At 67.4% G+C, this 111,652-nt stretch carries 109 protein-coding genes and 2 tRNA genes (2 of these 111 only partly in view); 69 read left to right on the top strand and 42 right to left on the bottom strand.

Translation table 11 applies throughout. The annotated features are described in order from the left end of the window. Positions 1-115, top strand: partial view of a YihY/virulence factor BrkB family protein gene (locus ACH0BU_RS05820; protein WP_500263857.1) — the 3' portion only. 1,193 nt of this gene lie to the left of the window's left edge; the window shows 115 of its 1,308 coding nt (coding positions 1,194-1,308); the start codon falls outside the window, past its left edge; its stop codon occupies positions 113-115. Between the two features lie 38 nt (positions 116-153). Here ACH0BU_RS05820 and ACH0BU_RS05815 read toward each other — a convergent pair whose 3' ends face one another. Beyond that, entirely contained in the window at positions 154-366 is a 213-nt protein-coding gene (locus ACH0BU_RS05815) for a hypervirulence associated TUDOR domain-containing protein (RefSeq protein WP_046411946.1), read from the bottom strand. A gap of 172 nt (positions 367-538) precedes the next feature. Here ACH0BU_RS05815 and ACH0BU_RS05810 point away from each other — a divergent pair, with 172 nt between their 5' ends. From ACH0BU_RS05810 to ACH0BU_RS05800, 3 genes are read left to right on the top strand one after another with little or no spacing between them, the layout of a single operon-like run. After that, entirely contained in the window at positions 539-1,072 is a 534-nt protein-coding gene (locus tag ACH0BU_RS05810; RefSeq protein WP_296220716.1) for a (2Fe-2S)-binding protein, read from the top strand. Next, positions 1,069-2,085: an FAD binding domain-containing protein gene (locus ACH0BU_RS05805; protein ID WP_136451403.1), complete on the top strand. Its 1,017-nt coding sequence runs from the start codon at positions 1,069-1,071 to the stop codon at positions 2,083-2,085. Before ACH0BU_RS05810 ends, ACH0BU_RS05805 begins: the two co-directional genes overlap by 4 nt. Positions 2,086-2,097: 12 nt before the next feature. Beyond that, positions 2,098-4,377, top strand: a complete 2,280-nt coding sequence (locus ACH0BU_RS05800; RefSeq protein ID WP_296220712.1) for a xanthine dehydrogenase family protein molybdopterin-binding subunit — start codon at positions 2,098-2,100, stop codon at positions 4,375-4,377. A gap of 1,590 nt (positions 4,378-5,967) precedes the next feature. Here the strand turns inward: ACH0BU_RS05800 and ACH0BU_RS05795 are convergent. Beyond that, the gene (locus ACH0BU_RS05795) at positions 5,968-6,219 is read right to left on the bottom strand and encodes a DUF2171 domain-containing protein (protein WP_046411353.1); all 252 of its coding nucleotides are present in this window, start codon (positions 6,217-6,219) and stop codon (positions 5,968-5,970) included. A gap of 50 nt (positions 6,220-6,269) precedes the next feature. Between ACH0BU_RS05795 and ACH0BU_RS05790 the strand changes: the two genes are divergently transcribed. From ACH0BU_RS05790 to phhA, 4 genes are all read left to right on the top strand, one after another. Beyond that, positions 6,270-6,587, top strand: coding sequence for a hypothetical protein (locus tag ACH0BU_RS05790; protein WP_241212518.1), 318 nt, complete (start codon positions 6,270-6,272; stop codon positions 6,585-6,587). Next, positions 6,584-6,784 carry a hypothetical protein gene (locus ACH0BU_RS05785; RefSeq protein ID WP_046411355.1) on the top strand — a complete coding sequence of 67 codons (201 nt, stop codon included), beginning with the start codon at positions 6,584-6,586 and terminating at the stop codon, positions 6,782-6,784. The genes ACH0BU_RS05790 and ACH0BU_RS05785 overlap by 4 nt, the downstream gene beginning before the upstream one ends. A gap of 65 nt (positions 6,785-6,849) precedes the next feature. Beyond that, positions 6,850-7,905 (top strand): ribonucleotide-diphosphate reductase subunit beta, encoded by a 1,056-nt coding sequence (locus tag ACH0BU_RS05780; protein ID WP_046411357.1) that lies wholly within the window; start codon positions 6,850-6,852, stop codon positions 7,903-7,905. 132 nt (positions 7,906-8,037) lie between these two features. Then, positions 8,038-8,910 (top strand): phenylalanine 4-monooxygenase, encoded by an 873-nt coding sequence (gene phhA / locus ACH0BU_RS05775; RefSeq protein WP_046411358.1) that lies wholly within the window; start codon positions 8,038-8,040, stop codon positions 8,908-8,910. On the opposite strand, the gene ACH0BU_RS05770 is transcribed toward phhA, so the two are convergent. Then, on the bottom strand, positions 8,880-9,743 hold the full coding sequence (locus ACH0BU_RS05770; RefSeq protein ID WP_296220708.1) for a LysR family transcriptional regulator: 864 nt from the start codon (positions 9,741-9,743) through the stop codon (positions 8,880-8,882). The genes phhA and ACH0BU_RS05770 overlap by 31 nt on opposite strands. 121 nt (positions 9,744-9,864) lie before the next feature. Between ACH0BU_RS05770 and scpC the strand changes: the two genes are divergently transcribed. Next, a complete protein-coding gene (gene scpC / locus ACH0BU_RS05765) occupies positions 9,865-11,379 on the top strand; it encodes a succinyl-CoA:acetate CoA-transferase ScpC (protein ID WP_314470496.1) in 1,515 nt (504 codons plus the stop codon). Between the two features lie 33 nt (positions 11,380-11,412). Here scpC and ACH0BU_RS05760 read toward each other — a convergent pair whose 3' ends face one another. From ACH0BU_RS05760 to ACH0BU_RS05745, 4 genes are all read right to left on the bottom strand, one after another. Then, entirely contained in the window at positions 11,413-12,357 is a 945-nt protein-coding gene (locus ACH0BU_RS05760) for a 50S ribosomal protein L11 methyltransferase (RefSeq protein ID WP_136451407.1), read from the bottom strand. 16 nt (positions 12,358-12,373) lie between these two features. Continuing rightward, a complete protein-coding gene (locus tag ACH0BU_RS05755) occupies positions 12,374-13,075 on the bottom strand; it encodes an SDR family NAD(P)-dependent oxidoreductase (protein WP_296218802.1) in 702 nt (233 codons plus the stop codon). Between the two features lie 66 nt (positions 13,076-13,141). After that, the gene (locus tag ACH0BU_RS05750) at positions 13,142-14,488 is read right to left on the bottom strand and encodes a methyl-accepting chemotaxis protein (protein WP_136451409.1); all 1,347 of its coding nucleotides are present in this window, start codon (positions 14,486-14,488) and stop codon (positions 13,142-13,144) included. A 71-nt stretch (positions 14,489-14,559) separates the two neighbouring features. Continuing rightward, positions 14,560-15,951 carry a methyl-accepting chemotaxis protein gene (locus ACH0BU_RS05745; protein ID WP_350026109.1) on the bottom strand — a complete coding sequence of 464 codons (1,392 nt, stop codon included), beginning with the start codon at positions 15,949-15,951 and terminating at the stop codon, positions 14,560-14,562. Positions 15,952-16,097: 146 nt separating this feature from the next. Between ACH0BU_RS05745 and sdhC the strand changes: the two genes are divergently transcribed. The 24 genes from sdhC to ACH0BU_RS05625 all read left to right on the top strand — a co-directional run bounded on the left by sdhC (position 16,098) and on the right by ACH0BU_RS05625 (position 41,720). Beyond that, positions 16,098-16,523, top strand: a complete 426-nt coding sequence (gene sdhC / locus ACH0BU_RS05740) for a succinate dehydrogenase, cytochrome b556 subunit (protein WP_046411365.1) — start codon at positions 16,098-16,100, stop codon at positions 16,521-16,523. After that, positions 16,523-16,903, top strand: a complete 381-nt coding sequence (gene sdhD / locus ACH0BU_RS05735) for a succinate dehydrogenase, hydrophobic membrane anchor protein (RefSeq protein ID WP_296218804.1) — start codon at positions 16,523-16,525, stop codon at positions 16,901-16,903. Before sdhC ends, sdhD begins: the two co-directional genes overlap by 1 nt. Next, positions 16,903-18,705, top strand: a complete 1,803-nt coding sequence (sdhA, locus tag ACH0BU_RS05730; RefSeq protein ID WP_296218805.1) for a succinate dehydrogenase flavoprotein subunit — start codon at positions 16,903-16,905, stop codon at positions 18,703-18,705. The genes sdhD and sdhA overlap by 1 nt, the downstream gene beginning before the upstream one ends. Positions 18,706-18,865: 160 nt before the next feature. Next, positions 18,866-19,840, top strand: coding sequence for a C13 family peptidase (locus tag ACH0BU_RS05725; RefSeq protein ID WP_046411370.1), 975 nt, complete (start codon positions 18,866-18,868; stop codon positions 19,838-19,840). Positions 19,841-19,929: 89 nt separating this feature from the next. Continuing rightward, a complete protein-coding gene (locus ACH0BU_RS05720; RefSeq protein ID WP_296218806.1) occupies positions 19,930-20,502 on the top strand; it encodes a ClpP family protease in 573 nt (190 codons plus the stop codon). A 97-nt stretch (positions 20,503-20,599) separates the two neighbouring features. Further along, positions 20,600-21,979, top strand: coding sequence for a cell envelope integrity protein CreD (gene creD, locus ACH0BU_RS05715; RefSeq protein ID WP_046411373.1), 1,380 nt, complete (start codon positions 20,600-20,602; stop codon positions 21,977-21,979). Between the two features lie 14 nt (positions 21,980-21,993). Further along, positions 21,994-22,776, top strand: coding sequence for a succinate dehydrogenase iron-sulfur subunit (locus ACH0BU_RS05710; protein ID WP_046411375.1), 783 nt, complete (start codon positions 21,994-21,996; stop codon positions 22,774-22,776). 141 nt (positions 22,777-22,917) lie between these two features. Further along, positions 22,918-23,367, top strand: a complete 450-nt coding sequence (locus ACH0BU_RS05705) for a PaaI family thioesterase (RefSeq protein WP_296218807.1) — start codon at positions 22,918-22,920, stop codon at positions 23,365-23,367. A gap of 163 nt (positions 23,368-23,530) precedes the next feature. Then, positions 23,531-24,625 carry a cell division protein ZapE gene (gene zapE / locus ACH0BU_RS05700; RefSeq protein ID WP_046411378.1) on the top strand — a complete coding sequence of 365 codons (1,095 nt, stop codon included), beginning with the start codon at positions 23,531-23,533 and terminating at the stop codon, positions 24,623-24,625. A 129-nt stretch (positions 24,626-24,754) separates the two neighbouring features. Continuing rightward, positions 24,755-25,717 (top strand): malate dehydrogenase, encoded by a 963-nt coding sequence (mdh, locus tag ACH0BU_RS05695; RefSeq protein WP_046411380.1) that lies wholly within the window; start codon positions 24,755-24,757, stop codon positions 25,715-25,717. Positions 25,718-25,786: 69 nt separating this feature from the next. Next, the gene (gene sucD, locus ACH0BU_RS05690) at positions 25,787-26,671 is read left to right on the top strand and encodes a succinate--CoA ligase subunit alpha (RefSeq protein ID WP_046411381.1); all 885 of its coding nucleotides are present in this window, start codon (positions 25,787-25,789) and stop codon (positions 26,669-26,671) included. A 198-nt stretch (positions 26,672-26,869) separates the two neighbouring features. Next, a complete protein-coding gene (locus ACH0BU_RS05685) occupies positions 26,870-29,848 on the top strand; it encodes a 2-oxoglutarate dehydrogenase E1 component (protein ID WP_082103183.1) in 2,979 nt (992 codons plus the stop codon). Between the two features lie 116 nt (positions 29,849-29,964). Beyond that, on the top strand, positions 29,965-31,215 hold the full coding sequence (gene odhB, locus ACH0BU_RS05680; RefSeq protein WP_046411382.1) for a 2-oxoglutarate dehydrogenase complex dihydrolipoyllysine-residue succinyltransferase: 1,251 nt from the start codon (positions 29,965-29,967) through the stop codon (positions 31,213-31,215). A gap of 58 nt (positions 31,216-31,273) precedes the next feature. Further along, entirely contained in the window at positions 31,274-32,236 is a 963-nt protein-coding gene (locus ACH0BU_RS05675; protein WP_241212521.1) for a L,D-transpeptidase, read from the top strand. Between the two features lie 57 nt (positions 32,237-32,293). Continuing rightward, on the top strand, positions 32,294-33,226 hold the full coding sequence (locus ACH0BU_RS05670) for an ABC transporter ATP-binding protein (RefSeq protein ID WP_046411384.1): 933 nt from the start codon (positions 32,294-32,296) through the stop codon (positions 33,224-33,226). Further along, positions 33,223-33,999, top strand: coding sequence for an ABC transporter permease (locus ACH0BU_RS05665; RefSeq protein ID WP_296218809.1), 777 nt, complete (start codon positions 33,223-33,225; stop codon positions 33,997-33,999). Before ACH0BU_RS05670 ends, ACH0BU_RS05665 begins: the two co-directional genes overlap by 4 nt. Before the next feature lie 63 nt (positions 34,000-34,062). Beyond that, positions 34,063-35,880 (top strand): DUF885 domain-containing protein, encoded by a 1,818-nt coding sequence (locus ACH0BU_RS05660; RefSeq protein ID WP_197075586.1) that lies wholly within the window; start codon positions 34,063-34,065, stop codon positions 35,878-35,880. 171 nt (positions 35,881-36,051) lie between these two features. After that, entirely contained in the window at positions 36,052-38,154 is a 2,103-nt protein-coding gene (locus tag ACH0BU_RS05655; protein ID WP_296218810.1) for a M13 family metallopeptidase, read from the top strand. 228 nt (positions 38,155-38,382) lie between these two features. Next, the gene (locus tag ACH0BU_RS05650) at positions 38,383-38,703 is read left to right on the top strand and encodes a DMT family transporter (protein WP_125944749.1); all 321 of its coding nucleotides are present in this window, start codon (positions 38,383-38,385) and stop codon (positions 38,701-38,703) included. Positions 38,704-38,738: 35 nt separating this feature from the next. Then, entirely contained in the window at positions 38,739-39,260 is a 522-nt protein-coding gene (locus ACH0BU_RS05645) for a phosphoribosyltransferase (protein ID WP_296218811.1), read from the top strand. A gap of 98 nt (positions 39,261-39,358) precedes the next feature. Next, positions 39,359-39,775 carry a cupin domain-containing protein gene (locus tag ACH0BU_RS05640; RefSeq protein ID WP_046411395.1) on the top strand — a complete coding sequence of 139 codons (417 nt, stop codon included), beginning with the start codon at positions 39,359-39,361 and terminating at the stop codon, positions 39,773-39,775. A 265-nt stretch (positions 39,776-40,040) separates the two neighbouring features. Then, positions 40,041-40,114: transfer RNA gene (locus tag ACH0BU_RS05635), tRNA-Gly, on the top strand. Between the two features lie 168 nt (positions 40,115-40,282). Next, positions 40,283-41,104, top strand: coding sequence for a S1/P1 nuclease (locus tag ACH0BU_RS05630; protein ID WP_500263856.1), 822 nt, complete (start codon positions 40,283-40,285; stop codon positions 41,102-41,104). A 106-nt stretch (positions 41,105-41,210) separates the two neighbouring features. Then, complete coding sequence (locus ACH0BU_RS05625; protein WP_500263855.1) at positions 41,211-41,720, top strand: CinA family protein; 510 nt, start codon at positions 41,211-41,213, stop codon at positions 41,718-41,720. Between the two features lie 26 nt (positions 41,721-41,746). Here the strand turns inward: ACH0BU_RS05625 and ACH0BU_RS05620 are convergent, their stop codons facing one another. Further along, positions 41,747-42,406 (bottom strand): uracil-DNA glycosylase, encoded by a 660-nt coding sequence (locus ACH0BU_RS05620; protein ID WP_296220304.1) that lies wholly within the window; start codon positions 42,404-42,406, stop codon positions 41,747-41,749. Positions 42,407-42,429: 23 nt separating this feature from the next. On the opposite strand from ACH0BU_RS05620, the gene folK reads away from it, so the two are divergent. Then, positions 42,430-42,936: a 2-amino-4-hydroxy-6-hydroxymethyldihydropteridine diphosphokinase gene (folK, locus tag ACH0BU_RS05615; RefSeq protein ID WP_296220302.1), complete on the top strand. Its 507-nt coding sequence runs from the start codon at positions 42,430-42,432 to the stop codon at positions 42,934-42,936. Beyond that, positions 42,927-43,002, top strand: a tRNA-Lys gene (locus tag ACH0BU_RS05610). The genes folK and ACH0BU_RS05610 overlap by 10 nt, the downstream gene beginning before the upstream one ends. 123 nt (positions 43,003-43,125) lie before the next feature. Here the strand turns inward: ACH0BU_RS05610 and ACH0BU_RS05605 are convergent. The 6 genes from ACH0BU_RS05605 to ACH0BU_RS05580 are packed head-to-tail and all read right to left on the bottom strand — an operon-like array spanning position 43,126 to position 48,228. After that, positions 43,126-44,313, bottom strand: a complete 1,188-nt coding sequence (locus tag ACH0BU_RS05605) for a ThiF family adenylyltransferase (RefSeq protein ID WP_125944756.1) — start codon at positions 44,311-44,313, stop codon at positions 43,126-43,128. Continuing rightward, positions 44,288-44,959, bottom strand: a complete 672-nt coding sequence (locus tag ACH0BU_RS05600) for a multiubiquitin domain-containing protein (protein WP_125944757.1) — start codon at positions 44,957-44,959, stop codon at positions 44,288-44,290. Before ACH0BU_RS05600 ends, ACH0BU_RS05605 begins: the two co-directional genes overlap by 26 nt. Positions 44,960-44,979: 20 nt before the next feature. Further along, positions 44,980-45,870 (bottom strand): P-loop NTPase family protein, encoded by an 891-nt coding sequence (locus ACH0BU_RS05595; RefSeq protein ID WP_125944758.1) that lies wholly within the window; start codon positions 45,868-45,870, stop codon positions 44,980-44,982. Then, positions 45,867-46,559 (bottom strand): hypothetical protein, encoded by a 693-nt coding sequence (locus ACH0BU_RS05590; protein ID WP_125944759.1) that lies wholly within the window; start codon positions 46,557-46,559, stop codon positions 45,867-45,869. The genes ACH0BU_RS05595 and ACH0BU_RS05590 overlap by 4 nt, the downstream gene beginning before the upstream one ends. Continuing rightward, entirely contained in the window at positions 46,556-47,437 is an 882-nt protein-coding gene (locus ACH0BU_RS05585; RefSeq protein ID WP_125944760.1) for a 3'-5' exonuclease, read from the bottom strand. The genes ACH0BU_RS05590 and ACH0BU_RS05585 overlap by 4 nt, the downstream gene beginning before the upstream one ends. 53 nt (positions 47,438-47,490) lie before the next feature. Beyond that, positions 47,491-48,228, bottom strand: coding sequence for a hypothetical protein (locus ACH0BU_RS05580; RefSeq protein ID WP_296220296.1), 738 nt, complete (start codon positions 48,226-48,228; stop codon positions 47,491-47,493). Positions 48,229-48,462: 234 nt separating this feature from the next. Here ACH0BU_RS05580 and ACH0BU_RS05575 point away from each other — a divergent pair, with 234 nt between their 5' ends. Further along, complete coding sequence (locus ACH0BU_RS05575) at positions 48,463-48,810, top strand: ArsR/SmtB family transcription factor (protein ID WP_241212523.1); 348 nt, start codon at positions 48,463-48,465, stop codon at positions 48,808-48,810. Positions 48,811-48,870: 60 nt separating this feature from the next. Here ACH0BU_RS05575 and ACH0BU_RS05570 read toward each other — a convergent pair whose 3' ends face one another. The 3 genes from ACH0BU_RS05570 to ACH0BU_RS05560 form a co-directional block, all read right to left on the bottom strand. Beyond that, a complete protein-coding gene (locus tag ACH0BU_RS05570) occupies positions 48,871-49,386 on the bottom strand; it encodes a type II CBASS E2 protein (RefSeq protein ID WP_296220293.1) in 516 nt (171 codons plus the stop codon). A 104-nt stretch (positions 49,387-49,490) separates the two neighbouring features. Beyond that, positions 49,491-50,642 (bottom strand): nucleotidyltransferase domain-containing protein, encoded by a 1,152-nt coding sequence (locus ACH0BU_RS05565; protein WP_296220291.1) that lies wholly within the window; start codon positions 50,640-50,642, stop codon positions 49,491-49,493. Position 50,643: 1 nt separating this feature from the next. Continuing rightward, positions 50,644-51,678 (bottom strand): CBASS cGAMP-activated phospholipase, encoded by a 1,035-nt coding sequence (locus tag ACH0BU_RS05560; protein ID WP_296220289.1) that lies wholly within the window; start codon positions 51,676-51,678, stop codon positions 50,644-50,646. 108 nt (positions 51,679-51,786) lie between these two features. Between ACH0BU_RS05560 and ACH0BU_RS05555 the strand changes: the two genes are divergently transcribed. The 8 genes from ACH0BU_RS05555 (at position 51,787) to ACH0BU_RS05520 (ending at position 58,139) form a co-directional block, all read left to right on the top strand. Next, positions 51,787-52,107 (top strand): helix-turn-helix domain-containing protein, encoded by a 321-nt coding sequence (locus ACH0BU_RS05555; RefSeq protein ID WP_296220287.1) that lies wholly within the window; start codon positions 51,787-51,789, stop codon positions 52,105-52,107. Continuing rightward, the gene (locus ACH0BU_RS05550) at positions 52,107-52,958 is read left to right on the top strand and encodes an ImmA/IrrE family metallo-endopeptidase (protein WP_296220286.1); all 852 of its coding nucleotides are present in this window, start codon (positions 52,107-52,109) and stop codon (positions 52,956-52,958) included. Before ACH0BU_RS05555 ends, ACH0BU_RS05550 begins: the two co-directional genes overlap by 1 nt. Before the next feature lie 105 nt (positions 52,959-53,063). After that, positions 53,064-53,393, top strand: coding sequence for an ArsR/SmtB family transcription factor (locus tag ACH0BU_RS05545; RefSeq protein WP_125944767.1), 330 nt, complete (start codon positions 53,064-53,066; stop codon positions 53,391-53,393). 13 nt (positions 53,394-53,406) lie between these two features. Then, positions 53,407-53,835: an arsenate reductase (glutaredoxin) gene (arsC, locus tag ACH0BU_RS05540; protein WP_296220280.1), complete on the top strand. Its 429-nt coding sequence runs from the start codon at positions 53,407-53,409 to the stop codon at positions 53,833-53,835. Next, entirely contained in the window at positions 53,835-54,863 is a 1,029-nt protein-coding gene (arsB, locus tag ACH0BU_RS05535; RefSeq protein WP_125944769.1) for an ACR3 family arsenite efflux transporter, read from the top strand. Before arsC ends, arsB begins: the two co-directional genes overlap by 1 nt. Further along, positions 54,860-55,300 carry an arsenic resistance N-acetyltransferase ArsN2 gene (gene arsN2, locus ACH0BU_RS05530; RefSeq protein WP_241212524.1) on the top strand — a complete coding sequence of 147 codons (441 nt, stop codon included), beginning with the start codon at positions 54,860-54,862 and terminating at the stop codon, positions 55,298-55,300. Before arsB ends, arsN2 begins: the two co-directional genes overlap by 4 nt. Beyond that, positions 55,297-56,043 (top strand): arsenical resistance protein ArsH, encoded by a 747-nt coding sequence (arsH, locus tag ACH0BU_RS05525; protein ID WP_125944770.1) that lies wholly within the window; start codon positions 55,297-55,299, stop codon positions 56,041-56,043. The genes arsN2 and arsH overlap by 4 nt, the downstream gene beginning before the upstream one ends. A 122-nt stretch (positions 56,044-56,165) precedes the next feature. Then, on the top strand, positions 56,166-58,139 hold the full coding sequence (locus ACH0BU_RS05520) for a cytochrome c/FTR1 family iron permease (protein WP_125944771.1): 1,974 nt from the start codon (positions 56,166-56,168) through the stop codon (positions 58,137-58,139). Here the strand turns inward: ACH0BU_RS05520 and ACH0BU_RS05515 are convergent. The 4 genes from ACH0BU_RS05515 to ACH0BU_RS05500 form a co-directional block, all read right to left on the bottom strand. Further along, positions 58,125-58,667, bottom strand: a complete 543-nt coding sequence (locus ACH0BU_RS05515) for an MAPEG family protein (RefSeq protein WP_069318732.1) — start codon at positions 58,665-58,667, stop codon at positions 58,125-58,127. The genes ACH0BU_RS05520 and ACH0BU_RS05515 overlap by 15 nt on opposite strands. A 16-nt stretch (positions 58,668-58,683) precedes the next feature. Further along, on the bottom strand, positions 58,684-59,325 hold the full coding sequence (locus tag ACH0BU_RS05510) for a class I SAM-dependent methyltransferase (protein ID WP_069318664.1): 642 nt from the start codon (positions 59,323-59,325) through the stop codon (positions 58,684-58,686). Further along, a complete protein-coding gene (locus tag ACH0BU_RS05505) occupies positions 59,322-59,957 on the bottom strand; it encodes a cation diffusion facilitator family transporter (RefSeq protein ID WP_069318665.1) in 636 nt (211 codons plus the stop codon). Before ACH0BU_RS05505 ends, ACH0BU_RS05510 begins: the two co-directional genes overlap by 4 nt. Positions 59,958-60,025: 68 nt before the next feature. Continuing rightward, positions 60,026-60,415, bottom strand: coding sequence for a MerR family DNA-binding protein (locus tag ACH0BU_RS05500; RefSeq protein WP_314470418.1), 390 nt, complete (start codon positions 60,413-60,415; stop codon positions 60,026-60,028). A gap of 34 nt (positions 60,416-60,449) precedes the next feature. Here ACH0BU_RS05500 and ACH0BU_RS05495 point away from each other — a divergent pair, with 34 nt between their 5' ends. The 6 genes from ACH0BU_RS05495 to ACH0BU_RS05470 all read left to right on the top strand — a co-directional run bounded on the left by ACH0BU_RS05495 (position 60,450) and on the right by ACH0BU_RS05470 (position 67,888). Then, a complete protein-coding gene (locus ACH0BU_RS05495) occupies positions 60,450-60,908 on the top strand; it encodes a DUF3703 domain-containing protein (RefSeq protein WP_500263854.1) in 459 nt (152 codons plus the stop codon). Positions 60,909-60,982: 74 nt separating this feature from the next. Further along, positions 60,983-61,285, top strand: coding sequence for a hypothetical protein (locus tag ACH0BU_RS05490; RefSeq protein ID WP_164518864.1), 303 nt, complete (start codon positions 60,983-60,985; stop codon positions 61,283-61,285). A gap of 48 nt (positions 61,286-61,333) precedes the next feature. Continuing rightward, positions 61,334-62,599, top strand: a complete 1,266-nt coding sequence (locus ACH0BU_RS05485) for a TolC family protein (RefSeq protein ID WP_314470413.1) — start codon at positions 61,334-61,336, stop codon at positions 62,597-62,599. Then, the gene (locus tag ACH0BU_RS05480) at positions 62,596-63,747 is read left to right on the top strand and encodes an efflux RND transporter periplasmic adaptor subunit (protein WP_294015452.1); all 1,152 of its coding nucleotides are present in this window, start codon (positions 62,596-62,598) and stop codon (positions 63,745-63,747) included. Before ACH0BU_RS05485 ends, ACH0BU_RS05480 begins: the two co-directional genes overlap by 4 nt. Before the next feature lie 3 nt (positions 63,748-63,750). Further along, the gene (locus ACH0BU_RS05475) at positions 63,751-66,981 is read left to right on the top strand and encodes a CusA/CzcA family heavy metal efflux RND transporter (RefSeq protein ID WP_314470409.1); all 3,231 of its coding nucleotides are present in this window, start codon (positions 63,751-63,753) and stop codon (positions 66,979-66,981) included. Further along, a complete protein-coding gene (locus tag ACH0BU_RS05470; RefSeq protein ID WP_314470407.1) occupies positions 66,971-67,888 on the top strand; it encodes a cation diffusion facilitator family transporter in 918 nt (305 codons plus the stop codon). The genes ACH0BU_RS05475 and ACH0BU_RS05470 overlap by 11 nt, the downstream gene beginning before the upstream one ends. Before the next feature lie 218 nt (positions 67,889-68,106). Here the strand turns inward: ACH0BU_RS05470 and ACH0BU_RS05465 are convergent, their stop codons facing one another. Continuing rightward, positions 68,107-68,499: a MerR family transcriptional regulator gene (locus tag ACH0BU_RS05465; RefSeq protein ID WP_079246837.1), complete on the bottom strand. Its 393-nt coding sequence runs from the start codon at positions 68,497-68,499 to the stop codon at positions 68,107-68,109. A gap of 109 nt (positions 68,500-68,608) precedes the next feature. On the opposite strand from ACH0BU_RS05465, the gene ACH0BU_RS05460 reads away from it, so the two are divergent. Beyond that, entirely contained in the window at positions 68,609-69,325 is a 717-nt protein-coding gene (locus tag ACH0BU_RS05460) for a MauE/DoxX family redox-associated membrane protein (protein ID WP_125944875.1), read from the top strand. 37 nt (positions 69,326-69,362) lie between these two features. Here ACH0BU_RS05460 and copD read toward each other — a convergent pair whose 3' ends face one another. Then, on the bottom strand, positions 69,363-70,289 hold the full coding sequence (copD, locus tag ACH0BU_RS05455) for a copper homeostasis membrane protein CopD (RefSeq protein WP_296222626.1): 927 nt from the start codon (positions 70,287-70,289) through the stop codon (positions 69,363-69,365). A gap of 2 nt (positions 70,290-70,291) precedes the next feature. Beyond that, positions 70,292-70,666 (bottom strand): copper homeostasis periplasmic binding protein CopC, encoded by a 375-nt coding sequence (copC, locus tag ACH0BU_RS05450; protein WP_125944778.1) that lies wholly within the window; start codon positions 70,664-70,666, stop codon positions 70,292-70,294. A 145-nt stretch (positions 70,667-70,811) separates the two neighbouring features. Here copC and ACH0BU_RS05445 point away from each other — a divergent pair, with 145 nt between their 5' ends. The 5 genes from ACH0BU_RS05445 (at position 70,812) to ACH0BU_RS05425 (ending at position 74,026) form a co-directional block, all read left to right on the top strand. Continuing rightward, positions 70,812-71,087, top strand: a complete 276-nt coding sequence (locus tag ACH0BU_RS05445; RefSeq protein ID WP_069318675.1) for a hypothetical protein — start codon at positions 70,812-70,814, stop codon at positions 71,085-71,087. After that, a complete protein-coding gene (locus ACH0BU_RS05440; protein ID WP_066686836.1) occupies positions 71,084-71,524 on the top strand; it encodes a periplasmic heavy metal sensor in 441 nt (146 codons plus the stop codon). Before ACH0BU_RS05445 ends, ACH0BU_RS05440 begins: the two co-directional genes overlap by 4 nt. Then, complete coding sequence (locus ACH0BU_RS05435) at positions 71,521-72,090, top strand: RNA polymerase sigma factor (protein ID WP_069318677.1); 570 nt, start codon at positions 71,521-71,523, stop codon at positions 72,088-72,090. The genes ACH0BU_RS05440 and ACH0BU_RS05435 overlap by 4 nt, the downstream gene beginning before the upstream one ends. Before the next feature lie 79 nt (positions 72,091-72,169). Beyond that, positions 72,170-73,351, top strand: coding sequence for an acyltransferase family protein (locus ACH0BU_RS05430; protein ID WP_500263853.1), 1,182 nt, complete (start codon positions 72,170-72,172; stop codon positions 73,349-73,351). Between the two features lie 459 nt (positions 73,352-73,810). Next, positions 73,811-74,026, top strand: a complete 216-nt coding sequence (locus tag ACH0BU_RS05425) for a hypothetical protein (RefSeq protein WP_125944782.1) — start codon at positions 73,811-73,813, stop codon at positions 74,024-74,026. Between the two features lie 33 nt (positions 74,027-74,059). Here the strand turns inward: ACH0BU_RS05425 and dmeF are convergent, their stop codons facing one another. From dmeF to ACH0BU_RS05395, 6 genes are all read right to left on the bottom strand, one after another. After that, positions 74,060-75,031 carry a CDF family Co(II)/Ni(II) efflux transporter DmeF gene (gene dmeF / locus ACH0BU_RS05420; RefSeq protein ID WP_296222529.1) on the bottom strand — a complete coding sequence of 324 codons (972 nt, stop codon included), beginning with the start codon at positions 75,029-75,031 and terminating at the stop codon, positions 74,060-74,062. Positions 75,032-75,152: 121 nt separating this feature from the next. After that, positions 75,153-75,575 carry a DUF305 domain-containing protein gene (locus tag ACH0BU_RS05415; RefSeq protein WP_241212526.1) on the bottom strand — a complete coding sequence of 141 codons (423 nt, stop codon included), beginning with the start codon at positions 75,573-75,575 and terminating at the stop codon, positions 75,153-75,155. 3 nt (positions 75,576-75,578) lie between these two features. Beyond that, positions 75,579-76,280 carry a PepSY domain-containing protein gene (locus tag ACH0BU_RS05410; RefSeq protein ID WP_125944785.1) on the bottom strand — a complete coding sequence of 234 codons (702 nt, stop codon included), beginning with the start codon at positions 76,278-76,280 and terminating at the stop codon, positions 75,579-75,581. A gap of 41 nt (positions 76,281-76,321) precedes the next feature. Continuing rightward, positions 76,322-76,765: a DUF305 domain-containing protein gene (locus ACH0BU_RS05405; RefSeq protein ID WP_296222523.1), complete on the bottom strand. Its 444-nt coding sequence runs from the start codon at positions 76,763-76,765 to the stop codon at positions 76,322-76,324. Positions 76,766-76,802: 37 nt separating this feature from the next. Continuing rightward, entirely contained in the window at positions 76,803-78,035 is a 1,233-nt protein-coding gene (locus ACH0BU_RS05400) for a copper resistance protein B (protein ID WP_296222521.1), read from the bottom strand. Next, entirely contained in the window at positions 78,032-79,897 is a 1,866-nt protein-coding gene (locus ACH0BU_RS05395; protein WP_125944788.1) for a copper resistance system multicopper oxidase, read from the bottom strand. The genes ACH0BU_RS05400 and ACH0BU_RS05395 overlap by 4 nt, the downstream gene beginning before the upstream one ends. A gap of 318 nt (positions 79,898-80,215) precedes the next feature. Between ACH0BU_RS05395 and ACH0BU_RS05390 the strand changes: the two genes are divergently transcribed. After that, positions 80,216-81,160: a hypothetical protein gene (locus ACH0BU_RS05390; RefSeq protein WP_500263852.1), complete on the top strand. Its 945-nt coding sequence runs from the start codon at positions 80,216-80,218 to the stop codon at positions 81,158-81,160. Here the strand turns inward: ACH0BU_RS05390 and ACH0BU_RS05385 are convergent. Next, entirely contained in the window at positions 81,157-82,254 is a 1,098-nt protein-coding gene (locus tag ACH0BU_RS05385) for a hypothetical protein (RefSeq protein ID WP_125944790.1), read from the bottom strand. The genes ACH0BU_RS05390 and ACH0BU_RS05385 overlap by 4 nt on opposite strands. Before the next feature lie 169 nt (positions 82,255-82,423). Between ACH0BU_RS05385 and ACH0BU_RS05380 the strand changes: the two genes are divergently transcribed. From ACH0BU_RS05380 to ACH0BU_RS05365, 4 genes are read left to right on the top strand one after another with little or no spacing between them, the layout of a single operon-like run. Further along, the gene (locus tag ACH0BU_RS05380) at positions 82,424-83,398 is read left to right on the top strand and encodes a hypothetical protein (protein ID WP_500263851.1); all 975 of its coding nucleotides are present in this window, start codon (positions 82,424-82,426) and stop codon (positions 83,396-83,398) included. Further along, a complete protein-coding gene (locus tag ACH0BU_RS05375) occupies positions 83,398-85,626 on the top strand; it encodes a hypothetical protein (protein ID WP_125944792.1) in 2,229 nt (742 codons plus the stop codon). The genes ACH0BU_RS05380 and ACH0BU_RS05375 overlap by 1 nt, the downstream gene beginning before the upstream one ends. After that, complete coding sequence (locus ACH0BU_RS05370) at positions 85,623-86,624, top strand: TniB family NTP-binding protein (RefSeq protein WP_296219340.1); 1,002 nt, start codon at positions 85,623-85,625, stop codon at positions 86,622-86,624. The genes ACH0BU_RS05375 and ACH0BU_RS05370 overlap by 4 nt, the downstream gene beginning before the upstream one ends. After that, entirely contained in the window at positions 86,621-88,534 is a 1,914-nt protein-coding gene (locus ACH0BU_RS05365; protein ID WP_500263850.1) for a hypothetical protein, read from the top strand. The genes ACH0BU_RS05370 and ACH0BU_RS05365 overlap by 4 nt, the downstream gene beginning before the upstream one ends. Positions 88,535-88,638: 104 nt before the next feature. Here ACH0BU_RS05365 and ACH0BU_RS05360 read toward each other — a convergent pair whose 3' ends face one another. Beyond that, a complete protein-coding gene (locus ACH0BU_RS05360) occupies positions 88,639-89,640 on the bottom strand; it encodes a 2-hydroxyacid dehydrogenase (protein ID WP_046411401.1) in 1,002 nt (333 codons plus the stop codon). Between the two features lie 137 nt (positions 89,641-89,777). Between ACH0BU_RS05360 and ACH0BU_RS05355 the strand changes: the two genes are divergently transcribed. The 4 genes from ACH0BU_RS05355 to paoC all read left to right on the top strand — a co-directional run bounded on the left by ACH0BU_RS05355 (position 89,778) and on the right by paoC (position 96,589). After that, a complete protein-coding gene (locus ACH0BU_RS05355) occupies positions 89,778-92,558 on the top strand; it encodes an HAD-IC family P-type ATPase (protein ID WP_314470154.1) in 2,781 nt (926 codons plus the stop codon). A 206-nt stretch (positions 92,559-92,764) separates the two neighbouring features. Beyond that, a complete protein-coding gene (gene paoA, locus ACH0BU_RS05350) occupies positions 92,765-93,418 on the top strand; it encodes an aldehyde dehydrogenase iron-sulfur subunit PaoA (RefSeq protein ID WP_296219332.1) in 654 nt (217 codons plus the stop codon). Beyond that, positions 93,415-94,365, top strand: a complete 951-nt coding sequence (locus ACH0BU_RS05345) for an FAD binding domain-containing protein (protein WP_500263849.1) — start codon at positions 93,415-93,417, stop codon at positions 94,363-94,365. Before paoA ends, ACH0BU_RS05345 begins: the two co-directional genes overlap by 4 nt. Before the next feature lie 4 nt (positions 94,366-94,369). Then, positions 94,370-96,589, top strand: a complete 2,220-nt coding sequence (gene paoC, locus ACH0BU_RS05340; protein WP_296219329.1) for an aldehyde oxidoreductase molybdenum-binding subunit PaoC — start codon at positions 94,370-94,372, stop codon at positions 96,587-96,589. A gap of 11 nt (positions 96,590-96,600) precedes the next feature. On the opposite strand, the gene ACH0BU_RS05335 is transcribed toward paoC, so the two are convergent. Further along, the gene (locus ACH0BU_RS05335; RefSeq protein WP_296219348.1) at positions 96,601-97,272 is read right to left on the bottom strand and encodes an arylesterase; all 672 of its coding nucleotides are present in this window, start codon (positions 97,270-97,272) and stop codon (positions 96,601-96,603) included. Between the two features lie 98 nt (positions 97,273-97,370). Between ACH0BU_RS05335 and ACH0BU_RS05330 the strand changes: the two genes are divergently transcribed. The 3 genes from ACH0BU_RS05330 (at position 97,371) to dinB (ending at position 101,689) form a co-directional block, all read left to right on the top strand. Next, complete coding sequence (locus ACH0BU_RS05330; protein ID WP_500263865.1) at positions 97,371-98,048, top strand: ABC transporter ATP-binding protein; 678 nt, start codon at positions 97,371-97,373, stop codon at positions 98,046-98,048. Then, on the top strand, positions 98,045-100,534 hold the full coding sequence (locus ACH0BU_RS05325; protein ID WP_296219328.1) for an ABC transporter permease: 2,490 nt from the start codon (positions 98,045-98,047) through the stop codon (positions 100,532-100,534). Before ACH0BU_RS05330 ends, ACH0BU_RS05325 begins: the two co-directional genes overlap by 4 nt. Positions 100,535-100,597: 63 nt before the next feature. Beyond that, on the top strand, positions 100,598-101,689 hold the full coding sequence (dinB, locus tag ACH0BU_RS05320) for a DNA polymerase IV (RefSeq protein WP_145119685.1): 1,092 nt from the start codon (positions 100,598-100,600) through the stop codon (positions 101,687-101,689). A 9-nt stretch (positions 101,690-101,698) separates the two neighbouring features. Here the strand turns inward: dinB and ACH0BU_RS05315 are convergent, their stop codons facing one another. From ACH0BU_RS05315 to ACH0BU_RS05305, 3 genes are all read right to left on the bottom strand, one after another. Then, the gene (locus tag ACH0BU_RS05315; protein ID WP_348639391.1) at positions 101,699-102,214 is read right to left on the bottom strand and encodes a hypothetical protein; all 516 of its coding nucleotides are present in this window, start codon (positions 102,212-102,214) and stop codon (positions 101,699-101,701) included. 110 nt (positions 102,215-102,324) lie between these two features. Next, a complete protein-coding gene (locus ACH0BU_RS05310) occupies positions 102,325-103,788 on the bottom strand; it encodes an MFS transporter (protein WP_046411410.1) in 1,464 nt (487 codons plus the stop codon). An 87-nt stretch (positions 103,789-103,875) separates the two neighbouring features. Next, positions 103,876-106,506: a TonB-dependent receptor gene (locus tag ACH0BU_RS05305; RefSeq protein WP_296222678.1), complete on the bottom strand. Its 2,631-nt coding sequence runs from the start codon at positions 106,504-106,506 to the stop codon at positions 103,876-103,878. A gap of 406 nt (positions 106,507-106,912) precedes the next feature. Here ACH0BU_RS05305 and ACH0BU_RS05300 point away from each other — a divergent pair, with 406 nt between their 5' ends. Next, a complete protein-coding gene (locus ACH0BU_RS05300) occupies positions 106,913-108,187 on the top strand; it encodes a TetR/AcrR family transcriptional regulator (RefSeq protein ID WP_500263848.1) in 1,275 nt (424 codons plus the stop codon). Positions 108,188-108,225: 38 nt separating this feature from the next. Here the strand turns inward: ACH0BU_RS05300 and ACH0BU_RS05295 are convergent, their stop codons facing one another. The 6 genes in view from ACH0BU_RS05295 to ACH0BU_RS05270 are tightly spaced (at most 2 nt apart) and all read right to left on the bottom strand, a layout consistent with a single transcriptional unit that may run on beyond the window. Further along, complete coding sequence (locus tag ACH0BU_RS05295) at positions 108,226-108,633, bottom strand: Na+/H+ antiporter subunit G (protein WP_296221810.1); 408 nt, start codon at positions 108,631-108,633, stop codon at positions 108,226-108,228. Positions 108,634-108,635: 2 nt separating this feature from the next. Next, positions 108,636-108,905, bottom strand: coding sequence for a K+/H+ antiporter subunit F (locus tag ACH0BU_RS05290; RefSeq protein WP_046411417.1), 270 nt, complete (start codon positions 108,903-108,905; stop codon positions 108,636-108,638). Next, the gene (locus ACH0BU_RS05285) at positions 108,902-109,390 is read right to left on the bottom strand and encodes a Na+/H+ antiporter subunit E (RefSeq protein ID WP_046411419.1); all 489 of its coding nucleotides are present in this window, start codon (positions 109,388-109,390) and stop codon (positions 108,902-108,904) included. Before ACH0BU_RS05285 ends, ACH0BU_RS05290 begins: the two co-directional genes overlap by 4 nt. Next, the gene (locus tag ACH0BU_RS05280) at positions 109,387-110,916 is read right to left on the bottom strand and encodes a monovalent cation/H+ antiporter subunit D (protein ID WP_296221806.1); all 1,530 of its coding nucleotides are present in this window, start codon (positions 110,914-110,916) and stop codon (positions 109,387-109,389) included. Before ACH0BU_RS05280 ends, ACH0BU_RS05285 begins: the two co-directional genes overlap by 4 nt. Next, a complete protein-coding gene (locus ACH0BU_RS05275; protein WP_186313973.1) occupies positions 110,913-111,269 on the bottom strand; it encodes a Na+/H+ antiporter subunit C in 357 nt (118 codons plus the stop codon). Before ACH0BU_RS05275 ends, ACH0BU_RS05280 begins: the two co-directional genes overlap by 4 nt. Then, positions 111,266-111,652, bottom strand: partial view of a monovalent cation/H+ antiporter subunit A gene (locus ACH0BU_RS05270; RefSeq protein WP_496001201.1) — the final stretch only. It continues 2,430 nt past the right edge of the window; only the last 387 of its 2,817 coding nucleotides appear in the window; its start codon lies off the right edge, out of view; its stop codon occupies positions 111,266-111,268. The genes ACH0BU_RS05275 and ACH0BU_RS05270 overlap by 4 nt, the downstream gene beginning before the upstream one ends.

Genomic DNA, 111,652 nt, shown 5'->3' with positions numbered 1-111,652 from the left:
CGGGCGGCGTGACAAGGCGGCACTGGGCGTCACGCTCCTCGCCACCTCCGGCGGGTTGCGCTGGATCACGCGGCCCAAGGCAAAGCCGGCCGCGCGGGGCAGCGCACGACGCTGATCCCGCCGGGCTGACCCCGCCGGCCCGCCCTGCCGGGCTCACGCCTTGCGCAATTCCTCGGGCTTGTGGATCGCTTCCTTGCCCGACTTGTCGCTCTTCACGCGATATTGCGGGTCCTTTTTGGTCGCCTTGGCGACATGTCCACCGGCTTTGGCGGTCGATGTCTCCTTGCGCACGACCTTGCCGTGCGTCTCGCCCTGCGGCGTGTCCCATTTCACGTGATCGCCGGACGTGAAGGTCTTGTCGGTCATGCGCCGCTCCTTGGCAGTGGTGAGCGGCAAACGCGCCGCCCGGCATCCGTCTCCCGCATGCGTGCTGGCGCTGCGCCGTTTTCGACGGCCGTGAACCGAATGCCTGACGAAAGGTTCTCCCCTGCGACGGGGGCGCCCGCCCCCTTTTGCCCGATCGAGGAGTGCGTCGACCATGGATCAAACCGCGACATTGGACCGCACCATCGCCCGAAAGGTCGCCGCCCGGCCGATCGGCACCGTCCCGATCCACCTGACGATCAACGGCACGCCGCATGATCTGGCGGTCGAACCCTGGACGACGCTGCTCGATCTGATGCGCGAAACGCTCGCCCTGACCGGCTCCAAGAAGGGCTGCGATCACGGCCAGTGCGGCGCCTGCACCATGCTGGTCGACGGCAAACGGATCAATTCCTGCCTCAAGCTCGCCGTCACCCTCGACGGCAGCGAGATCACCACGATCGAGGGCATGGGCAGCGCCGACGACCTCCACCCTCTGCAGGCCGCCTTTATCGAGCGGGACGCCTTTCAGTGCGGCTATTGCACCCCGGGCCAGATCTGTTCGGCGCAGGGCCTCATCAACGAAGGGCAGGCGCGCAGCCGCGACGATGTGCGCGAGTTGATGAGCGGCAACATCTGCCGCTGCGGCGCCTACACCAACATCGCCGACGCGGTGCTCGACGTGCTCGGGCAGGAGAAGCAGGCATGATCCGCTTCGACTATGCCCGGCCCACGGCGGTCGCGGAGGCGGTGCGCGCCGCGGGGGACCAGCACGCCGCGTTCCTCGCCGGCGGCACCAACCTCGTCGATCTGATGAAGGAGAATGTCGCTCGGCCGCTCCACGTCATCGACATCAATCGCCTGCCGCTGGATCAGATCGAGGAACGGGAGGACGGCGGCCTGCGCCTCGGCGCGCTCGTCACCAATGCCGACACCGCCTACGACCTGCGCGTGCGGCAGCATTATCCCCTGCTGTCCTCCGCGATCCTCGCCGGCGCCTCGCCGCAGTTGCGCAACGCCGCCACCAACGGCGGCAACCTCAACCAGCGCACCCGCTGCTATTATTTCTACGACGTCGACACGCCCTGCAACAAGCGCAACCCCGGCGAGGGCTGCGGCGCGATTGGCGGGGTGAACCGGATCCACGCGATCCTCGGCGCCAGCCCGCAGTGTATCGCCACCCACCCCTCCGACATGTGCGTCGCGCTCGCCGCGCTGGAGGCGCAGGTACAGGTGACCGGCCCCGACGGCAGCCGCACCATCCTCTTCGCCGACTACCACCGCCTGCCCGACGATGAGCCGTGGCGCGACAACACGCTACGCCCCGGCGAACTGGTAACTGCGATCGACCTTCCGGCCGAGCGCTTCACGCACAATTACACCTACCTCAAGCTGCGCGATCGCCTGTCCTACGCCTTTGCGCTCGTCTCGGTCGCGGTGGCGATGCGGCTAGAGGACAATGGCCGCATCGGCGACGTGCGCATCGCGCTCGGCGGCGTCGCGCACAAGCCGTGGCGCCGGCGCGAGGCGGAAGAGGCGATCCGCAATGAGCCGCCGGGCGAAAAGGCGTTCGACACCGCCGCCCGCGCATTGCTCGCCGGCGCCCGCGGCCAAGGCGACAATGACTTCAAGATCGATCTCGCCCGCCGCGCGATCATGCGCGCGCTCGCCCAGGCGGCGGCCGGCACGCCGCAGTCGCAGATCGACAAGCGCATTGCCTGAGGAGCCGATACGATGACCAGCAACGCATCCCCCGCTCCCGCCGCTCCGGTCGGCATCGGCACCGCCCTGTCGCGCGTCGACGGCCTCGCCAAGGTGACCGGCGCGGCCAAATATGCCGCCGAATATCACGTCCCCGGCCTGCTCTACGGCGTTGCCGTCTCGTCGCGCATCGCCAAGGGGCGGATCACCGCGATCGACGAGGAGGCGGCACGCGCCGTCCCCGGCGTGGTCGACATCATCACCCACAAAAACCGCCCCAGACAGGCATGGCTCGACCGCAACTGGAAGGATGAACTCGCCATTCCGGGCGACCCGTTCAAGGCGCTGCACGATGCCGAAATCCTCTTCGCCGGCCAGCCGATCGCCGTGGTCATCGCGGAAAGCTTCGAGGCGGCGCGATATGCCGCCAGCCTCGTCGACGTCTCCTATGAGGAACAGGCGCACAACGTGGATTTCGAGGCCTCGCTGGCGGAGAAATTCCTCCCGCTCCCGCTGCGCCGGCGCAATTCCTTCCACCCGCCCAAGAACCATGGCGACGCGCAGGCCGCCTATGATGCCGCCCCGCTGAAGCACGCCGCGACCTATCATCTCGCGACCGAGCATCACAATCCGATGGAGATGCACGCCTCGACGGTCGAATGGCACGGTGACGGCACGATCACCGTCTATGACAAGACGCAAGGCTCGCAGGGCGTCCAGGCCTATCTCGCCAGCGCCTTTGGCCTCGGCAAGAAGAACGTCCGCGTCGTCAACGCTTATGTCGGCGGCGGCTTCGGCTCCGGCCTGCGCCCGCAATGGCAGGTGCAGCTCGCCACCATGGCCGCGATCCACCTCGAACGATCGGTTCGCGTGGTCATGACGCGCGCGCAGATGTTCACCCACGCGCATCGCCCCGAATGCACCTATTCGATCCGGCTTGGCACCGATACCGATGGCAAGCTCAGCGCCGTGCTCGGCGACGCCACCACCTCCACCTCGCGCTTTGAAAGCAACATGGAGGATATCGTGACCTGGGGCATGATGAACTACGCCAGCCCCAACATCCACGGCGAATATACCATCGCCCCGCGCGACACCTATACCTCGGCCGACATGCGCGCGCCGGGCGCGGCGACCGGCATGACCCTGTTCGAGATCGCGGTGGACGAAATGGCCTATCGCGCGAAGGTTGATCCGCTCGAATTCCGCCTCCTCAACTATTCCGACATCGACAACATGAACCGCACGCCCTTCACCTCGAAGGCGCTGCGCGAGGCCTATCGCGAGGGCGCGGCACGGTTCGGCTGGGAACGCCGGTCGCCAGAGCCCCGCTCGATGCGCGACGGGCGCGAACTGATCGGCTGGGGCGTCGCGACCGGCATGTGGGACGCGCAATTCTCCAAGACCGCCGCCTCGGCAAAACTGAGCGCCAACGGCGATCTCGAGGTCGCAAGCGCCACGTCGGACATCGGCACCGGCACCTATACCGTCATGGCGCAGGTCGCCGCCGACACGCTGGGCCTGCCGCCCGAGCGGATCACCGCCCGGCTCGGCGACAGCGACCTGCCGACCGCCCCGGTCCAGGGCGGCTCGTGGGCGGCGGCCTCGACCGGTGCCGCCGTCCAGCTGGCGTGCGAGGCGGTGGCAAAGCAATTGTTCAAGGCGGCGCACAAGCTGAAGGACAGCCCCTTCGCCAACGCCTCCTTCGATGACGTGATCTGCGCCGATGGCGAGCTTCGCCTGCGCGACGGCAGCGCCGCCATGCCCTTTACGGAGATCATGCGCGCCGCTGGCCTCCCCTCGATCGAGGTCGAGGAAACCGCGACTCCGGGCGTCGGCGACATGATCTCCATGGCGCGCAAGTCACGCAACACGCACAGCGCGATCTTCTGCGAGGTGCGCGTGGACGAGGAACTCGACCAGGTCCGCGTCACCCGCGTCGTCAACGCCGTCGCGGCCGGGCGCATCATCAATCCCAAGACCGCGCGCAGCCAGATCCTGGGCGGCGTCGTCATGGCGATCGGCATGGCGCTGCATGAGGAAACCTTCGCCGACCGCCAGCTCGGCCGGTGGATGAACCACAATCTCGCCGAATATCACGTGCCCGCCCATGCCGACGTCCATGACATTGACGTGATCTTCGTCGACGAACCCGATCCCGAGGTGACGCCGCTCGGCGTGAAGGGGCTTGGCGAAATCGGCATCGTCGGCACCGCCGCGGCAATCGCCAACGCCATCTATCACGCCACCGGCAAGCGCATCCGCTCGCTCCCGATCACGATCGACAAATTGCTCGCCGCTGACGCCGACTGACAACCGCAAGCGGGCCTGACCCATCCGTCGGGCCCGCTCCTGCGCTGGCGCGACCACGTTCCGCCCATCACCGTGAATGATCCTCGGCTGGACCGCAGCGCCCGGGGCGGCAGTCGCGCGTGTTCGCCTCATGCCGCAGGCGCTGCCGGGGGATATGCTCGCACTCCCGCTATGCGCGGCAGTCGCCGCGGCTTAGCCCCACCCTCTGGCCGATCATGACGGTAGCAACCCTTTGGTAGCCGCCGCCGAGCGCCCCATGGGTCTCGCGCGTCGCGAAACGACCGTCGCGCGCATCGCTCTTATGGTCCGCCATCTGGATTATCGAATGGGCGCAGCACAAATTGTCGGACAGGGATGATCTACCGTCGCTGACTTAGATCTATGTGAAGGCGCAGCAAAGGAAAGCCCCGTGGCCGGATGACGGCTTTCGGGGCTTCGTTGTGGGTGGCGGCTGGAAGTGGCCGCTGACATTGTTTGGTCGGGGATGGTGTTTGCCTGTATATTATCACGATGCGCCAATATCCCGACCTCAGACACCGGTTCACCCGATCGCGTGAAACAGAGACGGTGAAGCTATTCACCTCGTCGGGGCATCCCTGGATGGGCCTCACGGCTCTGATAACCTACCGATTACCTGCCCTTATTGTAGCCGCCGTTTTGGCCGCCAGATACGCGCCGTTTTAAGCGCGGCGTGCTGCCGGCATGGTGCATACCCTACAGGGCGCACGCTGAAGTCGACAAGGAGACTGTCGATAAGCGGCGGCGCAGATACGAAATCACTTCTTCGGACCCTCTTTCCACGCGAAGGCCATGCTTGTCACATCAGTCGGCGTATGTGGTCTTACTACCCTTGTTGATCGACTTGTTGGGACAGCTTTCGGGGAAGGCGACGCGGTTGTGTTCCTTGCTCGCGTCAATGGCTTCCAATCAACAATCGTTGAGGGTCATCCCGCTCATGCGACACCTCCGAGCGCTATCACCAGCTTCCGCACGGTCTCAGCCTTCTTGCTCTCGAAGCTGAACGTGTAGATGCGATCATGGCAATCGAAGCTAATGCTAGCGGTTCCTTGATAGCCGCCGTCGAGGGCCCGTACGCCGTGGCATCGCTGATGGGATCAACGCAGGCGCACGCGCGCCGGCTTGACCCAAGGAAGCGCCCATGGAACATTATGCGAACATCACGAATCGGCAGGCGGCTTGGCGCAACGCGGCGCCCGGCGCCTCCGTGTCTAGATGTGGGGCGTCAAGGATGCGCCAATTACCAGATATTGCATTTTAGCCGTGGCACTGCGGGGCGAAGAACGGTATCAAGTCCGTCCGATCCGGGGCTCGCTCACGGATCATGAGAGTCGCGGTACCGGTTCGGCAAGAGGCGTGCGGCGGATGGATCAGATCATGGGCCGGAGGGCAGCTTTGCAACGCGTCGCAGCGCGGCCCTTCACGGGTCATGATGATCGTACGATAAGCGATCGAAAGGGGCGCCTCCGGCCTCCCGGAACCGCCCCTCTTCATGCCGTCGCTCGCCCGTCTGGCGCTACGTCTCGCGGGGGCAGCGCCCGGCTTGCCCCGCGCCGTGGCGCGGGAACAGCGTCATTCCGCTTCTTCGAACATGTCCACGGCGTTCTGCGCGGTCGCCGACAGGCGAACCGTGTCGCCTTCGATCGCCGCCACCAGGCCCGCCGGCAGATAGTGGTGCTTGGCGCCGGTCCCGTCCTGCGTGGCCGGGCTGTCCTGCTTGGTCAGCTTGATCCGCTCACCGTCGACGTGATCCACCGTACCGACGTGAACGCCGTCCGCGCCGATGACCTTCATATGCTCCTTGATGTTGCTGTGATCGTGCATCGTGGATCTCCTCTTGGGGTCGGCAACACAACGACACATCGCCGCTTTGGATGCATCGCGCGGGTGGCGGCATGATCGCGCGCTGGTCCCTTGTCGCGCTCGCCCTGCTCCTGGCGGGCTGCGCCACGCAGGTCCCGTCCACGGTGGCGCACACGCCCGATACGCCCGGCTTCCTGCTCGGCCTGTGGCACGGCTTCATCTTCCCGGCCGCTTGGGTGCTCAGCCTGTTCATGCCGGACGTCGCCATCTATGCCGTGCCCAACAATGGCGGCTGGTATGATTTCGGCTATTTCGTCGGCATCGTGTTCCTCGGCGTCGGCGCGCGCAGCACCCGCACCGTCCATGTCACCCGCCGGGTGCGGCGATGAACTGGCAGGTCCCCGTCATGTATGCGGTCGCGCTGGCGCTCGCGATCGTCGGCACGGCGCTGCTGGTCGCCCTCGCCCGTCCGCGCACCGCCGGTCAGGTCTATGCCTTCCGCATGGTCGGCATCATGGCCCTCGCTGGCGCCGCCGTCCTCGCGATGAGCGCCACCGCCATGTGGCAGTGGAGCATGGAGGCATGACCCCCCATCTATCCCTCACACGCGCAATCTTTATGAACTTTCACAATTTCCGGTCGGAGTAACCCATGCCCCTCCTCCAAGCCTCCAAGCAGTACAAGCCATTCGAATACCCCTGGGCGTTCGAGTACTGGAAGCGTCAGCAGCAGCTCCACTGGCTGCCTGAGGAAGTGCCGCTGGGGGAGGATTGTCGTGACTGGGCGCAGAAGCTGACCGATCACGAACGCAACCTGCTGACCCAGATCTTCCGCTTCTTCACCCAGGCGGACGTCGAGGTGCAGGATTGCTACCACGAAAAGTACGGCCGCGTGTTCAAGCCGACCGAGGTCAAGATGATGCTGACCGCGTTCAGCAACATGGAGACGGTGCATATCGCGGCGTACAGCCACCTGCTCGACACGATCGGCATGCCGGAAAGCGAATATGGCGCCTTCCTCGAATATGCCGAGCTGAAGGACAAGCACGACTATCTGCAGCAGTTCGGCGTCGACAATGACGAGGATATTGCGCGCACGCTGGCGATGTTCGGCGGCTTCACCGAGGGCGTGCAGCTCTTCGCCAGCTTCGCGATGCTGATGAACTTCCCGCGCTTCAACAAGATGAAGGGCATGGGGCAGATCGTCAGCTGGTCGGTGCGCGATGAAAGCCTCCACTGCGAAGGCATCATCAAGCTGTTCCACGCCTTCGTGAAGGAGCGCAACTGCCTGACCAAGGCGGTGAAGGACGATATCGCCGATCAGTGCCAGACGACGATCCGGCTGGAGGATGCGTTCATCGATCTCGCGTTCGAGATGGGCCCGGTGAACGGCATGACCGCCAAGGATATCAAGAAGTACATTCGCTACATCGCCGACTGGCGGCTGGGACAGCTCGGGCTGAAGCCGATCTACATGATCGACGAACACCCTATCCCCTGGCTCACCCCACTGCTGAACGGCGTCGAGCATGCGAACTTCTTCGAAACCCGCGCGACCGAATATTCCAAGGCAGCGACCAAGGGCCAGTGGAGCGACGTCTGGGATTCGTTCGACAAGCGGCAGAAGGCGAAGTCCGTGCCGGCGGCGAACGAGGATCTGGCGCTGGAGGGCGACATGTTCTCCCGCGCCGGGGTCGCGGCGGAGTAACACCGCCGCCTGGCAGCGATGCGCAGGGAAACGGTGGCAGTGGCACCGAAACGGTGCCACTGCCACCGAACCGGGCGGTGGTTACATATGTAACCATCTTGCAGGCTGACTGGCCTGTGCTATGTCGATCCAATGGCTGATCATTCCACCGTGCTCTCCCCACCGCCGGGCGCTGCTTCGGACTGGACCGTCCCGCAGAACTGGTCGCACTACACGCCGGAGGAACATGCCACCTGGGACACGCTCTTCGCGCGCCAGTCGAAGCTGCTGCCCGGCCGCGCGTCGGACGCATGGCTGCGCGGGCTGGATGTCCTGAAACTCTCGAAGCCCGGCATCCCCGATTTCGAGGAACTGTCCGAACGGCTGATGAAGCTCACCGGCTGGCAGGTCGTGGCCGTGCCCGGCCTGGTTCCGGACGAGATTTTCTTCGATCACATGGCCAACCGCCGCTTCGTCGCCGGCAATTTCATCCGCCGCCCGGATCAGCTGGATTATCTGCAGGAACCCGACGTGTTCCACGACGTGTTCGGCCACGTCCCGATGCTCGCGGACCCGGTATTCGCGGATTATCTCGCGGCCTATGGTCGCGGCGGTCAGCGGGCGATGCAGCACGACGCGCTGAAATATCTCGGGCGCCTGTACTGGTACACGGTCGAATTCGGCCTGATCGCGGAACCGGACGGGCTGCGGATCTACGGCTCGGGCATTGTCTCCAGCTATGCCGAAAGTCGCTTCGCGCTCGATGATCCGTCGCCGCATCGGCTGCGCTTCGATCTCGCACGCGTCATGCGCACCGACTATCGCATCGACGATTTCCAGCAGAATTACTTCGTCATCCCCAGCTTTGACGAACTGCTGCGCGTCACCGTCGAGACCGATTTCGCACCGCTCTACGACAGCCTGCGCGAACAGCCGGACATTCCCGTCGCGCAGATCATCAGCGACGACGAAGTGATCACCCGCGGCACGCAGGATTACGCCCGCTCTCGCGCATCCGGAAAATAGTCAGCCAGGAAATCGGCGACCACCTTCACCCGGATCGGCAGGCGATCGGCCGGCGCCGCCGTCATGAGCGTGATCGGGATCGCCGGAATGACTGCTTGCGGCAACACGGGCACCAACCGCCCCGCCGCAAGGTCCTCAGCCACCTGCAGGTGTGGCAGCAACGCGATGCCGAGGCCGCTTAGCGCCGCCCGATGCACCGCTTCGCTGCTGTTCGCGCGCAGCCAGGCGCGCGGCCGAACTGTCGCGCCGTCGATCGGCCACCCGCCCGGCCGCGCCGCATAGCCATAGGTGAGGCAATCGTGTGCGGCGAGATCGCCCGCCGCCTCTGGATTGCCGCGCGGCGCGAGATACGCCGGCGCCGCAACCAGCATGCGCGGCACGTCTCCCAGCCGATTCGCGCCGGGCTCATCGCCGACGCGCAGCCAGAGATCGAGCGCTTCATTGCCCGCCATCTCCCGCCAGTCAGCCACCATCAATTCGATCGTCAGCCCCGGATGAGCTTCACGCAGCCGGACAAGCTTGCTCGCATAATGCAGGCCGAGCGCGGTCGTCACACCAAGACGTACCAACCCTTGTGCCGCGACGACACCGGCAAGATCGGCTTCCGCCGCGGCCACATCCTCAAGGATCCGCGCCGCATGCTCGGCCAGCCGCTCGCCGTCATGCGTCAGGCGCAGCCGCCGGGTCGAACGGTGAAACAACCGCACGCCGAATCGCTCCTCCAGTTCGTCGATCGCCCGTGCCACCGTCGTGTGGCTCAATCGTTGTTGTCGGGCGACGACCGAAAAGCTGCCTTGGTCACGCAGGTTCAGGAATAGGCGAAGTGTGCGCACCAGGTCAGTCATTTGAACGAATATAGTGCAAGCGCTGCACGGAAAGCACCTATTGTTTATCGCAAACGTTAAGATGATGAGGGCAGCACGGCCCGCGTGAGGGGTCGGAGAGGAGCCAGACGTGACCGATCGTATTGCCAACCCCACCTTGCGCAGCCGCGTGATGTCCGCGGAGGACGCTGCGATGTTCATACAGGCGGGCGACACCGTCGGCATGAGCGGCTTCACCGGTTCCGGCTATCCAAAAGCAGTGCCGACCGCGCTCGCCAAGCGGATCTCTGCCGAACACGCCGCCGGGCGACCGATGCGGGTGAAGGTGTGGACCGGCGCGTCCACTGGGCCCGAACTGGATGGCGCGCTGGCAGAGGCCGACGGGATCGAGCTTCGCCTGCCGTACAATTCGGATCCGATCGCGCGCGAACGCATCAATCGCGGCGAGATGGACTATCTCGACATGCACCTGAGCCAGGTGGCGCCGATGGCCTGGCAGGGGTTTCTGGGTCAACTCGACGTGGCGGTCGTCGAGGTGACGGCGATCCGCGCCGACGGCAGCGTCGTCCCTTCGTCCTCGGTCGGCAACAACAAGACGTGGCTCGATCGCGCCAAGTCGGTGATCCTTGAGGTCAACCGCTGGCAGAACCCGGCGCTGGAGGGGATGCACGACATCTATTACGGCACCGCGCTGCCGCCCAACCGCGTGCCGATCCCGCTGCTGCGCCCGGACCACCGCATCGGCGACCCTTACCTGCGCTGCGACCCGGACAAGGTCGTGGCCGTGGTGGAGACCGACGCACCCGACCGCAACCTCCCCTTCGCGCCGCCCGACGCCTCGGCAAAGGCGATCGCGGAGCATCTGCTGGAGTTCCTCGCGCATGAAGTGACCAAGGGACGCCTGCCGTCATCCTTGCTGCCGATCCAGTCCGGCGTCGGCAACATTGCCAATGCTGTCCTGACCGGCCTGGTGGACGGTCCGTTCCACGATCTGACCGCCTACACCGAAGTGATCCAGGACGGCATGCTGGACCTGATGGACGCGGGTCGCTTGCGCATGGCTTCGGCGACCGCCTTCTCGCTGAGCCCGGACGCGGCGAAGCGGATCAACGATGAGATGGTGCGGTATCGCAGCAAGATGATCCTGCGTCCGCAGGAGATCAGCAATCACCCTGAACTGATCCGTCGTCTCGGCTGCCTGGCAATGAACGGGCTGATCGAGGCGGACATCTACGGCAACGTCAATTCCACCTGTGTGATGGGATCGCGCATCCAGAACGGCATTGGCGGCTCCGGCGACTTTGCGCGCAATGCCTTCATCTCGATCTTCATGACGCCCTCGACGGCGAAGGGCGGCGCGATCTCCGCTATCGTACCGCAGGTCTCGCACGTCGATCACATCATGCAGGATGTCGCGGTACTCGTGACCGAGCAGGGCCTGGCCGACCTGCGCGGCCTGCCGCCCAAGCAGCGCGCGGCGCTGGTGATCGAACGCTGCGCCCATCCCGATTATCGCGACGGCCTGCGCGATTATTATGAGCGCGCGCTACGCGGCGCCTACGGCCGCCATGCCCCCTCGCTGCCGGGCGAGGCGCTGTCATGGCACCAGCGGTTCATGGAGCACGGAACGATGCGGACGGGCTGACCCGTCCGCATCTTCACGCAAGACCGAGGACGGTCAGAGGTCCAGCGCCCAGCCGTCCCGTCCCTTGGGATCGGGCGGCGTTGCGGGGACGAAGCGCGTGGCGCCAGCGGCCAGCCGCAGGATCGTCCAGTCCCCCCGCCGGTCGACCGCCTCCAGCGTACAACCGCACGCGGCAAAGGCCTCGATGACCTGCCCGCGCTGAGTTTCCAGCAACCCGGCGAGGACGATGGCTGCTCCCGGTGCCGCAATAGCCGCAAGTTCCGGCGCCATCGAAACCAGCGGCCCGGCCAGGATATTGGCGATCACGAGGTCATACGGCCCGCGTTCCGTGATCGCGTCGTGCAGCGCGCCGTCTGCTACCAGCAGTTCCAGATCCGCGATCCCGTTCGCGGCGGCGTTGGCACGCGTCACCTCGACCGCCGCCGGATCGATGTCCGTCGCGACGATCGTCGCGTCCGGCCACAGGAAAGCAGCGGCAAAGGCCAGCACGCCGGTACCCGTGCCCACGTCGATGATCCGTGCGAAGCTCCTCTCCGCCAGCCCGTCGAGCATCGCGAGGCAGCCGCTGGTCGTCGCATGGTGCCCCGTGCCGAAGGCGCGGCCAGCGTCGATCAGCAGCGCGCATCCTCCCTCCGGCGCCGCCGTGGGATGCGCGCTGGTATGGACGACGAACCGTCCTTCGCGGATCGGCTCCAGCCCCTCCTGCGACAGCGCCACCCAATCCTGTTCGGCGAGGGCAGTGACGGTTGGCGCCGTGCCCGACGCGCTGGGCACGAGCGCGCAAATCGCCGCCAGCGCCGCCGCGTCCGGCTCGCGCTCCATATAAGCGTCCAGCCGCCACCGCTCGCGATCGTCCTCCACCTCCTCGGTGGTCATCAGAACGGCGTCGATCGCGAGGTCATCCGCCGCGTCGATCGCCTCGGCTTCCGCGCGCGTGCATGGCAACGACACGCGCCAGCTGTCCACCGCGCCGCTCATGGACGCATTTGCCTTCTCAGCGGACATAGCTGGCCCCGTTTACGTCCAGAACCGCGCCCGTCATCGACTCGGGCGCATCAAGCGCGAGCCAGCGGATCATCTCGCCCACTTCATCAGGCATGGCGACCCGGCCGAGCGGAATGTCGGCCAGCAATTTGTCGCCCCCGCGGCTGGCGAGATAATCATCCGCCATGCCCGTCATGGTAAAGCCGGGGCAGATGGCGAACGCCAGGATGCCGTCCTTTGCATAGGCGCGCGCGATCGTCTTCGTCATCGCCACCATGCCGGCCTTTGACGCGGCATAATGCCAGTGCGCCGGGCTGTCGCCGCGATAGGCGGCCCGACTGGCGACATTGACGATCCGCCCGCCGACACCGCGCTCCTGCCAGTGGCGCACCGCGAGGCGGCACAATTGCGCCGCGCCGGTCAGGTTGATGCGCATCGTGCGTTCCCACCCGGCAAGCCATTCGTCATCCGCGCTGTCGAGTGGATTGGCCGCGAACACGCCAGCATTGTTGATGAGCACATCGACATGCCCCAGACGCTCGATCGTTTCCGCCCACAAGGCTGCGGCAGCACCCGGCGTGTCCAGATCGGCGGCAATCAGGCCGTCCGCGTCGCGCGTCGCCTGCCCCAGAACCGTCGCGCTGCCGGACAATGCGCTGCGGGCAGCAGCCCCGATGCCGCGCGAAGCACCCGTAAGAAGAACATTGGTCATGCCGCGTCCATAGAAGCTGGCAAGCAGCCCGTCATCCCGGCACCGCCTCGTTGACCGAAACGACCGTCAGGCAACTTTCGCGCTGAATTCCTCCGCCGCGCTGCGCAGCGAGGCAAGCCGATCATCGATCGCCGCGAATTCGGTGCCCAGCGTATCGACGTCGCGTGCCAGGCCCGCCCCCTCGCGCATAATCGCGGTCATGTTGCCCGCGGTTGCGTCCGCCGCCAGCGCGGTCTCGTCGACGGCAGCGGTAATCGCGGTCACGGTCTGCGCCTGCGCCTCCATCGCCCGCCGGATCCTGGTGGCCGACGTTTTCACGTCATCGATGGTCGCGCGGACGCTGGCGCTCGATTCTACCGTGACCTGAGTTGCGGCCTGGATCGCGCCGATCTGCGCCGCGATATCGTCGGTGGCCCGCGCGGTCTGGCTAGCCAGGCTCTTCACCTCCTGCGCCACCACGGCAAAGCCACGCCCGGCATCCCCCGCCCGCGCCGCCTCGATCGTGGCATTCAGCGCCAGCAGGTTGGTCTGCCCCGCAATGGTGCGGATCAACGCCAGGATGGACTCGATCGACTTGGCATGGGCGCTCAGCGCCTCGCTGACCGTGACCGCCCGGTCCGCCTGCGCGGCCGCCTGCGAGGCAATGTCGGCTGCCGCCTCCACTTCGCCGCGCGCATCCTCGATCGCCAGGATCAGCCCCGCTGCGGTCGAGGCCGCATCGCGCATGGCAAGCGCCGACTCGCCGGCCGCAGCCGCCACTTCGGCGCCGCGCCCGACCATCGATCCGACCGACTGTGTGGCGCTCGCCGCCTGCGCACGCACGCGTTCTCCTAGTACCGCCGCCCCCTCGATCGCATCGGCGATATGCAGGCGAAAGGCCGCAGCATGGGCGGCGCGTTCCTCCGCCACCTGCGCCCGCTCGCTACGGCCAAGATGCGCCGCCATGACATCCGCCTCGATCAGCGCCAGTCGCTGAACAACATCGGACAAGCGCCGCATCCGCGCCACGTCCCCGTCAACGCGAGTCTCCAGGATCGCCAGCGTCCGGGCATGGGCAAAGGCCAGCGCGGAAAGCAGCGCCGCCAGCGGCACGCCCGTTTCGCGCGTCATCTCCGCATGTTTGGTGGCCGACCGCCCCCATTGCTCATCGAACGGCGCAGAATATTTCATCCGCATGTAGCGTGCGCTCCGCGCCAGCTGGCGCTGCAGCCAGACGTCCTCGATCCCCTCCAGCATCTTCTTCGTCGCCGGAAGGCTCCGGTACTGCTGCCAGAATGCGTGGGCGATATCCTCGCAATCGGCAGCGGTCAGCAGAGCGTCGATGTCCGCCGCCGCGGCACCAATGGTGCCATCCCAGTCATATTCGCGAACCTGCGCCGCGATCGAACGGGCCACACTGTCCCAGATCGGCATCGTGGTTCCTCCCCTTGATTATCTCGCGTGCCCCGTGTCTCCGCCGGGGCATCGTCCATCCTGCCCTATCGTCAGGCCGCCACGCGCTCGGCAAAGTCACCGGCGCTTCGATTGAGCAGGACCAGGCGCCCCGCCAGTCGGTCGAACCCGGCGCCAAGCGAGTCGATCTCACCTGCGACCGCTTCGGTGTCCGAATGGATCGCTGCGATCGTGCTGGACATGGAATCCGCCGCGAGCGCCGTTTCGTCGACCGCCGCAGTGATTGCCGTCACAGTATGCGCCTGCGCCTCCATCGCGTCGCGAATGCGCGTCGCGGACACCTGCACCTCGTCGACGGTCGCGCGAATGCCGACATTGGCGTTCACGGTCACCTGAGTGGCGGTCTGGATCGCGGTGATCTTCGCGGCGATATCGTCCGTGGCGCGCGCCGTCTGGCTGGCCAGGCTCTTCACCTCCTGCGCCACCACGGCAAAGCCGCGCCCCGCGTCCCCCGCGCGTGCCGCCTCGATGGTTGCGTTCAACGCAAGCAGGTTGGTCTGCCCAGCAATGTCGCGGATCAGGCCAAGGATCGACTCGATCGACTTGGCATGGTCATTCAGCATCTCCGTCACGCCGACCGCCTCGTCGGCCTGGACCGCCGCCCGCGTCGCGATATCCGCCGCCGCCTCCACCTCGCTTCGTGCATCGCCGATCGCGCGGATCAGCCCCGCGGCCGTGGAGGCTGCATCGCGCATCGCCAGCGCGGATTGTTCGGCCGCCGCCGCCACCTCGCTCGCCTTCCCCAGAACGCCTCGCGCCGACCGGGAGGCGGTGGATGCCTGGTCGCGCAGCGTCGCCCCCTCGGCCGTCGCATCGCCGACCGTCGTCGCGATTCCCCCCCGGAAATCCGCCGCCAGGCGATCGCGTGCAGTCTGCGAGCTGTGCTTGCGATAGTCGCCGTACAGCGCGACGGTGATCTCCCCTTCCAGCGCCGACAGCCGCATCAGCGTGTCGATCATGACCGGCAGGCGCGGGTCCGCTGGTTCGCACCGCGCCATCAGGACGCGCAGCGCCGCGCGATCGCTTGCGCTGATCATCGACAGCAACGCCAGCGGTGAGACCTGCCTCTGATAGGCGGCAGCCACCGATCGCTCGATCGATTCGACCCACGCCCGTTGGTCGGTACGCAGGAAACGATCCTGCAAGAACGCACAGCCTAGATCGATCATCCTGGCGGCGTCCTGTTCGACCCAGGATTTCTCCTCGTGGAAGCACCGCCGGCCATGTTCCCAATACGCCTCGGCGATCTGGCGCACCTCGGGTTCCAGCACGTCCCACACCTCTCGCGACGCGGTCGAAAGCGTGCCGTCAAAGTCGAAAGCCCGCAGGCGGGTGTCGAGATCGATCGAGCGGGCCAGTTGGCCCGGTGCTGGCAGATCGGCGGACAAGTTGTTGCGCTCCCGGTTCATTATCGGCCGGGTCATAGGGGATTGATCGTTAAGTGCTGGTTGAGGCGCGGCGCCCATCCGCCATGCGATTCATTCGCAGGAGGTCACTCCCGCTTGCAACATCGGCCCTCGGGTCTCATAGACCGCGCCAAACCGTCGGCTTACCGCAGGAAACCGTAGCCTTGGCCACAAAACCCGCCCGCCCCAAAAGTCCGCATCTCTTCAGCGGCCCGCTCGCCCTCCATTACCGCTGGAGCGCGGCGATGACGGTGTCGATCCTGCACCGCGCCACCGGTAGCGGGATGGCGACACTGGGGGCATTGCTGCTCGTCTGGTTCCTCGCCGCGCTGGCGTCGGGGGCAGAGGCCTATGCCGCGTTCCGTGACGTCTTCACCCTGTCGGATGGCCGTCTGAACATCTTGGGCTGGGTCATCGGAGTCGGCCTGACGTTCAGCCTGTTTCAGCACATGATGAGCGGTATCCGCCACCTCGTGCTGGATACCGGCGCCGCGTTCGAGCTGAAGCTGAACCGCAATCTCGCGCGGCTCACCTTCGTCGGCTCGACGCTGCTCACCCTCGCCTTCTGGCTCTACGTGGGAACCAAGTAATGGGTACGGGAACCTCGATTGGCCGCGTCCGCGGCCTCGGCAGCGCGCACGAAGGTCCGCATCACTGGTGGCATCAGAAGATCACGGCGGGATCGAACATCCTGCTGATGAGCTGGCTGATGATCTCGCTCGCCCGTCGCCCCGGCTACGAGTACGGCACGATGCGCGACTGGCTGTCCTCGGCTTGGGTCGCGATCCCGATGATCCTGCTGGTCGTCTCGGTCTTCTACCACTTCCGCCTCGGGCTTCAGGTGGTGATCGAGGATTACCAGCGTGACGAACGCCGCGTCGTCGCCATGGTCCTCCTCAACCTGTTCACTGCTGCCGTCACCGGCACCGCCCTCTTCGCGATCCTGAAGATCGCCTTCGGAGCAAATTGATGCCCGCCGCTTACCAGATCATCGACCATACGTACGACGCGGTCGTCGTCGGCGCCGGCGGCTCTGGCCTCCGCGCCACGATGGGCATCGCGGAGGCGGGCCTCAAGACCGCCTGCATCACCAAGGTGTTCCCGACCCGCAGCCACACAGTGGCGGCGCAGGGCGGCATCGCGGCGAGCCTCGGCAACAACTCGCCGGACCACTGGTCCTGGCACATGTACGATACCGTCAAGGGTTCCGACTGGCTCGGTGACCAGGACGCGATCGAATATATGGTGCGTGAGGCCCCGGCCGCGGTGTACGAGCTGGAGCACGCCGGCGTACCGTTCAGCCGCAACGAGGACGGGACGATCTACCAGCGTCCGTTCGGCGGCCACATGCAGAACATGGGCGAAGGCCCGCCGGTGCAGCGCACCTGCGCTGCGGCCGACCGTACCGGCCACGCCATGCTCCACGCGCTGTACCAGCAGTCGCTGAAGTATGACGCGGACTTCTACATCGAATTTTTCGCGCTCGATCTCATCATGGAGAACGGTGCGTGCCGCGGCGTGATCGCGCTGAACATGGAAACGGGGCAGATCCATCGCTTCCGTGCCCATGCGGTCGTGCTGGCGACGGGCGGCGGTGGCCGCGTGTACCAGTCGGCGACCTCGGCGCATACCTGCACCGGCGACGGCAACGGCATGGCGCTGCGTGCCGGGCTCCCGCTGCAGGACATGGAATTCGTGCAGTTCCACCCGACCGGCATCTACGGCGCGGGCGTCCTCATCACCGAGGGTGCGCGTGGCGAAGGCGGCTACCTGACCAATTCCGAGGGCGAGCGCTTCATGGAGCGTTACGCGCCGAGCGCGAAGGACCTTGCCAGCCGCGACGTCGTGTCGCGATCGATGGCAGCCGAGATGCGCGAGGGCCGCGGCGTCGGCAAGGACAAGGATCACATCTTCCTTCACCTCGATCACATCGATCCGAAGGTGCTGGCGGAACGCCTGCCGGGCATCACCGAGACGGGCAAGATTTTCGCGGGCGTCGATCTCACCCGCCAGCCGCTCCCCGTCACGCCGACCGTCCACTACAACATGGGCGGTATCCCGACGAACTATCACGGCGAAGTCGTCCAGCTGAAGGACGGTGATCCGGATGCGGTCGTCCCGGGCCTGTTCGCGGTCGGCGAAGCGGCCTGCGTGTCGGTGCACGGCGCGAACCGCCTCGGCTCCAACTCGCTGATCGACCTCGTCGTGTTCGGCCGCGCCACCGGCCTGCGCCTCAAGGAAACGCTGAAGCCGAACACGCCGCACAATCCGCTGCCCAAGGGTTCGGAAGAGATGGCGCTCGGCCGGCTCGACCATTTCCGCAACGCAACGGGTGGCTCGCCGACGGCGAAGATCCGCGCCGAGATGCAGAAGACGATGCAGCGCCATGCCGCGGTGTTCCGCGACAGCGAGCTGCTTTCCGAGGGCGTTACCAAGATCGACGCGATCTACAAGTCGATGGAGGACGTCGGCATCAAGGATCGCTCGCTGATCTGGAACACCGACCTCGTCGAGACGCTGGAGCTGGACAACCTCATCAGCCAGGCGGTCGTGACGATGCGCGGTGCGGAGAACCGCAAGGAAAGCCGCGGCGCGCACATGCACGAGGATTATCCCGAGCGCGACGACGTGAACTGGATGAAGCACACCATCGCGACCTTCGATGGTTGGGGCGGCAAGGGCGGCAGCTGCTCGCTCGATTACCGTCCGGTGCACGATTACACGCTCACCGACGACGCCGAATACATCAAGCCGAAGAAGCGGGTGTACTAAGGCAAATGGCGCGGCCTACCGGGCCGCGCCTCCTTTCCGGGACACGAACTCAAATATCTGCTGCCATGGCGCGCAACATTTCGAATGTTGCGCGGTGGTAAACTATTGACTCCGATCGCCGCCCACCGCGACACTCCTTCCGTTGTGGAGGGGGCTCGCGATGAAGAGGTTGCTGACCGTCTTTCTTGCCGCCTGCGCCGGTTCGGTGCCGGCGCAGACCTATATTCCTCCCCAGCACAGCCGCCCCGCCCCGCTGATTGCCCGCGGTGGCGAGGCGGAACTTGTCCAGCTCGCCGATCAGGGCGGCGCGATCGAATATGATCGCAAGGCCGGGTGGCAGCTGGCCGAGCATCGCCGCCTCGCCGCCATGCTCGCCACGGTGCAGCCGCACCGCAAGGGTACCACCGACGCCTTCGTCATCAGCGCCGCGCTGGACAGTGACCCGGTGTTCGGCCGCGAGGCGCGAGAGGCGGCGAAGGTCCTGGCGCGCCGCTATGGCGCCGAAGGACGCACGATCGTCCTCGCCGGCACCGACGGCAGGGCGGACAGCGCGTTGCCCATGGGCTCCCCTTCCAATCTCGACGTCGCGCTCGCCCGCGTGGCCGAGCTTATGGACGTGAACGAGGATGTGCTGATCCTCTACACCACCAGCCACGGCGCACGCTTCGGCATCGTCTACAATGACGCCGACCAGGGCTTTGGCGCGATCTCGCCGGCGCGGCTGTGGCAGACCCTGTCCCAGCTCGGCATCCGCAATCGGCTGATCATGATTTCCGCCTGTTACGCCGGCGTCTTCGTACCGCTCCTCTCCAGTGATACCACCGCGATCATCACCGCCGCCTCGTCGGATCGAAGCTCCTTCGGCTGTGTCGCCGACAATGACTGGACCTTCTTTGGTGACGCGCTCGTCAATCGCGCGCTCCGCCAGCCAAAGCCGCTGGCCGCCGCCGTCGAAGAAGCCACCAGCACCATCGCGACATGGGAACGCGACGGCCAGCTTGAGCCTTCGCAGCCGCAGGTCGCGATTGGTGCCGGTGCGGCGCGCTGGCTGGCGGTGCTCGACGCCCGCGCGCCGCGCAGTGCAACCGCGCCGGTCGGCCGCCCCGCCAACGCGGTGTTGATGGCGCAGCATTAGCCCCCGCTGTGAAACCAAACCGCCACCGCAGCGCGCGATATTTTCCGCCACCTCGGAACCGGTGCGCCCCATTCGCGGTTCGCGTCGCCATGAACTCCACCGGCAACGCCAGCAACTATCCGCTCCTCGCCAGCCCGCATGTCCAGCTTTACGGCACGGTCGACGAGGCCATGTACGCAAGCTTCAAGGATCAGGTCGCCGCGGCACCATCCGATGGTCCATTGATCTTCTCGATCACAACCTTGGGGGGCGATCCGGAAATGGCCCGCGCGATGGGCGATACGGTACGCCTGCTGCGCGAATATACCAGCCGTGAGACGCTTTTTCTTGGCAAGGTCGCTGTTTACTCGGCCGGCGCCACCTTCATGTCCGCTTTCCCCGCCGACAAGCGCTTCCTGACGCGCGGCACGCGTTTGATGATCCACGAACGGCTGATGAATTCGACCATCCAGCTGTCCGGCCCGCTCAACACCCTGGCCCCCGTCCTGCTGGCCAAGCTGAACGAGATCGAGGATTCGATCCGCATCCAGGACGAAGGGTTCGCCGCCCTTGTCGAAGGCTCGCAGGTAACGCTCGAAACCCTGAAGGCAAAGGCGCCGTCCAACTGGTATATCGAGGCGGAAGAGGCGCGTGATCTTGGCCTGGTCCTCGACCTGATCTGACGCTGCCCGGGCAGCCTTCCACCTCCACCTTGCCCATCTCCACCTTGTCACGCACCCGCGCCCGCCGGATAAGCAACCGGCAACCGAGCGAGGCGGAATGAGCAAAGACCCGACCCCCGGGCGCAAGCTGGGCATGGCGATCCTCATCGCCATGCTGCTCGCGATCCCGCTGTTTGCCGTCTACCTGCTGGTATATGATCGGCAGGATCAGTCCGCCACGGCCCGCGCCTCGATAGCGCGAGGCTGGGGCGGGCCGCAGACGATCGCCGGGCCGGTGCTCGTCATCCCTTATCAGGCCCAAGCCGCCGAGACGGTCACGGAGGGCGGCCGTCAGGTCACCCGCACCACTCAGGTCTGGCGAGAGCTGACGCTGTCCCCTCAAGTCGCCGATCTCAGCACGCAACTCACCCCCGAACGACGGCGCCGGTCGATCTACGAAGCCGTCGTGTTCGAGGCCGCGGCCACGGGCACCGCGCGCTTCGATCTGCCACCGGATCTCGCCCGCTTCGGGATCACCCCCGACGAACTCGCCTTCGATCGCGCGGAACTCCGCTTCGGGCTGCAGGATCCGCGCGGACTGTTCGGGCGGCCGCCGATGGTGTCGGTGGATGGCCAGCAACTGCGCCTTCAACCCGGAAAGGGCTCGCCGGCGACCAACAACGCCGGCTTTTTCACCTGGCTCGACGCCGGCAGCATCCGCAGCCGGCCGCTCCGCGTGCAGTACAGCTTCGCGTTCCGGGGCAATGGCTGGCTCGCGCTGGCGCCGCAGGCGGGGGACACGCGCTGGCGCGTGACCTCCACCTGGCCGCATCCCAGCTTCCAGGGCGGTTTTCTTCCCACCGCGCAAAGCGTGAACACGGACGGCTTCGCCGCCACTTGGCGCGTCGGCAATCTGGCGCTGGGGCGCAGCCTCGTCTCGTCCGGCGATGTCGTGCCCGAGTCGCGCCCCGACCTGTCCGATGGTCAGCCAGTGGCGACTCCGGCCAACGCCTACGAGGCCCGCGTTGTGCTCGTCTCCCCGGTCGATCTTTACAGCCAGGTCAACCGGTCGGTGAAATACGGCTTCCTGTTCATCGGCTTCACCTTTCTCGCCTTTCTGCTGTTCGACGTGATCGGCGGAGTGCGCGTGTCGCCGGTCGAATATCTGCTGGTCGGCGCCGGCCTGGTGCTGTTCTTCGCGCTCCTGCTCGCCTTTGCGGAGGTCGTGGGCTTCACCTTGGCCTATCTGATCGCGGCGGGGGCGATCATCGCGCTCCTCACCAGCTATTCCGCTGCGGTCCTCCGCAGCTGGCGCCGCGCAGGCTACATCGCGGCCCTGCTGGCGGCGCTGTACGCCATTCTCTACGTCCTGCTGAACCTCGAAGCCTATTCGCTGCTCATCGGATCGCTGCTTCTGTTTGCGGCCTTGGCCGGTGTTATGTATCTGACGCGTAACCTCGACTGGAGCGGTTTGCGCGCCCAGTCCTCAACCGACTGAAGCGGGAACGGAAAATGGCCGAATTCACCCTGCCGGCGAACAGCAAGATCAAGGGCGGTCGCAAGATTCCCTCGCCTGAACCGGGCGGGACGATGCGCAACTTCAAGATCTACCGCTACGATCCGGACAGCGGCGAGAACCCGCGATACGACACGTTCGAGGTAAATCTCGACGAATGCGGCCCGATGGTTCTGGACGCGCTGATCAAGATCAAGAGTGAGCAGGATTCGTCGCTGACGTTTCGCCGTTCGTGCCGTGAGGGCATCTGCGGCTCCTGCTCGATGAACATCGACGGCAAGAACGGCCTCGCCTGCACCACCGCGATCGAGGATGTGAGGGGCGAGGTGAAGATCACCCCGCTGCCGGCGATGGACGTGATCAAGGACCTCGTCCCCGACTTCACGCACTTCTACGCGCAATATGCCTCGATCCAGCCCTGGCTGAAGACGGTGACCCCGCCGCCCGCCGGCAAGGAGCGACTGCAGTCGCCGGAGGACCGCGCAAAGCTCGACGGTCTCTACGAGTGCATCCTGTGCGCCTGCTGCTCGACCTCGTGCCCGAGCTACTGGTGGAACTCCGACAAGTTCTTGGGGCCAGCAATCCTGCTCCAGGCCTATCGCTGGCTGGCCGACAGCCGTGACGAGATGACCGGCGAGCGGCTCGACAGCCTGGAGGATCCGTTCCGCCTCTATCGCTGCCACACGATCATGAACTGCGCGAACACCTGCCCCAAGGGCCTGAACCCGGCCAAGGCGATCGCCGAGATCAAGAAGATGGAAGTCGAGCGGGTTCTCTGATCCACGCATCCAGAAGGGAGCCGCACGGCTCCCTTCTTTTTGTCGGGAGCCATCTCGCCCGCTTGTGCCGGTCCTCCCGACGCACGCCCCCGCCGTGTCATCCCTGACACGCCAGCCGACACGCTCAGGACAAGCGGCGCCATGACTGACAAGCCGGAATTTCTGTACGAGGAACATCCCGACCATCCCGGGTGGCACCGCTGGGGCCTCAAGAATTCGGATCGTTACAATACCTTCCTCGGCGACATGATGGTCCGCGTCGAGGACGGCGCCTGCCGTGTCCGCATGCTGCCCGAACGGCGCCACTCCAACCTCGGCAACAATGTGCACGGCGGCGCGATGCTCGGGTTCATCGACGTCGCGCTCTTCGCCGCCGCGCGCAGCTTCGGCCTGATCGAGGCGGGCACCGCGGTGACGCTGGACCTGAACACGCATTTCGTCGGCGCAGGAAAGATCGGCGACCCGCTGGAGGCGCAGGTCGAATTGCTGCGCGAAACCGGCCGCCTGCTGTTCATGCGCGGCCTGGTCGTCCAGGGCGACGGCCCGGTGGCGGAGTTTTCCGGCACGATCCGGAAGCCGACGAAGCGTTAACTGGTCTCGCGGCGCACAATCTCCTAAAGGGCCCGCAAAATACTCGCGCGGCCGCGGCGGACCGGCACCTCAGGCACGATCCGTCCGCACGCCCCTGCGCGAAACTCGCCGGCGCTCCCATGTCGGCGCAGTGGGGAGCCCCCTTCCCCCAACGGAGTTTGTCGTGGCCGCAGTTCTCAACGCCTATGAAGCCCTGATTGCCGCCGGGGAGTTGCGGCCCGATCCCGAACAGGCCGCCGCGGCGGCGCGGCTCGACTCGCTGGCCGTCGAGCTCGAACATCCCCGCACCACCGGCTTCTTCCGCAAGAAAGTGATTCCGCCGCGCGGCATCTACATGTGGGGCGACGTCGGCCGCGGCAAATCCATGCTGATGGACCTGTTCTTCGCCAACGTGAACGTCGCCCGAAAGCGCCGCGTCCATTTCGGCGAGTTCATGCTGGAGGTGCACGGCCGGATCGCGGCGGAGCGACGCAAGGAGGCGGGCGACCCGATCCTTCCCGTAGCCGCCGCGCTGGCAGAGGAAGCGCAATTGCTCGCCTTTGACGAGATGATCGTCAACAATTCGCCCGACGCGATGATCCTCTCGCGCCTGTTCACTGCGATGATCGAGGCGGGGGTGACGGTGGTGACGACGAGCAACCGCGTCCCTACCGACCTCTACAAGAACGGCCTCAACCGCGAGCATTTCCTGCCCTTCATCGCCTTGATCCAGGAGCGGCTTGACGTGCTAGCGCTCAACGGCCCGGTCGATTACCGCCGCGATCGCTTGGGCCAGCAAAACACCTGGCTCGTGCCCAACGGGCCGGAGGCGACGGCGCAACTGTCGGCAGCGTTCTTCCGCCTCACCGACTATCCGCCCGAAGATCGCGACCACGTGCCCAGCGAGGACCTCATCGTTCAGGGCCGCTCGCTGCGCGTCCCAAAATCGCTAAAGGGCGTCGCCGTCTTCAGCTTCAAGAAGCTGTGCGGCGAAGCGCGCGGCAGCGCCGACTATCTAGCCATCGCGCGCCGCTTCCACACCGTGATCCTCGTCGGCATCCCCGTCCTCGGCCCGGAGAACCGAAACGAGGCCGCACGCTTCGTCAGCCTGATCGACGCGCTCTACGAATATAAGGTGAAGCTCCTCGCCGCGGCGGATGCGGAACCCGCCGATCTCTACCCCGTTGGCGACGGACGGTTCGAATTTCAGCGCACCGTCAGCCGGCTCGAGGAAATGCGATCCGAGGACTATCTGGCACAAGGCCATGGCGCCGAGTGACAGCCTTATTGCTATTGAGAACGCTTATCGATTAAAAGCGCCCTATGCGCCTTTAGTGGCTTGTGCCGACCGACCAAAGGGCGTACCCGACCTCTCCAATCACGACCTCACGTTACGGAAAGGGATTGGATGGCCCGCAAGAAGATCGCGCTGATTGGCGCCGGCAATATCGGCGGCACGCTCGCGCACCTCGCTGCCCTCAAGGGGCTTGGCGACATCGTTCTGTTCGACGTGGTCGAAGGCGTACCGCAGGGCAAGGCGCTCGACCTGTCGCAGTGCGGCCCCGTCGAAGGGTTCGACGCCAAGATCATCGGCTCGAACGACTATAAGGACATCGCTGGCGCCGACGTGATCATCGTCACCGCCGGTGTCGCCCGCAAGCCGGGCATGAGCCGCGACGACCTGCTCGGCATCAACCTGAAGGTGATGAAGGCGGTCGGCGAAGGCATTCGCGACAATGCGCCCGACGCATTCGTCATCTGCATCACCAACCCGCTCGACGCGATGGTCTGGGCGCTGCGCGAATTCTCCGGCCTGCCGCACAACAAGGTGGTCGGCATGGCGGGCGTGCTCGACTCGGCGCGCTTCAGCCACTTCCTCGCCGACGAGTTCAAGGTGTCGGTGAAGGACGTGAACACCTTCGTACTCGGCGGCCACGGCGACACGATGGTCCCGGTGCTCGAATATTCGACCGTCTCCGGCATCCCGGTCAGCGACCTGATCGAGATGGGCTTCTCCACCAAGGAGAAGGTCGACGAGATCGTGAAGCGCACCCGCGGCGGTGGCGGCGAGATCGTTGCCCTGCTGAAGACCGGCTCGGCCTATTACGCGCCCGCCACCAGCGGCATCGCGATGGCAGAGGCCTATCTCTATGACCAGAAGCGCATCCTGCCGGCCGCAGCACACCTGACCGGCCAGTATGGCATCGACGACCTGTACGTCGGCGTCCCGGTCGTGATCGGTGCCGGCGGCGTCGAGAAGATCGTCGAGGTGAAGCTGTCGGACGAAGCCAAGGGCAACCTTCAGGTGTCGGTCGACGCGGTCAAGGAACTGCTCGTCGCCTGCAAGGGCATCGACGAGAGCCTGGCATAACGCCGGATTGAATACCCGGTGCGCGCCGGCATCCGGCCGCGCGCGCCGGGTTGAGTGATTGGAGAGCCAATGAGCATTCTCGTCGACAAGAATACCAAGGTCATCACGCAGGGCATGACCGGTAACACCGGCAGCTTCCACACCCAGGCGGCGCTCGACTACGGCACGCAGATGGTCGCCGGCGTTACCCCGGGCAAGGGTGGTGGCACCCACCTCGGCCTGCCGTTGTTCGACACCGTTGCCGAGGCGGTGGAGAAGACCGGCGCCGACGCCAGCGTGATCTACGTCCCGCCGCCCTTCGCCGCGGATTCGATCCTTGAGGCGATCGACGCCGAAGTGCCGCTGATCGTGTGCATTACCGAGGGTATTCCGGTGCTCGACATGGTGCGCGTGAAGCGTGCGCTGACGGGCTCCAAGTCGCGCCTCATCGGCCCGAACTGCCCGGGCGTGCTGACGCCGGGCGAGTGCAAGATCGGCATCATGCCGGGCAACATCTTCAAGAAGGGCTCGGTCGGCGTCGTCTCGCGCTCCGGCACGCTGACCTATGAGGCGGTGTTCCAGACCTCGAACGCTGGCCTGGGTCAGACCACCGCGGTCGGCATCGGCGGCGACCCGGTCAACGGCACGAACTTCATCGACGTGCTCGAGCTCTTCCTCGCTGACGATGCAACCGAATCCATCATCATGATCGGTGAAATCGGCGGCAGCGCCGAGGAAGAAGCAGCCCAGTTCCTGCGCGACGAAGCGAAGCGTGGCCGCAAGAAGCCGATGGCCGGCTTTATCGCGGGCCGTACGGCGCCTCCGGGCCGCCGCATGGGTCACGCCGGCGCGATCGTCTCGGGCGGTCAGGGCGGCGCCGAGGACAAGATTGCGGCGATGGAAGCTGCCGGCATCAAGGTGGCGGCAAGCCCGAGCGAGCTCGGCTCCACGCTGCTGTCGGTGCTGAAGGGTTGATTGGACACCCCCTCCCCGCCGGGGAGGGGATATTAAGTCGAGGCAAGTCGTTGCCTAGACGAAGATGGAGAGGGGTCGTGCAGGCCAGTGCCTGCCGAGGTCAGTGACCCCTGCCCCTCTCCCGGCTTGGACGTGCCCGCTCGGGCGTCGTCCGCGCGACCCTCTCCCTCTGCCGGAGGGAAGGGAGTGGAGTTGGTGATGGGCTACGAAGGTCAGGATTTCTTGGACGTTGCCGGCGGCGTATCGCCGGCGTTCATTGACGCGCTCTACACGCGCTACAAGGCCTCGCCCGACAGCGTCGAGCCCGGCTGGCGCGGCTTCTTCGAAGGGCTGGAAAGCGGCACGTCCGGCCCCAGCTGGCGCAACGATCGCTGGCCGCTCACCACCACCGATGATCTGACCGCGGCGCTCGACCCGACCCAGATGGAGCCAGCGCCCAAGCCCGCGAAGGGTGGCAAGCCCGCCCCGGCTGCGGCCGCTCCGGCAGCCGCCGCTCCGTCTCAGGACGAGATCGTTCGCGCGGCGGGCGATGCGATCCGCGCCCAGCTGCTGGTGCGCACCTATCGCGTGCGCGGCCACCTGGCGGCCAATCTCGACCCGCTCGGGCTCAACACCCAGCGCGAGCTGCCGGCCGACCTGCGCACCGAATATCACGGCTTCACCGACGCCGACATCGACCGCCCGGTCTATCTCGGCGGCACGATGGGCCTGCAATGGGCCACCATCCGTGAGCTCGTGAACATCCTGCGTGCCAATTACTGCGGCAATGTCGGCCTTGAATACATGCACATCGCCGATGTCGAGGAGCGCCGCTTCCTCCAGGAGCGTATGGAGGGCAAGGACAAGGCGATCGAATTCACGCCGCAGGGCAAGAAGGCGATCCTGAACAAGGTCATCGAGGCCGAGCAGTGGGAGAAGTTCCTCGGCCGCAAGTACGTCGGCACGAAGCGTTTCGGCCTCGACGGCGGTGAATCGATGATCCCGGCGCTCGAAAGTGTCATCAAGTACGGCGGCGCCGCCGGCGTGAACGAGATCGTGTTCGGCATGGCCCACCGCGGCCGCCTGAACGTGCTCGCCAACGTCATGGGCAAGCCGCTGCGCGTCATCTTCCACGAATTCGCCGGCGGCTCGGCCAACCCGGACGACATCGGCGGCTCGGGTGACGTGAAGTATCACCTCGGCACCTCCACCGACCGCGAGTTCGACGGTGTGAAGGTCCACATGTCGCTCGTCGCCAACCCGTCGCACCTCGAGGCGGCGGATCCGGTGGTGCTGGGCAAGGTGCGCGCGATCCAGACGATCGCCGGCGACCTTACCGATCATACCAAGTCGCTGCCCGTGCTGATCCACGGCGACGCGGCCTTCGCCGGCCAGGGTATCGTCTGGGAATGCCTCGGCTTCTCGGGCATCCGGGGCTACAACACCGGCGGCTGCGTCCACTTCGTCATCAACAACCAGATCGGCTTCACGACGAGCCCGCAGTTCGCGCGCTCCTCGCCCTATCCGTCGGACGTCGCAAAGGGCGTCCAAGCGCCAGTCTTCCACGTCAACGGCGACGATCCCGAGGCGGTGACCTTCGCCACCAAGATGGCGATCGAATTCCGGCAGAAGTTCCACCGCGATGTCGTGATCGACATGTGGTGCTACCGCCGCTTCGGCCACAACGAGGGCGACGAGCCGGGCTTCACCCAGCCGCTGATGTACAAGGCGATCCGCAACCACCCGCCCGTCAGCGAGATCTACGGCAAGCGCCTGATCGAGCAGAAGGTCGTCGACCAGGCGTGGATGGACGAGAACGTCAAGCAGTTCACCACCCTGCTCGAAGGCGAGTTCGAGGCTGGCGCGAGCTACAAGCCCAACAAGGCGGACTGGTTCGCCGGCCGCTGGTCTGGCCTGTCGGTGCCGGCTGACCCGGAAACCGCGCGCCGCAGCTTCGACACCGGGATCGAACAGAAACTGTTCGATTCGATCGGTCGCACGCTGACCACCGTTCCCGAGGACCTCGCGATCCACAAGACGCTGGCGCGCGTGATCGATGCCAAGCGCAACATGTTCGCCACCGGCGAGAATTTTGACTGGGCCACTGGTGAGGCACTCGCCTTCGGGTCGCTGCTGTCGGAGGGCTTCGGCGTTCGCCTGTCGGGTCAGGATTCGGGCCGCGGCACCTTCTCGCAGCGCCATGCCGTCTGGGTCGACCAGAATGACGAGCACAAGTACGTGCCGCTGTGGAACATCGAACATGGCCGCTTCGAGGTGCTCGACAGCCCCTTGAGCGAATATGGCGTGCTCGGCTTTGAATATGGCTATGCGCTCGCCGATCCGAAGACGCTGGTGCTGTGGGAGGCGCAGTTCGGCGACTTCGTCAACGGCGCTCAGATCATGATCGACCAGTTCATCGCCAGCGGAGAGGCCAAGTGGCTGCGCGCCAACGGCCTGGTGATGCTGCTGCCGCACGGCTACGAGGGCCAGGGTCCGGAACACAGCTCGGCACGGCCGGAGCGGTTCCTGCAGCTGTGCGCGCAGGACAATATCCAGGTCGCGAACTGCACCACCCCGGCGAACTATTTCCACCTGCTCCGCCGGCAGATGCACCGCAGCTTCCGCAAGCCGCTGATCATCTTCACGCCCAAGTCGCTGCTGCGCCACAAGCTGGCGGTGTCGAGCCGCGCGGACTTCGTCGGTGACTCGCACTTCCGCCGCATCCTCTCGGACACGAACGGCGCGGCGGACGAGGCGACGAAGCGGCTGGTGCTGTGCACCGGCAAGGTCGCCTATGACCTGATCGAGGCGCGCGACGCGGCTGGTGACGAGAATACGCAGATCGTCCGCATCGAGCAGCTCTACCCCTTCCCAACCGAGGCGCTGGCGAAGCGCATCGCGCGGATGCCCAACCTCGAGGACGTGGTCTGGGCGCAGGAAGAGCCGCGCAACAACGGCTATTGGTTCTTCGTCGAGCCGTTCATCGAGGACGCGCTGGCCGAGGCCGGCTGCGCGATCAAGCGCGCCCGCTATGCGGGCCGTGCGGCGGCGGCGTCGCCGGCAACCGGCCTGATGAAGCGCCACCAGGCGGAACAGGGCGCGTTGATCGCCGACGCACTCGGCCACAGCGTGCGCGAGGAAATCCGCCGCACCCGCTCGGCCGAGACCACCAAGAAGGCTGGCAAGGCGGCGAGCTGAGCGCATGGTGCCGGCGCCATCGGGCGCCGGTGCACGAAACGTTGATCAAGCGGCGCGGGTAGCAACACCCGCTCGCAACAGGGCCCCGGCAAAAGGCGGGGTGGAAGGAAACGGGAATGGCAACCGAAGTTCTGGTCCCAACGCTGGGCGAATCGATCACCGAAGCAACGCTGGGCGAGTGGCTGAAGCAGCCGGGCGACAAGGTCGCCGCCGATGAGCCGATCGCCAGCCTCGAAACCGACAAGGTGTCGGTCGAGGTGCCGAGCCCGGTCGCCGGCATCATGGGCCAGCATGCGGTCGCCGTCGGCGACACCGTACAGGTCGGCGCGATGCTCGCGACGGTCGAGGCCGGCGATGGTGCGCCCGCGGCCGAAAGCGCCCAGCAACCGGCCGTGACTCAGGCCCCGGCGGCTGAACAGCCTGCGCCGGCGGCCGGCGGTTACGGCAACCATGGCGCCACCCCGGTCGACAGCAACGCCCCCGCCGCGCTCAGCCCGTCGGTCCGCCGCGCGGTGCTGGAGCATGGCGTTGATCCTGCAACGATCAAGGGCACCGGCCGCGACGGCCGCATCACCAAGGAAGACGTCGCAACCGCCGCGTCCTCGCGTCCGGCCGCCGCTCCCGCCCCCGCCGCTGCGCCGACCCCGTCGGTCGCGGCCGCCGGTGGCCGCAAGGAAGAGCGCGTGCGCATGACGCGCCTGCGCCAGACGATCGCCAAGCGCCTGAAGGACGCGCAGAACACCGCAGCAATGCTGACGACGTTCAACGACGTCGACATGACCGCGGTGATCGAGGCACGCGCCAAGTACAAGGATCTGTTCGAAAAGAAGCACGGCGTCCGCCTTGGCTTCATGGGCTTCTTCGTGAAGGCCGCGACGATGGCGCTGAAGGACATCCCGTCCGTCAACGCCTCGATCGAGGGCGATGAGATCGTCTATCACGATTATGCCGACATCTCGGTCGCGGTGTCCTCGCCGGGCGGCCTCGTCGTGCCGGTGATCCGCGATGCGCAGGACCTGTCGGTCGCGGGCATCGAGAAGACGATCGGCGATTTCGGCAAGCGCGCCAAGGAAGGCACGCTCAAGATGGACGAGATGAAGGGCGGCACCTTCACCATCTCCAACGGCGGCGTGTTCGGCTCGCTGATGTCGACCCCGATCATCAACCCGCCACAGTCGGCCGTGCTTGGCCTGCACCGTATCGAGGATCGCCCCGTGGTTCGCGACGGCCAGGTCGTCGTCCGCCCGATGATGTATCTCGCGCTCAGCTACGATCACCGCCTGATCGACGGCCGCGAGGCGGTGACGTTCCTCGTCGCGCTCAAGAATGCGATCGAGGATCCGACCCGTATCCTGATCGACCTGTAATCCGTATTCTCCCGCCGGTAGGATGCCGGCGGGAGATACGATTATGCCGGGGATGATGATGCGCCGCTTGTTGCCTTTCGCCGCGTTGGCGCTTCTGATCGCCCCGGCCGCCGCCGCCCAGCAGCAGCGCGGCCCGATGACCGAGCCCGGCGCGATCGAGCGGCTGAAACCCGGCCAGTTCTTCTGGGCGCCGCAGATCGCGCCCGCCGGCCCGGTCACGATGATCGTCAGCCTGAAGACGCAGCGCGCCTATGTGTACCGCAACGGCGTGCCGATTGGGGTGACCACGATCTCTTCGGGCAAGCCGGGGCATACCACCCCCACCGGCGTGTTCACGATCTTGCAGAAGAAGGTGGACCACAAGTCCAACCTCTACAACAACGCCCCGATGCCCTACATGCAGCGGCTGACCTGGGACGGGATCGCGCTGCACGCCGGCGCCCTCCCCGGCTATCCTGCCAGCCACGGTTGCGTCCGCCTGCCCATGGCCTTTGCCAAGCTGCTTTACGGCGTGACCAGCCTGGGGCTGACCGTGGTGATCACCAACGAAAGCCTGGTACCCGAAGTGGCGCCGGCGGCCAGCCCGGTGCCCTCCGCCCCGTCCGATGGGCACAGCAACAATGCCGCCTTCAGCTGGACTCCCGAGGTTTCGCCGACGGGGCCTGTGTCGATCATCGTCAGCGGGCGTGATCGCCGCATCGTGGTGCTGCGCAACGGCAAGCAGATCGGCTCTGCGCCTGTGATGCTCGACGTCCCCGTCGCCAATACCGAGGCGTTCACGCTGCGCGCCGTCGATGCCGATGGTGCCCATTGGATGCGCCTGCCGCTGCCGGACGGCTCTGGAAAGGATGGCGGTGAGTTGACCGCGGACGAGCGGACCAAGGGGCACGTGCCAGACGAATTTCGGCAGAAACTGGAAGGGATCCTCGCCCCCGGCGCCACCATGCTGGTGACGCGCGAAACGCTTGCGACCAGCGGGACCGGTAGCAAGCTTGCGGTTCTGGTGACCGACTCCAAATAAGGGGACGCTACCCTCCTCATGCGCGCCGTCCTGGCGCAGGAAGCTCCCGGGATCTCCATGCAGCCGATCATTTCGATCAAGGGCCTTCAGAAGACATATGCATCCGGTCACCGCGCGCTGAAGGGTGTCGATCTCGACATAAGGCGCGGTGAGATCTTCGCGCTGCTTGGGCCGAACGGCGCGGGCAAGACAACCATGATCGGCGCCATCTGCGGCCTGGTGAACGCCACCGGCGGCAGCGTGACCGTCGACGGCTATGACAATGTGCGCGACTATCGGGAGGCCCGCGCGCGCATCGGCCTTGTCCCGCAGGAGCTGAATACCGACCAGTTCGAGTCCGTTCGCGCGACGGTGGCGTTCAGCCGCGGCCTCTTCGGACGGCCGAGGAATCCCGCACTGGTCGAACAGGTGCTGCGCGACCTGTCGCTTTGGGACAAGCGCGACAACGAGATTCGCGAGCTGTCCGGCGGCATGAAGCGGCGCGTGATGATCGCGAAGGCGCTGGCGCACGAACCCGACATCCTGTTTCTCGATGAGCCGACCGCTGGCGTCGATGTCGAGCTTCGCCGCGACATGTGGGCGATGGTTCGCAAACTTCGTGATCGCGGCGTCACCATCATCCTCACCACCCATTATATCGAGGAGGCCGAGGAGATGGCCGACCGCGTCGGCGTGATCATTGGCGGCGAGCTGATCCTGGTCGAAGAAACATCGGTGCTGATGAAGAAGCTGGGGCGCAAGGAATTGATCGTTCAACTCGCCGAGCCGCTTCCCGCAATCCCGCCCGAACTCGCCGACTGGCATCTCGAGCTGACGGCGGAGGGACGTGAGCTGCGCTACGTCTTCGATCGTCACGCGGAGCGTACCGGCGTTCCTTCCCTGCTCGGCCGTCTGCGCGATCTCGGCATCAACTTCTCCGACCTCAGCACCCATCAAAGCTCGCTCGAGGAAATATTCGTGGACCTCGTTCATGGAAGGCGCGCGGCATGAAGGCGCCCCGTTTCAACGCCGCCGGCGTCTGGGCCCTCTATCGGTTCGAGATGCACCGCTTCCGGCGAACGCTGTGGACCGGCCTTGCCGTCCCTGTCATCACCACGACCCTGTATTTCGTCGTGTTCGGCTCGGCGATCGGCTCTCGAATGACCGAGGTGGGCAGCATCCCCTACGGCAGCTTCATCGTGCCGGGCCTCATGATGCTGTCGCTGTTTCAGGAAAGCACCTTCAACGGCGCCTTTGGCATCCACATGCCCCGGTTCACCGGCACGATCTATGAGCTGCTCTCCGCCCGCATGTCCGCGTTCGAAACCGTGCTGGGCTATGTCGGCGCGGCAGCGACCAAGGCGTTGATGGTCGCATTGGTGATCCTGCTGACCGCCAACCTCTTTGTCGACGTTGAGATCGCGCATCCCGTCATCATGCTGGCCTATCTGGTGCTGGTCGCCTGCGCCTTTTCGTTGTTCGGCTTCGTGCTGGGTATCTGGGCAAAGGGATTCGAGCAGTTGCAGGTGATCCCGCTGCTGATCGTTACGCCGCTCACCTTCCTCGGCGGCGCCTTCTATTCGCTCGACATGCTGCCGGAGCCATGGCGCACAGTGTCGCTGTTCAACCCGATCGCCTATCTGATCAACGGCTTCCGCTGGACCTTCTTCGGGCAGGCGGATGTGTCGCCGCTGGCAAGCCTCGCGGTGACGGCGGCGTTCTTCGCCGTCTGCCTCACCGCCGTATGGTGGATCTTCCGCACCGGCTATCGCCTGAAGAACTGACGCGGGGGGCATTGCGCCGGCGGGCGCGGGCGGCAAGAAGCATCTGATCTTCAGGAGATTTCGATGCGTCGCACGCTTGCCCTCATGCTTCTTCCCTTGCTTCCTGTCGTTGCGGCCGTTCCCGCCGCCGCCCAGGCGCCGGTTGCGGCGCAGCCGGGCGCGAAGGACGCCGCGCTGCTTCAGTTCCTTGACGCTGCCTTCGACGCCCAGCTCGCGCTCAGCCCGGAATCGCAGACCCACCTCGGGTTCAAGACCAACTACGACAAGCTCGACGATTATACGGACGCGGCGAACGTAAGGCGGCGCGACCTGGCGGAGCAGCAGCTCAAGGAGATGCGCGCCCGCTTCAAGCCGGAGCAACTGGGTGAAAGCGCGCGGGTCAGCTACCGCCTGTTCGAACATCAGGTGGAGCGGGATCGGGAATCCTTCCGCTTCCGCAACCTGCGCTTCCCAGTGTCGACCAACGGCAGCCCCGCGGGTGCCATCCCCGTCCTGCTGATCAACAATCACAAAGTCGACAGTGTCGCCGATGCCCAGGCGTATATCGCCCGCCTCCGCGAGACGGAGCGCGTGATGCGCGAAGTGACGGCGACGATGCGCAAGCAGGCGGCGGCCGGCATCATCCCCAACAAGGTCAATTTCGCCCCTGCCCGCGCCGACGCGCGCAAGGTCGTCACCGGCGCGCCGTTCGACGGTGGCGCCGACTCCACGGTGATGGCGGATTTCCGCAAGAAGGTCGCTGCGCTCGATGCTCCGGCAGCGACGAAGCAGAAGCTGCTGTCCGATGCCAGCGCTGCGCTGACCGGCCCGTTCAAGCGCGGCTATGACATGCTGTTCGTCGCACTGGACGAGATCGAGCCGCTGTCGAAGGGGAATTTCGGCGCCTGGAACCTCCCCGACGGCGCAGCTTACTATAACGATCGCCTGAAGGGTTCGACCACCACCAGCCTCACCGCCGATCAGATCCACGACATCGGCCTGCAGCAGGTCGCCGCGATCCGGCAGGAGATGGAGGCGATCAAGAAGCAGGTCGGCTTCACCGGCACGCTGGAAGAATTCTTCAACCACATCCGAACCGATCCGAAGTTCAAATATCCGAACACCGACGCCGGTCGTGAGCAATATCTGGCCGACGCGCGCAAGATCATTGCCTCGGTGATGGAGGTCGCGCCGCGCTACTTCCGCGTCCTGCCCAAGGCACCGCTGGAGGTGCGCGCGGTCGAGAAATGGCGCGAGGGCACTGCCTCCACCGCCTTCTACAACCCGCCCTCGGCCGACGGGTCGCGGCCCGGCATCTACTACGTCAATCTGGTCGACATGAACCAGACGCAGAAGGTTCAGGTCGCCGGCATCTCGGTGCATGAGGGCGCGCCCGGCCACCACTTCCAGATCGCGCGTCAGCAGGAACTGACCGGCCTTCCCAAGTTCCGCAAGTTCGGCGGCTTTGGCGCCTATATGGAAGGCTGGGGCCTCTACACCGAGCGGCTCGGCGACGAGATGGGCGTCATCACCGATCCCTATGATCGCTTCGGCATGCTGTCGCTTCAGGTCTGGCGCGCGATCCGGCTGGTGCTCGACACCGGCATTCACTCGAAGCGTTGGACGCGCGAGCAGGCGATTGCCTATTTCAAGGCGAACAGCTCGGTCTCCGACACCGACATCGCACGCGAGGTGGACCGCTACTTCAACTGGCCGGGCCAGGCGACCAGCTACATGGTCGGCCAGCTGAAAATCGCTGAACTGCGCCGCAAGGCAGAGCGGGAGCTTGGCGACAAGTTCGACATCCGCGATTTCCATGAGGCCGTGCTGAGCCAAGGCGCGCTTCCGCTCGATCTGCTCGAGGCGCAGGTCAACGCCTATATCGCTGCCGCCCGCACCTGACGATTGATCCGCCGCCGCGTGCCCGTGACGCGGCGGCGGACCATTGGTATCTGTCGACGGGACATCACTCGTTCAGCTTCTGTCACGCTGGCGCCGGCTAATGCGTCTGCATCCACATCGACCGACATAAGCGCCGCGGATGATAATCGCGGTGCCAAGGGAGTTTATTTCTTGACGAAAAAGCACATTCTTCTTGCTGCCGCCGGGTCTCTTGTCGTGTTCGGCACCCCCGCGCTCAGCCGCGGTACGCAGGGCCAGTCGCAGACCGCGCCCGCTGCCGCTTCGGCAAACGCACCCGCAGCGCCGGCCGCCGCCGCCGAAAGCTATGGCGCCTGGGGCTTCGACATTGCCGGCATGGACCGCAAGGCGCGCCCCGGCGATGACTGGTTCCGCTTCGTCAATGGCAGCTGGGTCGACAAGACTGAGATCCCGGCGGATCGCTCCTCCTACGGCGCCTTCGCGGTATTGCGCGACCTGTCGGAACAGCGGCTGCGCACCCTGCTCGAAAGCTATCGCGCCGACGACGCTGCCAACCCTGATCGGATGAAGGCGGCGATCCTCTATCGCGGCTTCATGGACGAGGCCGCCGCTGAAAAGCTGGATGCGAAGCCGCTGGTTCAGCGCCTCGCCGCGATCAAGGCGGTGAAGGACAAGAACGCCATGGCGACGGTCATGGGCCGCTCGATCGGCGGCTTCGGCGCCAGCTTCTTCGGCCCGGGCGTGTCGGATGACGCGAAGAACCCCGACACCTATGCGCTCTACCTGCGCCAATCGGGCCTCGGCCTTGGAGATCGCGACCTCTACGTCGATCCCAAGTTCCAGTCGCAGGTCGCGCGCTATCGCCAATATGTCGCGCAGATGCTGACCATGGCTGGCTGGCCGAACCCGGAAAAGGCCGCCAACGACGTCGTGGCGATGGAAACCAAGCTCGCGCAGGCGCACTGGACCCGCGCGGAAAGCCGCAACCGCGACAAAACCTACAATCTGATGACGCTGACCGAGCTCAAGGCGCTGGCGCCCGGCTTCGCCTGGGATCCGTTCTGGCAGGCCGCCGGCATCGGCAAGGCGGAGCGCGTGATCGTCGCGCAGAACACCGCCTTCCCGGGGATCGCAAAGGTCTATGCCGACACCAATCTCGACACGCTGAAGGCGTGGGAGGCCTTCCGCACGGCCGATGCCATCGCGCCGCTCCTGTCGAAGCGCTTCGTGGACGCGCATTTCGACTTCCGCTCGAAGTTCCTGAACGGCCAGCCGCAGCAGCGCGAAAGGTGGAAGCGCGCAGTCGCCTTTGCCGAAAACGGCATCGGTGAGGGCATTGGCCGCGATTACGTCGCGCTCTACTTCCCGCCTGAATCCAAGGCGAAAATGGACACGCTGGTCTCCAACCTGCGTGGCACCTTTGCCGGTCGCATCCGCAATCTCGACTGGATGAGCCCGCAGACCAAGCAGGAAGCGCTCAAGAAGCTGGAAGGCTTCAGCGTCAAGGTCGGCTATCCCAGCAAGTGGCGCGATTATTCCGCCCTGCGCATCGTTCCGGGTGACCTCGTCGGCAATGCCGAGCGGGCCGCGCGGTTCGAATGGGATTACCGCCGCAACCGCATCGCGCTGCCGGTGGACAAGGCCGAATGGGGCATGACCCCGCAGACGGTGAACGCCTATTACAACTCAGTGAAGAACGAGATCGTCTTCCCCGCCGCGATCCTCCAGCCGCCGTTCTTCGATCCCAAGGCGGATGACGCGATCAATTATGGCGGCATCGGCGGCGTGATCGGTCACGAGATCATCCACGGCTTCGACGATCAGGGCCGCAAGTCGGACGGCGCCGGCGTGCTGCGCGACTGGTGGACCGCGGACGACGCGCGCAAGTTCGAAGCGCAGGCGGCTCGCTATGGCGCCCAGTATGAGGCTTATGAGTTCGAGGGCCTGCCCGGCCTGCGCATCAACGCCAAGGCATCGATGGGTGAGAATATCGCCGATCTGGGCGGCGTGCTGATGGCGCTCGACGCTTATCATGCATCGCTGGGCGGCAAGCCGGCGCCGGTGCTTGACGGGTTCACTGGGGAGCAGCGCTTCTTCCTCGGCTGGGGCCAGGTCTGGCGCACCTTGTTCCGCAACGAGGCACTTCGCCAGCAGCTCGTCAGCGATCCGCACGCACCGGGCCAGATCCGCGCGGTCAATCCGCTGCGCAACATCGACGCCTGGTATGCCGCGTGGAAGATCACGCCCGACCAGAAGCAATATGTCGCCCCCGGCGACCGCGTTCGCATCTGGTAAGACGTCGCTGATCGGGTGCCTGTCCCCGTCCTGCCGCTATGCGGTGGGACGGGGGCAGCCCCCCTTCCCCCTAGCGCGCGACGTCGCGCTACTCCGGGCTTTACGCGCGCGCCCGACAAGCTTATCGCGCCATCCGCTTCGTGACCCATGTGTCCAAGCCCACGCTGTCCGGCCTCTTTCGGGTTTCCGGCCGACACGTCCAATTCGAGCCCGCATCAGGAGAAATCTATGGCGTGGCTGATTCTGGCTGTTGCCGTCGTGACCGAAATCATCTGGGCCTTGAGCCTGAAATGGGCCGCCATGCAGGCCAGCCTTGCCGCTTCGGCGATCCCGATTGCGCTCAGCTTCGTGAACATGGGCCTGCTCGCGCTGGCGATGCGAGGCCTGCCCGCGGGCACCGCTTACGCCGTGTGGACCGGGCTTGGCGCCGTCGGCGTCACCATCTTCGGCACGCTGATCTTCAATGAAAAGGTCAACGCGGTGCAGATCGCCTTTATCGCGCTGATCATTATCGGCGTGGTCGGAACCAAGGCCTTTGCCGACAGCTGATCGCCCGGCGACACTTTCATCTACGCGAGGCACTTGTGCAGCCGATCTACACCTTCATCAGCCATGACGACTTCGTTGCCGACATTCGGGCGCTGGCGACAGCGCTCGCGATGTCGACCGACTGGCAGCCGACGCTGATTGTCGGCATCGGCCGCGGCGGCCTGGTGCCGGCCGTCTACCTCAGCCACGCTACCGGCCTTCCCATGGCATCCTACGATCTGTCCGCGCAAACCCCGCAGGCGGGCGATGATCTGCTGACCCGCCTCGCCGCTCGCACCCGTGACGGCGAACGCTTGCTGTTCGTCGACGACATCAACGACACCGGCCGCACGCTCGGACTGCTGCGCACCTGGCTAGACGAGGCCGGCGCTCAGCCCGGCTCGGTCCGTTTCGCCACTCTGCTCGACAATGAAGTGTCCGCTCAACAGGTGTCCTACCGCGCCCGCGTCATCGACCGCCGCGTGGTCAAGGACTGGTTCGTCTTCCCGTGGGAAGCGGTCGCCACCGCAGACGCAATCGCACAGGATGCCGCCGAGATACCCGAACGCACCAGCTGAAGCTCTCTGGCATCCGTCCTGCGGCACCAGTCGCGGCGCTCGCATCCCTTCGCTTCCCTGCGCGTTTGGGCGGCATTGCGGCATCGAAAGGACCGGGAATGGCGATCTTCAACAAGGACATGATCGAACTCGCGACCAAGAACGACCTGTGGCAGAAGGAGGTCTATCGCGATCGCAAGATCCAGGTCGTGCTGATGAGCATTCCCGCGGGCGAGGAAATCGGCCTCGAAACCCACCCTGCCGACCAGACCACCTTCATCGTCGCCGGCGAGGCGCAGGTCACCGTGGACGGCCACCGGACCAAGGCGACCGCGAACCACATGGTGGTCATCCCCAAGGGCGCGGAGCATAATATCATCAACAAGGGCAGCGGCGCGCTGAAACTGTTCTCGGTCTACGCGCCTCCCGCCGAACCGGAGGGCGCCGCCTTCAAGACCAAGGCGGAAGCGGAAGAGGCTGAAAAGGGCCTCCTCGCCAAGGCCGCCGACAAGGTAAAGGAAGCCGTCGGCCGCTGATCCGAATGCAACGGCGTCGCCTTCGATCCAGCGGCGCCGTTCACCCGTCACACCGTTCCGCCGAACCAACGCTCAGGGCTCTACTACCCCACCGCCCAACCTCCTTCTGTGGCTTCCACGCCCGTCCGCCAACTGGACTCATTCCGCCACGAAGTCAGCGGATCCACGTTGACGACCCACCCCGAACCGTGGCACTTGCTCGCCCGTCGCGAGGCAGTTCCAGACTGCGGACGCGATCAGGCATCAGCGGCCAGCCGCTGGTCAGGCGGGTGTAGCTCAATGGTAGAGCAGAAGCTTCCCAAGCTTACGACGAGGGTTCGATTCCCTTCACCCGCTCCAGCCGCTCATCTGAAAAGCGCGCACCAGGTCTAGCCTTCCAACGTTGATCCACCGGGACGAGCAGGCACGATCCCGGGCGCTTCCCGGCCGCTAATATAATCGACGCCGCGTTATCCCGCCGCCCGTCAGATAGCGGCCGTTCAGCTTCGCGCCGCTATGCGCGCGGCGATGTTGACGCGTATCCTGATTACCGCCGGCGCGCTGCTGGCTGCCTTCCCCGCCCTCGCCTGGGGCGCCGACGGCCACCGCATCACCGGCGCTATCGCCGAACAGAATCTGAGCGGGCTGGCGAAGGCCAATGTGCAACTGCTGATTGGATCCGAAACCCTGGCGGAGGCTGCGACATGGCCGGACGACATGAAGTCGGATCCCGCGCCGTTCTGGCAGAAGACGGCCAGCCCGTGGCACTATGTCACCGTCGCCCATGGCGACGCCTACAAGGCGAGCATGGCGCCACCCGAAGGCGACGCGATTACCGCGCTCGGCGCGTTCACCGCAACGCTGCAGGATCCGGCGGCGTCGATCGAGGACAAGCGCACCGCGCTGCGCTTTGTCGTTCACATCATCGGCGACCTGCATCAGCCGCTTCATGTCGGTCGCGGTAACGATCGCGGCGGCAACGATACGCCGGTGGCCTTCTTCAACCGACCGACCAACCTGCACTCGCTTTGGGACTCTGGCCTGATCGAACAGAAGCAGCTGTCCTTCTCGGAATATGCGAGCTTCCTCTCGCGCGCGATCACCCCAGAGGATGTCATTGCCTGGAGCGATCCGCGCCCGGACACCTGGATGACCGAAAGCGTGAAGCTGCGTGAGCAGATCTACCCGCAGGACCCCAAACTCTCCTGGTCGTACGCCTACCAGCATCGTTCGGCACTCGACGGCCGCCTCAAGCAAGCGGGCATACGCATCGCAAGCTACCTGAACTGGCTGTTCTCGCCGGGCGCCCCCGACAAGTCGCCGCATTCATCATCGACGATCGCGGAATAGCTGCATCGGATCAGCCGCCGAGCGGGCCATACGTTAATCGAGGTTTGCGCTTGCGCTCCCACTCGCGGATGGTGGGTCGTGTCGCCCCAACAACGAAGGCTCTTCGATGCTCCACGCCCTTCACCCGCTCGCGCAACAAGCAGCCACGCTGCTGACCCAGCGACGCCAGACGATTGCGGTCGCTGATGGTGCAACCGGCGGGTTGATCCTGGCAGGGCTGCTAACGGTACCGGGCGCGACGCGCTTCTGCCGCGGCGGGGGCGTCATATATTCGCTGAAGGGGCGCGACATCCTGCTCGGCCTGCCGCGTGAAGCGCTGACCGGCATGGAGTCCGTCACCGAAGCCTATGCGCTTCTCCAGGCGCGAGGCATCCGCGACCGTTTCGGTGCCAACTGGGGCATCGCCGAAACCGGCGCCGCCGGCCCCGATCAGCATCCACGCGGTGCGCCGACGGGCCGCAGCTGCATCGCAGTGGTGGGGCCGGACGTCGCGCGGGCAATCACGGTCGACACCGGATCGCCCGACCGCATCGCCAACATGGAGGCGTTTGCCCGGACCGCCCTCACCTTCTTCGTTGACACGCTGAAGGCCGCACCCGCCCCAACGCCCGTCTGACGGTGCCCGCGACACCGCTACCAGTCTCAGCCGTCGCGGCAGGCCAGCGCGCGTTCAAACACCGCCTCGAACATCGGTGCCGTCAGGCGTCCGGTGTTCTGGTTGTAGCGCGAGCAATGATAGCTATCGATCAGCAGCCGTCCGTCCGGCATGCGATGTTCCGCCAGATGGCCGAACTTCGCCTTCGGCAGCCGCCCGCCCAGCGCTTTCACCGTCGATTGATGCGCGATTTGCCCCAGCGCGACGAACACCTTCGCCTTCGGCAAAGCGGCGATCGGTGCTTCCAGGAACGGGCGGCAGGTGCGGATTTCCTCCGGCGTCGGCTTGTTCTCGGGCGGCAGGCAGCGGACGGCATTGACCAGCATCGCCCCGCGAAGCTGCAGGCCGTCATCAGGCCGCGCCTCGAAGGTCCCTTCGCTCAACCCGTATTTGGCGAGCGTTGCGTACAGCAACTCGCCCGCATAATCGCCGGTGAAGGGGCGACCGGTGCGGTTCGCGCCATGCTTCCCCGGCGCCAACCCGACGATCACCAGCCACGCATCGGGGTCGCCGAACGCTGGCACCGGCGCATTCCACCAACCCGGGTATTCGCTGCGCAGCGCGTCGCGGAAGGCGGCGAGGCGTGGGCACAGCAGGCAATCGTGCGGCGGTTCGGTGGCTGGCAAGGCAGAGGGTGCGTGATCCATCGCCGTCCGATAGGCGCAGTGGCATGACGCGCTCAACCTATGTCGTGGGAATCGGCTCAAACCGGCGCGGGCGACATGGCTCCCCTACCGCGGAGGTTGCCGCCGCGCTGGCCGCGCTTCCCGGCCGCCTCGTCGTATTTGCCCCGATCATCGTCACTGCGCCGCTCGGCCCCTCGATCAGGCGCTTTGCCAACACGGTCGCCGTGATCGAGAGCGATTGCGCGCCCGGCGACCTCCTCCGCCGCCTTAAGGCGATCGAGCGGGCCTTCGGTCGCCGGCGTGGACAACGCTGGGGCGCGCGGGTGATCGATCTCGACATCCTGTTGTGGAGCGGGGGCAGCTGGGCAGAACCAGGCCTCATCATCCCGCACGCCGCGCTTCGCACCCGCGATTTCGTTCTGGGCCCGCTGGTGCGGATCGTGCCCGGCTGGCGCGATCCGATCAGCGGTTTGACCATGCGACAGCTCAATGCCCGGTTGACCAGCCGCCGCGCTCTGCTTAGGCGCAGCGGCGCTGGTGCGGGTCCGTAGCTCAGTCGGTAGAGCAAGCGACTTTTAATCGAGAGGTCCCGGGTTCGAGCCCCGGCGGACCCACCAGCATCCCCCTCGATCCCGCTGCGGCGCGATAACATTGTCACAACGGCGCTTTAAGTGACACGGGCGATTCCAAGCGTGCAGCCGCGGCGCTCCAGCGATCACCGCCGCAGCTGCCAGGCGCGCCTAGTGGCGGTCGTCGTTCACGATGTGATTGCCGTCGATCGCGTAGGTCGAGAAGTGCTCGGCCTCGGTGTCCATGTAGAAGCCGTAGAGCCGCTTCCACCTGATCACGGCCAGCGCGGCGTTCAGCGCGTTCAGCTCGACCACCTGGATGTTGGTCTCGTAAGGGTCGGCGGCCGGGTCGGCAGCCAGGGGGATCCGGCGCCTGTCCCACACATGATCCCGCATCGTCGGCGTGCTCGTGGTCACCCGCACGATGCCGGTCAGTCCACCATCCGCCGCCTGCAAACCCATGCCGACGTCGATGAAGCCGACGCCGCGATCCTCCAGCCGCTCGATCAGCGGGCGCTTGATCGCCGGCTCGTCCAGGCAGAGGAAGACGAAGTCCATTCGATCGAGCAGCGACAGCGTCGCGGGCCCCATCCTCATTCGATGGGGGACGATGCCGCGATGCAGCCGCGAATAGATCCTATCGAAGTGATCGACCTTGGCGCGCCGCTCCGCGAACTCGTCCAGCGCGACGGCGCCGGGGGTCCTGAAGGCGTTGTGCTGCAGGAACTGGTCGTCGTCGAACAGGTGGATGCGGCTGACCGGCGTCTTGCTGACGAAGTCTAGCACATAGCCGCCCGTGCCGCCCAGGCCCACGATCCCGATGGTCTGACCGGCGATGCGCTCGGACAGCCTGCCGATCCCGCTGCGCGGGGTGGCCGTGTCCACATAGTGGAACGGCGATTCGCCGGCACCGGCGGCTACGATCCTGCCCGTGCGGGCCGTGGCGGTGGGGTCGAGCGCCGCCGCATGAGCAGATATCTGCTCCACGAACGTGACCATCTTCTCGTGATAGTCGACGAACTCGCGCCCGATCGGCCTGCTGCACAGCAAATGATCGACGATCAGGCCGCCGCCGAGGTCGCGTCGCTGATGCTGGGCATGAACCATGTTGACGAGGGGGCGGCCCTCACGGTCGCAGGGAAGGGCGCCGCCGAACCAGGCTTGATGATCACGCGGCGCGACCGTGCGATCGCCGGCGAGATCGAGGCGCGACACGAGATGACCTCGGCGAACCCGCCGATGACGATCAACGTAAGGAACGTCGCGCACGACTAGGAAGCCGGCAACGATGGCCACGTCGTAGCCATCGCCGACAAGGCGCCTGAGGTCCGGGCTACGACTTGTTCGTGGCGCTGACATTGAACACCTCGCCGCGGCGGACCTTGATCGCATCCTGCGACAGCAGCGAGCCCTCGGGACGCTCGGGCGGCCCGCGGCGGTAGGTGACCGTCAGCGCCCGACTTGAGGCGCTGGCGAGGTCGGTCCCGGGAAAGGCCAGGCCGACGAGATCCTCGAAGGTCACGTCCGGGCGTTCGAGCAGCACCTGCCGCCCGTTGATGACCACCGGCACGGACGAGCGTTCCGGCACCGCGTCGCGCGCATCGATCTGCGGCGGCCAAGGCGTGGTGAGATCGACGACCGACCCGCGGCGCAGCGGCTCGGCATCGCCGTTCATATAGAGGTCGACATCCTCGCCAATGCCGCCGATCGCGCGGATATCGCTCTCCGTGATCGCAGGTCCGCCCCAATCCCAGACGAGCCCCGCCACACGCAGGTGATGAACCGTGGTCCCGCGGAAGGTTCGGAAGGCTGGACGGGCGTCGGGCACCAGCTCGAGGTGCCAGTCCTTCGCGACGTGAGCGGCGCGGCCGCCGTCGATGCGGACGACGATCCCCTCGCCGCCAATGCCCGACAGCTCGAGCACCTTGCTCATCGCGATGGTGGCTGCGGTGACGGACACCACCTTGCCGTCGATCTCGATCGAGAATCCTTCATCCTTATTCATCTTCTTCTCCTCTTCTTCGATCATCCGAGTTGGGTTTCGAGCCACTGCCGCGCGGCGGCGTAGATGCGGGAGGTCGAGCTCGCGCCCTGCAGACGGGAAAGATACGCGATGCCCTCCTCGGCGCGTGCGCCGACGCGGTCGATTACGCCGAGGTCGACGGCAGCCTCGGCCAGCACCTCGGCGAGATGCAGCGGCACGTCGCGGCCGAGGGGAGGCCGAAGCTCCACGGGTCGGAGCAGGCGCTGGAGATGCGGGGTCAGCGCCTCCGGCTCTTGACCCTGGATCATCCAGTTCACGTGCCGCAGATCGACGGTCGCACCGCACGCATAGTCCACCCAGCGGCCGGCGGTCTCGGGATCGATCATGCGCGCGAGCTCGGCCTGGGCGGCGGCATCGAGCGCTTCGACGCCGTAGACGCTGACGACCGGGTTGGCGCATCGCGAGACCGCCATCGCCAGCACGGGAGCGGACGGCAGCACGAGATCCGGTCCGCAGCCGCTCGGCCGCAGCTGCTCCATGCCCAGAGGACCGCCCACCGCCACTCCGACGTGCGGCAGACCCGCCAGGTCGGCGATCCGCCGCGCCACGTGCGTGCGCCCGACGCCTGCGGGGCCGCGAAGCAGCAGCGGCGGGAGGGCGAACCAACCTTCCCCGGTCCCGGCGAAGCGGGCGAGACCGCACCCGACGGCCGCACGCAACTCCTCCTGCCAGCCGAAGCCGAGATCGAACGTGAGCCGCTCGCGGTCTCGACCCGAACCGCCGCGCAGCTCGAGCGCCGTGCTCAGTCCCAGTGGAGACGGCTCCCCGGCGAAGCTCTCCGCGATCACCGCGGACGCACCGGCCGAGACGTTCGGGGCGATTGCCGTAGGACGGTCGCGCCCAGGATCGTGATCCGTGCCGACCATGTTCATTCCCCCCTCCAGAACCGGAGCGGGCGGCGACCGCCGGACGCCAGGCCGCGGCGCTTCACGTCGGCTTCGGTCTCGCGCATGCCGGCGATGATGACGCGCTCGAGCGCGACCGGCCCTTCGGTCTCGACGATGCCCCGGAAGTCGCGGAAGCGGGGCTTCTGCCAGCGCAACCAGTCCAGCACCCGCTCGCGCTCCCACTTCTCGGAGAAGCGCATGACGAAGAACGGCTGGTCCTCGTCACCGCTCTCCAGGGACAGGCCGGGCCGCTTGTTCTTCGGGTCGAGCACGAACAGCTCGACCCGCTCGTGCAGCCTGCAACGCTCCTCCGCCTTCAGGCGAGCCGTCTCCTCCGCGATGGCGGCCTGCTCTGCGTCGCGTTCCGCACCATCGATCACGACCGACGTGACGGCGTGCTCGCCGAACAGGCAGGCCAACCTCGCCCAAAGTGCCCACTGATCCGGCCGCGCGGCCATCCAGTCGAACACGCACCGCGCCCGCTCGGGCCCGACCTCGCCGCTCCACACGGCATCGCGCCTGCCCGCCTCGCCGGGCACGGCGCGCACGAGCAGCACCGCGCCGCTCTCCGCGTCGAGTGCGGGCCAGCAGCCCTCGCCGGCATCGGGCGCCTCCGTCAGCACGTGGCTGCGATCGGCGGCCCGGTGGCCGCGGCGATGGCCGGCGGTGGTCACAGGAACCTCGTCGTGGGCGAGATCTCCTCGAACGTCGGGCCCAGCGCCCTCGCCGAGGTCGAATAGACGTTGGCCGCCAGCCAGAACTCCTCGCGCACGCGCTCGTCGTCCCTGACCTCCGTCCACCAGGTCTTGCGCGCAGGGTCCCAGCGATAACCACGCGAGCGCAGCAGATCCTTGACCGAGAAGTCGGCACCGACCGCCCGCACCACCCAGCTCGGCCTCGCCGAACGCTCGAGCAGATCCGCCAAGGCCGTCCGCCCGTCCTCGAACGGGTGGCGCAGCAGCTGGATCACGGCGTCCACGTCGGCACCCGCGCGGTGGCCGTCGTGGAACCAGCCCGCCTGACACAGGAGGAAGCCGAGGCTGCGCCCGTCGAAGCCGCGCCCCCGCCAGTCGATCTGCTCCATCGAGCACGCCCATGCGAGACCCTGCGCACCGTCCAGCCGCCGCTCGACCCAGCGGCGGTCGAACCGGCTGTGGTGGGCGATCACGACGGTCGCGGACCGCAACAGGCGCGTCGCGGCCTCGTCATCGATGAACCGGCCGGCGACGTCCTCGTCGCGCAGCCCCGTGAGCGCGGCGATCTCCGGCGGGATCGGCTTGCCCGGATCCTCGGTCCATTCGTAGGGCCGGTCGATGTGGGTGATGACGCCCTCATCGTCATAGCGGAACCGGCGAGCGGCGAGCTCGATGATGGCGTCGCGCTCGAAGTCCAAGCCGGTGGTCTCGACGTCGAGCACCAGCCCAACATGCGGGCCCTTGCCTGCGCCCTCACCGGTCGGGCCCTCCTGCACGTCGAGCCTGTGCAGGATGCGGACGGACGAATCGCCGCCTTCCGCGGGCGCGACTTCGCACCCGACGTTCGAGAACGACATGGTTGCCTCCGTATTCGATTGTGGTGTCGGTCGTCTGGTGCGCTCGCCCGGGATCAGGACGGCAGGCGCTGCTCCACCGTGATGTCGAGACCGGGGAGCATGGCGGGGCGGCGCCGGCGGCCGGCGGCGATCAGCGTGTCGACGACGGCGGGCGGCACCATGCCCATCGTCGCGGGGCAGTCTGGGTCGAAGCCGACCCGGATCTCGGCCTGTCCCGCCGCCGCCGAGCCGAACCGCGCGCGGATGCGCTCGCGAACGACGGCCGCCGACGGCGCGACCGACGCGTGGAAGGCGTGGAGCAGCTCGCCGCCCCGGGCGATCACGACGACCGCACTGTAGAGGCGCAGCCGGCGACTACCGGGCGGACCGCTCGCGATCCCTCCACGCTCCCCGCCGAGCCACGGGCCGCCGAGGTCGTCGTCGCCCGGGCTGTCAGCGAGCAGGGCGTCGATGCGAGCCGGCGCGGCGTCCAGCCCGATGGAGAGCCCGTGCAGCAGGACCGCGCGCATGCAGTCGTCGCGCTCGAGACAGGCCTCGATCGCCGCGGCTCCGCGGAACAGCCGGCGCGGGGCGAGCATCCAGGCCACGGGATCGTGGGCGATCCCCTCACGCTGGAAACGGGCGCCCGCCTCGGCGGCGACGAGAGCGAGACGGGTCAGCCCCCGCCGCGAGGTGGCGACGATGCCGTCGTTAGGCTCGTCCGCATCCAGGGGATCCTGGTAGTCGATGTCGCTGGTCGGATAATCGACCCGCATGGCGCCATGATCCGCGCCCAGAGTGATGGCGTTCATAGCCCTACTCCCAGTCGCCGGTGGTTCTGACGCTCACTCGCCCGGCCTTGGCGACGGATGGCCGGACGGCGACGATATGGATCCGTCGCTTCCTATTTCAACCTTTCTAGTAACAACGAAATATATTTTGATGGTTAACGCTCGTTTCACGAGTGTGGCCACGCCGGAACGGCTTGCGGAGGCTGTCGCTTCGACTATTCTAGAGGGGTGGAAAAGATGAAAGCGATCGAGGTGATGAGCGCGCTCGCGCAGCCGACCCGTCTGGAGGTCTTCACCCAGCTCGCCCGCGCGCGGCCGGACGGCTTATCCCCTGGCCAGCTTGCCGAACGCATCGGCACGCCGGCGAGCACCATGTCGGTGCACCTGACCATCCTGTCCCGCGCCGGCCTGATCTCATCGACCAAGAAGGGGCGCAGCATCATCTACAAGGCGGAACCCGACGCGATCCGCGATCTGGCATTGTTCCTCATGCATGACTGCTGCCTCGGCTGCGCCGACGTGAGCGAACCCGATCCCAGCAGCATGGACTGCTGCTGCGGGGAGCGGGTCCGTTCGCGCCTGGGCGACAAGTCGATCGGCTAGAGACAATGATCGCTGGGTCAACCGAGGCATCAAAGCCGCCGGCGACCACCCGCCGTAAGCTCAGGCGTTAAGCAGAAAGGGCATGCTCCGGAGCAAGGGCGCCTCCACTCTGCGATGTCGGCCAGGTTGGTTTTCGGACAGTTCCGGGCTCGCCGTCCGCGGTGCAGGATCTTCGTGAAGCCATTCGTCGCCGCCCCATACGCCGGTGACGTGCCACATCTCGTAATAGTAGAGCCATTCCGCCGCCCAGGGGACGATCGAGTCCGCCAGCAACATCCAGTCGTTCCAGTCGCGGCTCCGCGGATGGAAGAGGCAGAGTTCGGCACCACGCGGATTGTCGTGGCCGCCATAGAGGTGCGGCACCGGCTCATGCGGCGCCTCATCGCGGCGCGACAAGGGGGACAATACGCGAACGCTGGGCCACCGACTGACGAACGCGAACCGGCCATCGTCGGCGCCGCGATGATCAACTATTCGGACGAAATAGGCCTCCGAAACCGGACGCAGCTCGCCCTCCCAGATCGTCACCCAGGGAAGATCGAGCACCGGGCGCAAACCTGGGAACTTATCGGCCATCGCCTTCGCCTGCATCCCGGACAGCACTTCCGCGAACCTCGGACGCCAATTTGTTGAGCCGGCCGTGTAAAGCGGCTCAGACCAACAAACGCCCGGGTTCCGGATCACCGCGCGGGTTCGCCGTAGAAGCGATGCGTCGGCGCCGCGACGCTTCCGGCGGGAACCGCCCCGGCGAAGCTCACCGCACCTGTCTTTCCGGCGGCGAACTGGCCCGACCGGCTCTGCGCGGCGGCTCGGTCCAGTGCCTGCTGGAAGCCACCGCGCGCCGCATTCTCGCCGAACAGGTCCTTTAGGATATCGAGCTTGCGCACCTGAGTGCCGTCGGCACGCGCAAGCTCGTCGAGCCGCTCGGCTAGAAAGACGAGGTCGGCGGCGAAACGATGGTTGGATCCGCTCTTCCTCGGCCAACGGTCGGACAGCACGTCGTCGCGGCACGCGGGGTTCTCCACCCGAAGGTTCGCGACCGATACCTCGCGGGCGACATGCAATGCGGTAGAGCGCAGGTCCGTAACGAGGCCGGTGCCCTGCGGGGCCTGAGCGGCGAGGCAGGACAGCAACACGGACGGACAGCGGTCGTAGCCCCCGCGATCGCAGCGGATGTCGCGGAAGCGCTTGAGCAGCTGGATGGCGAGCAGCCGGTCAAGTTTGTGTTCGGCCGGGGTCTGCTCCGGCACCGGCACCACCTGAGCCCGGGTGGCGCGGGTAGCGATCACGCTGCGCGGGCGCACGCGCCCGTCGAACCAGCGGGCGAAGCCCTCCGGGTTCGCCAGCGCATGGTCGGGACGCTGCGGGTGTCGATCGAAGATCGTTATCACACGCGGATCCCTGAACGGCACCAGCACCGCCGGCGTCACGTCCAGGTGCATGTTGGCGTAGCCGAGCGTCACGCAGCGCTTCTTGATCTCGCAGGTGGTGAACTTCAGCCGACCCTTGCCCTGTTCAAGCGACCGCGCGACGAGGCGCAACACCGCCTCTGGATCCGACTGCGGATCGAGCGCCAGCTCGAGGAGCAGGTCGATGTCGTAATCCTCTCGATCGTCATAGGCCGAGATCGTCGATCCCATGCGGAACGAACCCTGCGGATAGATCACAGGGCTGTAGGCCGGGAAGCCGCTCTCGTGCTCGTCGAGATAGCGGCTGACCGCGTCGAAGTGCCCCACTGCCTCCTTGTAGGCAGTGGGCGTGAGTTGGATCCGCCGGGCCACGTCGGCGAGCAGATCGTCATAGTATCGGTCGACGGGCGTCGAATGCAGCATCTCAGTTCCTCTCGTCGATGTTGGACGGGACGAACGGCTCCCGCGTGCCGATAAAGAAGCATTTCTCGAGGATCGGCAGCTGCGCCCGAGCGCTGGCTCGTCCCATCTGCACCAACGTCTCGACCTTGGATGCATCGTCCAGCGAGACGAAGCCGGGCTCGACCATGGGGTTGATGCGGTGAAGGTGCGGATTGGTATGCGGATGGCCGAGCAGCAGCTTGGCCGTCGCCTGACTGAACCGATCCTGCCCTTGGAACATCAACTCCAGCAGCCACTTCACATCCTTCATGCCGACCACCTCCTTGACCGGATGGAGGGTGTCGGTGCAGCCGAGCGACAGCATACGGACCTGGTCCATCTGCCAGCACAGGATGCTGGCCGCCTCGATGGCCGCCGAACCCATGGGGTTGTTTGCCCAGATGCCGCCGTCGAGCAGGTGCGAAGCACCCTCAAAGCTGTGCGCCGGAAGGAATGAAGGTGCAGCCGCGGTGGCGAGTGCGGCATCGACCGCGAGCCGCTCGTGATCGACTCGGAAGCGCTCGTGATGCGCCGTCTTGAAGACGTAAGGGCCGCCATGGGCGGAGTCATAGGCGGGGATCACCAGCCGCGTCGTGCTATCGCGGATCCGGCGGGTGCCGAACACCTCCTCGAGTGCCCTGCGCAGCTCCGCGGCTTCATACTTGACGGTGCCGACGTGGCGCGCGGTGCGCCGGAGGCCACGCCACTTCGCTCGCAGACCTGCGAGCGGTCCACGCAGTGGCGCCTGGTCGAAGATCGTCGGCCCCCGCTCCACGTAGAAGCGGCAAATCTCAGCCGCGCTGAGTCCCAGTCCAAGTCCAAGCGCGATGATGCCGCCAGTGGATGTGCCGGCGATGAGGTCGAACTGATCGACGACGCGCTTGCCGGTTAGGCGCTCCATCTCGGCGAGGAAGGCAGCAGGGAGCGCACCCTTGAGGCCACCGCCGTCGATCGCGAGGATCCGCCGCGGAAGGTCCGCTGCACTCCTTTTCACCGCGTCCGACTCGTCGACCATCATCAGCCCTTTCCTACATGGTGTAAGATATAGTGAACGAGAAACGTCTTGTAAACCAGCGCGCACGTAGCGTAAGATTCATCAGACGGCGCCGGTTGGTGCCGGGGAGGTATGAGCTTGTCACTTGCCACGAAGCTGAAGGAGCTGCGCACGCGTAGCCGGCAATCGCTTCAGCAGGTCGCCGACGGAGTTGGCGTGTCCAAGGCGCACATCTGGGAGCTCGAGACGGGCAAGAGCCGCAATCCCGGGATCGAGCTGGTGCGAAAACTCGCCGAGCACTTCTCGGTCACCATCGCCTATCTGACCGATGATGCCGAGGCCGAGGAACGCGATCCGGCGGCTCTCCAGTTCTTCCGCGAGTTCAGCGGTGACCTGTCGACACGGGATTGGGAGACGCTCCGAACCGTCGCGGCGAGCCTCAAGGACCGGTGATGGTCAACGAGGCGCTGCTGATGGATCTCGCCGATTGCGGATCCCCCGAGCGCCTCCTCGCGGTCATCCTTGACCACCATCGCGACTGGAGGCCGCCAGTGGATGTCGAGACGTTCGCGCTCAACGTCGGTATCCTCGAATTCCGCGACTTGGAAGTCGACGGGTTCGTAGGCGCGCTGATGACGGACCTCGAGAAGACGAAGGGCATCATCCTGTCCGCCGTCGGGATGGCCGCGCCCAGACGCCGATTCACGATCGCCCACGAGCTAGGGCACTTCCTGATCGCCGCCCACCGGGGCGACAAGCGCTGCACGGCCAGGGATCTGATGGAGCGCGGACGCGAGACGCTCCACCAGAAGGAGGAGGCGCAGGCGAACCGCTTCGCGGCCGGCCTGCTGATGCCCAAGCCTTGGTTTGCAGCGCAAACGGACGGCATGGGTTCACCCGACGTTGGCCATCTGCGCCCGCTCGCCACGACCTACGACGTCAGCTTGGAGGCGGCAGCGAACCGCTATGCGGAGCTTTCCGGTGAGACGTGCGCGTTCGTCTTCGTCCGCAACGGGCGCGTGCGGTATGCGCGTCCTTCCCGCTCGTTTCCATCGCTCGTCCTGCGTGCAGGCGATGTTGCGCCGACATCATCGTCGACGCGCTTCGGCGGTGGTTCATGGGACCGCGCCGATCCCTCGGACTGGATCCGGCCGGAACGCAGTCGAGCACCCGATCTGCGCATGCAGGTTCTGGACCAGGCTAACGGCTTCCAGACCGTGCTGCTCCACATCGACGCGGACGACGAGGAGGAGGCCGAGGAGCAGGACGATCTCGCGCAAAGCTACCGTGCCCGTTTCCGCTGAATTCGATCCGCTGATGGATTAGCACCAGAGCGTATCGGGCGACGGAAGGATCGGTCAGACCCGATGGATGTTGATCATCAGGATCACATCGGCTATTGCCGATGAATGACGGATGAGATCGCTCTAGCGGCGCTTGCCGCGCTTGCACATCCCACGCGGCTCTCCGCCTTTCGCCTGCTGGTGAGGCACGAGCCCGACGGACTGTCCACGGGCGAGCTCGTCGAGGCAACGGCCCTGACACAGAGCACCTTCTCGACGCATCTCGCGGTCTTGGCGAAGGCGGGACTGGTCCGGGCTGAGAAGCGCGGCCGGCAGCAGATCCAGCGAGCGGAGATCGACACGCTGCGCGCGCTGATGGTCTTCCTCGCCAAGGATTGCTGCCAGGGCCGCGCGGACCTGTGCGAGCCGCTGCTGGCCGAACTCTCCTGCTGCTGACATGAGCCGATACATGCCGACCGACATCGTGATCTACCACAATCCCGAATGCGGGACGTCACGCAACACGCTGGCGATGATCCGCAACGCCGGCATCGAGCCGCACGTCGTCGAGTATCTCAAGACGCCGCCCGCCCGGGCGCTGCTTATCCAGCTGATCGAGCGAGCAGGTCTAACCCCAAGGCAGCTGCTGCGCGAGAAGGGCACGTCATACGGTGAGCTCGGTCTGGGCGACGAAGCCTTGAGCGATGAGGCGCTCGTCGACGCGATGATGGCGAACCCAGTTTTGATCAACCGGCCGCTGGTCGTGACGCCGCTCGGCGTGCGCCTGTGCCGTCCATCCGAGTCCGTGCTCGACATCCTGCCCGGGCCGCAGCGTGGCGCCTTCGCCAAGGAGGACGGCGAACAGGTCGTCGACGCCTCCGGCCAGCGCGTGCGCTGATGGGCACGTTCGAGCGCTACCTGTCGCTCTGGGTGGCGTTGTGCATCATTGCGGGGATCGCGCTGGGACAGGCGATCCCAAAGGTCTTCGCCGCGATCGCTGCCGCCGAGGTGGCGCGCGTCAACCTCGTCGTGGCGGCGCTCGTCTGGCTGATGATCATCCCCATGCTGCTGAAGATCGACTTCGCCGCGCTCGGCTCGGTCCGGCAGCACTGGAAGGGCGTCGGCGTCACGCTATTCGTCAACTGGGCCGTGAAGCCCTTCTCCATGGCCGCGCTCGGGACGATGTTCCTCGGCTGGCTATTCGCGCCGCTGCTGCCGGCGGGGGAGATCCAGTCCTACATAGCGGGCCTTATCCTGCTGGCCGCTGCGCCCTGCACCGCCATGGTGTTCGTCTGGTCGAACCTATGCGACGGCGAGCCGAGCTACACGCTCAGCCAGGTCGCGCTCAACGACGTGCTGATGGTCTTCCTGTTCGCGCCGCTGGTCGCGCTGCTGCTCGGCGTCGCCTCGGTAACCGTGCCCTGGGACACGCTCCTGCTGTCGGTCGCCCTCTACATCGTCGTCCCGGTGATCGTCGCGCAGGGCATCCGCCGGGCCCTGCTCGCCGGCGGCGGCCAGCCGGCGCTAGAAAGGCTGCTGGCAGCGCTCGGCCCCGCCTCGCTCATGGCGCTGCTCGCCACGCTGGTGCTGCTCTTCGGCTTCCAGGGCGAGCAGATCGTGGCGCAGCCCCTCATAATCGCGCTGATCGCCATGCCGATCCTCATACAGGTCTATCTCAACGCAGGCATCGCATACTGGCTGTCCCGGCGGCTCGGCGTGGCGTGGTGCGTCGCCGCTCCGGCCGCGCTGATCGGCGCGTCCAACTTCTTCGAGCTCGCGGTTGCGGCGGCGATCTCGCTGTTCGGCCTCAAGTCCGGTGCAGCCCTGGCGACGGTGGTCGGCGTGCTGGTCGAGGTGCCCGTCATGCTGAGCGTCGTCGCCATCGTCAAGCGCACGCGCTTCTGGTATGAGGGCGCTCCGGCGTGAACCGTACGATCTTCGCCCCACTGGCAGGCGGTGCACGCGACATCCTGAAGCTGGCGCTGGACGCCGCCGGTCTTCCGACCGACGACCTCGACCACCCAGGCCGCGCCTTCTTCGAGCTGTCCGACGACAACGGGCCGATCGGGTTCATCGGCATCGAGGGCGATGGACCGGATCGCCTGCTCCGCTCGCTGGTGGTGCTGCCGAGCCGCAAGCGCCAAGGACATGGTGGGCTTCTCATGGCTCATGCCGAGGCGCTAGCGCGCCGGGAAGGCGTCGAGCGCCTGCACCTGCTTACTACGAGCGTCGCCGGGTTCTTTCGCGGGCGCGGCTATCGCGACGGCGACCGCACGACGGCCCCGGCCGCAATCACCGGCACCGCCCAGTTCTCGTCGCTCTGCCCAGCGAGCGCCTCATATCTCGTCAAGGAACTCGCATGAGCCGCCTCCGCCAGCTGCACGACGTGGACGTCCTGCCGGCGCTCGATCGCGACTTCGTGATCCACCGGCCCGCTGCCGGTCTCGGCGACGACAAACCGCCGCCCCGCATCCTGTTGCTGTATGGCTCGCTCCGTCAGCGGTCGTTCTCGCGCCTGGCGACCGAGGAAGCTGCGCGGCTGCTCCAGCTGTTCGGCGCCGAGACCCGCGTCTTCGATCCGTCGGACCTGCCGCTGCCCGACCAGGTAACCGGTGACGATCATCCGGCCGTCCACGAGCTGCGCGAACACGCGCTGTGGTCCGAGGGCATGGTCTGGTGCAGCCCGGAGCGGCACGGACAGGTGACCGGCATCATGAAGGCGCAGATCGACCATCTCCCGCTCGAGATGAAGGGCATGCGGCCGACCCAGGGCCGCACGCTCGCCGTCATGCAGGTGTCTGGCGGATCGCAGTCGTTCAACGCGGTCAACACGCTGCGGCTGCTCGGCCGGTGGATGCGGATGTTCACGATCCCCAACCAGTCGTCGGTCGCCATGGCCTACAAGGAATTCGACGAGGCCGGGCGCATGAAGCGGTCCAGCTATTACGACCGCATCGTCGACGTGATGGAGGAGCTGGTCCGCATCACGGTGCTGATGCGGCCGCACGCGGCCCAGCTCGTCGACAGGTATTCGGAGCGCAAGGCGGCCGGCCAGAAGGCCGCAGCCGAAGACCCTTCCGCCATCGCGATCAAGGGGAAGGCCTAGGCCAGCGTGGTGGACGCCGACCGCGCCGGAACGAAACCTGGCGGCTTCCGGATCGCCGCCGCCCCTTGACCCTGTAGGGGCTAGAGGGTGCAAGAAGCGAGCGACTCGCAAGAAGCCCTACCATGTCCCGACACGTCGCCGTCATGCTCTACCGCTGGTTCACCTGCCTCGCCGCGACCCTGCTGCTCTCAGGTGCGTGGGCGGCGTCTGCGAGCGCCCAGTCGCGCGACGCGGACGTGCAGACCACCTGGCGGCTGCTCGACTATGTGGCGGTCGACTATCCCGAGGCCGTCTCGGGCGGGCAGGTCAGGAACGCCGCTGAATACGCCGAGATGGGAGATTTCGCGGCGCAGATCGAGGCGCGGGTCGCCGGCCTGCCACCAACTGCCACCAAGCCCGACCTGGTCCGTCGCTCGCAGGCGCTGAGACGCACGATCGCTGGCAAGGCGCCAGCCGACGCGGTCGCAGTCCAGGCCAAGGGTCTCGCGCAGGCGTTGCTCGCCGCATACCCGGTCCCGCTGGCACCGGCCACGCCGCCGGATGTCACGCGGGGGCGGACACTCTATGCGCAGAACTGCGCGTCTTGCCACGGCGCAACGGGAGACGGACGCGGACCGCAGGCCACCCGCCTCGATCCACCGCCGATCGCGTTCACAGACAAAGGCCGTGCCGACCAGCGCAGCCTCTTCGGCCTCTACCAGGTGATCTCCCAAGGCCTTGAGGGCACCGCCATGCCGAGCTTCGCCGGCCTGCCGGAGGCCGACCGCTGGGCGCTCGCGTTCGAGGCGGGCGGCTTCGCCTACCCCGATGCGCTCGCACGCGAAGGCGAACGGCTCTGGCGCAGTGATGCCTCGATCCGCGCGCGGCTGCCGAATCTCGCCGCCCTCGTCGGCATCACGCCCGCCGCCCTGTCGACCGAGCTCGGGCCGGAGAAGGCAGCGGCCGTCACGGCGTTCCTGCGCCGGCACCCCGACGCCGTGACGAGCCGCCCGGACGGCTCACTGGCGCTCACCCGGGAACGCCTGGACGCCAGCCTGGCCGCATACCGCCGAGGCGACCGCAGGGCGGCCGCCGACCTGGCGCTCTCAGCCTATCTCGACGGGTTCGAACCGGTGGAGCCTGTCCTCGCCGCACGCGACGCGGCCCTGATGGCGCGCATCGAGACGGCGATGGGACGCCTGCGCGCTGCGATCGGCACCGGCAGGCCGGTCGCCGAAGTGGAAGCGGCCAACCACGAGCTCGCCTCGCTGTTCGGCGAGGCCGAGGACGCACTCGCGCCCGAGCGCGCCAGCAGCGCGTCGAGCTTCCTCGGCGCCTTCGGCGTCCTGCTGCGCGAGGGGCTTGAGGCGCTGCTGATCGTCGTGGCCATGATCGCGTTCCTGCGCAAGACGGACCGGCAGTCGGTCCTGCCGCTCGTCCACGCCGGGTGGATGACCGCGCTCGCCGCGGGCGTCGCGACCTGGTTCGTCGCCACCCACCTCATCAGCGTGAGCGGCGCGTCGCGCGAGCTGACCGAGGGCTTCGGCTCGCTGTTCGCCGCCGTCATCCTGCTGATGGTCGGCATCTGGATGCACGGAAAGAGCAGCGCCGAGGCATGGCAGCGCTACGTGCGGGAGCGGGTCACCGCCGCACTGACCAGGCGTTCCGGCTGGTTCCTGTTCCTGCTGGCGTTCGTTGTCGTCTACCGTGAGGTGTTCGAGACCATCCTGTTCTACGCCGCACTCTGGGCCGAGGGGAACGGCGGCGCGATGCTCGCGGGCGCCGGGACCGCCATCGCGCTCCTGGCGGTCATCGCATGGGTGATGCTCCGCTTCAGCGCCCGGCTGCCGATCTCGCGCTTCTTCGGGTGGAGCTCGGCGCTAATCGCGGTGCTCGCGGTGGTGCTCGCCGGCAAGGGCATCTCAGGCCTGCAGGAGGCGGGCATCATCGGTGTCGCGCCCATAGAGAACGTCCCGCGCATCGAGATGCTGGGACTGTATCCGACCGTCGAGACGCTCGGGGCGCAGGTGTGCGCAGTGCTCGCACTGGTCTGGGGCTTCCGGCGGAGCGGCCGCGCCCGGCCGGCAGCCTCAGAGCGGGCGCTACCAGCCGAATAGCCGCACAGTGGCGAGGACGCCCGCAGCGCCCAGGCAGGCGAGCGACGGCAGCACGGTCATCGCCATGCCCAGCGCCCGCGCTCCCGCTCCCCCTGCATAGCGGCGGTAGAACAGCACGCGCCCCACGGCGAACAGCAGGCCGGACGCGGGAAGAAGGGCGAGCACGGCACCGTCCGCGACCGAAGCGAGGACCAGCTGGCACCAGACGCCGACGAAGGCCTGCTCGATCGTGTTCTGGAGGAACGCGGCCTTGACCGCGAGGACGGGACTGGGCGGCCCCGCCGCCGCCCCGCCGATGTCGGCCGCGGACTCGTAGCGTCCCTTCGACACCAGCCGGATCGCCACGACCAAGCAGAGCAGGTGCGGGACGCCCGCCTGGACCCCGAACGCCAGCCGCTCTGCAAGCCCGCCGGGCATCGGGATCAGCTGCGGCAGGAAGACGACCGAGGCTGCGCATACCGCCGACGTCAACAGGAACGCCGTCGCGGCACCCCGCCTGACGAGCCGCTGCTCGGCCGCGATGTCCATGACCGTTCCTCCCACGTCAGCCGGGTCGCAGACCCTCCAGCAGAGTGATGCTGCCCGTGATCGTATGGATGCGGTCGACCTCGCGCACCTTCTCGAAGCCCGCCTCGCGGATCAGGTCCGGAAGGATGCCGTCCGCATTCGGCTGCGTGTCCTCCACCCCGTCGAGCCGCTGGATGGTGAGCCGGAACAACAGGCGCATCAGCCCGCGCTGCCGCCCATAGTCAGCGATCAGCACCCTGCCGCCAGGACGGAGCGCCGCATAGATGGCGGCCATGCCGGCGCGCTTCTCGACCAGAGGCATCTGGTGGAAGACGAGGCTCGACACGACCGCGTCCGCGGGGCCCGTCACGTCGCGCGCGAACCCCTTGCGCCATTCGATCTCAACGCCGGCATCGGCGGCCTTACGCCGAGCGATGGCGAGCGCCTCGTCGTCCGGATCGATCCCGATCACGGTGGAGGCGGGTGCAGCCGACTTCAGCATCACGACGAAGCTGCCCGTGCCGCACCCCACGTCGGCGATCGTCTCGCCGGGTGCCGGCTCGAGCGCCGCCAACATCGCCTGACGCCAGCGCATCTCGCGCGTCCAGCGACGGATCGCCCGGTCGTAGTCGGCCGTGTCGCCGGTGCCGAGCGGGGGCGTGTAGGTCTGCGCAGTCACCTCCGGCCTCTCGGCTTACGCTCGGCCATCTCGCGCCGTGCGTCGCGGATGATGTCATACGCGGAGTGGAGGAAGATCACCGCGATGACGCCCGCCACCACCAGGTCCGGCCAGGCGCTGCCGGTCCACGCGACCAGCGCCGCGGCGGCGATCACCGCCACGTTCGCCAGCGCGTCGTTGCGCGAGAACAGCCAGATGGCGCGTGCGTTCGCGTCGCCGCTCCCGCGGAACCGCGCCAGCACCAGCGCGGCCGCTACGTTCACGACCAGGGCGACGACCCCGATGCCGCCCATCAGGTCGGCCTCGGGCGGGACGGCGTTGAACGCGCGCCAGATCGCCGACACGAGGACGCCGGCCCCGAGGACGCCGAGGAAGACGCCCTGCACGAGGGCGGTGCGGCTGCGGGCGGCCGCCGACCACGCGAGCGCCAGCAGTCCGACCAGCGTGATCGAGCCGTCGCCGAGGAAGTCGAGCGAGTCGGCCTTCAGCGCCTGCGATCCGGCGACGAAGCCGCCGACCAGCTCGCACGCGCCGAAGCCAAGGTTCAGCACGACGACGATCCACAAGGCGCGTCGATAGGCGGGGTCCACACCGGCCCGGGCCGTGTCGGCCTCGCATCCGCAGTCGCTCATCGTCAGCCTCCAAAAGCGAGTCGCACCCATGTGCACCCTGTAGCCGCTACAGGGTCAACCCGCCCGGATCACGAAGGCCCCAGCGCCTCGATAATGCGGCATTCGGATATCGCTCCCTGGCCGCACTGGTCGATCATCCCGCTCAGCTCCTTCCGCAACGAACGCAGGTCGGCGATCTTCTGGTCGACCTCCGCCAGATGCTCGCGGGCGACAACGTCCACCGCCTTGCACGACCTGTCCCGATCGTCGGCCAGCGAGAGCAGCTCCCGCACCTGGTCGAGGGTGAAACCGAGGTCGCGGGCCCTACGCACGAAGGAAAGGCGGGCGAGCTGGTCTGGCCCATAGTCGCGGTAGTTGCCGTCGGTTCGGGCGGGCTCCGGCAGCAGCCCGATCCGCTCGTAGAAGCGGATGGTCTCCACCTTCGTGGCGGTGGCCCGCGCGAGCTCGCCGATCTTCACCCGAACTTCCCCTTGACCCTGCAGCAGCTACAGGGTGCATCTACCCCTCCACGTCGAGTCGCACGAGGTGGAAAATGGCTTGCAGCAGCATTATTTCGGGCAGGCGGCCTTCCTCGGCGAGGACCGCATGAAGCCTTCGCACCCATCATCATCGATCCCCCACCTGGTCGATGCCGAACTGGCGCGCCACCGCGCCGCAGCCCGCGTCGGGGACGTTGGCGGCGCATGGTGGGCGCTCGAGCGTGCCCACATCCTGTCACAGCCCAGGCTGCCGCTGCACCTACGCGTGCACTGGAGCATGCTCATGTACGCGCTTCGTCTGCATGATCTGCGCGAAGTTGCCGGCCAAGTGGCGCGTCTCGCCCTCGCACCCCTCGCTGCGATGACGGGGCGCGTCCCCGTCGGCAACACAGGGCGGTCGAACGTGAGCGCCTTCCGCCCCATGCCGATCCCGGACGATCTCCGCTCGGTTATGGACGGCGGCCCCAGGTAATGCGCCCGTCGCTGACACGCGGCGAGGCCCGTGCTACGAACCGCCCGATAGCCCGGCTGTTCAGCCTGTTCGCGATGCTCGCACTCTCACTGTCGCTGACGGTGGGATCGGTCGCGCACGCGCAATCCTCCATCGCTTGCGCCGAGATCGCCCAGGCCGTCGACGGCGATGCGGACGCGAGTGGCGACCAGATGCCCGGCGGCTGCAAGAAGGGCTGCCTCCACCACGCGAGCTGCCACGGGCACCACGTCATGGTGACGTCCGGCGACACCGCCGGCAGGTCGACGGCCATCGCCGAGGCGCAGCCCTTCCCCCGGTCCGAGGCGGCACTCGCTGGCGCATCGACGGACCCGGCGCTCCGCCCTCCGCAGGCCTGACGCGAACCGGCTCACACCGGACCTTTCGAGCGTCAGGAGAAGTGGAAAATGCATCGAATGCTCGCGGCCGCCCTGGCCGCAACCGTCTGCGCATCATCGACGCAGGCGCAGACCGGCCCCACGGCGGCCGTGCAGGACGGGCTCACGCTCGATCAGGCACTCGAACTCGCCGAAGCGAACGCTCCGGGCGTCGGCGCGGCCGATGCGGGCGTCCGGGCCGCCGAGGCGCAGCGCCGCGTCGCCGGACTGCGCCCCAACCCGTCGGTCAACGTCGAGGTGGAGAACGTCGTAGGAACGGGCGAATACAGCGGCATCCGCGGCGCCGAGACCACGGTCGGCATGTCGCTGCCCATCGAGTTTGGCGGCAACCGCTCGGCGCGGATCGCCGTGGCAGACACGCAGACTGCCCGGGCGCGGCTGGCGGTGGTGGCGGCCCGTGCCGACCTTCGGCTTCGCGTGACCCAGCTCTACAACGAGGCGGTGGCTTCCGAACGCCGGCTGCTGATCGCGCGGGATCAGCTAGGCATCGCCACGGAGGGACTGAGAGCGGCGAACGTGCGCGTGCGCGCGGGCCGGGCATCGCCGCTGGAGGAGCAGCGGGCCGACGTCGCCCGCATCAACGCGACCACAGGACTGTCGCAGGCCGAACGGGCCACCGTGCTCGCACGCGCCAACCTCGCCCGCCTGATCGGACGAGACCCCGGCGCGTTTGACCTCGCCTGGCTGGACAGGGTCGGCGCCGGTGCCGGTCCACGCCTGGCGGCGAACGCCGAGGGCACGCTTGCGCTCGCCGCAGCCGAGGCCGAGGTCGCCACCGCAAATGCACAGGTGCGGCTCGCCCGCAGCCAGCGCGTTCCAGACCTGACGCTGAGCGCCGGGGCTCGTCGGCTTGAGGCCACTAACGACGTCGCGGCGGTCTTCGGCGTCAGCCTGCCGATCCCACTGTTCAACAACGGCCGCGCCAGCATCGACGCCGCCCGAGCCCAGAGCGACCAGGCCGTGGCGCTGCGGCGCGTCGCGCTGCTGGACGCGCAGCAGGCGATCGCCACGGCGGAGACCGACCTAGCCAACGCGGAGGCGAACGCGCGCGCGGCGAACGGACCGGCGCTCGCCGCGGCTCAGGAGGCCGCCCGCGTCGCCCGCATCGGCTACCGCGAGGGCAAGTTCGGCCAGCTGGACCTGCTCGAGGCCGAACGCACGCTCGCCCAGACCCGCTCGGCCGCCATCGACGCGCTCGCCGCCTATCACGACGCCAAGGCACGCCTGGAGCGACTCACCGCCCGCGCGCCCGCCAACACGGAAGCCCAGCCATGAAGAAGACCATACTGCGGGCGCTCGTCCCCGCGACCTTCGCACTGACGCTCGCCGGCTGTGGCGGCGGCGCCGAAGCGCCTGCCGAGAACGCCGCCAACGAGCACGCGTCCGAGGAAGGCCACGCCGAGGAAGGCGTGGTCACGCTCACTCAGCAGCAGATCACCGAAGCAGGCATAGAGGTCGTCCGGCCTACGATCGGCGGCGTCGCGGGCGCCATCGAGGTGAGCGCCACCATCGAGGGCGATCCCCAGGGCGTGCAGGTCGCGTCCGCCGCGATCGCCGGGCGGCTCGTGTCGCTGACCAGGAACCTCGGTCAGCCGGTAGGACGCGGCGACGTGCTCGCCGTGATCGAGAGCCGCGAGGCGGCGTCGCTGAAGGGCGAGATCGAGGCGGCGCGCGCCCGCGCGGCGCTGGCACAGTCCAACCTCCGCCGCGAGCAGCGCCTGTTCGCCGAGCGCGTCTCGCCCGAGCAGGACCTGATCGCCGCCCGCACCGCCGCGACCGAGGCCAACATCGCCCTGCGGCTCGCGCAGCAGCAGCTCGCCGCGACCGGCGGCGGCGGCGGGGCGCTCAACCGCGTCACCGTGCGCTCGCCCATCTCCGGGCAGGTCATCGCCCGGTCCGCGACCCTTGGCCAGACGGTCGCCGCCGACGCGGAGCTGTTCCGCATCGCCAACCTCTCGAAGGTCTCGGTCGCTATGTCGCTGCTTCCGGCCGACGCCGGACGCGTGCAGCCTGGCGCCCAGGTCGAGGTCACGGGCCCGGGGCGCCGGCAGGCGGCACGGGTCACGTTCGTGTCGCCGGTCCTCGACGAGACCACCCGGCTGGTGCCGGTCATCGCGACCCTCGACAACGGCGGCAACACCTGGCGCGTGGGCGAGACCGTCAACGCGTCGATCATCGTGCCGGCAGGCGGCGACCGCACCGTCGCGGTGCCGTCGGCGGCCGTCCAGATGATCGAGGACAAGCCGCACGTCTTCGTGCGCACCGCGACGGGCTTCAAGGCCGTGCCGGTGACGCTGGGCCGGCGCAACGGCGGCCAAGTCGTCGTCACGGCCGGTCTCAACGGTGGCGAACGCATCGCGTCCACCAACTCCTTCACCCTCAAGGCCGAGCTCGGAAAGGGCGAAGCCGAGCACGAGGACTGACCCGTGATCGCCCGCATCGTCACCTTCTCGGTGGAGCGGCGCTGGTTCGTCCTGCTGCTCACCGCCGTCGCCGCCATCGCCGGCATCTTCGCGCTCCAGCGGCTGCCGATCGACGCCGTCCCCGACATCACCAACAACCAAGTCCAGATCAACGTCGTCGCACCCGCGCTCTCACCCGACCAGGTCGAGAAGCAGGTCGCCTTCACCGTCGAGACCGCGCTCGCCGGCATCCCCGGCCTCGAATACACCCGCTCGCTCAGCCGTAACGGCTTCGCCCAGATCACGGCGGTGTTCGACGAGGGCACCGACATCTACTTCGCGCGCCAGCAGGTGTCCGAACGCCTGCGCACCGCCGAGGAGGACCTGCCCGACGGCGTGAACCCCGAGATGGGGCCGATCGCCACCGGCCTCGGCGACATCTTCATGTGGACGGTCGAATACCGCGAGCTGGACAAGGTCAACCACAAGAGCGGCGAACCCGGACTGCAGCCCGACGGCAGCTACATCAGCCCCGAAGGAGACCATCTGGTCAGCGAGGCGGACAAGGCCACCTACCTGCGCACGGTCCAGGACTGGATCGTGTCGCCGCAGCTGAAGGGCACCCCGGGGCTCGCCGGGATCGACTCGCTCGGCGGCTACACCAAGGAATACCTGGTAGTGCCCGACGTGCAGCGCATGGCGGCGATGCGGATCACGCTCCAGGATCTCGCCACCGCGCTCGAGCGCAACAACACCAGCGTCGGCGCGGGCGTCGTCAACCGGAACGGCGAGGGCCTGTCCGTCCGCGCCGACGGGCGCGTCCGGAACGCCGACGAGCTCGCCCGCACGGTCATCGCGACCCGCGAGGGCGTGCCGATCGTCCTCAGCCAGGTCGCTGCCGTCCGCACCGGTCAGGGTCTGCGCATGGGATCGGCTTCGGAGAACGGCCGCGAAGTCGTCGTCGGCACGGCAGTCATGCGGATCGGCGAGAACAGCCGCACCGTGTCCACCGGCGTGTCCGAGAGGCTCGAACAGATCGGTCCGTCGCTTCCGGTCGATGTCATCGTCAAGCCGGTGCTCAACCGGACCGAACTGGTGAACTCGACGATCGTCACCGTGTCGCGCAACCTGGCCGAGGGCGCACTGCTCGTCATCGTCGTCCTGTTCGCGCTGCTCGGCAACTTCAGGGCGGCGCTGATCGCCGCCATGGTGATCCCCATCACGATGCTGCTCACCAGCATCGGCATGCTGCAGGCCGGGGTCTCGGCCAACCTGATGAGCCTCGGCGCACTCGACTTCGGGCTGATCGTCGACGGCGCCGTCATCATCGTCGAGAACTCGCTGCGGCGGCTCGGCGAGGCTCAGTACGGTCGGGACGATCCGCTGCCGCTGAAAGACCGCCTAGGCATCGTCGCGGCGTCCGCCCGCGAGATGATCCGGCCCTCCGTCTACGGCCAGGCTATCATCATCCTCGTGTACGCGCCGCTGCTGACCTTCACCGGCGTTGAGGGGAAGATGTTCGAACCGATGGCGCTGACGGTGATCATCGCCCTCGTGTTCGCCTTCATCCTGTCGCTGACGTTCGTCCCTGCCGCCATCGCTATCTGGCTGTCGAAACGGGTGGAGGAGAAGGAGAGCCGCGCCATCGCATGGCTGCGCCGCCGCTACGAGCCGGGCCTCGACAAGGCCATGCGCCGCCCCAGCGCCACGTTGGGCGTCGCCGTCGGATCGCTCGCGCTCGCCGCCGCGGCGTTCACGACCCTCGGCCAGGAATTCCTGCCGCAGCTCGACGAGGGGAACGTGCTGGTCCAGGCGATCCGGATCCCCGGCACGTCTGTGGACCAGAGCCAGGCCATGCAGGCGCAGGTCGAGAAGGCTATCACGAGGGAGCCGGAGGTGCAGTTCGCCTTCTCGCGGACGGGAACGTCGGAGATCGCGTCCGATCCGATGCCGGCGAGCATCAGCGACACGTTCGTGATCATGAAGCCCCGAAACCAGTGGCCGGACCCAAACCTCGACAAGGCGGAGTTCGTCGAGCGGCTGGAGAAGCGACTGTCCGGGCTCCCCGGCAACGCGTATGAAATTACCCAGCCCATCCAGATGCGCTTCAACGAGCTGATCGCCGGCGTGCGCGGGGACGTGGCGGTCAAGGTGTTCGGCGACGACTTCGCCCAGATGAACGCCACTGCCGAGCAGATCGCCGACATACTGCGTCGGACGCGGGGCGCCACCGACGTCCGCATCGAGCAGACCGAGGGGCTTCCCATGCTCGACATCCGACCGAACAGGACGGCCATGTCGCGGGTGGGCGTGACGGCCGGCGACGTGCAGGACACCGTCGCGGCCGCCATCGGCGGACGCGAGGCCGGCGTGATCTTCGAGGGGGACCGGCGATTCCCCGTCGTGATCCGTCTGCCCGAAGCCGCGCGTTCCGATCTGACCGCCGTCGCCCAGGTGCCGGTGCCGACGCCCGAAGGCGGGTTCGTGCCGCTGTCGACCGTCGCGGACATCGGCATCGTCGATGGACCGAACCAGATCAGCCGAGAGAACGGTAAGCGGCGCGTCGTGGTGCAGGCGAACGTGCGCGGGCGGGACGTCGCGGGCGTGGTCGCGGACGCGCAGCAGGCGATCGCCTCCGGCGTGAAGATGCCGCCCGGCACGTATCTAGAATGGGGCGGCCAGTTCGAGAACCTCGCGTCGGCGCGGGACCGGCTGCTGATCGTCGTGCCGATCTGCTTCGCGGTCATCATGCTGCTGCTCTACGGGGCGCTCGGATCGGTGCGGGACGCACTGATCGTCTTCACCGGCGTGCCGCTGGCCCTGGTCGGTGGGATCCTCGCACTGCTGCTCCGGGGCATGCCGTTCTCCATCTCCGCAGCGGTCGGATTCATCGCGCTGTCCGGCGTCGCGGTGCTCAACGGACTGGTGATGCTGTCGGCGATCCAGGACCTGATGTCCCGAGGCCTCGACCGGGCCGCGGCCGCCCGCGAGGGCGCGCTGGCGCGCCTGCGGCCCGTCGCGATGACGGCGCTCGTCGCGTCGCTCGGCTTCGTGCCGATGGCGCTCGGGCACGGTGCCGGCGCGGAGGTGCAGAAGCCGCTGGCGACGGTCGTCATCGGCGGGCTGATCTCGGCCACGCTGCTGACGCTGTTCGTGCTGCCGACGCTCTACGCCCGCTTCGGCCAGCGGCGGATCGAGGCGGGCGCGACGGACGCGACCACCGACATCGAAGGACCGCAGACGCATGGCGCATGATCACGGAGCCGGCGGTCACTCCCACGACCACACCGCCGGCGCGAACGCGAGGATGCTCGGCTGGGCGCTCGCCCTCACGTCCACCTACCTGGTGGCGGAGGTCATCGGCGGCTTCGTCTTCAACAGCCTCGCGCTGCTGTCCGACGCGGCCCACATGCTCACCGACGTCGCCGCGCTTGTGATCGCGCTGATCGCCATCCGGATCGGGCAGCGCCCGCCCGACGACAAGCGCACGTTCGGCTATCGGCGCTTCGAGATCTTGGCAGCCGCCTTCAACGCCGTCCTGTTGTTCGGCATCGCGATCTACGTCTTCGTCGAGGCGATCCAGCGCTTCACCGATCCAGAGCCGGTGCAGTCGTGGGGCATGCTGATCGTGGCCGCGATCGGCCTCGTCGTGAACCTGATCTCGATGCGGCTGCTGACCGCCGGCAAGGACGGCAGCTTCAACGTAAAGGGCGCCTATCTCGAGGTGTGGGCGGACATGATCGGGTCGGTCGGCGTCATCGTCGGCGCGCTCGCCATCAAGTTCACCGGCTGGACGTGGATCGACCCGATCGTCGCCGTGGCGATCGGCCTGTGGGTGCTGCCGCGGACCTGGCTCCTGCTGCGCGACACGACGAACGTGCTTCTCGAGGGCGTGCCGTCGGGCCTGCGGCTGGTCGAGGTGCGGGCGGCGGTCTCGGCCGTCCCCGGCGTCGCGGGGCTCCACGACCTGCACGTCTGGTCGATGTCCAACGACGACGTCAGCTGCACGATGCACGTCACGCTGGCAGCCGGCGCCGATGCCAACACCGTCCGCAAGGCGGTCGCCGGGCTGATCGACGAGCGGTTCGGCATCGAGCACGCGACGATCCAGACCGAGGGACCGGGCGAGGCGTGCGAGGAGAGCGGGCATCTCCATAGCTGACGACGGGAAGCCGCCGGCGGCGCGGCGAGCGCCGGGCCGGTGGGACGGACGAGGACGACGCCGAACTCCGCGTCCGCCTTGAGGCGCGCCAGCAGACGGCGCAGATTGCGCGGGAGATGGGAAGGACGATCGACGGCCTGCGAGGCCGGGCGCAGGTGCTGGGGCTCACCCTTACGCCGTCGCAGCGGCCGTGGCGGTCGTATCCGCGGCGCAGGTGATCACGGCTCGAAGGCGGTGATGATCGGGCAGGCCCCGGCGGAGCCGCCGGCACAGGCGTCGGCCAGCCGCGCCAGCGCCGCACGGGCGCCCTGGAGTTCCGCGATCCGAGCATCGAGCGCGGCCACCCGGGAGCGTGCCAGCTCACGAGCCCGAGCCCTGTCATCGATCGCGTCCAGCTCGAGAAGCTCGCCGATCTCGTCCAAGGTGAACCCGGCGCCCTGTGCCGAGCGGATGAAGCGCAGGCGCCGGACATCGGGCTCGCCGTAGCTGCGGAAGCCACCGCCGCCCGGCCGTTCGGGTTCGCGCAGCAGACCCCGCCGCTGATAGTAGCGCACCGTCTCCACGCCCACCCCGCCGGCCTTCGCCAGCCTCGCGATCGTCATCCTCGACATAGGCTCTTGACTCCGGACCATACTACGGACCCCATATGGGCCGGGTGCCGTTGAACCGCAAACGAGGAGCGCACCCGTGTCGACCCGTCCCACCGCCGTCCTTCACCGCATGGTGATGCCCGAACACACCTGTCCCTACGGGCTCAAGGCGCTGGACCTGCTTCGGCGCAAGGGCTTCGAGGTCGAGGACCATCATCTCACGACGCGCGCCGAGACGGACGCGTTCAAGGATCAGCACGGCGTGAAGACGACGCCGCAGGTGTTCATCGGCGGCGAACGCATCGGCGGATACGATGACCTGCGGCGGCACTTCGGCATGCGGGTCGCCGAGCCCGGTGCCACCAGCTACCGCCCGGTAATCGCGCTCTTCGCCATGACCGCGCTGCTCGCTCTGGCGGCAAGCCATGCGGCGTTCGGCACTCCTTTCACGCTCCATGCGCTGCAGTGGTTCGGCGGGTTCAGCATGGCCATCCTGGCGCTGCTCAAGCTGCAGGACGTCGAGAAGTTCTCGACCATGTTCCTCAACTACGACCTGCTCGCCAAGCGCTGGGTCCGCTACGGTTACGTCTACCCCTTCGCCGAGGGTCTGGCCGGCGTCCTCATGGTGGCCGGCGCGCTGAACTGGCTCTCCATCCCGATCGCGCTGTTCATCGGCACGGTAGGCGGCGTCTCGGTCTTCAAGGCGGTCTACATCGACAAACGCGAGCTAAAGTGCGCGTGCGTCGGCGGCAGCTCGAACGTGCCGCTCGGCTTCGTCAGCCTGACCGAGAATCTCGGCATGATCGCGATGGCGGTCTGGATGCTGACCGGCAGGGGCGGAATGTGAGGCCGTGCGGGCAGCCGTCGCGCAGCTGCTCGCACCGTCATCCGGCCGCCGAGACCGGCTCCAGCGTGCCCAGCCACGCGACGAGCGCCAGCACCGCGATACCCAGCGCGGCCTCGAACGCCAGGCTCAGCCGCAACGCGCCGATCTCACGTCGCGCCGCCCCCGATGACGCGACCGATCCAAGGGCCGGGGTCAGCCGAAACCTGTTCAAGGATGCCAGCCCCACCATCGCCGCGAACGCCGCGAGCTTAGCCAGCAGCAGCTGACCGTAGAGCGTCGAGGTCAGGCCGGACAGGCCGTCGGGTCCCAGAACCAGCCAGCCGTTCACGATCCCCGTGACGACGATGATCGCAACCGAAGCCGTGCCTGCGCGGGAAAAGCCATGAAGCGCACGCCAGGACAGATTGAGATGCCCGGCGTCCATCCTCGCCGCCGGTCTGGCGACGAGCAGGACGAGACCGAGAAGCGACCCCATCCAGAACGCGGCCGCGAGCAGGTGCAAGATGTCGGCGCCCAGGTGCAGCGCGCCGAGCGCGCCCTCGCTCATAGCACCGTGACCGCCCCAGGCCAGCGTGGCGGCCGCCAACGCGAAGGCGGCTGCCGACGCCGCGGTGCGCACCCGGGCGGATACCGTGCCGTGGACGGTCGACGCCGATCCGACCGCCAGGACCAGCGCCACCATCCGGATCGTCCAGGCGGCGCCATACGGCGTCTCGTCCACGATCATCGTCAGAGCCTCGCGATCGACCTGCGCCAGCGTCGTGCCGGCCATGGCGGCCGTCATGACGAGCAGCCCACCGGCGGAAAGGGCGAGGCCAAGGCACCCGCAAGCGACCAGCACCGCACGCAGCGGCATGACCCTGGCGGTGCCGGCCGGCGCGGTCAGCGCGAAAGCCGCCAGGCCGGAGGCCAGCATCAGGTCGAGGTAGAGCGCGAACCGGATGGCGATTCCCGCCCAGTCCATCGTCAGGCGACCTTGAAGGCGTAGCTGCCCTTGACCCGGTGGGTGTCGGCCGACACGCCGTGCCAATCGAGGCGGTAGGTGCCCTTGGGCAGCGGCTTCGCCAGCGTGAGGATCATCGTTCTGCGATCAGGGCTGACGGCCATCTTGGCAGGCATCTTCATCGGCGGGTGCGAGTCCATCCCGGGCATGCCCGTCATCACGATGTCCGCGCCCGAGAGCTTGGGCAGCAGCGCCTCGGTGAAGGTCACCTGGACCCGCGCCGTCGGTGCGACCGTGGCGTTCGGCGCCGGATTGGCCGAGACCAGCTTGGGGTGGGCCATGGCAGGTGCCGCGATCGCCATGAGGGCGGCAGCGGCGACGACAGCTTGGAAACGCATCTTCGACTCCATCGTGAGATCAGGGATCATCGAGGAATACGCGCCGCGCCGCTCGGACCCTCGCGGACGTCGGTGCACTTCTCGACTGCGCGCACCGGCGAGGGCTGCTAGCAACTAACCCGTATTAGGGGGTATGGAGAACCACATGGACTTCGATCTCGATGCCGCACTCCGTCGGGTCGCCGACGACGAGCATCCCGGGCTGAGCTCGATCGACGCGGCCGTGTTCAATCGCGTGCGGGCCAACCGGACGAGCGCGCGGACCGGCATCGGCGCCGTCGCCTTCGCCGCCGTCGGTGCGATCGTGCTGGGCACGATGACTGCCGGCCCCGCGGCCTCGCCCGCGAGCGCCGCCCCCATCGATCCCTTCGGCGTGGCGGGTCCACTCGCACCGTCGACGCTGCTGCTCACCGAGCGATGACGCGCGGACGCTGGACCGCGCTGGTCGCGGTCGTCGCCTTCCTCGCCGCGATCGGCGGCGTGTTCGTCGGCCGCGTGCTCATCCCGGCGCGGCATGCGCAGACGTCGGAACTGCACGCCCTGCTGCACCATGACCTCAAGCTCGATGCCAGTCAGGAAGCCAGCATCGAGCAGCTCGAGCGCGAGTTCGCGGGCAAGCGCAAGTCGCTGGAGGCGGAGCTGCGCGCCGACAACGCGCGGCTCGCCGCCGCCATCGAGGCCGAGCACGGGAATGGCCCCAAGGTAGCCGCGGCCGTGGACGCGTCGCACCGCGCCATGGGCGAGCTGCAGAAGGCGACGCTCACGCACGTGTTCGCCATGCGCGAAGTGCTGCGCCCCGAGCAGAGGGCGGCATTCGACCGCGCGGTCACCAAGTCGCTGACCACCGGCGACCGGTGAGGGCCGATCTGGCGGCACTCGCCGATGGCGACCTCGCAAGCCGTTCGGCTGCCGGGGACGACGAGGCGTTCGCCGAGATCATGCGAAGGCACCGCCAGCGGGTCTACCGCCTTATCCTCGCCAACGTCGCCGACGCGGACGAGGCGCTGGACCTCGTGCAGGAGACGTTCGTATCGGCCCACGGCGCGCTCCGCCGGTTCGATCCGAACCGGCCCATGTCGGCGTGGCTCGCGCGCATCGCGCTCAACAAGTCGCGCGACTGGGCCCGCCGGCGCGCGGTCAGGCGTATGCTCGGCCTGGCCACGCCCGTCGAGGAGATCGCCGAGCTGCATGCCGACGACCAGCCCCTGCAGGACGTGCAGGCGTCCGACCGAGCCGAGCTCGACCGGCTGGCCCGAGCCGTGGCGCAGCTGCCGTCGTCACAGCGAGAGCCGCTCGTGCTCTGCGCGGTCGATGGGCTCAGCCAGGCCGAGGCGGGCGAGGTGCTCGCGATCAGCGAGAAGGCCGTCGAGACGCGCATCCGACGGGCCCGGCTGACCCTGGCGCAGCTGCTCGGCCGGAACTGACGCCCGCACGGGCACGCGAACCGGATGGTCGCCGGTTCCGGCTGCGAGGGCTGGCACGGTACGAGCCGTATGCGCTCCCATGGGGGATACGCCGCGACCGAACAACGAAAGACGGGAAGGCTGGCAGCCCAGCCACCTTCGCCGTGACGCCGGTGCCGGGGCCTTCGGGTGGATGGACGCGATGCGCTGCGTTCTCGCCACCGCCGTCGCGTTCGCGCACGCATGGTATCTGCTCATCGAGGATTTTCGGCAGCCCGCGTCCGTGCCCGCGACCGCCGGGTATCTTCTCGCAGGCTATTCGCACGCATGCGTCATCCTCTTCTTTGTCCTGAGCGGCTTCTGGATCACGCGCAGCGTGAGCCGGCGGCTCAATCGCGGCTGGCGCTGGCAACCCTATCTGATCGACCGCCTCTCGCGCCTCGGCATCGTGCTGGTGCCCGCGCTGGCGCTTGGCGGCGTGCTCGACTGGATCGGACTCGAACTGCTCGGCTCGACCACCCACCGCGGCCTGACCGACACCTACGTCATGCGGCCGGACCTCCCCGACACGCTCGGCTGGCGCGCGCTGATCGGCAACCTCCTCTTCCTGCAGACCATTCTGGTGGCGCCGTTCGGCAGCAACGGGCCGCTCTGGAGCCTGGCGTTCGAGTTCTGGTTCTACATCTGGTTTCCCGCGCTGGCGGTCAGCCTGCGCTCCCGCCGGCCGTCGCCACTGCTGATCACCGCCGGCCTGATCGCGTTCAACCCACATCTGGCGATCGGCTTCGGCTGCTGGCTCTGCGGCACGCTGCTCCAATGGGCGAACGGCGAGCGGGACGCGAAGGCGCCTCCGCCGCGCGGCTGGCTGGTCCTTTCCGCGCTGATGTTTGCCGCGATGCTCGTCGTCGTGCGGCTGCGCGGGCTGGACGGCCTGGAGCTGCCGCTCGCCGCGGCGTTCGCGGTCCTTCTCCACACGCTGATGCGCGTCGATCCGGCCCTGCCTGCATGGGCCCGGCCGCTGGCGTCCTACGGTTCGAAGGCGAGCTTCTCGCTCTACGCTGTCCACTTCCCGCTGCTCGCGCTGATGGCCGGCATCGTCATAAACGAGCAGCGCCTGCCACCAACGACCGTCGGTATGGCCATGGTGGCTGCCGCCGTCTCGATCACCGTCGCGTTCTGCTGGGCGTTCGCCTGGTGCACCGAGCGCCACACCGGCCGTCTCCGCGACGCGCTGTCGCGCATGCCCCGGCAGCCAGCCCATCCCAGATCCGCTAGCGAATGAGCAAGCGCCCGCCTTTGCTGGATCGAGTGTTGTGGCTGCCACGCCGCTGCATTAAAACGGTCGCCATGTCCGGATCACACCCGTTCCGCATGCTTGCCTTGGCGCTCATCGGCGTCATGCTCGTTGTGCGCGCGGGCCCCGCGTGTGCGGGGATGCTCCAGCCAGTCCCGCTAGTCGCGCAAGCACGCGCCGATGCTAACATGGATTGCCATGGCATGGCTGGGTCCCATGAACGCAGCAAGGACGGCGATCGCAAGAACGTCCAGGCGACCTGTGGCGCCGCCTGCGTGGCCGTGCCCCCGATGTCACCTTCACCTCAGGCCTCGGCGCCTAAGCCTCCGGCAGCGTTGGAAACCGGTGAGCTGGTGATGGCCGGCATGAGCCTGGCGCTGATCCCGCCCCCTCCTCGAGCGTGACCCGCCGACTTCGCACACGAACATCGAGTTAGAGGAATATCACATGAACACGTTGAAGATCATGGGCGCCGCGTTGGCGCTGACCATCTCGGGCGCTGCGGCCGCAGCCACCGCCGACTGCTGCAGGGACATGGCCTGCTGCAAGGAAGGCGCGGACTGCTGCAAGGAGAAGGACGGCAAGAAGTCGGACTGCTGCCACGACATGAAGAAGGGCGGCGATCACGCCGGCCATGACATGTCGGGCACTCCGAAGAAGTGATCGGGGCGGGGGCGGCCATGCCGCCCCCGCAAATCAAGCCGCCCGCAATTGCGGGTGTCCGCCGGTGCAGCGGTGCAGCTCCACCGTGACGTGGACCAGTTCCTGGTGGATCGTCACCCGCGCGGCGTATTCGGCCGGTGACAGCGGCTGGTCGGCGACGAGCGAGACGATCGCTGCGAACTTGCCGGGGCCGACCTGCCAGACATGCAGGTCGGTGATGACCGCATCGCCGTCCTCTATGCCTTCGCGGATCTCCTGCTCGAGCCCTGAATTCGCGCTTGCGTCGACCAGCACCCGGCCGGTGTCGCGCAGCAGCCCCCACGACCAGCGGGCGATGACGACCGCGCCGACGACGCCCATCGCGGCATCGGCCCAGGTCCACCCGAGATAGCGCCCCGCGAGGAGCGCGACGATGGCCAGGACCGACGTCAGCGCATCGGCCAGGACGTGGAAGTAGGCGGAACGCAGGTTGTTGTCGTGATGGCCGTGCCCATGGGCATGGTGGTCGTGACCATGGTGGTCATGTCCGTGCGAATGCCCCTGGTGGTGATCGGCACCGAGCAGCCAGGCGCTGACGAGGTTCACGGCGAGGCCGAGAACCGCGATCCAGAGCGCTTCGCCATAGGCGATGGTCGACACCGCGAAGAGGCGCATGATCGACTCCGCCCCGATCCCAAGCGCTATGAGGGCCAGCACGAGCGCGCTTGCAAACCCGGCGAGCTCGCCGACCTTGCCGGTCCCGAAGGTGAAGCGCGCATCGGAAGCGTGGCGGCGGGCATAGCCGTAGGCGAGCGCCGCGACGCCGAGCGCCCCTGCATGGGTCGCCATGTGGAACCCGTCGGCAAGCAGCGCCATCGAGCCGGTGAGCCAGCCGGCGACGATCTCGACGACCATCATGGCGGCGGTGAGGACGACGACGTAGCGCGTGCGCCGGGCGTGATGGTCATGTGCGTCGCCCAGGAACACGTGTTCGTGCACATGCGCGCTGGTCTGATCGTGGTGCATGGGCTGCCCCGGGTGAAGGTAAAATTGACCGGCGCCTATACAGGCTCAGTCCGATCCCGAACAGTCGGGCGCCTCGATTGGGAAGCGGCCGGTGGCCCCCGCCGCAGCGGGGGCCGGGGGGTCACTGGGTGCGCTTGCCGCGCGCGCGCAGCCACGCGTTGAGCTGCCCGACTTCCCGCGTCTGGTCCGCGATGGTCTTCGTCGCCATCTGGCGGACCCGGGCGTCGCGGGTCTCGCGCAGCACGATGCGCGACATCTCGATGCCGCCGCGATGGTGCTCGATCATCTTGCGGACCCAGGTCTCCGTCGCGTCGGCGCCGACGGCGGCCATCATCTTCTCGTGCATCCGCATCTCGGCCGGCGGATATGGATTGGCAGGCGTCGCCTGCATCGTCATTCCGCCCGGTTGGCGGTGACCGGCATGGCCGCTCTGCTGCGCGACGGCGGTGCCGCCCGCGATGGCGGCGAGGGCGATGGCGCTCAGGACTGCTTTTCTCACACGAACTCTCCAGTTGCCCCGCTCATCCACCATACGCGGGAGCACCGGCTACCCCTCCGCCCTGCGGCGCCTTCTTCTCGGCCAGCGCAGATAGAGCAGGATCGTCCCGGCGATCGCGAGCAGAAGCCCCCCGGCGGCGAAGGCCTTGAGCCATGGCGTGTTGAAGTTCTCGTGCTCGCTCCAGTCCATGATGTGGAGCGCCCAGAAGAAGTCGTAGAAGCGCCAAGTTTCGGTGCGCACGGCGGCGATCCGCCCGGCCTCGTCGACATAGACGCGCGTCGCATCCGGATCGGCGAACGCGACCTGCCAGGCGGGCAGCCGTCCCTTATACTCGGCGGTGTTGGCAGTGACTCGGGTCACCTCGAACAGGGGTTTCGGTCGGCCCGTGTAGGCGGCCGATGCGATCTCGCCCGCGGCCGGGGCACCGACCGCGGGAAGCAGCGCCCCGGTCAAGGCATCGTGAATCCGAAACGTGCCCGGCGCGGTCTCGATCTCGACGATCGGCCGATCGAGAAGCAGGCGATAGCGCGCGCTGCGTATTTGCGATCCCGCCGCGATCCGCTCCAGCGGGGCATAGGACCGCGTCGGAAGCACCCCGGCGGGTTCGCGCTGCACGAGATGCTCGCCACGCACGCGCTCGATCGGCAGCAGGCTCATCACCAGACCACTGGTGAACCAGAGCAGGAGCTGAACCCCCACGACGAGCGCCAGCCAGCGGTGAAGCCGGCTCGCGCCTATGTGCAGCTGCATCCTCGTGCTTCGCATTCGCCCCCCTTGACGTCAGGCGCGCCTCACGGGCGCGCAAGCATCCCCCTCATCTGATCGATTTCCTGCTGCTGCGAGCGGATGATGTCCTGGCACAGCGTCTTCAGCTCGGGGTCACGCAGCGACGCCTCGCGGCACATCAGGATCGCGCCCGAGTGGTGGGGGATCATCGACCGCAGGAACGCCGTGTCGCCGATCGTCGTCTGCGTGCGGATGAGCGCAAAGCTCGCGACGAACACGACGATCGATCCGACCAGCAGCAAGCCGTTGGCGCGCTTCGACGGGAACATGTGCGGCATGGCGACGATCATCAGCACGATCATCGGCGTGACCATCATCAGCGCCATGTAGAACATGTTGAGGTTGTTGTAGAAGCTCGACAGGCGGTCGATCATCACGAACATGACGAAATACATGATGATGCCGCCGACCAGCGACTGCACCGCGAGGTTCACATAGGGGTTCTTCATCCGGCTACTCCCTGCTGCCCGCTCGCCCCCCGGCCAATCAGAACCAGGCGCGAACGCCCGCCACCACGCTGAAGCCGCCGGTGCCCTCGCCCGCGGCGCGGGCATAGCGCGCCGTGTCGCCGAGCCTGCGCTCCCAAGACACGCCGACATAAGGCGCGAACTCGCGCTTGATCTCGTAGCGTAGGCGCAGCCCGGCTTCCGCGTCCGTCAGTCCGGACCCCAGGCCGCTGGACGGCACGTCCTGCGCCGACAGGTTCAACTCGACGCGAGGCTGCAGCACGAGCCGCTGGGTGATGCGCTGGTCGTAATAGCCTTCCAGGCGCCCGAACACGTCGCCCTTGTCGGACAGGAACAGCGCGCCTTCGACGTCGAACCAGTAAGGTGCGAGCCCTTCGAAGCCGACCGTGGCGTAGGTGCGGTCCGGGCCGGGCCCGAAGTCCTGGCGGACGCCAGCCTGCAGGTTGAAATAGGGCCCGACGGCCCGGCTGTAGAGCGCCTGCACCTCGCCCTCGGTATTCTCGCGGAACGTCCCCTCGCCCTCGCTCTTGATCGTCAGGCGGTTGATGTCGCCGCCATACCAGAACTCGCCGTCCCACCTGTAGCCGTCACGGCCGTCGCGGAACTGCACCTCGGCAAGGTTCAGCATCAGCTGCGAATACGACATGCCGCCATGCTCGCGGCGCAGTGCCGTCCGCGCGGGTGCCATCGCGTCGCGGCCCCACACGCGATCGGCGTAGTTCGCCTCCGGCGCAGCGGGCGCGGGTGCGTTCCCGGCCGGCAGCGCGGTGCCGCCCTTGCCCATGGGGGCCGAAGAGACGGCAGGCGAGGTCGCCTTGGGGGTGCAGTGACCCATCGCGGCATGCTCGGGCAGACAATCGGGATCGGTCGCGGCCGCAGCCGCAGGCGCAGGTGCAGGTGCAGGTGCAGTAGCCGCAGCGGGTGCCGACTGTTGCGCCGCCGACGTCTTGGGCGTGCAGTGGCCCATCGCCGCATGCTCGGGCGGGCACGAGGGATCGATCGGCGCCGCACCTGGGGCCGCCGCGGCGGATGATGGCGACGTTGAGGCACGCGGTGCCGGACGCGCAGGCGCCTTGACCGCCGGCTTCGGCTTGGCCGCCGCCTTCGGCTTCGGCTTCGGCTTCGGCGCGGGCTTGGCCGCCGCAGCCTTCGGCTTGGCTGCCGCGGGCATCTTGCAATGGCCCATCGCCGCGTGTTCGGGCGTGCACTGGGCGGCCGAAGCCAGCAGCATGGCGCTGAGGACGAGGCTCATTTCGTATCTCCGTCGCGCGGCCGGACGGAGACGACCTGCATCATCCCGGCGTGCATGTGGTAGAGCATGTGGCAGTGGAACGCCCAGTCGCCGACGGCGTCGGTGGTGACGTCGAACGTGGCGGTGCCGCCCGGCTGGACCTGGATCGTGTGCTTGCGCGGCGCGAACTCGCCATGACCCGTGACGAGCTCGAAGAAGTGCCCGTGCAGATGGATCGGGTGACCCATCATCGTGTCGTTGACCAGCGTGATGCGCACCCGCTCGTCCTTCAGGAACGGGATCGGCTTTTTGACCTCGCTGAGCTTCTCGCCGTCGAACGCCCACATGTAGCGTTCCATGTTGCCGGTGAGGTGGATGCGCATCGACCGGTCGGGCGCGCGCACGTCCGGGTTGCGGTCGACCGCCATCAGGTCGGTGTAGACCAGAACCTTGTGGCCGACGTCGTCGAGGCCCTGACCCGGCTCGCCCATCCGGTCGACCGGCATCGGCGAAATGGTCTGCACGGTCGGCGTCTTCTTGACCTCCGGCGCGACCGAGAAGTCGCGCATCGAGTGATCCATGCCGCCCGACGCGTGGTCCATCGCGCCCTGCTGACCACCGCCGGTCGCAGCGTCGGCGGTCGGCTTGCAATGGCCCATGGCGGCGTGTTCCGGCGGACATGCGGGTGCCGCCGCGCCTGCCGGCTTGGCGTGGCCCATGGCGGAATGGTCCATGCCCGCCATCGATCCGCCGGAGCCGTGGTCCATGCCGCCCATGCCCATGTCCTTCATGTCGGCGAGCGGTCGGCGGCGCAGCGGCGGGACGGCGGCGGCCATGCCCTCACGCGGCGCGAGGGTGGCGCGCGCCATGCCGGACCGGTCGACGCTTTCGCCGACGATCGTGTAGGCGCGCTCGTCGGCGGGCTGGACGATGACGTCGTATGTCTCGGCGACCGCGATCTGCATTTCGTCAACGGCGACGGGGCGGACCGGCAGGCCGTCGGCCTGAACGACGGTCATCTTGAGGCCGGGGATGCGGAAGTTGAATGTCGTCATGGCCGAGGCGTTGATAATCCGCAGCCGCACGCGCTCGCCGGGGCGGAAGAGGCCGGTCCAGTTGTCGCGCGGGCCGTGGCCGTTGACGAGATAGGTGTAGGTGCTGCCGGTCACGTCGGAGACGTCGGTGGGGTCCATGCGCATGGCGCCCCATTCCAGCCGTTCCTTGGCCGACTGGTCCTTGCCCGCGAGCAGGCCGGCCAGCGTCTGTTTCTGGAAGTTGAAGTAGCCGCCCTGCTGCTTGAGCTTCTTGAAGATGATGTGCGGGTGCATCTGGCTGTGGTCGGACAGCACGATCACGTGCTCGCGGTCCGACTGGATCGGGTCGGCGCCCTTGGGGTCGATGACGATCGGGCCGTAGTGGCCGAGCTGCTCCTGCAGGCCCGAATGGCTGTGATACCAGTAGGTGCCCGACTGCACGATCGGGAATTCGTAGGTGAAGGTCGAGCGCGGCTTGATGCCGGGGAAGCTGACGCCGGGCACGCCGTCCATGTGGAACGGCAGGATGAGCCCGTGCCAGTGGATCGAGCTGTCCTCGTCGAGCGCGTTCTCGACGTGCAGCCGCACGTTCTGGCCTTCGCGCAGGCGGATGAGCGGGGCCGGCACCGTGCCGTTGATGCCGATGGCGTGGCTCTCGCGACCGTCGATCATCATCATCTGGTGCGCGATGCGCAGGGTGATGTCCTCGCCCGACACCGTCGGCAGCGGCTTGACGATCCCTGCGGATACCGACTGCGCCCAGGCGGGCATGTAGGCCGCGAGAGCGAGGCCGCCGCCGGTCAGCGTGGCACCGCGCAGAAGCTGGCGGCGATCGATGGTGCGCGTCATGGATGTTCCGGTGTCTGCCATAGGTGGATCTGCCTTCTGATACGCGCCGGACGCCCTTAGCCCTCGATCGTTCCAGCGCCCGTTCGGGCATGCCTCGCCGAAGCGGGGGCGCTCGTCGCACGCCCGGCTGGCGACGGCTGGCGCGGCGCGCTTCAGATCGGTCCGCGACGAGTGGCCGCGCTTCGGCCAGCGCCGCCGCGTCGATGCGAGGCGGATCGGGAGCGCCGTCCCGAGCGCGATCGCGCCGTCAAGCTGACGGCACCTGACTGCCAGTCCGGGGGGAGGGGCGGGGAAGAGCCTTACGAGAAGGAAAAGAGCATGAGCGAACTCGACCTGTCGGGTATCGACCCGCTGCGTCGCGGCGAGGTCAGGCGCCGGATCGGCGTGCTGGACCGCTATCTCGCCATCGAGCGCCCGACGCGCGCCGATGCGGAACGGCATGCCGGCGAGATCGGCATCGGCGTCGCCCAGTTCTACCGGCTGGCCAAGGCCTGGCGCCTCCACCGCAAGCCGCAGATGGTCGGGGCGGGAGAGCGCGGGCGGCCCAGGACGCGGCGCGACGGCGTGCCCGAGAAATCGCGGTCGATCGTGGTCGAGGTCATCGACGAACTCGGCGCGGATGCGAAGCTGGCCGACCTGCTCCGCGAGGTGGCGCGACGATGCGATGCGGCGGGCACCGTCACGCCCTCGCGCGGAGCCCTTTGGACATATGTCATGGACTCGCGCGCCACCAGCCCCATCCGGACCGACGAGCCGCGCCGCATCGTGGTTGGACGCGTATGGGCCGAACTGCCCACGGTGCACGGCGGCGGCACCATGTTCCCGGAAGTCGCGATCGCCATGCTGCTGCCCGAACGGACGATCACCGGCGCCGACGTCTCGCTGGATCCCGGCAAGCGCGCCAGCGCGGCGCTGGCCCTCGCCCGAGCGTTCGCGACCATGGACGATGTTCCCGCCGACCTGCAGGTCGAGGTCTCCGCCGCCGACCGCGAAGAAGTGCTGCCGGTGCACCTCGCGCGCCTAGGCCGGGAACCCGTGCGTGCCGGAAGATCAACGGGCTCGACGATCGTCGGCAACCTGGGCCGCACGGTCGGCGGGATGCGGATCCTGCACCGGCCGCACACCGCCAACCCGGATCGCCTGCTCGCCGCCCGCGCCGTCGCTCCGCTAGATCGGCACGCCGCAGCGGCGGAAGTGGAACAGGCGATCCGCCGGCACAATGCCGCGCTCAGCGGCAGCGCGGCGGCAGCCGAACCGATCTAGTCGTGCTTGCCGCCCAGCGTCGCCAGCGCATCGTACAGGTTCGGCGGCGGTTCAGCGGACCCCGCGCGGGCCAGGTCGATCCCGTCGTTGTGCGCGTCGGCAGCGCGGCGTAGCGCGTCATAGGCGTCGGCTTCGGTCCAGGCGGTCATGTCGCCGTTCGCGGCGAGCGCCTCGCCTGCCAGGGTGCGCGTCGGCGTGAATGTCACCTTGCCGAGGCGCGGACCCAGCGTCCGGGCGATCATCCGGCCATAGCGCCGCTCCCCGCGCTCGAGAATGAAGTGAGTGTCCCGGAACCGGGCGTTCAGTTCGTGCATGACGCTCGATATCCTGGCGACGTCCTCGCCGGCCGTGATGCGCATCACGGAGAACACGTTCGACCAGCGCCACCGCCCGCCCTTGCGCTCCATCGTCCGCAGTGCGTCGTTCGCGGCCGCGCTGTGCCCCCGGACCACCGCCTCGATCGAGCCGACGGCGACGCCCAGCACCGCGCCGGTGCCCGCATCCATGCAGAGGAAGCCGATGTGGGGACGTCCATCCCCGCGGGGCAGCGACGTCGCGACGCAATCGGACAGGATCACCTGGCCGAGCGGCATCGAGGAAGCGATCCGCCGCTGCTCCGCCTGCACGATCTCGCGCAGCTTCGTCGTGCCGGGGAGCTTCGCGCCCTCGGGCAGGCGCGCGAAGCGAACGATCCGATCGACCAGCGCGCTGGTCGACATGTCGCCGAACAGCAGGATCACCTGCCGGGCGGCGTCAGTCAACGCGTCGAGAACGTCGCTGCCGACCTTTGACTTACGCGCGCCCGCGCGCGCGAAGACGCCGAGCGAAGCAAGGGAGGGCGCGTCGCGCCACTCCGCGGCGATGCGGTAGAAACGGCTGACGCTCATGTCCCCCGCGAGAGTGGCGGCCGCCTCGACCCCCAACTCGCCGCGCCCTCCATCCCAGCGCCGCAGCGCCTCGAAGCGCGTCAGCGCCCTTGCCCTCTGCGACGGCGTAAGGCGCCGCCAGACGTCCGCCTCGACGGCCGCACGATCCTTAAAGGCCGCGACCAGCTCCGACGGAAGCGAAAGCTCGCGATCCTTGTCCGTTTCCATTCGCGCTCGTTAACCACCAAAGTCGCGATTGTCGAATAAAAACGCGAGAATTCTGTTGTTGCCCCGTCCGAACCGCATATATGCCACTTCCGAATAAGAATGCGACTGACTGAGTCGACGCGTCGGTGACGCTGCCGCTCCGTCACGCAGGTTGCGGAAGGCGTTGCAGATGTTGCGAGACGAACAGCGGATCGGGGATGCAGATTCCGAGCAGCCGGTGGCCGAGGCGAGCGGTTCGTCAAGTGTGGGTGCGGCGAGTGTCCCCACCTCGCGGCTCCCCGCCTTCACCCACGCGCATCCACTCGCGCGCTGGAGCCCGTCTCGGCGCCCTCCGCGCCATCCTGTCATGCGCGTGCCGCACCGGCATGCCGTCGCCGACCATCTCAACGGCGCCAAGGACCCTGCCGGCTGGATCCTGATCGGCATCGAGGCCGCGGACGATCTCGGCATCGTTCGCACGGGCATGACCTACGACAAGGACTACGGGACGAGCGCCGGCTTCTTCGAGAAGCCGAAGCGCCTCCAGTTCTTCGAAGGGCCGAACGAACCGGCCGTCGCCGACCACCTCGAGATGTCGCCACGCTACCTCGACTTCCAGTTCCAGCCGCTCCGGCTGACGTTCCGCCGCGCGGATGGACGCGTGATCCACAAGTATCCCGACGTCGGGATGGAATACGACGACCACAGCGTCCGCTTCGGCGAGATCAAGTCGGACGACGCGTGGTTCCAGGCGGACGGCATCCGGAGGCCGCTCGAACGGATCGACATGGCGATGTCGGCCTCGGGCATGGACACGCTGCTCAGGATCAAGGGGACCGTTTTCCGCAGGGACGAGGTGCAGAGGGCGCACGGCATCGCGATGGAGGCCCGCCTCACCAGCTTCGACCCGTCGACTGAAGGCCGCGCCGCCCGCGCCACCGTCATGGCGGCTGGCGGGCGGGCGCGCTACGCCGACGTCGTCGCCGCACTGGGCGGCCACCAGGCCCACGCGGTCGACAAGCTCTATGCCATGCTCATGCGGCGCGTGGTGGACTTCGATCTCTCGTCGGAGCCGACCGCCGACACCATCGTGACGGCGCCGCGACCCGCGAGCGCGTTCGCGCTCCGCGAGCTGCTCGCGCGCTTCCAGCGGCAGGCTGCCTGATGCCGAGCCCGCTCCGCATCCCCGCCGGCACCGTTTTCGCGCACGACGGCGTGCGTATCTCCTTCGTCGAGGAGGTGGACGACTTCGTCCTGCGCTTCGTCGTCGAAGGGACCGAAGACGAGTTCTTCGTCGAGGCGGCACCCGGCGTGAGGGTGCGCCCCACCGTCCAGTGGCTGCTGGACGAGTTCGCAGCGGGTCGTCTGCGCGAGTTCACCGCAAGCGAGGCGACGCTCACCGAATGGCGCGGACGCTATCTCGGGTGGGACCGGACGGCCTGCCTCGCCAAGCAGCCCAGGGCCGTCCGCAAATACGAACTCGCGCTCGCAGCGCTTGTCCAGGGCAAGCCCCGATCCGCGACGGTGCTCGAAGACTTCGCCAAGGAGATGTATCCGGATGACGAGATCGCATCGGGCCGCTCGATCATCCGCTGGATGAACAATCTCGAAGCCTTCGGTGAGAAGGTCGGCGTCATGATGAACCGCAGCGGCCGGGAGAAGGGCCGCTCGCCACTGCCGCCGATCGTCGACAGGCTCGTGCATCAGGCGATGGCTCTCCACTGGTCGGTCGACGCCATCAAGAAGATGGACGCCTACGCGCTGACCGTCGCCGCCTGGCACCGGCTGAAGGAGGCGGGGGCCACCGGCCTGGGCGATGCCCCGCCGCACAAGAGCACGGTCGTGAACCGCATCAACAAGTGCGAGGACATGGAGGCTTGGACCTCCAAGCACGGGCCGCACGAAGCCAATCGGTATTTCCTCGCCTCCGGCGAGAGCATGCCGATCACCCGTCCGTTCCAGCTCGCCTACATAGATGGAACCGAGTTCGAGCAGGTGTGCCTGTTCTCGGCCGACGCCGAGATCCCCAGCAACAAGATGAAGATCGTGCAGGTGATGGATGCTTGCGCGCTCTTCGCATATCCGACCACCCCCTTCAGCGGACCCTACAGGTCCGAGATGGGGATGTATGCGCTCATGGGCGCGCTCACGCCCCCGGTCCTCACCGAGGAGGACATGGCCGCCGATCCCATGCGCGTTCTGTTCTTCGGCCGTCAGGGTCTTCTGCGGGGCGACAACGACAAGGCCATCATACCGCCGTCCGCGATCGGAAACCTCGCGAGCGTCATCGGACGCGTCGAACTGGCGAAGAGATACGGGTCGGACGAGAAGTCCAGCGTCGAGAACTACTTCGGATGGCTGAAGCGCAGGTTGGAAGGTGAACCTGGCACCGTTCTGTCCGCCCGTAGTCGCCGGCGCTCGATCCGCCGCGATCCGATGAAGGAGGCAGCAATGACCCGTGCCAGCTTCGCGCAGAAGCTGGAAGCGCTCCGACTCGAATGGAACGACACCGGGCACGAGGCCATCGGCTGGCGGAAGCCCAATGATGTCATGCTCGAGTTCATCTCGGCCCAGCGGACTCGGTTCAGCGACCCCAAGGACGTCCGGCGCAACCTCGCGCGCACGGTGCGCGGGGTGCTCACGACCGACGGCGTCGTCCACGACAACATCACCTACAGGTGGAACCGCGAGGGGGTGACGCAGACGCTTTCGAGCAACCTCGCCGCCCAGGCTTTCTCCAAGCGGTTGGAGGGCACCGCGAAGTGCGACGTGTGGTTGCGGGTCTTCGACTGGAACCTCGACGTCATCGAGATCATGGACGAGGCCGGCAACGACTTCGTCGAGCTCTGGTCGGACGATCCCGACTACACCCTGTTCCTCACGCGGTTCGAGCACAGGTTCCACCAGTCCTGCATGATCGAGGGCAGCACCGGCGCGCAGACGGCGGAGCAGCGCGCCCTGCGCCGGGCGGAGTCCCTCCAGCAGCAGTGGGAGGATCTGCACAATCTCCCCTATGCCATCGCCAAGAAGGCAGGCGCGGTCCTCGAGCGTGCGGAAGTGCGCGCGAAGGCGCGCAACGTCGCCGACGACCCCGACCTCACCGACTTCTCCGCCTTCATGATCCCAACGGACCTGGGCGGCACGCAGCGGGCGGACGTTCCGCTCGGTCCCACGCAGTCGCGCTCCGCAGACGGTCCTGACGAGGCCACGGACACGCGCGCGGACATGAACCGTGGCCCGGCGGGCGACTGGGGCGGGCTCGATCCCGCGCCCCGGTCCAATCTCGACATGCTCGTCGCCGACCAGGAGCAGGAGGACCTGGACGGCGGCATCGACTGGGACGCGGACGATGACCGCCGCTCCGAGGATTCCTCCACGGGAGATGATGCGTGACCAACGCGAAAAAGGATCCGCTCGGCGTCCAGCCGCCACCCGTCCGCGGCGATTCCAAGCCGGTGTTCACCGATCCCGCCCGCAACGCGAGGGTCGAGGCGGTCGTCCCCTTCTTCAAGACGAACTACATCGAGCACGAGCCCCAGACCATCGTGGTGGAGCAGCTGCTCAGCTACCTCAAGTCCATGCAGTCGCTCCTCGGTGGGCCGATCGACGGTCGCTGCCTTTCCGAGCACAGCAACGCCGGAAAGTCGCGCATGATCGAACATCTCGTTCGAATGGCGGCGTTGAGGCGGGCCGAGGCGGGGCTGCCGCCCAACCCGCACCAGATCCTGTGCATCGAGCTGGACAAGACCACGTCGGTCGCGACCTGGCTCCGCCGCATCCTCTACGAGATGGGCGACGACCACTGGAACGATCGCAACGCGAAGATCGAGGATCTCGAGGATCGCATCCTCACCATGTCCCGCAGACTGGGCGTCGAGGGGATCGTCGGCGACGAGGTGCAGCACCTCGATCGAAAGACCACTGATGCCAGGCAGGTCACCGACCGGTTCAAGACCTTCCTGAACCGTGGCATCCTGCCGCTCATTCTCGTCGGGGACGAGGACGCCGAGAAGTTCTTCGAGAAGAACGGCAAGTTCGCCTCCCGCCTCGGCACGCCGCTCCAGCTGAAACCGCTCGATCCCCGCGGTGACGCTCACGACAAGGAGCTCTTCCTCACCTTCTGCGAACGCCTCGACCAATCGATGGTCGACGCAAAGATCATGGATGAGCCGAGCGGCCTCGACAAGGCGGGCTTCCGCACGCAGCTCGTGACGGTCAGCGGCGGGCACGTCGGTCGCGTGTGCCGTGTCGTATGCGAGGCGGCGCAGCACGCGCTACGTCGCGGATCGCCCGTGATCGAGCGGCATGACATGAGCGTCGCGACCCGCGGCTTCGCCATGAAGCTGAAATGGGTGCTCCACGACCCGTTCTCGAAGCGCGGCGGCTCGTGAAGGTCGCCGACGCCCCGTTCAAGCGCCTGCGGTTCGAATACGTGCCCGATCCGCGCGAGAGCCTGGTCGGCGCGCTGGCGGCCGCCTGCCGGCAGCACCGACTCCACGATATCCCGACCGCACTCGAGGGCGGCGGCATCCAGATGCCGAGGACCGGTCTGATCCAATGCACCGGCCCCGACACGATCGAGCGCCTGGCCCGCATCATGCGCACCGAGTCCGAGAACCTGCACGCGATCGCCTTCGCGCCGACGGACCAGAGGAGGCTCGTGGCGCTGGCCGACCTCCACGCGCCACGCAGGTTCTTCGACTTCGAACGTCGGCGGATCGCCCCCCAGTCGCTGCAGGCCAAGCCGTATCACCGCAGCGACTGGCTGAATCGCCTGCTGCCCTACTGTCCCGAGTCACTGGAACTCCTCGTGGACGTCTGCCCGGTATGCGGTCCGCTCGGCTGGCGGCATACGCGTGGGATCGCGGCCTGCGAAAAGTGCGGCGACCCTATCCCACCGTCCAGCGAAGATCCGCTGCCGGTCGCATCGGCCGACGACTACCGCCTCTTCGCCGACCTCATGTCGCGCAATCCCGACATCGGCCAGAATGCCGTGCAACAGCTGCCGGATGCCATGCAGGCGTTCTCCCGCACCGCCCTGGTGAACGTGGCTCTCAAGGCCGCCGTCATCAGCAGCCTGGAATTCAGCGGCCGCGGCGTGGACAGGCTGCTCTCAGCTGATGCCGCCATTGTTGCCGACGTGGTCGGGCGCGGCGCCGCCCTCCTCAGGGGCTGGCCGGCTTCGATCCGTTCGTTCACCGACGCCAGGCTCGGCGAGATCGCGGGGAACGTGGCCGCCTACGACGCGATGCGGCGCGACATCCGATGGATCGCGCAGCGTTCGGTGGCTGAGGAGCAGCAGCTCGTCGCCATGGCGTTCCCCGACATTGACGGCCGCAAGGTCAAGACCTTCGCGAAGGACGTCCGCTACTACACGGCGACGGAGACCAACACGTTGCTGTGGACCTCGTCGCGGCAGCTCGAACAACTCCGCAAATCCGCAGCCCTGAGATGGGAGGAACTGCCCGGCGGCCTGCGCAAGCGCGTGCGATACGACGCGGACGACGTCGATGAACTTCGGCGAATTCTGCGGAATTCGGTATCACCCGAAGCGGTCGGTGCCCGGTTCGAACTTCCTGTATACGCGATCGGGCAGATGATCGCGCTCGAACTGCTCGAAGCGCACGACCATGCGGGCGCCGTGATCCTGCAAGGGCAGCAACTACGCACCGGGTCGGTCGACGACTTTGCCCGCCACCTCCATGCCACGGCGATTCGCCAGACACCACCTGCCGGTTTCGTTCCCCTGCGCAGCGCCATGATGCGGTTCCCTGGCGAGAAGCCGTGGGCACGCGTTCTCAAGGCCATGCGCGACAGGCACATCCCGTTTTACGTAGAAGGCACCCAGGGTGCGACCACGCGCAACATGCACGTCAATCCGGCGAGACTGCCGCGCGCACCATTGTCACAGACCGAGCGCGGCGACGAGATCTTGATTCTGACGCATGTCGCGATCCGAGATGCCTGCGAGATCCTGGGTCTCGGCTTCGAGGAGACGGCGAACGCTACTGCGTCGGCCAAGATCGAGATCATCCGCAGGAAGAAGGGAAAGGGCGTCGCGAGAGACGACCTCGTCAACCTGGCAGCATCAATCGCGTCTACCGGGGAGGCGGCCGCCTTCTCGAACAGGAACGCAGTGGAACTCTATCATGAGCTCAAGCGCCTCGGCGTCACTCGCCTTCACGACGCATGGTGCCGCCGGTCGCTCGTGGAACTCGGCCTAGTCAACGACATGTGCCGAACGCTGCTCGATCGCTGCCGCGGCGACGGCGACGGCGACGCGCTTGCGCCAGACCTATAGAACATGCACCTATCAGCAGGTGCGGCGACTTTCAGACTCTTAGCTTTATGACAAAGTTAAAGCGCCGCAGCGTCCGCAGCGCCCTCCTCGCGCCGTTCCGGCGCTCAGTCGGCCTGCACCTCGTGATCGGGGCGTCCCGTGGCCTCGAACGTGCTCACATTGCGGATCGTGGTCTCGGCGATGCTGGTCATCGCCTCCACGGTGAAGAACGCCTGATGCCCGGTGACCAGCACATTGGGAAAGGTGAGCAGCCGCGCGAACACGTCATCCTGGATCATGCTGTTGGACTGGTCGGAGAAGAACATCCCGTCCTCCTCCTCATAGACGTCCAGCCCCAGCGTGCCGATCGCACCCGATTTCAACCCGTTGATCACCGCGCGCGTATCGATCAGCCCGCCACGGCTGGTGTTGATCAGCATCGCGCCGCGCTTCATGCCGGCAATCGTCGCATGATCGATCAGGTGATGATTGGTCGTGGTCAGCGGGCAGTGCAGCGTGACGATATCCGATTCCCGCAGCAGCTCCGGCACCTCGACATAGCTGCCGCCCAGCGCCTCGAAGGCCGGCTGGTGCACCGGATCGCTTGCCAGCAGGCGACACCCGAACCCGGCGAGGATGCGCGCGGTCGCCAGGCCGATCAGGCCGGTCCCGATGATCCCCACCGTCCGCCCCTGCATGTTGAACCCGATCAGCCCGTCGAGCGCGAAATTGCCCTCCCTCACCCGGTCTCGCGCGCGATAGATCTTGCGGTTGAGCGACAGCATCAGCGTGACGGTATGCTCCGCCACCGCCTCGGGCGAATAGGCCGGGACGCGCGCGACCACGATCCCCAGGGCGCGCGCCGCCGCCAGGTCCACGTTGTTGTACCCGGCGCTGCGCAGCGCCACCAGCCGCGTCCCCCCGTCATGCAGGGTCGCCAGCGTCTCGGCATCGAGGTGATCGTCGACAAAGGCGCAGACGCACGGCGCCCCCGCCGCGAGCGTCGCCGACTTGGCCTCGAGCCGTGGCTCCAGGAAGGCCAGTTCGTGCTGGTTGCCCAGCCTTTCGTTGGCCTGCGACAGGAACGTGCGGTCGTACGACCTGGCGCTGAAAACCGCGATCTTCACCTGTCATCTCCCTCGGTTCGTGATCGTCAACGTGCGGACCGCACGGATAGCAGCACGCCCAGCGGCACGGCACAACCGCGTGATCGGCACGATGCCCGCACGCCGGGGCGGCCGAAGGGGGAGCGCTTTACCACACCATGCGTTGGAATGACGGCGACATCCGGGGAGAAGCGGGTGATGATGGCAGCGATCGCACGGGCAACCCGGCGCAGGACAAGCGCCAACGGCTGCGCGGCGGCGTCTTGACGGACGCGGGAAACGATCACGCATGGCACGCCCTGGCCGCAGAGGACGTCTGCGCCACGCTTGAAACCGGCCCGGGCGGGCTTTCTCCGGACAGCATCACGGAGCGCCGGCGACGCTACGGCCGGAACCTCCTCCCCGCCCCGCCTCGCCGCAACCCGCTCATGCGCTTCCTTGCGCAGTTCAACAACACGCTGATCTACGTCCTGCTCGGCGGTGCGCTGGCCGCTTCACTGCTCGATCATGCCATCGACGCCGCGGTGATCATCGCGGTGGTGCTAGCCAATGCGGTGATCGGCTACATCCAGGAAGGCCGCGCGGAGCGTGCGCTGGAATCGTTGAAAGAACTGGTCGCGCCCCATGCCTCGGTCCTGCGTGAGGACCACCGCGTGACCGTGGAGGTCGCCGATCTGGTGCCCGGCGACATCGTGCTGCTGGAGGCAGGCGATCGCGTCCCCGCCGACCTGCGCCTGATTGAAACACATCGCATGCTGGTGGACGAGGCACTGCTGACCGGCGAATCCGTCACCGCGGGCAAGGACGTCGCGCCGCTTCCCGCCGACGCCCCGCTTGCCGACCGGCACAACATGGCATTCTCCGGTACGCTGGTCGCCGCGGGCCAAGCGACGGGCGTGGTGGTCGCGACCGGCGTCGCGACCCAGATCGGCCGCATCAGCACGATGATCCACGCCGTCACCCCGATGGCGACGCCGCTGCTGGAACAGATCGATCACTTTGCCCGGCGCTTCACCTGGTTCGTTCTGATGGGCGGCGTCCTTCTGTTCGCCTTTGCCGTTGCCGTGCGCGGCTATGACTGGATCGACGCGTTGATCGCGGTGGTGGCGATCGCAGTCGGCATCGTGCCGGAGGGGCTGCCCGCCGTCATCACCATCACGCTGGCGATCGGCGTGCGACGGATGGCGCATCGCCACGCTGTCATTCGCAAGCTGCCCGCGGTCGAGACACTCGGCGCCACCTCCGTCATCTGCACCGACAAGACGGGCACACTGACGCGCAACGAAATGACCGTCCGCTCGGTGATCGCCGCCACGGGGCAGTGGTCGATCACCGGTGCGGGCTATGATCCCGCCGCCGGCGAGGTGCGCGGCACGCCCGCAATCGCCGCGGCGGGGGCGGAGCTTCTGTGGTGCGCGCAACTGTGCAACGACGCGGAGCTGCGCCAAGCGGACGGCGAATGGCGGGTCGAGGGCGATCCGATGGAGGGCGCGCTGCTCGTCCTTGCCCGCAAAGCCGGGGAGCATGTCGACGCGGTACGCAGCAGCTGGCCGCGCTGCGACTCCATTCCCTTCGATGCGGCGCACCGCTTCATGGCGACGCTCCACCAGGATCCCGACGGCGGCCGTGTCGCCTATATCAAGGGCGCGCCTGAAACATTGTTCGGCATGGCGGCGCCCGGGCTCGACATCAACCGATGGACGCAGCGTGCGGCCGACGCCGCTTCCTCGGGTGAACGTGTCCTCGCCTTCGGCATGAAGACCTTTGCCGACGATCACGGCACCCTCACCTTTGATGATGTCAGGAGCGGGATCACCTTCCTCGGCATCATCGGCTTCATCGATCCCCCGCGGGACGAGGTCGCGTCGGCAATCGCGCAGGCGCATTCGGCCAGCATCGATGTGAAGATGATCACTGGGGATCACGCCGCCACGGCGCTCGCCATCGCGCGCCAGCTCGATCTCGCGCTCGATCCGCGCGCGCTGACCGGCGTCGAGATCGAGGCGATGGACGACGCGACGCTCGCCGCCAATGTGCGTGGCACCGCGGTGTTCGCGCGCACCAGCCCGGAGCACAAGCTGCGCATCGTGCGCGCGCTCCAGTCGCACGGGCTGACCGTCGCGATGACCGGCGACGGGGTCAATGACGCGCCCCCGCTCAAGCAGGCCGACGTTGGGGTCGCTATGGGCATCAAGGGCACCGCTGCGGCCAAGGAAGCCGCGGAAATGGTGCTGCTCGACGACAATTTCGCCTCGATCGTCAGCGCGGTGCGCGAGGGGCGCACCGTGTACGACAACATCCGCAAGGTGATTACCTGGGAAATTCCCACCAACGGGGGGGAAACGCTCACGGTCGTCCTCGCCATCATCCTTGGCTTTGCACTGCCGATGACCGCGACGCAGATCCTGTGGATCAATCTTGTGCTGTCAATAACGCTCGGCCTCATCCTGGCTTTCGAGCCGTCGGAGCCCGGCGTGATGCAGCGAGCGCCCCGCCGTCGTGACGCGCCGCTGCTTTCGCCTTTTCTGTTATGGCGGGTCGTGATCGTGTCGATCCTGTTGGCGATCGCCACGCTCGGCATCTTTTTCTACACGCTGGATCAGGGGCGAGGGCTTGAGGTCGCCCGCACGATGGTCGTCAACATGTTCGTCGTTGGCGAAATATTCTACCTGTTCAACGTGCGTTACCTTCACCTCACGTCGTTCAGCTGGACAGGCGTGCTCGGAACGCCGCTGGTATTGTTGTCCATTGCCGTCCTGATCGCGCTGCAATTGTTGTTCACCTTCGCACCATTCATGAACCGCGTGTTCGGCAGTCGTCCGCTGACCCTGGTCGATGGCATGATGATCATTGCCGTCGGTGCCACGCTGATGATCGTGCTGGAACTGGAAAAGCTGCTGATGCGGCGGCTCGGCTGGTTCTCCGAACTGCGCGATTGATCCCTCTTGTCGAGCCCGAACACTCGACGGCCTGAGGTAAGACGGAAACGCTGCTTTTCTCTATTACCGCGGGCCGATGCACGATCGGTGTTTATTCTTGCGTCTTGACCGGCTTACGGCTCCAATCGCCATGACCGACGTTATGCTGCACATGCGCATGTCCAGCGCGCTGCCGCAAAGCTGATCCAACAGGAGAATTACTGTCCATGTCGGACAAGATTGAAATGGGCGTGTCCCGCCGCGGCGTGCTTGCCGGCAGCGCCGCCACGGTCGCGGTCGCTGCCACGCCGGCGCATGGTGCGCCCCTTCCCCCGCCCAGGAAGCCGGAGGCGCCGATGATGCCCGTCCGTTTCACCGTGAACGGCGAACCGCGTTCGCTGACGCTCGATCCGCGTACCACCCTCCTCGATGCATTGCGGGAGCATCTCACGCTCACCGGCACCAAGAAGGGCTGCGATCATGGCCAGTGCGGCGCCTGCACCGTAATCGTCGATGGGCAGCGGATCAATTCCTGCCTCAGCCTTGCGGTGATGCACGAAGGCGACGCGATCACCACGATCGAAGGGCTCGGCACGCCGGAGAAGCTGCATCCGATGCAGGCCGCCTTCGTGAAGCACGACGGCTATCAATGCGGCTATTGCACCCCGGGGCAGATCTGCTCCGCGGTCGCCGTGCTGGAGGAGATCAAGGCCGGCATTCCCAGCCACGTTCAGGCGGACGTTGCCCAGCGTCCGGGCTTCACCACCGTTGAAATGCGCGAACGGATGAGCGGCAACATCTGCCGCTGCGGCGCTTATTCCAACATCGCCGATGCCATGGCCGAGGTCGCTGGCGCTGACGTCGCGGGGGCAAAGGCATGAGGGCGTTCACTTACGAACGGGCGACCGATCCCGTCGCCGCCGCCCGCATCGTCGCGACGAAGCCGGGGGCAAAGTTCATCGCCGGCGGCACCAACCTCCTCGACCTGATGAAGATCGAGGTGGAAACACCGACCCATCTTGTCGACGTGCAGGATCTCGATCTGGACCGGATCGAGGCGACGCCCGAGGGCGGCCTGCGCATCGGCGCCTTGGTCAGCAACACCGCGCTCGCCGCCGACGATCGCGTACGCTGCGATTATGGCGTGCTGACCCGCGCGATCGTTGCCGGCGCCAGCGGCCAGCTGCGCAACAAGGCGTCGACCGCCGGCAATCTGCTCCAGCGTACGCGCTGCCCGTATTTCTACGACGTCAACATGCCCTGCAACAAGCGCAAGCCCGGCTCAGGCTGCGCCGCGATCGGCGGCTATTCGCGCCAGCTTGGCGTCATCGGCGTGTCCGACAAATGCATCGCCACCTTCCCCGGCGACATGCCCGTGGCGCTCCGGCTGCTCGATGCGGTGGTGGAAACGGTCGACCCGCAGGGGCAGCGCCGCTCGATCCCGATTGCCGATTTCCATCGCTTGTGGGGCGACCGGCCGGAACAGGATACGGTGCTCAGTCGCGGTGAGCTGATCACTGCGGTCACCCTTCCCGCCCCGCTCGGCGGCAAGCATTTCTATGAAAAGGTGCGCGATCGCGCCTCCTACGCCTTTGCCTTGGTCTCGGTCGCGGCGGTGATCCAGCCCGATGGCACCGGCCGCGTCGCCTTTGGCGGCGTCGCGCCAAAGCCGTGGCGCGTGGAGGAGGCGGAGGCGCTGCTGCCGCAGGGCGCGGCGGCGGTGACCGCGCGCGCCTTCCAGGGCGCGACCCCCACCAAGGACAATGCGTTCAAGCTGCCGCTCGCCACGCGCGCGCTGGCTTCCGTGATCGCTCAAGCGAAGGCCTGATCCCATGAAGTTCGAAACTGCCGAGGGTCAGAACCCGATCGACCGCCTGAAGGTCGTCGGTCGTGCGCACGATCGCATCGACGGCCCGCTCAAGACCAGCGGCCTTGCGCCCTACGCCTATGAGCATCACGAGGGGATCGAGAATCCGGCCTATGGCTATATCGTCGGCGCCGGCGTGGCGAAGGGGCGCATCACCCGTATCGACACCGCGGCGGCCAAGGCCGCGCCCGGCGTCATCGCCATCGTCACCGCGGCCGATGCAGGCAAGCTCGGCAAGGGCAAGAACAACACGGCGAAGCTGCTCGCCGGCCCCGAGGTCGAACATTACCATCAGGCGGTCGCGCTGGTGGTGGCCGAAACCTTCGAACAGGCGCGTGCCGCAGCCGGTCTGGTACGGGTCGATTATGCGCGCGCGAATGGCCGCTATGACCTCACCGAACAGCTGAAGGTCGCGCCGCTCGTCGGCGGGTCGGGCGGCCCGAACAGCGGCAGCTCGCCGGTGGAGCGCGTCGGCAAGTTCGAGGAGGCGTTCGCCGCCGCCCCGGTGAAGCTCGACGCCCAATATCACACCCCCGATCACAGCCACGCGATGATGGAGCCACACGCCTCGATCGCAGTGTGGAACGGCGACGAGCTGACCCTTTGGACATCGAACCAGATGATCGCCTGGAGCAAGCGTGATGTCGCGCTGACGCTCAACATGCCGGAGGACAAGGTCCGCCTGATCTCGCCCTATATCGGCGGCGGGTTCGGCGGGAAGCTGTTCGTGCGCGCCGACGCGGTGATGGCCGCGCTCGGCGCGCGCGCGGCGAAGCGCCCGGTGAAGGTCGCGCTGCAACGCCCGCTCATCGCCAACAACACCACGCACCGCCCCGCGACGCAGCAGCGCATCCGCATCGGCGCGATGAAGGACGGCACGATCACCGCGATCGCCCATGAAAGCGGCTCGGGCGACTTGCCCGATGGAGGCCCGGAGACGGCGGTGCAGCAGACCAAGCTGCTCTACGCGGGCCCCAACCGCATGACCGCGATGCGCCTTGCAGTACTCGATCTGCCTGAGGGCAATGCCATGCGCGCGCCGGGCGAGGCACCGGGCATGATGGCGCTGGAGATCGCGATGGATGAAATGGCCGAGAAGCTCGGCATGGATCCCGTCGCCTTCCGCATCAAGAACGACACGCAGGTCGATCCCGAGAAACCGCAGCGCCGCTTCTCGCAGCGCCAACTCGTCCGTTGCCTCACCGACGGCGCGCAGCGTTTCGGCTGGGACCGCCGCCAGGCGAAGCCGGCGCAGGTGCGCGATGGCCAGTGGCTGGTCGGCATGGGCGTCGCCTCCGCCTTCCGCAACCACCTCAACATGACGTCGGGCGCGCGTGTGCGCCTGTCGCCGGACGGCATCGTGACGGTCGAAACCGACATGACCGACATCGGCACCGGCACCTACACGATCCTCGCGCAGACCGCGGGCGAGATGCTGGGCGTGCCGGCCGAGGCGGTGGTGGTGAAACTGGGCGATTCCTCCTTCCCCGTCTCGGCCGGGTCGGGCGGGCAATGGGGCGCGGCGAACTCGACCGCCGGCGTGTACGCCGCCTGCGTGAAACTGCGCGAGCAGGTCGCCCAGCGGCTCGGCTTCAACTCGGCCGATGCGGTGTTCGACGCCGGCCGAGTCACCAGCGGCAATCGCGCCGCCGCGCTGCGCGATGCCGCCGCTCAGGGTGAGCTGGTCGCGGATGAGAAGATCGAGTTCGGCAAGCTCGACGACGAATGGCAATTGTCGACCTTCGGTGCGCATTTTGTCGAGGTCGGCGTCAACGCCTATACCGGCGTCACCCGCGTCCGCCGCATGCTCGCGGTCTGCGCCGCGGGCCGCATCCTCAATCCCAAGGCCGCGCGCAGCCAGGTGATCGGCGCGATGACGATGGGCGTCGGCTCGGCGCTGATGGAGGAGCTCGCCGTCGACAAGCGCTTCGGTTTCTTCGTCAACCACGATCTCGCCAGCTACGAGGTGCCGGTCCATGCCGACATCCCGCATCAGGAGGTCGTCTTCCTCGACGAGGCCGATGACAAGGCCAATCCGATGAAGGCCAAGGGCGTCGGCGAACTCGGCATCTGCGGCGTCGGCGCGGCGGTGGCGAACGCGATCTACAACGCCACCGGCGTGCGCGTGCGCGATTACCCGCTCACGCTCGACAAATATCTCGACAAGCTGCCGGCGGTCGCCTGACCGGCGACGCTTCAGCGACGCGTGGCGGCGCTGCGCCGGGCCGGCAGGGCCTGGCGCACCGCTGGCACGATGCGGCGAACGATGATCTCAACCCCGCGCGCATTCGGATGCCGCCCATCCGCCTGGAACAGCGCCGGGTTGCCCGCCACGCCCTCCAGGAAGAAGGGATAGAGCGGCACGCCATGCTTGCGCGCCAGCCGCGGATACAGCCCCTCAAAGGCACGCCGATAATCACTGCCAAGGTTCGGCGCCGCCCGCATCCCAACCAGCAGCACCGGGATGTCGCGCCGCTTCAGCTCGGTCAGGATCAGGTCGAGGTTCTTCTCGGTCGCCGCCGGCGGCAGGCCGCGCAGCATGTCGTTGGCGCCAAGCTCGACGATCACCAGGTCCGGCTTGCGCTTCAACCCGCGCAATCCCCAGGCGAGCCTCGCCCGTCCCTGCGCGGAGGTGTCACCCGCGACGCCGCCATTGCGCACCGTCACGTCGGGCATCGACCGGCGCAGCGCCGCCTCCAGCCGCGTCGGAAAGCCCTGCGCCGGTGGCAGGCCATAGCCGGCCGTCAGGCTGTCGCCGAACGCCCAGACCAGCCGCTCCGCCCGCACCGGCGTCGCCGTCAGCAGCACGCCCGCGATCAGCCACGGGACCGCCAGCAATGCGACAGCCGAGGATTGGACAGCGGCCATCATCGCCCTGTATCCGCGCCATTGTGACAGCATCCGCTTCTCCTTCGCCGACCGGCACCAGCCCGGATGATCGCCCGGATGGCAGCTCCGGCGATACCATCGTCATCGACGCGCGCAATCTGACGCTGGCGCTCGGCCGTCCGCCGGCCCGCACGCAGATCCTGCGCGGTATCGACCTCACGGTGCGGCAAGGGGAAAGCGTCGCGCTGCTCGGCCCGTCCGGATCGGGCAAATCGTCGCTGATGGCGCTCCTGTCGGGCATGGAACGGCCCACCGGCGGCAGCGTCAGCGTCGCCGGGCTCGAATTCGACCGGCTGAGCGAGGATCAGCTCGCAATCGCGCGGCGCGGCCGCATCGGCATCATCCTGCAGGCGTTCCACCTGCTGCCGACGATGACCGCGCTCGAAAATGTCGCCGTGCCGATGGAACTTGCCGGCATGGCGGAGCCGTTCGCCCGCGCCGAGGAGGAACTGACCGCCGTCGGCCTCGGCCATCGCCTGACCCACTACCCCTCCCAATTGTCGGGTGGCGAGCAGCAGCGGGTCGCGATCGCCCGCGCGATCGCCCCGCGCCCCGCGCTCCTCTTCGCGGACGAGCCGACCGGCAATCTCGATGGCGCAACCGGGGCCGCGATCATGGACCTGCTGTTCGCGCGCCATGCCGCCGCGGGCACCACGCTCTTCGTCATCACCCACGATCCCGCGCTCGCCGCGCGCTGCGGACGGGTAATCGCCCTGGCCGACGGTCGCATCGTCAGCGACACCGCCGCCGCATGACCAACGCCTGGCGGCTCGCCCTGCGGGATCTGCGCGCCGGCGGCCGCGGCTTGTGGCTGCTGCTGATCTGCCTCTTCCTCGGCACCGCCGCGCTGGCGGGCATTGGGTCGCTGTCGGCCTCGATCACTGGCGCGCTCGACGCGCAAAGCCGCCAGCTGCTCGGCGGCGATCTCGAACTGCGCGTGTCGCAGCGCCGCGCCACCGTGGAGGAAAACGCCGCCTTCGCCAGCTTCGGCCGAACGTCGGAAACGATTGCCGTCAACACCATGGCCCAGCCGCTCACCGGCGGCACCCCGGCGTTGATCAACCTGCGCGCCGTCGACCATGCCTGGCCGTTGATCGGTCGCTTCACGCTGGAGCCGGGGGCATTGCGCCCACGCCCTGCCGGCAACCAGGTGGCGATCGCCCCCGCACTGGCGCAGCGGCTGAACGTGAAGGTCGGCGACACCGTCCGGATCGGCGCCGCCCCGATGCGCATCATCGGCCTGATCGCCGACGAACCCGATGCCTTCGGGTTCAGCTTCGGGCCGACGGCCCTGGTCGACATGGCGGGGCTCGACGCCACCCGCGTGCTGCAACCCGGCAGCCTCTATCAGGCGCGCACCCGCATCCTGCTGCGCCCTGGCCTCGATCCGGCATCGGTCGGCAACACCGTCACCCGCCGCTACCCCAGCGCCGGGTGGAGCGCGCGGACGCCGGAGGACGCCTCCGGCAATGTGAAGCGCAGCATCGACCAATTGGGCCAGTTCCTGCTGCTCGTCGGGCTCGCCGCGCTGGTCATCGCCGGCATCGGCATCGGCAGCGGGGTCAGCGCCTATCTCAACCGCAAGAGCCGGATGATCGCCACGCTGAAGGTGCTGGGCGCGCATTCGCGCACCATCGCCGCGGTGTTCCTGATCCAGCTCGGGCTGGTGGCCTTGCTGGCGGTGGTCGCCGGGCTGGCGCTCGGCACCGCGATCCCGTGGCTGGTCGCACAGCTCGCGGGGGACGCGCTGCCGGTGCCACCACGCCTCGGCATCTATCCCGCGCCGCTGCTGGTCGCGGCTGGCCTCAGCCTGCTCGTTGCCCTCCTCTTCTCGCTGCCCGCCCTTGCGCGCGCGCGCTCGGTCCCGGCGGCCAGCCTGCTGCGCGACGCCCTCGGCAGCGTGACGCGCCCGTCCCCCCGCGTCCTCGCCGGCATGGGCGTCGTCCTTGCCCTGATGGTCGCGCTGACCGTGCTGACCGCCAGCAACCGCGCGATCGCCCTGGGCTTCACCGCCGCAACCGGGGCTGTGCTCGCGCTGCTCTGGGTGCTCGGGATCGCGTTGCGCGCGGCGTTGTCCCGCCTTCCCCGCCCGCGTCGCCCCTTGTTCCGGCTGGCGCTCGCCAACCTCTATCGTCCTGGTGCTCAGACCGACCGGCTGGTCGTTGCGCTCGGCCTCGGCTTCTCCCTGTTCGTGGCGCTCGCCGTCATCGACACCAGCCTGTCGAACGAGCTCGCCAGCGCCGCGCCGGCCAAGGCCCCGCGTTTCTTTGCCATCGATGTGCAGCCGGAGGATGAACCCGCCTTCCGTGCCGCCGTCCGCCGCGCCGCCCCTGCCGCGACGATCGAGGCGGTGCCCTCGCTGCGCGGCTCAATCGTCGCGCTCAAGGGGCAACGCGTGGCGGACATGAAGAACCTGCCGGAGGATGCATGGATAGTTCGCGGCGACCGCACCATCACCTGGTCCGCCACCGTGCCGCCGCGCAACACCGTGGTCGCCGGCCGGTGGTGGCCGCGCGACTATCGCGGTCCGCCGCTCATCTCGCTGGAGGATCGCGCCGCGCAGCAGCTCGGCCTGAAGGTCGGCGACACGATCACCGTCGCGGTACTCGGCGTCGATGTCCCCGCGCGTATCGCCGCGCTGCGCAAGGTCGACTGGCAGGGGCTCGGCCTCAACTTCGCGCTGATCTTCTCGCCGGGCTATATCGAGGAAGCACCCCACGGCATCCTCGCCAGCGTCTATGCCCCCGCCGGCCGCGACGGCGCGATCGCGGGTGAAGTGGCCCGCGCGCTCCCCTCCGTCACCATGCTCCGCACCGGCGACGTGATCGGCCAGATCAGCGAATTGCTCGGCCGCGTCGCCATCGCGATCCGCGCCGCGGCCGCCGTCACCGTCGTTGCCGGCATTGTCGTCCTCATCGGCGCGGTAACCGCCTCGGGACAGTCGCGGCGATACGACACTATCATCCTGAAGCTGCTGGGCGGCAGCCGCGCGCAGCTGCTCACCGGGCAGGCGCTGGAATATGCCCTCCTCGCTCTCCTGCTCGCCGGGGTTGCTTTGCTCATCGGCATGGCGGGGGGCTGGTACGTCGTCACGCAGGTGCTCGATCTGACATGGGCGCCCGACCCGCTCGTGATCGCGCTGACGCTTGGCGCCGCGATCGTCGCCACGCTTGGCATCGGCGTGCTCAGCAGCTTGCCCGCACTGCGCGCCTCCCCCGCAGAGGGGCTGCGCAGCGACTGAGGCACGCGCCCAGCCCGACGATCATCGTTCCCTGTCCGTTCCCGCGCTGCTATGGCGTGCCGCATGTCCGGCGGTCCGACTCGAAAGATCATCCATGTCGACATGGACGCCTTTTTCGCGTCGGTGGAACAGCGCGATGATCCCGCGCTGCGCGGCCGTCCCGTCGCGGTCGGCCATGCCGCGGCGCGCGGCGTGGTGGCCGCCGCCAGCTACGAGGCGCGCGCCTTTGGCGTGCGCAGCGCACTGCCTTCGGTGACGGCGCTTCGCCGCTGTCCCGACCTCATCTTCGTCCCGCCACGCTTCGATGTGTACAAGGCCGTCTCGCGGCAGATCCATGCGATCTTCGCCGAATTCACGCACCTCATTCAGCCCTTGTCGCTCGACGAGGCCTATCTCGACGTGACCGAGAACCGCGCCGGCCTCCCCACCGCCTGGGCCACCGCAAAGGCAATCCGCGCGCGCATCCTGGAGGAAACCGGCCTCACCGCCTCGGCCGGCGTATCGTACAACAAGTTCCTGGCGAAGCTCGCCTCCGACCATCGCAAGCCGAACGGCCAGTTTGCGGTAACGCCTGACATGGGCGCCGCCTGGGTCGAAACGCTTCCCGTCTCGCGCTTTCACGGCGTCGGCCCCGTCACCGCCGCAAAGATGAAGCGGCTCGGCATCGAAACCGGCGCTGATCTGCGCGCCAAGTCGCGCGACTTCCTCGAACGGCATTTCGGCAGTTCCGCCGGCTGGTATCATGCCATCGCACGCGGCATCGACGACCGCCCGGTCAACCCGAACCGCGTGCGCAAATCCTCCGGCTCCGAAACCACCTTCGACCGCGATCTCACCGACCCGCAGGAGATTGAGGCCGGCATCATCCGCATGGCCGACGACGTCTGGGCGTGGTGCGAAAAGGCGCAGGCCTTCGGCCGTACCGTGACCGTGAAGATCAAGTTCCAGAGCTTCCGCCAGATCACCCGCAGCCGCAGCCACAGCCAGGTGGTGGACAGCCGCGACCTGCTGGTCAGCGCCAGCCTCGATCTCGTCCGCTCGATCTACCCGCCCGAAACCGGCATCCGGCTGGTCGGCGTCACCGTCTCGAACTTCGACACTGCCGCCCGCGACGATCCCCAGGATCTGCCGCTGTTCGACGCCGCCACGTCCTGATCGGCGGGATCAGCGCCCCGGCATCGAAAAGGACGGCGGATCGCTCGCGGGGAAGCTTTCGTCCGACGCCTCGTCCACTTCCGACCAGCGCGGCTGCGGATCGCGGATCGCCTCCGGCCCTGCGTCGCGCACCTGGCTGAACCCGCCCTGTTCGCCCGCTGGCCGCGCCAGCGCCGCGGGCGGCGCTAAGGCCAGCCGGTCGTCACGACCGTCCTCGTCATCCTCCTCGCGGCGCAGGCGCCCGGCGGCATAGCCCAGCACCAGCGCGACCAGGATCCACGGCAGCATGGTGCTGCGCGTCTCCCGGGCCCGATCGCGACCGCCCGGCGCCGGGCGGAGCGCTTCGGCATAGGCGACGCCGGACACCTCCTCGACGACAATGACCTCGTCCACCGTGTCGACCGTTCGGTGATAGCCCGGTGCCGCGCGATCCGCCGCGCCCTCACCGCGCATGCCATTGTCGCCAGGCGCCTGGTGGTTGGAGGAATCCGCCATGCCATAGATGCGCGTGTCGGGGTCGGCCATCGGATTGCCTCCTGGCGGCTATCGTTGCTGCGTCACGGAACAAGCCGTGACGCCGCATCCCGGTTCCGCATCCCGCCTGCGCTCTTAACCTGAGTCAGGGTTTCTCTTCCCTAGATCCCCCGCGCCTCCGGCACATCGAGCGCGCTCAGCCGCGCCTCATGCCCCGCGCGGTCGATGCGGTAGAATTTCCACACCGCGATCGACAGGAAGCTCAGCGCCGTGACCAATGTCAGGAACGTCCAGCCAAGCGACGCCAGCGTTTCCGCCGGCACCTGCCCCGGCAGCGCGCGGGGCGGAAAGGCGATCAGCGTCAGGATCAAGCCCCCCATCACCGTTCCCATCGCGGTGATCAGCTTCTGGATGAACTGGTCGGCCGCCGTGATCAGCCCCTCCGACCGCCGCCCGGTCTTTGCCTGCGCATCCTCCACGATGTCCGCGATCATCGAACTGACCAGGATGAACCCGCCATAATAGAGCACCGCCGAGGAGAAGGCGAAGCCGACGAGCGTCGGCAGCAGCCGCGGATCGCCATTGTCGAAGAACAGGCCGGACAGCCGCAGCAGCAGCGGCGTGTTGACCAGGATCGTCCCGACGAAGAACAGCCCCATGCATGCCGGCTTCTTGCCGAACCGCCGCGACAGCATCGCGCCGACGATGGCCCCGAACGGCGTCGCGACGAACCCCGCGACCGTGGTGAGCAGCAAGGCCGACGCCGGCAGCCCCCAGATGAACGTCGCGACATAGGCCTCCAGCACGGTACGGATGCCAAAGCCGATGCCGGCAAGCGCCCCGGCGACCACCGCCACCGCCATGTTCCGGTTGCGCAGCGTCTCCGCCGCCTCGCGCAGCGACTGGCGCCACCCGCCGGTGCGCTCGGGCGGCTCGTACAGGACGCTGCGGTACCGCCGCGTGCCGAATGCGTTGACGAACATCGCGGTCAGCATCAGCAGCGCGGACGCAATCCCCAGCTTGCCATAGCCTGATCGCACCAGCTGCCCGACCGCGCCGGCCTCGGGCGACAGGAACCAGCCGAGGCCAAGGAAGGCCGTGATCATCGCCCCCACCGTGCCCAGCACCCAGCGCCAGGCGACCAGATTGGTGCGCACATGATATCCCGGCGCCAGTTCCGGCGTCAGCGCATTGGCCGGCACCTCGAAGAAACTGTAGCACAGGTTCAGCAGCATGGCGCACGCCAGCAGCCAGGCAAAGGTCATGCCGGGCGACATGCCGACCGGCGGGTTCCACAACATCGCGCACAGGATCGCGGTCGGGATCGGTGCGGCGAACATCAACGTGTGCCGCCGCCCCCAGCGCGATCGCAGGGTATCGGAAAAATGCCCGATCGCCGGGTCCCACACCGCATCGAAGGCGATGACGATGCCCAGCGCAAGGCTCACCGTCCACGCCTCCAGCCCGACGACCTGGCTGTAGAACAGGAGCATCAGCGACCGAAGATAGATGATCGATCCGCCCGCGATCGCGCCCGAACCATGCGCGACCTTCGTCGACAACGGCAGGGACGCGGGCGCAGGCCGTCTCGGTGTCTCCGCCACGCCGGCTGCAATGGTGGCCATGATCCTCTCCTACCGTGCGCCTGGATGCCCCAGGCTTGCAATGCCGTGCAGCGGCGCCCCCAATGCTGGGGCGTCCGCTGCGGAACTTCAGAACCTGAATTGCACTTCCACCCCGGCCTGGCGGGGGAAGGTGTAACTGTAGACCTGGCGGTAATTGGTCGCCGCGCCGGTCGAGAAGGCACCGTCATAGCCCAGCGTGTCGAACAGGTTGCGGGCGTAGAGGATCACGGTGATGCCATCGTCCGGCCGTGTGTAGGTGATGCGCGCATCGACCTGGTCCCACCCCGGCGCACGGCTGATCGGGCTTTCGAACACCGAATAATAAGCGTCTGACCGATAGGCGTAGCTCGCCGCCAGGAAGATGTGGTCGTTGGCGCCCACCTCGATATCGTAGAGGCCGGAAATGGCGACCTTGTGCTTCGATGCCGCGGGCAGCCGGTTGCCGGTGATGTCCTCCAGGATGTTGCCCGGCATCCCCTCATCGTCGAACCGCCGCGGCGCGCGCAGGATCTTGGTGTCGTTGAACGAATAATTGGCGGAGATTTCCAGCGACCGCGTGACGTTCCACGCGCTCTCCACCTCGATGCCCCACGACCGCGACTTGTTGATGTTGAAGAAATTGGTCGTGGTCAGCGTCGATCCCGGCCGCACCACCACGATCGGAATCTGCGCATTCTTGTAATCGTAATAGAAACCGGTGACGTTCAGCATCAGCGACGACAGCGGGCGGCTCTTCACGCCCACTTCGAATGCGTCGACGATCTCCTTGTCGACCACCGGGCTGTCGGCATAGCTCCCCAGGTTGAATCCGCCCGCCTTCAGGCCACGGTTGTAGCTGCCGAACACCAGCGTGTCGTTGTTCGCTTTCCAGTCGAGCCCCAGCCGCCAGGAAAAGCCCGACCAGCTATCCTCCAGCTCGCGCGTCGCCGCGCCAACACCGGGCAGGTTTAGCAGGAAGCGGGTCAGGTCCTGCGCCGCCGCCGCCGCGCCGCACGCGCCTAGCCCGACGACGGCCGCATCTGCCCCCGGCGTCAGCGTGCAATAGGTCGCCGCGCCCGCCGGCTGCCATTGGATCACGCGATAGCTTTCGAACCCGCGCTTCTTGTCCCAGGAATAACGCAGGCCAGCGGTCGCCTTCAGATCATCGACCAGCTCGTAATCGACCTGGCCAAACCCCGCGAGGCCGTCGGTGCGCAAATCCCCCGATCCGTCGTAAAAGGCGCGCCGCGGATTGGTGGGGCAATTGGGCACGATCGCGAAGGTCCCCGGCGCAACGCAGATCGGCGCCGCAATCCGCTGGCTCAGCGTGTCGCTATTGTCCCCATCGACGAACCAGGTGACTGGCTGGAAGTATTTCTCGTGGAATTGATACGCGCCGACGATCCAGTTGAAGCGGCCCTGCGTCGCATTGGATAACGTCAGCTCGTTGGTGTAGTATTTCTTGTCCTCCTGATAATCCTGCACATAGGTTGCATTGTAGGAATAGGTACGAAACGCATTGGCCAGCCCGAATGGCGCCAATGCCGGGATCGGCGCAGAACCGAAATTGGTCACCACCAGCTGGTTGGCGGTATAATCCAGGTCGGCGAACGCCTGATATTTATACTGTGTGTACCCCCCGACATATTTCAGCGCCACGCCGCCGATATCCGCGGTGAAGTTCGCGACGATGGTATGATTGTCGCTCAGCAGCGACTGGTTCAGCGTGTTGCTGTTGATCCGCCGCGGGTCGGTGACCGATGGATTGGGAACACCATAGCCGAATGCCGCTGCCGGGGTCAGCGAATTGTCCGTCGCCCCGTCAATGTCATTGGTGACATAGGGGCTGACCTGCGCGCCGATCGGATTGCTGTCGTTCCACTCGGCATGGCTGTATTTCAGCCACAACTGCGTGGTGTCGGAAAAATCATACTGAAGCTGCCCTTCCAGGAAGAAGCGATTGACGAACCCCTCGTCGCGGGACGTCGCGGTGCGCGCGATATTCTCGTACCGCGACCCCGTCGCCCGCGTGACCTGCGCGGACAGCCGGGCCTTCAGCCCGCCCACGATCGGCCCCGACAGATACCCTTCCGATACCAGCTGCAGATTATCGACGGACGAGCGCCACTCTCCAGCCTGCTCTTCCGTAGGCCGTTTTGAAATGACGTTGATGGCACCGCCCACCGAGTTGCGGCCGTACAGCGTTCCCTGCGGCCCGCGCAGGAACTCCACCCGCTCGACGAACATCGGCGTCTTGGATGCCTCGGCATTGGACGCGGTGTAGAAACCGTCATTGTAGATCGCGACGCCGGGGTCCGATCCGATCGTGTTGGTCAGCCGCCCGATGCCGCGCAGCGACAGCCGGTCGAGCGACGATGAAAAGGTCAGCCCGGGCGTGAAGTTCGCGAAATCTTGGATCGACCGGATGCCGCGCCGGTCGCGGTCGCTCGATTCAAAGACGCTGATCGCGATCGGCACGTCCTGGATCGCTTCGGCCCGGCGTTGCGCGGTGACGACGATGTCGTTGATCGTCGCAAGATCGAATGGCGCTGGCGGCCCCGCCTGTGGCCCAGCCTGTGGCCCAGCCTGTGGAGCGCCGGCAACGCCTCTTGGCGCCGGGGGATTGCCGGGGTCGCTCGGGGGAACCGCCTGCACGCCCCCTGGCTCGCTCGCGTGCGCCGCCGCATGCCCACTCAGCAGCGCGATCGCTGTCGCGCCTGCCCGCATCCTCGCCTTCATCGCCGTTCCTCCTCCTGAAAGAGGCGGCCGGGGGCGCTCGCGTCGCTCCCGTGTCCGCTAGACCAACGTCATCAGCTTCTCATTTCCATGTATTGAGGGGCTCACCGCGCCATTCGGACGCGCGATGCGGGACGCCGTCGCCGACCACGCCAGCCACCGCCACCTGCTTGTGCGCCGCAGGATGTTCGATGCCGAAGGGTCGAGACGAAGGAACGAAGGATCACACGCGTGGTGGCCGATGCCTCGCGGCATCGTTGCGCCCATCGACGGCCCGATGGACCCGATCCGGCATGCCTGACCGATGGCCGGCGCGAATGGTTCCGCGTACCGCCGCATGATCTTCCTCTCCATAACCAGTTTTGGAAGAACTGTCGCGGCTGTCAAGTTTCAATAATGGCTATGGGTAGTGCCACGCGCCGAAATGGCCTATGTTCGTGCCGTGACACGCAGGATCTCCTCGGATCACGATCGTACCGCCCGCTTCACGCAGCGGCGCTCGCAGATCCTCGATGCGGCATCGGCGCAGATCAACCGCCACGGCGCGCGTGGCATGACGCTGACCGCCGTTGCCCGGGCGCTCGGCCTCGATACCAGCAGCGTGACCTATTATTTCAAGCGCAAGGATCAGCTCGCTGCCGCCTGCTACGAACGTACGCTCGACTGGGCGCTCGACACGGCGCGGGAGGCGGCGCGCCAGCCGACCACCGAGGCGCGCGTCCGCCACCTCATCGCCGCGCAATTCGATCTGTATCGCCGCGCGCGCGAGGGGAAGGCCGGCGACTTCGCCGTCCTGTCCGACATCGGCGCGCTGGACGCCAAAACTCGCGAGCCGCTGGAGACAGCCTATTTCGAAAGCTTCGCGATCATCCGCGGCTTCTTCGCCCCTACCGGCACGCCGGCGTCGGGATCGGGCTCGGGCTCGGGCTCGGGCTCGGGCTCGGCGATTGCGGCGACTCACCTCGCCGCCAGCCTGCAATGGCTTCCCGCCTGGATCGATCGTTACCAGACACGTGATTTCCCACGGGTGGAGGAACGGCTCTACGACGTCCTCGCGCATGGCCTCGCGCGCGGCGCGGCGCCCTGGCCGGTCAGCGTCGAACCGCTGCCGGTGGATGCGGCGGACAGCGCGCAGGGCCGCTTCCTCGCCGCCGCCACCCGTCTCATCAACGCCCATGGCTATGCCGGCGCCAGCGTGGAGCGGATCGCGGCCGAGCTGGGGGTCAGCACCGGCAGCTTCTACCACCATCTCGACAACAAGGACGATCTGGTCCTCGCCTGCTTCCGGCGCTCCTTCGACACGATCGAGGCCGCGCAGGCCGAAGGGGACAGGCTCGGCCATGACGAGGGCGAACGCCTCGCCATCAGCCTCGCGTCGCTGATCGGCCTTCAGTTCACTGACGACAGCCCGCTGCTGCGGATGAGCGCCTATCAGGCGCTGCCACTGGAGCTTCGCAGCGACATGCTCGCGCTCGCCGGGCAGCTCACCCGCCACGTCGCCGGCACGATCGCGGACGGCATTGCCGATGGCTCGATCCGGCCGGTCGACCCGCTGGTCGCCAGCCAGACGGTCATGGCTGCGGTCAGCGCGGCGTCCGACATGCGGCGCTGGGCGCAGGCGCGCGATCCGGTCGCGGCGGTGCAGGCCTATCTCGAACCGTTGCGGGCCGGAATTTTCCACTAGGCGGCCGCCGCTGACGCAGGCGAGGCCAATGGTCTCCGCTATCGATCCGCCGCCGTCGCCGCCGGGCCCGGGGGCGGCGCCTCGAACGTCGCCCAGTCGCCCTCCCCGCCCGGGTGCGGCGGATCGCCCGCAATACTGTTCGGCTCGACGATCGCCCCGGTCCGCAGCCGGTGCAGGTGCACCTTGGCGATCATGTTGGCGGAGATCGGCGCAGTGATGAACAGGAAGACGCAGATCAGCAGCTCATGCGCCGTCCACACCCCCAGCCGCGCCTGGAAAAAGATCATGGATCCGATCAGCAGCGCTCCCAGTCCCAGCGTCGTCGCCTTGGTCGGCCCGTGCAGCCGCTCCATCGTCGACGGCAGGCGCACCAGCCCCCAGCTGCCGATCAGCACGAACGCCGCGCCCAGCAGGATCAGCAAGGCAATGAGGGCCTCCACCGCCATGCTCATTCCACGATGTCCCCGCGCAGCACGAACTTGCAATAAGCGATCGTGCCGACAAACCCTACCATCGCCATCAGCAACGCCGCCTCGAAATAGGCGTTGGTCTCCCCGATCATCCCGATCAGGATGATGATCGCGATCGCATTGATCACCATCGTGTCCAGCGCCACGATCCGGTCGCCCAGCGCCGGACCGCGCATCAGCCGCCAGCAATTGCACAACAGCGCCAGGGACACGGCGGCAAAGGCGAGGTGGAGCGCCGTCCCGATCATGCGAACACCCGCTGCAACCGCGCCTCGTACCGCTGCTTGATGCGCGCGATCTCGGCTTCGGGATCGGGCACATCCAGCGCATGGACCAGCAGGAAGCGGCCGTCCGCCGACACGTCGGACGACACCGTCCCCGGCGTCAGGCTGATCGTCCCCGCCAGCACCGTGATCGCCTCGGGCGTGTCGAGCTCCAGCGGAATCACCAGCCAGCGCGCGCGCAGGTCGCGATTGCGGCGGAACAGGATGACAGCAGCGACCTGGAAATTGGCCACCACGATGTCGAACAGCACGATGGCCGTATAGACCAGCAGGTCGCGGCCGAACCGCACCTTCGGCCGGTCGGGCCAGAACGGCGCGGTGAAGCGCGGCAGCACCACCGCGAAGACGGCGCCCAGCACCAGCGCCCCGACCGACAGGGTGTTGGCCATTAACAGCCAGATGACGAGCAGCAGGGCCGACAGGCCGGGATGGGGCAACAGCTTCCTCATCGCCCGTCCGCCGATCCCAGCGTCGCCGTGATATAGGCCTGCGTGTCGAAAAGCTGGTCGGCCGCCGCCACTGCCCAGCCGCTCGCCGTGCCCGCCGCGATCGTCAGCGCAACCAGCGCGGCAATCGCTAGTGCGGGCCCGAGAAACGCGGCGCGCGACAATGGCGCGGCGGTGATCGCCGCCGCACCCGGCGCCGCCGCCTTCCAGAAGATCGTGCTGCCGGTGCGCGCGAACCCGATCACCGCCAGCAAGGTGGTGACAAGGATGGTTGCCCAGATCGCAGCCTGGGCCGGCATGTCCGCCGTGGCACGCAGCATCAGCAGCTTGCCGATGAAGCCCGACAAGGGCGGCAGCCCCGCCGCCGCGATCGCCGCCGCCAGGAACAGGAATCCCGTCGCCTGCTGCCCCGCGAAGCGCGGGGCCGCGACCGCCGCCTCGCCATATTGACCGCGCAGCCGCAGCGTCACGTCCGCGACCAAGAACAGCGCCGCGCCGGCAAAGGTCGAATGCATCAGATAATATATCGCGGCCGCCGTGGTCACCGGCGTCCAGTCGGACAGGACCAGCATCACCGTGCCGGTCGATCCCATTACCGCAAACGCCGCCTGCTCACGCAAGCCCCGCGCCGCCAGCACCCCGGCAAAGCCGAGCGCCGCCGTCAGCAGCGCGGCGGGAAACAGCCAGGGCGACGGCACCCATGCCGCTGCGCCTGCGCCGGCGCCGAAGATCAGCGGCACCACACGGATCAGGGCATAGACACCCACCTTTGTCATGATCGCGAACAACGCCGCCACGACGGGCATGGTCGCACTATAGGTCCGCGGCAGCCACAGGTGCAGCGGCACCGCCGCCGCCTTCAGCGCAAAAACCACCGTCAGCAGCAGCCCCGCCGCCCGCATCAGGCCAGCGTCGCCAGGCGGCACCTCCGTCACCCGCCGCGCCAGATCGGCCATGTTGAGCGTACCGGTCAGCCCGTACAGCAGGCCCAGCGCGATCAGGAACAGCGCTGATCCGACAATATTGACGATGACATAGGCCACCCCCGCCTTCAGCCGCGCCGCGCCCTGCCCGTGCAGCATCAGGCCATAGGATGCGATCAGCAGGACCTCAAAAAACACGAACAGGTTGAACAGGTCGCCGGTCAGGAATGCGCCGTTCAGCCCCAGCAGTTGAAACTGGAACAAGGGATGGAAATGCCAGCCGCGCCGATCGGCGCCGGTCGCGAGCGCATGAACCATCACGATCACGCCCAGCACCCCCGCCAGCACCAGCATGGCGGTGGACAGGCGATCGAGCACCAGGACGATCCCGAACGGTGCCGGCCAATTGCCCAGCGGATAGGTGCGGATCACCCCATCGGCCGCCTGCGCGAACAGGACGATGCCCGCCAGCAGCGACAGGATGCAGCCTGTCAAAGAGACACCCGCGCCCAGATGGCGGCGCCGACGCATCACCAGCAGCGCCACCGCCGCCGTGATCGCCGGCAGCACCACCGGCGCGATCACCAGTTGATCGGCCAGCGTCATGGCTGGTCCTCGATCTCGTCGGGCTCGATCCGCCCATCGACCTGGTCGGAGCCGCTTTCGAGGAAGCTGCGCAGCGACAGGATGACCACCAGGGCGGTCATGCCAAAGGTGATGACGATCGCGGTCAGGACCAGCGCCTGGGGCAGCGGATCGGTGTGTTCCGCCACCGCCTTGTCATACAGTGGCGGTCGATTGACGATCAGCCGCCCGACCGCGAACAGGAACAGGTTCACCGCATAGGACAGCAGGGTCAGGCCCAGCACGACTTGAAAGGTGCGGCCCCGCAGCGACAGATACACGCCGCCCGCGACCAGCGCGGCGATGGCGGTCGCCACCAGGAATTCCAGGCTCATGCCGCGCCCCCGTCGTCGGGCTGGCGTGCCGCGCGCTGCGCCACATGGCTCAATTGCGCGAGCGCCATGGTGACCGCGCCCAGCACCACGCAGGCAACGCCCGTATCGAACAGCATTGCCGTCGCCAGCTCGAACTCGCCGATCAGCGGCAGGTGGAAATAGCCGAAGCTGCTCGACAGGAACGGCGCACCAAAGGCGAGCGAGCCAAGCCCCGTCGCCACCGCGATCAGGACGCCAAAGGCGATCAGCGGATGCTCGCCGATCTTTCGCCGCTCGTCGGTCCAGTCGAAACCGGACGCCAGATATTGCAGCAGGATGGCGATGGCGAACACCAGCGCCGCGACGAACCCGCCACCGGGCTGATTGTGGCCACGCAGGAAGAT

Source organism: Sphingomonas olei (assembly GCF_045369765.1).
GTDB lineage: Bacteria > Pseudomonadota > Alphaproteobacteria > Sphingomonadales > Sphingomonadaceae > Sphingomonas > Sphingomonas panaciterrae.
Note: the sequence above shows the minus strand (reverse complement) of the source record. Positions and strands in the feature narration are given on the sequence as shown.

Coding starts and splice junctions, on each gene's coding strand:
- ACH0BU_RS05675 (WP_241212521.1), top strand. CDS start 31,274: ATGCGCCGCTTGTTGCCTTTCGCCGCGTTGGCGCTTCTGATCGCCCCG.
- ACH0BU_RS05400 (WP_296222521.1), bottom strand. CDS start 78,035: ATGAGCCTCGTCCTCAGCGCCATGCTGCTGGCTTCGGCCGCCCAGTGC.
- ACH0BU_RS05660 (WP_197075586.1), top strand. CDS start 34,063: ATGCGTCGCACGCTTGCCCTCATGCTTCTTCCCTTGCTTCCTGTCGTT.
- ACH0BU_RS05750 (WP_136451409.1), bottom strand. CDS start 14,488: ATGCCGATCTGGGACAGTGTGGCCCGTTCGATCGCGGCGCAGGTTCGC.
- ACH0BU_RS05295 (WP_296221810.1), bottom strand. CDS start 108,633: ATGGCGGTGGAGGCCCTCATTGCCTTGCTGATCCTGCTGGGCGCGGCG.
- ACH0BU_RS05805 (WP_136451403.1), top strand. CDS start 1,069: ATGATCCGCTTCGACTATGCCCGGCCCACGGCGGTCGCGGAGGCGGTG.
- ACH0BU_RS05425 (WP_125944782.1), top strand. CDS start 73,811: ATGAACACGTTGAAGATCATGGGCGCCGCGTTGGCGCTGACCATCTCG.
- ACH0BU_RS05800 (WP_296220712.1), top strand. CDS start 2,098: ATGACCAGCAACGCATCCCCCGCTCCCGCCGCTCCGGTCGGCATCGGC.
- ACH0BU_RS05570 (WP_296220293.1), bottom strand. CDS start 49,386: ATGGCCGATAAGTTCCCAGGTTTGCGCCCGGTGCTCGATCTTCCCTGG.
- ACH0BU_RS05670 (WP_046411384.1), top strand. CDS start 32,294: ATGCAGCCGATCATTTCGATCAAGGGCCTTCAGAAGACATATGCATCC.
- ACH0BU_RS05460 (WP_125944875.1), top strand. CDS start 68,609: ATGGTGATGCCCGAACACACCTGTCCCTACGGGCTCAAGGCGCTGGAC.
- ACH0BU_RS05650 (WP_125944749.1), top strand. CDS start 38,383: ATGGCGTGGCTGATTCTGGCTGTTGCCGTCGTGACCGAAATCATCTGG.
- dinB (WP_145119685.1), top strand. CDS start 100,598: ATGTCCGGCGGTCCGACTCGAAAGATCATCCATGTCGACATGGACGCC.
- folK (WP_296220302.1), top strand. CDS start 42,430: ATGACGCGCTCAACCTATGTCGTGGGAATCGGCTCAAACCGGCGCGGG.
- ACH0BU_RS05685 (WP_082103183.1), top strand. CDS start 26,870: ATGGGCTACGAAGGTCAGGATTTCTTGGACGTTGCCGGCGGCGTATCG.
- ACH0BU_RS05310 (WP_046411410.1), bottom strand. CDS start 103,788: ATGGCCACCATTGCAGCCGGCGTGGCGGAGACACCGAGACGGCCTGCG.
- odhB (WP_046411382.1), top strand. CDS start 29,965: ATGGCAACCGAAGTTCTGGTCCCAACGCTGGGCGAATCGATCACCGAA.
- paoC (WP_296219329.1), top strand. CDS start 94,370: ATGAAGTTCGAAACTGCCGAGGGTCAGAACCCGATCGACCGCCTGAAG.
- ACH0BU_RS05600 (WP_125944757.1), bottom strand. CDS start 44,959: ATGAATAAGGATGAAGGATTCTCGATCGAGATCGACGGCAAGGTGGTG.
- ACH0BU_RS05565 (WP_296220291.1), bottom strand. CDS start 50,642: ATGCTGCATTCGACGCCCGTCGACCGATACTATGACGATCTGCTCGCC.
- mdh (WP_046411380.1), top strand. CDS start 24,755: ATGGCCCGCAAGAAGATCGCGCTGATTGGCGCCGGCAATATCGGCGGC.
- ACH0BU_RS05815 (WP_046411946.1), bottom strand. CDS start 366: ATGACCGACAAGACCTTCACGTCCGGCGATCACGTGAAATGGGACACG.
- ACH0BU_RS05480 (WP_294015452.1), top strand. CDS start 62,596: ATGAAGAAGACCATACTGCGGGCGCTCGTCCCCGCGACCTTCGCACTG.
- ACH0BU_RS05585 (WP_125944760.1), bottom strand. CDS start 47,437: ATGTCGTTCTCGAACGTCGGGTGCGAAGTCGCGCCCGCGGAAGGCGGC.
- arsC (WP_296220280.1), top strand. CDS start 53,407: ATGCCGACCGACATCGTGATCTACCACAATCCCGAATGCGGGACGTCA.
- creD (WP_046411373.1), top strand. CDS start 20,600: ATGAGCAAAGACCCGACCCCCGGGCGCAAGCTGGGCATGGCGATCCTC.
- ACH0BU_RS05395 (WP_125944788.1), bottom strand. CDS start 79,897: ATGACGCGCACCATCGATCGCCGCCAGCTTCTGCGCGGTGCCACGCTG.
- ACH0BU_RS05620 (WP_296220304.1), bottom strand. CDS start 42,406: ATGGATCACGCACCCTCTGCCTTGCCAGCCACCGAACCGCCGCACGAT.
- ACH0BU_RS05355 (WP_314470154.1), top strand. CDS start 89,778: ATGCGTTGGAATGACGGCGACATCCGGGGAGAAGCGGGTGATGATGGC.
- ACH0BU_RS05580 (WP_296220296.1), bottom strand. CDS start 48,228: ATGAACGCCATCACTCTGGGCGCGGATCATGGCGCCATGCGGGTCGAT.
- ACH0BU_RS05430 (WP_500263853.1), top strand. CDS start 72,170: ATGGGGGATACGCCGCGACCGAACAACGAAAGACGGGAAGGCTGGCAG.
- ACH0BU_RS05290 (WP_046411417.1), bottom strand. CDS start 108,905: ATGATCGGGACGGCGCTCCACCTCGCCTTTGCCGCCGTGTCCCTGGCG.
- ACH0BU_RS05445 (WP_069318675.1), top strand. CDS start 70,812: ATGGACTTCGATCTCGATGCCGCACTCCGTCGGGTCGCCGACGACGAG.
- ACH0BU_RS05760 (WP_136451407.1), bottom strand. CDS start 12,357: ATGAGCGGCGCGGTGGACAGCTGGCGCGTGTCGTTGCCATGCACGCGC.
- ACH0BU_RS05385 (WP_125944790.1), bottom strand. CDS start 82,254: ATGGAAACGGACAAGGATCGCGAGCTTTCGCTTCCGTCGGAGCTGGTC.
- ACH0BU_RS05560 (WP_296220289.1), bottom strand. CDS start 51,678: ATGATGGTCGACGAGTCGGACGCGGTGAAAAGGAGTGCAGCGGACCTT.
- ACH0BU_RS05520 (WP_125944771.1), top strand. CDS start 56,166: ATGTCCCGACACGTCGCCGTCATGCTCTACCGCTGGTTCACCTGCCTC.
- copC (WP_125944778.1), bottom strand. CDS start 70,666: ATGCGTTTCCAAGCTGTCGTCGCCGCTGCCGCCCTCATGGCGATCGCG.
- ACH0BU_RS05305 (WP_296222678.1), bottom strand. CDS start 106,506: ATGAAGGCGAGGATGCGGGCAGGCGCGACAGCGATCGCGCTGCTGAGT.
- ACH0BU_RS05485 (WP_314470413.1), top strand. CDS start 61,334: ATGCATCGAATGCTCGCGGCCGCCCTGGCCGCAACCGTCTGCGCATCA.
- ACH0BU_RS05720 (WP_296218806.1), top strand. CDS start 19,930: ATGAACTCCACCGGCAACGCCAGCAACTATCCGCTCCTCGCCAGCCCG.
- ACH0BU_RS05390 (WP_500263852.1), top strand. CDS start 80,216: ATGAGCGAACTCGACCTGTCGGGTATCGACCCGCTGCGTCGCGGCGAG.
- ACH0BU_RS05470 (WP_314470407.1), top strand. CDS start 66,971: ATGGCGCATGATCACGGAGCCGGCGGTCACTCCCACGACCACACCGCC.
- sdhA (WP_296218805.1), top strand. CDS start 16,903: ATGCCCGCCGCTTACCAGATCATCGACCATACGTACGACGCGGTCGTC.
- arsH (WP_125944770.1), top strand. CDS start 55,297: ATGAGCCGCCTCCGCCAGCTGCACGACGTGGACGTCCTGCCGGCGCTC.
- ACH0BU_RS05315 (WP_348639391.1), bottom strand. CDS start 102,214: ATGGCCGACCCCGACACGCGCATCTATGGCATGGCGGATTCCTCCAAC.
- ACH0BU_RS05490 (WP_164518864.1), top strand. CDS start 60,983: ATGCTCGCACTCTCACTGTCGCTGACGGTGGGATCGGTCGCGCACGCG.
- phhA (WP_046411358.1), top strand. CDS start 8,038: ATGGCTGATCATTCCACCGTGCTCTCCCCACCGCCGGGCGCTGCTTCG.
- ACH0BU_RS05605 (WP_125944756.1), bottom strand. CDS start 44,313: ATGTCAGCGCCACGAACAAGTCGTAGCCCGGACCTCAGGCGCCTTGTC.
- ACH0BU_RS05575 (WP_241212523.1), top strand. CDS start 48,463: ATGAGCGCGCTCGCGCAGCCGACCCGTCTGGAGGTCTTCACCCAGCTC.
- ACH0BU_RS05665 (WP_296218809.1), top strand. CDS start 33,223: ATGAAGGCGCCCCGTTTCAACGCCGCCGGCGTCTGGGCCCTCTATCGG.
- ACH0BU_RS05465 (WP_079246837.1), bottom strand. CDS start 68,499: ATGTCGAGGATGACGATCGCGAGGCTGGCGAAGGCCGGCGGGGTGGGC.
- ACH0BU_RS05505 (WP_069318665.1), bottom strand. CDS start 59,957: ATGAGCGACTGCGGATGCGAGGCCGACACGGCCCGGGCCGGTGTGGAC.
- ACH0BU_RS05285 (WP_046411419.1), bottom strand. CDS start 109,390: ATGAGGAAGCTGTTGCCCCATCCCGGCCTGTCGGCCCTGCTGCTCGTC.
- ACH0BU_RS05630 (WP_500263856.1), top strand. CDS start 40,283: ATGTTGACGCGTATCCTGATTACCGCCGGCGCGCTGCTGGCTGCCTTC.
- ACH0BU_RS05710 (WP_046411375.1), top strand. CDS start 21,994: ATGGCCGAATTCACCCTGCCGGCGAACAGCAAGATCAAGGGCGGTCGC.
- ACH0BU_RS05795 (WP_046411353.1), bottom strand. CDS start 6,219: ATGCACGATCACAGCAACATCAAGGAGCATATGAAGGTCATCGGCGCG.
- ACH0BU_RS05555 (WP_296220287.1), top strand. CDS start 51,787: ATGAGCTTGTCACTTGCCACGAAGCTGAAGGAGCTGCGCACGCGTAGC.
- ACH0BU_RS05380 (WP_500263851.1), top strand. CDS start 82,424: ATGTTGCGAGACGAACAGCGGATCGGGGATGCAGATTCCGAGCAGCCG.
- ACH0BU_RS05790 (WP_241212518.1), top strand. CDS start 6,270: ATGCATCGCGCGGGTGGCGGCATGATCGCGCGCTGGTCCCTTGTCGCG.
- ACH0BU_RS05550 (WP_296220286.1), top strand. CDS start 52,107: ATGGTCAACGAGGCGCTGCTGATGGATCTCGCCGATTGCGGATCCCCC.
- ACH0BU_RS05755 (WP_296218802.1), bottom strand. CDS start 13,075: ATGACCAATGTTCTTCTTACGGGTGCTTCGCGCGGCATCGGGGCTGCT.
- ACH0BU_RS05705 (WP_296218807.1), top strand. CDS start 22,918: ATGACTGACAAGCCGGAATTTCTGTACGAGGAACATCCCGACCATCCC.
- ACH0BU_RS05725 (WP_046411370.1), top strand. CDS start 18,866: ATGAAGAGGTTGCTGACCGTCTTTCTTGCCGCCTGCGCCGGTTCGGTG.
- ACH0BU_RS05335 (WP_296219348.1), bottom strand. CDS start 97,272: ATGGCCGCTGTCCAATCCTCGGCTGTCGCATTGCTGGCGGTCCCGTGG.
- ACH0BU_RS05745 (WP_350026109.1), bottom strand. CDS start 15,951: ATGACCCGGCCGATAATGAACCGGGAGCGCAACAACTTGTCCGCCGAT.
- ACH0BU_RS05405 (WP_296222523.1), bottom strand. CDS start 76,765: ATGAAGAACCCCTATGTGAACCTCGCGGTGCAGTCGCTGGTCGGCGGC.
- ACH0BU_RS05810 (WP_296220716.1), top strand. CDS start 539: ATGGATCAAACCGCGACATTGGACCGCACCATCGCCCGAAAGGTCGCC.
- ACH0BU_RS05275 (WP_186313973.1), bottom strand. CDS start 111,269: ATGAGCCTGGAATTCCTGGTGGCGACCGCCATCGCCGCGCTGGTCGCG.
- ACH0BU_RS05515 (WP_069318732.1), bottom strand. CDS start 58,667: ATGGACATCGCGGCCGAGCAGCGGCTCGTCAGGCGGGGTGCCGCGACG.
- ACH0BU_RS05545 (WP_125944767.1), top strand. CDS start 53,064: ATGACGGATGAGATCGCTCTAGCGGCGCTTGCCGCGCTTGCACATCCC.
- ACH0BU_RS05345 (WP_500263849.1), top strand. CDS start 93,415: ATGAGGGCGTTCACTTACGAACGGGCGACCGATCCCGTCGCCGCCGCC.
- ACH0BU_RS05785 (WP_046411355.1), top strand. CDS start 6,584: ATGAACTGGCAGGTCCCCGTCATGTATGCGGTCGCGCTGGCGCTCGCG.
- ACH0BU_RS05375 (WP_125944792.1), top strand. CDS start 83,398: ATGCCGAGCCCGCTCCGCATCCCCGCCGGCACCGTTTTCGCGCACGAC.
- ACH0BU_RS05595 (WP_125944758.1), bottom strand. CDS start 45,870: ATGAACATGGTCGGCACGGATCACGATCCTGGGCGCGACCGTCCTACG.
- copD (WP_296222626.1), bottom strand. CDS start 70,289: ATGGACTGGGCGGGAATCGCCATCCGGTTCGCGCTCTACCTCGACCTG.
- paoA (WP_296219332.1), top strand. CDS start 92,765: ATGTCGGACAAGATTGAAATGGGCGTGTCCCGCCGCGGCGTGCTTGCC.
- sucD (WP_046411381.1), top strand. CDS start 25,787: ATGAGCATTCTCGTCGACAAGAATACCAAGGTCATCACGCAGGGCATG.
- ACH0BU_RS05625 (WP_500263855.1), top strand. CDS start 41,211: ATGCTCCACGCCCTTCACCCGCTCGCGCAACAAGCAGCCACGCTGCTG.
- ACH0BU_RS05280 (WP_296221806.1), bottom strand. CDS start 110,916: ATGACGCTGGCCGATCAACTGGTGATCGCGCCGGTGGTGCTGCCGGCG.
- sdhD (WP_296218804.1), top strand. CDS start 16,523: ATGGGTACGGGAACCTCGATTGGCCGCGTCCGCGGCCTCGGCAGCGCG.
- arsB (WP_125944769.1), top strand. CDS start 53,835: ATGGGCACGTTCGAGCGCTACCTGTCGCTCTGGGTGGCGTTGTGCATC.
- ACH0BU_RS05410 (WP_125944785.1), bottom strand. CDS start 76,280: ATGCAGCTGCACATAGGCGCGAGCCGGCTTCACCGCTGGCTGGCGCTC.
- ACH0BU_RS05640 (WP_046411395.1), top strand. CDS start 39,359: ATGGCGATCTTCAACAAGGACATGATCGAACTCGCGACCAAGAACGAC.
- dmeF (WP_296222529.1), bottom strand. CDS start 75,031: ATGCACCACGATCAGACCAGCGCGCATGTGCACGAACACGTGTTCCTG.
- ACH0BU_RS05325 (WP_296219328.1), top strand. CDS start 98,045: ATGACCAACGCCTGGCGGCTCGCCCTGCGGGATCTGCGCGCCGGCGGC.
- ACH0BU_RS05440 (WP_066686836.1), top strand. CDS start 71,084: ATGACGCGCGGACGCTGGACCGCGCTGGTCGCGGTCGTCGCCTTCCTC.
- ACH0BU_RS05780 (WP_046411357.1), top strand. CDS start 6,850: ATGCCCCTCCTCCAAGCCTCCAAGCAGTACAAGCCATTCGAATACCCC.